At 68.6% G+C, this 115,343-nt stretch carries 95 protein-coding genes, 1 tRNA gene and 1 pseudogene (2 of these 97 running past the window's edge); 41 read left to right on the top strand and 56 right to left on the bottom strand.

Annotation, left to right across the window (positions count from 1 at the left end):
- Positions 1–696, top strand: the 3' portion of a protein-coding gene (locus tag NYZ95_RS15825; protein WP_262852288.1) for a hypothetical protein. It extends 240 nt beyond the left edge of the window; the window shows 696 of its 936 coding nt (coding positions 241–936); the start codon falls outside the window, past its left edge; its stop codon occupies positions 694–696.
- Between the two features lie 560 nt (positions 697–1,256).
- Here NYZ95_RS15825 and NYZ95_RS15820 read toward each other — a convergent pair.
- The 6 genes from NYZ95_RS15820 to NYZ95_RS15795 all read right to left on the bottom strand — a co-directional run bounded on the left by NYZ95_RS15820 (position 1,257) and on the right by NYZ95_RS15795 (position 13,508).
- Positions 1,257–1,958: a hypothetical protein gene (locus tag NYZ95_RS15820; protein ID WP_262852287.1), complete on the bottom strand. Its 702-nt coding sequence runs from the start codon at positions 1,956–1,958 to the stop codon at positions 1,257–1,259.
- The gene (locus NYZ95_RS15815; protein ID WP_262852286.1) at positions 1,958–3,769 is read right to left on the bottom strand and encodes a PglZ domain-containing protein; all 1,812 of its coding nucleotides are present in this window, start codon (positions 3,767–3,769) and stop codon (positions 1,958–1,960) included. Before NYZ95_RS15815 ends, NYZ95_RS15820 begins: the two co-directional genes overlap by 1 nt.
- A complete protein-coding gene (locus NYZ95_RS15810) occupies positions 3,766–6,039 on the bottom strand; it encodes a DEAD/DEAH box helicase (RefSeq protein ID WP_262852285.1) in 2,274 nt (757 codons plus the stop codon). Before NYZ95_RS15810 ends, NYZ95_RS15815 begins: the two co-directional genes overlap by 4 nt.
- A 122-nt stretch (positions 6,040–6,161) precedes the next feature.
- Positions 6,162–8,771 carry a DNA methyltransferase gene (locus tag NYZ95_RS15805; protein ID WP_262852284.1) on the bottom strand — a complete coding sequence of 870 codons (2,610 nt, stop codon included), beginning with the start codon at positions 8,769–8,771 and terminating at the stop codon, positions 6,162–6,164.
- Positions 8,768–12,454, bottom strand: coding sequence for a DUF6079 family protein (locus NYZ95_RS15800; protein WP_262852283.1), 3,687 nt, complete (start codon positions 12,452–12,454; stop codon positions 8,768–8,770). The genes NYZ95_RS15805 and NYZ95_RS15800 overlap by 4 nt, the downstream gene beginning before the upstream one ends.
- Positions 12,455–13,190: 736 nt before the next feature.
- Positions 13,191–13,508: a hypothetical protein gene (locus NYZ95_RS15795; protein WP_262852282.1), complete on the bottom strand. Its 318-nt coding sequence runs from the start codon at positions 13,506–13,508 to the stop codon at positions 13,191–13,193.
- A gap of 114 nt (positions 13,509–13,622) precedes the next feature.
- On the opposite strand from NYZ95_RS15795, the gene NYZ95_RS15790 reads away from it, so the two are divergent.
- Positions 13,623–14,924 carry a DUF6884 domain-containing protein gene (locus NYZ95_RS15790; protein ID WP_262852281.1) on the top strand — a complete coding sequence of 434 codons (1,302 nt, stop codon included), beginning with the start codon at positions 13,623–13,625 and terminating at the stop codon, positions 14,922–14,924.
- Here the strand turns inward: NYZ95_RS15790 and NYZ95_RS15785 are convergent.
- The 3 genes and pseudogenes from NYZ95_RS15785 to NYZ95_RS15775 form a co-directional block, all read right to left on the bottom strand.
- The gene (locus tag NYZ95_RS15785) at positions 14,836–15,186 is read right to left on the bottom strand and encodes a hypothetical protein (protein WP_262852280.1); all 351 of its coding nucleotides are present in this window, start codon (positions 15,184–15,186) and stop codon (positions 14,836–14,838) included. The two genes, NYZ95_RS15790 and NYZ95_RS15785, sit on opposite strands and share 89 nt — an antisense overlap.
- Before the next feature lie 114 nt (positions 15,187–15,300).
- Complete coding sequence (mobF, locus tag NYZ95_RS15780; protein WP_262852279.1) at positions 15,301–18,816, bottom strand: MobF family relaxase; 3,516 nt, start codon at positions 18,814–18,816, stop codon at positions 15,301–15,303.
- A 136-nt stretch (positions 18,817–18,952) separates the two neighbouring features.
- Positions 18,953–20,248, bottom strand: a pseudogene (locus NYZ95_RS15775) (IS3 family transposase).
- 60 nt (positions 20,249–20,308) lie between these two features.
- On the opposite strand from NYZ95_RS15775, the gene NYZ95_RS15770 reads away from it, so the two are divergent.
- The 6 genes from NYZ95_RS15770 (at position 20,309) to NYZ95_RS15745 (ending at position 24,657) form a co-directional block, all read left to right on the top strand.
- The gene (locus tag NYZ95_RS15770; protein WP_262852278.1) at positions 20,309–21,226 is read left to right on the top strand and encodes a bifunctional DNA primase/polymerase; all 918 of its coding nucleotides are present in this window, start codon (positions 20,309–20,311) and stop codon (positions 21,224–21,226) included.
- The gene (locus NYZ95_RS15765) at positions 21,223–21,600 is read left to right on the top strand and encodes a hypothetical protein (protein ID WP_262852277.1); all 378 of its coding nucleotides are present in this window, start codon (positions 21,223–21,225) and stop codon (positions 21,598–21,600) included. The genes NYZ95_RS15770 and NYZ95_RS15765 overlap by 4 nt, the downstream gene beginning before the upstream one ends.
- Positions 21,597–22,445: a hypothetical protein gene (locus NYZ95_RS15760; RefSeq protein WP_262852276.1), complete on the top strand. Its 849-nt coding sequence runs from the start codon at positions 21,597–21,599 to the stop codon at positions 22,443–22,445. The genes NYZ95_RS15765 and NYZ95_RS15760 overlap by 4 nt, the downstream gene beginning before the upstream one ends.
- Positions 22,438–23,280 (top strand): ParB N-terminal domain-containing protein, encoded by an 843-nt coding sequence (locus NYZ95_RS15755; protein WP_262852275.1) that lies wholly within the window; start codon positions 22,438–22,440, stop codon positions 23,278–23,280. Before NYZ95_RS15760 ends, NYZ95_RS15755 begins: the two co-directional genes overlap by 8 nt.
- Positions 23,281–23,496: 216 nt before the next feature.
- Positions 23,497–24,357, top strand: a complete 861-nt coding sequence (locus NYZ95_RS15750) for a M23 family metallopeptidase (protein ID WP_262852274.1) — start codon at positions 23,497–23,499, stop codon at positions 24,355–24,357.
- A 6-nt stretch (positions 24,358–24,363) separates the two neighbouring features.
- Positions 24,364–24,657: a DUF6112 family protein gene (locus tag NYZ95_RS15745; protein ID WP_262852273.1), complete on the top strand. Its 294-nt coding sequence runs from the start codon at positions 24,364–24,366 to the stop codon at positions 24,655–24,657.
- A 168-nt stretch (positions 24,658–24,825) separates the two neighbouring features.
- Here NYZ95_RS15745 and NYZ95_RS15740 read toward each other — a convergent pair whose 3' ends face one another.
- Positions 24,826–26,106: a hypothetical protein gene (locus NYZ95_RS15740; protein WP_262852272.1), complete on the bottom strand. Its 1,281-nt coding sequence runs from the start codon at positions 26,104–26,106 to the stop codon at positions 24,826–24,828.
- A 128-nt stretch (positions 26,107–26,234) separates the two neighbouring features.
- Between NYZ95_RS15740 and NYZ95_RS15735 the strand changes: the two genes are divergently transcribed.
- From NYZ95_RS15735 to NYZ95_RS15725, 3 genes are read left to right on the top strand one after another with little or no spacing between them, the layout of a single operon-like run.
- On the top strand, positions 26,235–26,552 hold the full coding sequence (locus NYZ95_RS15735) for a DUF6112 family protein (protein ID WP_262852271.1): 318 nt from the start codon (positions 26,235–26,237) through the stop codon (positions 26,550–26,552).
- Between the two features lie 26 nt (positions 26,553–26,578).
- Complete coding sequence (locus NYZ95_RS15730) at positions 26,579–27,877, top strand: TrbL/VirB6 family protein (protein WP_262852270.1); 1,299 nt, start codon at positions 26,579–26,581, stop codon at positions 27,875–27,877.
- 3 nt (positions 27,878–27,880) lie between these two features.
- Complete coding sequence (locus NYZ95_RS15725) at positions 27,881–29,344, top strand: PrgI family protein (RefSeq protein WP_262852269.1); 1,464 nt, start codon at positions 27,881–27,883, stop codon at positions 29,342–29,344.
- Positions 29,345–29,384: 40 nt separating this feature from the next.
- Here NYZ95_RS15725 and NYZ95_RS15720 read toward each other — a convergent pair whose 3' ends face one another.
- The 4 genes from NYZ95_RS15720 to NYZ95_RS15705 are packed head-to-tail and all read right to left on the bottom strand — an operon-like array spanning position 29,385 to position 33,630.
- Positions 29,385–30,137: a PP2C family serine/threonine-protein phosphatase gene (locus NYZ95_RS15720; RefSeq protein ID WP_262852268.1), complete on the bottom strand. Its 753-nt coding sequence runs from the start codon at positions 30,135–30,137 to the stop codon at positions 29,385–29,387.
- Position 30,138: 1 nt separating this feature from the next.
- Entirely contained in the window at positions 30,139–30,819 is a 681-nt protein-coding gene (locus NYZ95_RS15715; protein ID WP_262852267.1) for a vWA domain-containing protein, read from the bottom strand.
- A gap of 34 nt (positions 30,820–30,853) precedes the next feature.
- On the bottom strand, positions 30,854–33,226 hold the full coding sequence (locus tag NYZ95_RS15710; RefSeq protein ID WP_262852266.1) for a hypothetical protein: 2,373 nt from the start codon (positions 33,224–33,226) through the stop codon (positions 30,854–30,856).
- The gene (locus NYZ95_RS15705) at positions 33,226–33,630 is read right to left on the bottom strand and encodes a helix-turn-helix domain-containing protein (RefSeq protein ID WP_262852265.1); all 405 of its coding nucleotides are present in this window, start codon (positions 33,628–33,630) and stop codon (positions 33,226–33,228) included. The genes NYZ95_RS15710 and NYZ95_RS15705 overlap by 1 nt, the downstream gene beginning before the upstream one ends.
- Positions 33,631–33,813: 183 nt before the next feature.
- On the opposite strand from NYZ95_RS15705, the gene NYZ95_RS15700 reads away from it, so the two are divergent.
- The 5 genes from NYZ95_RS15700 (at position 33,814) to NYZ95_RS15680 (ending at position 39,012) form a co-directional block, all read left to right on the top strand.
- Positions 33,814–34,221: a hypothetical protein gene (locus tag NYZ95_RS15700; RefSeq protein WP_262852264.1), complete on the top strand. Its 408-nt coding sequence runs from the start codon at positions 33,814–33,816 to the stop codon at positions 34,219–34,221.
- Positions 34,218–35,747 carry a putative type IV secretion/conjugal transfer ATPase gene (locus tag NYZ95_RS15695; protein ID WP_262852263.1) on the top strand — a complete coding sequence of 510 codons (1,530 nt, stop codon included), beginning with the start codon at positions 34,218–34,220 and terminating at the stop codon, positions 35,745–35,747. Before NYZ95_RS15700 ends, NYZ95_RS15695 begins: the two co-directional genes overlap by 4 nt.
- A complete protein-coding gene (locus NYZ95_RS15690) occupies positions 35,744–36,799 on the top strand; it encodes an ArdC family protein (protein ID WP_262852262.1) in 1,056 nt (351 codons plus the stop codon). Before NYZ95_RS15695 ends, NYZ95_RS15690 begins: the two co-directional genes overlap by 4 nt.
- Positions 36,796–37,314: a hypothetical protein gene (locus NYZ95_RS15685; protein ID WP_262852261.1), complete on the top strand. Its 519-nt coding sequence runs from the start codon at positions 36,796–36,798 to the stop codon at positions 37,312–37,314. Before NYZ95_RS15690 ends, NYZ95_RS15685 begins: the two co-directional genes overlap by 4 nt.
- A 927-nt stretch (positions 37,315–38,241) precedes the next feature.
- Entirely contained in the window at positions 38,242–39,012 is a 771-nt protein-coding gene (locus tag NYZ95_RS15680) for a type IV secretory system conjugative DNA transfer family protein (protein ID WP_262852260.1), read from the top strand.
- Here NYZ95_RS15680 and NYZ95_RS15675 read toward each other — a convergent pair.
- Together NYZ95_RS15675 and NYZ95_RS15670 are read right to left on the bottom strand one after the other, a co-directional pair.
- Positions 39,006–40,961, bottom strand: coding sequence for a DUF262 domain-containing protein (locus NYZ95_RS15675; protein WP_262852259.1), 1,956 nt, complete (start codon positions 40,959–40,961; stop codon positions 39,006–39,008). The two genes, NYZ95_RS15680 and NYZ95_RS15675, sit on opposite strands and share 7 nt — an antisense overlap.
- A complete protein-coding gene (locus NYZ95_RS15670) occupies positions 40,961–42,340 on the bottom strand; it encodes a DUF262 domain-containing protein (protein ID WP_262852258.1) in 1,380 nt (459 codons plus the stop codon). Before NYZ95_RS15670 ends, NYZ95_RS15675 begins: the two co-directional genes overlap by 1 nt.
- 180 nt (positions 42,341–42,520) lie before the next feature.
- Between NYZ95_RS15670 and NYZ95_RS15665 the strand changes: the two genes are divergently transcribed.
- The 4 genes from NYZ95_RS15665 (at position 42,521) to NYZ95_RS15650 (ending at position 45,298) form a co-directional block, all read left to right on the top strand.
- Positions 42,521–42,952 carry a single-stranded DNA-binding protein gene (locus NYZ95_RS15665; protein WP_262852257.1) on the top strand — a complete coding sequence of 144 codons (432 nt, stop codon included), beginning with the start codon at positions 42,521–42,523 and terminating at the stop codon, positions 42,950–42,952.
- 11 nt (positions 42,953–42,963) lie between these two features.
- Positions 42,964–43,536, top strand: coding sequence for a hypothetical protein (locus tag NYZ95_RS15660; RefSeq protein WP_262852256.1), 573 nt, complete (start codon positions 42,964–42,966; stop codon positions 43,534–43,536).
- A gap of 119 nt (positions 43,537–43,655) precedes the next feature.
- Positions 43,656–43,955 carry a hypothetical protein gene (locus NYZ95_RS15655; RefSeq protein WP_262852255.1) on the top strand — a complete coding sequence of 100 codons (300 nt, stop codon included), beginning with the start codon at positions 43,656–43,658 and terminating at the stop codon, positions 43,953–43,955.
- Positions 43,955–45,298, top strand: a complete 1,344-nt coding sequence (locus NYZ95_RS15650) for a hypothetical protein (protein ID WP_262852254.1) — start codon at positions 43,955–43,957, stop codon at positions 45,296–45,298. Before NYZ95_RS15655 ends, NYZ95_RS15650 begins: the two co-directional genes overlap by 1 nt.
- A gap of 48 nt (positions 45,299–45,346) precedes the next feature.
- Here the strand turns inward: NYZ95_RS15650 and NYZ95_RS15645 are convergent, their stop codons facing one another.
- The 4 genes from NYZ95_RS15645 to NYZ95_RS15630 form a co-directional block, all read right to left on the bottom strand.
- Complete coding sequence (locus tag NYZ95_RS15645) at positions 45,347–46,486, bottom strand: tyrosine-type recombinase/integrase (RefSeq protein WP_262852253.1); 1,140 nt, start codon at positions 46,484–46,486, stop codon at positions 45,347–45,349.
- Between the two features lie 60 nt (positions 46,487–46,546).
- The gene (locus NYZ95_RS15640) at positions 46,547–46,777 is read right to left on the bottom strand and encodes a helix-turn-helix domain-containing protein (protein ID WP_262852252.1); all 231 of its coding nucleotides are present in this window, start codon (positions 46,775–46,777) and stop codon (positions 46,547–46,549) included.
- Between the two features lie 182 nt (positions 46,778–46,959).
- Positions 46,960–47,033, bottom strand: a tRNA-Met gene (locus tag NYZ95_RS15635).
- Positions 47,034–47,048: 15 nt separating this feature from the next.
- Positions 47,049–48,347 carry a chloride channel protein gene (locus tag NYZ95_RS15630; RefSeq protein WP_262852251.1) on the bottom strand — a complete coding sequence of 433 codons (1,299 nt, stop codon included), beginning with the start codon at positions 48,345–48,347 and terminating at the stop codon, positions 47,049–47,051.
- Positions 48,348–48,515: 168 nt separating this feature from the next.
- On the opposite strand from NYZ95_RS15630, the gene NYZ95_RS15625 reads away from it, so the two are divergent.
- Positions 48,516–51,293 carry an FAD/NAD(P)-binding protein gene (locus NYZ95_RS15625; protein ID WP_262852250.1) on the top strand — a complete coding sequence of 926 codons (2,778 nt, stop codon included), beginning with the start codon at positions 48,516–48,518 and terminating at the stop codon, positions 51,291–51,293.
- Here the strand turns inward: NYZ95_RS15625 and NYZ95_RS15620 are convergent.
- The 10 genes from NYZ95_RS15620 to NYZ95_RS20600 are packed head-to-tail and all read right to left on the bottom strand — an operon-like array spanning position 51,280 to position 61,844.
- On the bottom strand, positions 51,280–51,804 hold the full coding sequence (locus tag NYZ95_RS15620) for a hypothetical protein (protein ID WP_262852249.1): 525 nt from the start codon (positions 51,802–51,804) through the stop codon (positions 51,280–51,282). The two genes, NYZ95_RS15625 and NYZ95_RS15620, sit on opposite strands and share 14 nt — an antisense overlap.
- Positions 51,801–52,379, bottom strand: coding sequence for an Rv1363c family protein (locus NYZ95_RS15615; protein WP_262852248.1), 579 nt, complete (start codon positions 52,377–52,379; stop codon positions 51,801–51,803). Before NYZ95_RS15615 ends, NYZ95_RS15620 begins: the two co-directional genes overlap by 4 nt.
- Complete coding sequence (locus NYZ95_RS15610) at positions 52,376–53,542, bottom strand: MlaD family protein (protein ID WP_262852247.1); 1,167 nt, start codon at positions 53,540–53,542, stop codon at positions 52,376–52,378. The genes NYZ95_RS15615 and NYZ95_RS15610 overlap by 4 nt, the downstream gene beginning before the upstream one ends.
- On the bottom strand, positions 53,542–54,834 hold the full coding sequence (locus tag NYZ95_RS15605; protein WP_262852246.1) for an MCE family protein: 1,293 nt from the start codon (positions 54,832–54,834) through the stop codon (positions 53,542–53,544). The genes NYZ95_RS15610 and NYZ95_RS15605 overlap by 1 nt, the downstream gene beginning before the upstream one ends.
- Complete coding sequence (locus NYZ95_RS15600) at positions 54,831–55,865, bottom strand: MCE family protein (protein WP_262852245.1); 1,035 nt, start codon at positions 55,863–55,865, stop codon at positions 54,831–54,833. The genes NYZ95_RS15605 and NYZ95_RS15600 overlap by 4 nt, the downstream gene beginning before the upstream one ends.
- Positions 55,862–56,893, bottom strand: a complete 1,032-nt coding sequence (locus NYZ95_RS15595) for an MCE family protein (RefSeq protein ID WP_262852244.1) — start codon at positions 56,891–56,893, stop codon at positions 55,862–55,864. Before NYZ95_RS15595 ends, NYZ95_RS15600 begins: the two co-directional genes overlap by 4 nt.
- Positions 56,893–57,900: an MCE family protein gene (locus tag NYZ95_RS15590; RefSeq protein WP_262852243.1), complete on the bottom strand. Its 1,008-nt coding sequence runs from the start codon at positions 57,898–57,900 to the stop codon at positions 56,893–56,895. The genes NYZ95_RS15595 and NYZ95_RS15590 overlap by 1 nt, the downstream gene beginning before the upstream one ends.
- The gene (locus NYZ95_RS15585) at positions 57,897–59,189 is read right to left on the bottom strand and encodes an MCE family protein (RefSeq protein ID WP_262852242.1); all 1,293 of its coding nucleotides are present in this window, start codon (positions 59,187–59,189) and stop codon (positions 57,897–57,899) included. The genes NYZ95_RS15590 and NYZ95_RS15585 overlap by 4 nt, the downstream gene beginning before the upstream one ends.
- Positions 59,186–60,040 (bottom strand): MlaE family ABC transporter permease, encoded by an 855-nt coding sequence (locus NYZ95_RS15580; RefSeq protein ID WP_262852241.1) that lies wholly within the window; start codon positions 60,038–60,040, stop codon positions 59,186–59,188. Before NYZ95_RS15580 ends, NYZ95_RS15585 begins: the two co-directional genes overlap by 4 nt.
- A gap of 7 nt (positions 60,041–60,047) precedes the next feature.
- Positions 60,048–61,844, bottom strand: a complete 1,797-nt coding sequence (locus NYZ95_RS20600) for an ABC transporter permease (protein ID WP_443677483.1) — start codon at positions 61,842–61,844, stop codon at positions 60,048–60,050.
- Between the two features lie 544 nt (positions 61,845–62,388).
- Here NYZ95_RS20600 and NYZ95_RS15565 point away from each other — a divergent pair.
- The 3 genes from NYZ95_RS15565 (at position 62,389) to NYZ95_RS15555 (ending at position 67,208) form a co-directional block, all read left to right on the top strand.
- Complete coding sequence (locus tag NYZ95_RS15565; protein WP_262852240.1) at positions 62,389–63,453, top strand: PucR family transcriptional regulator; 1,065 nt, start codon at positions 62,389–62,391, stop codon at positions 63,451–63,453.
- Between the two features lie 74 nt (positions 63,454–63,527).
- On the top strand, positions 63,528–65,321 hold the full coding sequence (locus NYZ95_RS15560) for an Ig-like domain repeat protein (protein ID WP_262852239.1): 1,794 nt from the start codon (positions 63,528–63,530) through the stop codon (positions 65,319–65,321).
- A 75-nt stretch (positions 65,322–65,396) separates the two neighbouring features.
- Positions 65,397–67,208: an RCC1 domain-containing protein gene (locus NYZ95_RS15555; RefSeq protein ID WP_262852238.1), complete on the top strand. Its 1,812-nt coding sequence runs from the start codon at positions 65,397–65,399 to the stop codon at positions 67,206–67,208.
- Between the two features lie 104 nt (positions 67,209–67,312).
- Here NYZ95_RS15555 and NYZ95_RS15550 read toward each other — a convergent pair whose 3' ends face one another.
- Complete coding sequence (locus tag NYZ95_RS15550) at positions 67,313–68,344, bottom strand: hypothetical protein (protein WP_262852237.1); 1,032 nt, start codon at positions 68,342–68,344, stop codon at positions 67,313–67,315.
- Between the two features lie 392 nt (positions 68,345–68,736).
- Here NYZ95_RS15550 and NYZ95_RS15545 point away from each other — a divergent pair, with 392 nt between their 5' ends.
- The 6 genes from NYZ95_RS15545 to NYZ95_RS15520 all read left to right on the top strand — a co-directional run bounded on the left by NYZ95_RS15545 (position 68,737) and on the right by NYZ95_RS15520 (position 76,377).
- Entirely contained in the window at positions 68,737–69,351 is a 615-nt protein-coding gene (locus NYZ95_RS15545) for a hypothetical protein (RefSeq protein ID WP_262852236.1), read from the top strand.
- Between the two features lie 123 nt (positions 69,352–69,474).
- Positions 69,475–70,068 (top strand): hypothetical protein, encoded by a 594-nt coding sequence (locus tag NYZ95_RS15540; protein WP_262852235.1) that lies wholly within the window; start codon positions 69,475–69,477, stop codon positions 70,066–70,068.
- 377 nt (positions 70,069–70,445) lie between these two features.
- On the top strand, positions 70,446–71,690 hold the full coding sequence (locus NYZ95_RS15535) for a PucR family transcriptional regulator (RefSeq protein WP_262852234.1): 1,245 nt from the start codon (positions 70,446–70,448) through the stop codon (positions 71,688–71,690).
- Positions 71,687–73,198: an HAD family hydrolase gene (locus NYZ95_RS15530; RefSeq protein ID WP_262852233.1), complete on the top strand. Its 1,512-nt coding sequence runs from the start codon at positions 71,687–71,689 to the stop codon at positions 73,196–73,198. Before NYZ95_RS15535 ends, NYZ95_RS15530 begins: the two co-directional genes overlap by 4 nt.
- 396 nt (positions 73,199–73,594) lie before the next feature.
- On the top strand, positions 73,595–74,848 hold the full coding sequence (locus tag NYZ95_RS15525) for a PucR family transcriptional regulator (RefSeq protein ID WP_262852232.1): 1,254 nt from the start codon (positions 73,595–73,597) through the stop codon (positions 74,846–74,848).
- The gene (locus tag NYZ95_RS15520; RefSeq protein WP_262852231.1) at positions 74,845–76,377 is read left to right on the top strand and encodes an HAD family hydrolase; all 1,533 of its coding nucleotides are present in this window, start codon (positions 74,845–74,847) and stop codon (positions 76,375–76,377) included. The genes NYZ95_RS15525 and NYZ95_RS15520 overlap by 4 nt, the downstream gene beginning before the upstream one ends.
- Before the next feature lie 56 nt (positions 76,378–76,433).
- On the opposite strand, the gene NYZ95_RS15515 is transcribed toward NYZ95_RS15520, so the two are convergent.
- The 7 genes from NYZ95_RS15515 to NYZ95_RS15485 all read right to left on the bottom strand — a co-directional run bounded on the left by NYZ95_RS15515 (position 76,434) and on the right by NYZ95_RS15485 (position 82,767).
- Positions 76,434–76,727, bottom strand: a complete 294-nt coding sequence (locus tag NYZ95_RS15515; RefSeq protein WP_262852230.1) for a helix-turn-helix domain-containing protein — start codon at positions 76,725–76,727, stop codon at positions 76,434–76,436.
- 92 nt (positions 76,728–76,819) lie between these two features.
- On the bottom strand, positions 76,820–77,110 hold the full coding sequence (locus NYZ95_RS15510; protein ID WP_262852229.1) for a helix-turn-helix domain-containing protein: 291 nt from the start codon (positions 77,108–77,110) through the stop codon (positions 76,820–76,822).
- Positions 77,111–77,227: 117 nt separating this feature from the next.
- The gene (locus NYZ95_RS15505) at positions 77,228–80,143 is read right to left on the bottom strand and encodes a UPF0182 family membrane protein (RefSeq protein ID WP_262852228.1); all 2,916 of its coding nucleotides are present in this window, start codon (positions 80,141–80,143) and stop codon (positions 77,228–77,230) included.
- Between the two features lie 77 nt (positions 80,144–80,220).
- A complete protein-coding gene (locus NYZ95_RS15500; protein ID WP_262852227.1) occupies positions 80,221–80,742 on the bottom strand; it encodes a PPA1309 family protein in 522 nt (173 codons plus the stop codon).
- On the bottom strand, positions 80,733–81,782 hold the full coding sequence (locus NYZ95_RS15495) for a YlbL family protein (RefSeq protein ID WP_262852226.1): 1,050 nt from the start codon (positions 81,780–81,782) through the stop codon (positions 80,733–80,735). Before NYZ95_RS15495 ends, NYZ95_RS15500 begins: the two co-directional genes overlap by 10 nt.
- Positions 81,779–82,018: a hypothetical protein gene (locus NYZ95_RS15490; protein WP_262852225.1), complete on the bottom strand. Its 240-nt coding sequence runs from the start codon at positions 82,016–82,018 to the stop codon at positions 81,779–81,781. The genes NYZ95_RS15495 and NYZ95_RS15490 overlap by 4 nt, the downstream gene beginning before the upstream one ends.
- Before the next feature lie 323 nt (positions 82,019–82,341).
- Complete coding sequence (locus tag NYZ95_RS15485; protein WP_262852224.1) at positions 82,342–82,767, bottom strand: molybdenum cofactor biosynthesis protein MoaE; 426 nt, start codon at positions 82,765–82,767, stop codon at positions 82,342–82,344.
- Between the two features lie 48 nt (positions 82,768–82,815).
- Here NYZ95_RS15485 and NYZ95_RS15480 point away from each other — a divergent pair, with 48 nt between their 5' ends.
- Together NYZ95_RS15480 and NYZ95_RS15475 are read left to right on the top strand one after the other, a co-directional pair.
- Positions 82,816–84,288 carry a zinc-dependent metalloprotease gene (locus NYZ95_RS15480; protein WP_262852223.1) on the top strand — a complete coding sequence of 491 codons (1,473 nt, stop codon included), beginning with the start codon at positions 82,816–82,818 and terminating at the stop codon, positions 84,286–84,288.
- Positions 84,285–84,833: an NUDIX hydrolase gene (locus tag NYZ95_RS15475; RefSeq protein WP_262852222.1), complete on the top strand. Its 549-nt coding sequence runs from the start codon at positions 84,285–84,287 to the stop codon at positions 84,831–84,833. The genes NYZ95_RS15480 and NYZ95_RS15475 overlap by 4 nt, the downstream gene beginning before the upstream one ends.
- A gap of 106 nt (positions 84,834–84,939) precedes the next feature.
- Here NYZ95_RS15475 and NYZ95_RS15470 read toward each other — a convergent pair whose 3' ends face one another.
- Both NYZ95_RS15470 and NYZ95_RS15465 read right to left on the bottom strand, forming a co-directional pair.
- Entirely contained in the window at positions 84,940–86,841 is a 1,902-nt protein-coding gene (locus tag NYZ95_RS15470) for a bifunctional metallophosphatase/5'-nucleotidase (protein WP_262852221.1), read from the bottom strand.
- 91 nt (positions 86,842–86,932) lie between these two features.
- Positions 86,933–87,499 (bottom strand): M48 metallopeptidase family protein, encoded by a 567-nt coding sequence (locus NYZ95_RS15465; protein ID WP_262852220.1) that lies wholly within the window; start codon positions 87,497–87,499, stop codon positions 86,933–86,935.
- A 420-nt stretch (positions 87,500–87,919) separates the two neighbouring features.
- Here NYZ95_RS15465 and NYZ95_RS15460 point away from each other — a divergent pair, with 420 nt between their 5' ends.
- Positions 87,920–88,876 carry a hypothetical protein gene (locus NYZ95_RS15460; RefSeq protein WP_262852219.1) on the top strand — a complete coding sequence of 319 codons (957 nt, stop codon included), beginning with the start codon at positions 87,920–87,922 and terminating at the stop codon, positions 88,874–88,876.
- Positions 88,873–90,222: an ABC1 kinase family protein gene (locus NYZ95_RS15455; RefSeq protein ID WP_262852218.1), complete on the top strand. Its 1,350-nt coding sequence runs from the start codon at positions 88,873–88,875 to the stop codon at positions 90,220–90,222. The genes NYZ95_RS15460 and NYZ95_RS15455 overlap by 4 nt, the downstream gene beginning before the upstream one ends.
- Positions 90,223–90,408: 186 nt before the next feature.
- Here NYZ95_RS15455 and NYZ95_RS15450 read toward each other — a convergent pair whose 3' ends face one another.
- Together NYZ95_RS15450 and NYZ95_RS15445 are read right to left on the bottom strand one after the other, a co-directional pair.
- Positions 90,409–90,678 carry a WhiB family transcriptional regulator gene (locus tag NYZ95_RS15450; protein ID WP_262852217.1) on the bottom strand — a complete coding sequence of 90 codons (270 nt, stop codon included), beginning with the start codon at positions 90,676–90,678 and terminating at the stop codon, positions 90,409–90,411.
- A 362-nt stretch (positions 90,679–91,040) separates the two neighbouring features.
- Positions 91,041–93,146, bottom strand: a complete 2,106-nt coding sequence (locus NYZ95_RS15445; RefSeq protein ID WP_262852216.1) for an ATP-dependent DNA helicase UvrD2 — start codon at positions 93,144–93,146, stop codon at positions 91,041–91,043.
- Positions 93,147–93,349: 203 nt separating this feature from the next.
- Between NYZ95_RS15445 and NYZ95_RS15440 the strand changes: the two genes are divergently transcribed.
- Positions 93,350–93,604 carry a mycoredoxin gene (locus NYZ95_RS15440; protein ID WP_262852215.1) on the top strand — a complete coding sequence of 85 codons (255 nt, stop codon included), beginning with the start codon at positions 93,350–93,352 and terminating at the stop codon, positions 93,602–93,604.
- Positions 93,605–93,610: 6 nt separating this feature from the next.
- Here the strand turns inward: NYZ95_RS15440 and nudC are convergent, their stop codons facing one another.
- The 6 genes from nudC to moeZ form a co-directional block, all read right to left on the bottom strand.
- Positions 93,611–94,483 carry an NAD(+) diphosphatase gene (nudC, locus tag NYZ95_RS15435; protein WP_262852214.1) on the bottom strand — a complete coding sequence of 291 codons (873 nt, stop codon included), beginning with the start codon at positions 94,481–94,483 and terminating at the stop codon, positions 93,611–93,613.
- Positions 94,484–94,507: 24 nt separating this feature from the next.
- Complete coding sequence (locus NYZ95_RS15430; RefSeq protein WP_262852213.1) at positions 94,508–97,756, bottom strand: ATP-dependent helicase; 3,249 nt, start codon at positions 97,754–97,756, stop codon at positions 94,508–94,510.
- Complete coding sequence (locus tag NYZ95_RS15425; protein WP_262852212.1) at positions 97,753–101,130, bottom strand: ATP-dependent helicase; 3,378 nt, start codon at positions 101,128–101,130, stop codon at positions 97,753–97,755. Before NYZ95_RS15425 ends, NYZ95_RS15430 begins: the two co-directional genes overlap by 4 nt.
- A gap of 12 nt (positions 101,131–101,142) precedes the next feature.
- A complete protein-coding gene (locus NYZ95_RS15420) occupies positions 101,143–101,496 on the bottom strand; it encodes an MGMT family protein (RefSeq protein ID WP_262852211.1) in 354 nt (117 codons plus the stop codon).
- 126 nt (positions 101,497–101,622) lie between these two features.
- Positions 101,623–102,594 carry a type IV toxin-antitoxin system AbiEi family antitoxin domain-containing protein gene (locus NYZ95_RS15415; RefSeq protein WP_262852210.1) on the bottom strand — a complete coding sequence of 324 codons (972 nt, stop codon included), beginning with the start codon at positions 102,592–102,594 and terminating at the stop codon, positions 101,623–101,625.
- A 155-nt stretch (positions 102,595–102,749) separates the two neighbouring features.
- Positions 102,750–103,925, bottom strand: a complete 1,176-nt coding sequence (gene moeZ / locus NYZ95_RS15410; RefSeq protein WP_262852209.1) for an adenylyltransferase/sulfurtransferase MoeZ — start codon at positions 103,923–103,925, stop codon at positions 102,750–102,752.
- 250 nt (positions 103,926–104,175) lie between these two features.
- Between moeZ and NYZ95_RS15405 the strand changes: the two genes are divergently transcribed.
- A complete protein-coding gene (locus NYZ95_RS15405; RefSeq protein ID WP_372500495.1) occupies positions 104,176–104,811 on the top strand; it encodes a TetR/AcrR family transcriptional regulator in 636 nt (211 codons plus the stop codon).
- Between the two features lie 113 nt (positions 104,812–104,924).
- On the top strand, positions 104,925–105,149 hold the full coding sequence (locus NYZ95_RS15400) for a DUF3107 domain-containing protein (protein WP_262852207.1): 225 nt from the start codon (positions 104,925–104,927) through the stop codon (positions 105,147–105,149).
- Between the two features lie 31 nt (positions 105,150–105,180).
- On the opposite strand, the gene NYZ95_RS15395 is transcribed toward NYZ95_RS15400, so the two are convergent.
- The gene (locus tag NYZ95_RS15395) at positions 105,181–105,909 is read right to left on the bottom strand and encodes a ferritin-like fold-containing protein (protein ID WP_262852206.1); all 729 of its coding nucleotides are present in this window, start codon (positions 105,907–105,909) and stop codon (positions 105,181–105,183) included.
- A gap of 328 nt (positions 105,910–106,237) precedes the next feature.
- Here NYZ95_RS15395 and NYZ95_RS15390 point away from each other — a divergent pair, with 328 nt between their 5' ends.
- On the top strand, positions 106,238–107,620 hold the full coding sequence (locus tag NYZ95_RS15390) for a DEAD/DEAH box helicase (RefSeq protein ID WP_372500494.1): 1,383 nt from the start codon (positions 106,238–106,240) through the stop codon (positions 107,618–107,620).
- Between the two features lie 71 nt (positions 107,621–107,691).
- Here NYZ95_RS15390 and NYZ95_RS15385 read toward each other — a convergent pair whose 3' ends face one another.
- Both NYZ95_RS15385 and NYZ95_RS15380 read right to left on the bottom strand, forming a co-directional pair.
- Positions 107,692–108,474, bottom strand: coding sequence for a L,D-transpeptidase (locus NYZ95_RS15385; RefSeq protein ID WP_262852205.1), 783 nt, complete (start codon positions 108,472–108,474; stop codon positions 107,692–107,694).
- Between the two features lie 70 nt (positions 108,475–108,544).
- On the bottom strand, positions 108,545–109,330 hold the full coding sequence (locus NYZ95_RS15380) for a ParA family protein (RefSeq protein WP_262852204.1): 786 nt from the start codon (positions 109,328–109,330) through the stop codon (positions 108,545–108,547).
- Between the two features lie 35 nt (positions 109,331–109,365).
- On the opposite strand from NYZ95_RS15380, the gene NYZ95_RS15375 reads away from it, so the two are divergent.
- Positions 109,366–110,124 carry an SDR family NAD(P)-dependent oxidoreductase gene (locus NYZ95_RS15375; protein ID WP_262852203.1) on the top strand — a complete coding sequence of 253 codons (759 nt, stop codon included), beginning with the start codon at positions 109,366–109,368 and terminating at the stop codon, positions 110,122–110,124.
- Positions 110,121–110,960 (top strand): alpha/beta fold hydrolase, encoded by an 840-nt coding sequence (locus tag NYZ95_RS15370; protein WP_262852202.1) that lies wholly within the window; start codon positions 110,121–110,123, stop codon positions 110,958–110,960. Before NYZ95_RS15375 ends, NYZ95_RS15370 begins: the two co-directional genes overlap by 4 nt.
- Positions 110,961–111,018: 58 nt before the next feature.
- On the opposite strand, the gene bar is transcribed toward NYZ95_RS15370, so the two are convergent.
- Both bar and NYZ95_RS15360 read right to left on the bottom strand, forming a co-directional pair.
- Positions 111,019–112,122: a barbiturase gene (gene bar, locus NYZ95_RS15365; protein ID WP_262852201.1), complete on the bottom strand. Its 1,104-nt coding sequence runs from the start codon at positions 112,120–112,122 to the stop codon at positions 111,019–111,021.
- A gap of 33 nt (positions 112,123–112,155) precedes the next feature.
- Entirely contained in the window at positions 112,156–113,130 is a 975-nt protein-coding gene (locus NYZ95_RS15360) for a carbamate kinase (RefSeq protein ID WP_262852200.1), read from the bottom strand.
- 180 nt (positions 113,131–113,310) lie between these two features.
- Between NYZ95_RS15360 and NYZ95_RS15355 the strand changes: the two genes are divergently transcribed.
- A complete protein-coding gene (locus NYZ95_RS15355) occupies positions 113,311–113,610 on the top strand; it encodes a DUF4333 domain-containing protein (protein WP_262852199.1) in 300 nt (99 codons plus the stop codon).
- A gap of 8 nt (positions 113,611–113,618) precedes the next feature.
- Here NYZ95_RS15355 and NYZ95_RS15350 read toward each other — a convergent pair whose 3' ends face one another.
- From NYZ95_RS15350 to NYZ95_RS15340, 3 genes are all read right to left on the bottom strand, one after another.
- Positions 113,619–114,257 carry a LysE family translocator gene (locus tag NYZ95_RS15350; RefSeq protein ID WP_262852198.1) on the bottom strand — a complete coding sequence of 213 codons (639 nt, stop codon included), beginning with the start codon at positions 114,255–114,257 and terminating at the stop codon, positions 113,619–113,621.
- Positions 114,254–114,985, bottom strand: coding sequence for a Rossmann-fold NAD(P)-binding domain-containing protein (locus NYZ95_RS15345; RefSeq protein ID WP_262852197.1), 732 nt, complete (start codon positions 114,983–114,985; stop codon positions 114,254–114,256). Before NYZ95_RS15345 ends, NYZ95_RS15350 begins: the two co-directional genes overlap by 4 nt.
- Positions 114,986–115,111: 126 nt before the next feature.
- Positions 115,112–115,343 carry the end of a hydantoinase B/oxoprolinase family protein gene (locus tag NYZ95_RS15340; RefSeq protein ID WP_262852196.1) on the bottom strand. It continues 1,712 nt past the right edge of the window, so only the last 232 of its 1,944 coding nucleotides appear in the window; its start codon lies off the right edge, out of view — the gene reads right to left on this strand; the stop codon is at positions 115,112–115,114.

The following is a 115,343-nucleotide window of genomic DNA, read 5'->3' as shown; positions in this document are numbered from 1 at the left end:
TTCGACGGACACCAGAGTCGGCGACTGTGTGCCGAGTTCACCTCACACCTCGACGCAGAAGACGCAGAGACGGTTCGAAGTGTGGCGGCCAGGGTCTTCAACGAGACTGTAGGCAAGAAGCTCGACAACCGAGCGCAGCAACTCGTTGCCGACCTCGCTGTCGATCCTGCGTTCGATCCCCTGGCTTGGGGCGATGACCTCCACGACTTCCTCAGCGCGCGAGTAGCTGAGGAGGACCCGCGGGTGTTGACGCGTCTCCAGCGGGAACTCCCCGGCTACGCCCGAGAAAGTGGTCTCGCGCGCAAGGCCGAGCGCGAGATCGCGCAATCCGCTCGACAGATGCTCGAGCGGATTCCCCCCTTGGTTCGCGATCAGTTGGGTTTCGCGTCCAAGAACGCGACCCGACTGCAGATCGTCAGCCCATACCTCGACGACGAACTGCCTGACCACCGGAAGCACCATGTCCTGCGGGAACTCGTGAGCATTGAGGCTGATCTGTACTCGGCAACCCGGGAGGCGCGGTACGCCACAGCCGTGCGAAAACTGCTCGACCTCGGGATCAGGAAGGCAGAGATCTCCCGGCGCCTGGGAATCTCGACCTCGGTCATGGATCGGCTCGCCAGTACTCATCGATCAGACGTGGACCTCGACGCCGGCGATCCGATCGTGGCGACTCTGGCCCCTGAGATCGGCTGAGCTCCGACTACTCGGCCCCGGATCCTGCATCTAACGATCAGAGCGAGTGCCGCCAAGGAGGCACCGGCGAAGTTCGTCGAGCTCGCGGTAAGCGAGGACCTGTCGTAACCTCTCGATTCCGTCGCCACCCTCCGTGCGCCCATGTCGGTCCGCAGTGAATTGATGCCACCGCGAGGGGTGCCTGACGTCGTCGCCGACGGACCAGGCGCCTAAGTGTCCGGAGTCCTCGGCGACGTCCAGCAGCCACTGAACCTGTGACTCGGCGTGTCGGCGCGCGGGACCGAGGTGGCGCAAGACGCCCCACGCAAGAAGTAGCTTCCTCGATTGTCTCGTCCCGCGGCTAAGCTCCGCCCGCGCGCTGAGCCATGGCTTCTCGTCCGCGCCGACGACTGCAGCATCTCGCGCATGTTGCGTCGCTGTGCTCATCAGATTCGCGATCTGAAAGTCCTCGTGGCCCAGGATCTTAGCTCCGCGGCGGACTGCACCGATGGTTCGAGTTCCCGAGGTGAGCGGGGGGGTCAACAGCACCACACAGAGATCTGCGGACTGCGTCGATCTGGTCATATGTCCAGCGCCATCACTGTTCGTCCGACGCCTTCCGTGTGCTTGCTCACGCCCGCGGCCCGCCTCGGGAGAACGGCGGGAAGCTTCACTGCAAAGAACTCAGGAGCGTGTCCCAGGTCATCGAGCGCGATTGACTCCGCAGCTCGCCCAAGGAGAAGACACCGGATAAGCCAGGCTGCCAGGGCACCTTCGGCAACTGAGAGGCAGCCGCGTGTACTTACCGAAGCGGACGGCTCACCCTCGAGTAGCCCCAAGCCGCGCAAGGTCTTGACTCCGCGTTGAGTGGAGATGTCGATGCTCCGTCGCGGGCCGTAGAGCCTTCGCATTCGATCGCGCAGCACCACGGTGTCCACTTCGCCACGTGCAATCACCTCGCGTCCACAAGCGTCCAGCAGGCTACGAATGAACGGCTCGCTGACCAAGAGGGCTCCCAAGTGCAGGGGGCGCCAATCGGCGGTTCGATCTGCATAGGCCAACGCCCACTGGACGTGGCTCAGCTGCGTCGTGCCCGGAGCCAGCCAGATCCGGGTGAGAGCAGTTACCGTCTTGGTGAGCGCCGCAGCTCCCAAGGGCTCGTGCACGAGCTCATCGCGAAGTTGGGTCCGAGCTTCGGCCACCGAAAGCCGTTTCCGAGCGACGCGGAGCGCAGCGTCTAGCCACTCAACCTTGAGATCGCGGTCAAGGATTGCGTCACCCATCACATGATCCTTGAGAGCGGGACGATAACTTCATCGAGACTCAGGCCTCCGTGGGTAATTGCTCCTCCGGTGCGCTGATAGAAGGTGCGGCCGGGGGCAAAGAGAGGAGCCCCCGCTACCTCTGGGAATCCCGGCGGGGTCCACTCGGAACCGGGCACAGCGGCGACGGTCCGTTGGGCCTCAGTCCGGTAGATCCGGGCCCGCTTGCCTCTCCCCGTCACCCTCACCCCTTCGTCTGGCACTGGCAGGTCTAACCCTAGGCAGGGCAGGTTGCCGTGGTCCGAAGTTATCCACAGCTGGGCACTTCGGCGTGCAGCCCAGTCCAGGGCGCGTTCGAGGAACCCCGCGTCTAGCCAGGTCCGCAGTCCGGCATGGAACTGGTGGTCTCCGTTGACCGCGACGCCGTGCATCAGGTTGTCGACAGCATTAACCGCTACGCCGATCGCGACAGCATCGTCCGGTGGGTCGGACCATCCCACGTTCGAGGCCCCGTCTGTTCTGTAGTAGTGAATCTGTTCAGGTGCCAGCCCCTGGGCCACCCAGAAGCTGCGCCAATGGGTCTTCTCGACATCTGTTCGCTCAATGGTCTCGGCGAAGGTGCTTGGGAGTGCGCCGGCAAAGATCGCCTGTCGGCTCACCGTAGTCATCGTCGGCAGGCAGGCCAGCACGCGACGGTCGTCAAGAGCCTTGAGAGACAGGCTCGAGACGAGATGCTGCCACTGCGCCACCCCTAGACCATCGAGAACCAGCAGCAGAACCTTCGACCCACGCGCAACAACCTGAGAGGCGAGGAATGGCGCCACCTGATGCACGCTGGCGGGGTGGAGCACATTCCTGGTAAGCAGAAGGCCGTAATTGCTCCTCAACCAGGCGTTCCAAGGACCGTCGAGGGCATCCCACCTAGCCCAGACGCGCTGTGCGAGAGCAGAAGTCTCCGGGGTCGGCGGAAGCGCGGCAAGAGACCATCGGACTCGCGCCCAGGCCTCGCTCACGGAGATCCAGGACTCCAGCGAGGTGCCGTCCGTTGGCAACGCATCTAAGAGGCGAACGACCTCAGGCGCAGCATCTGCCTCCCTGACCGCGTCCCTCAGAACCTTCGGCAGGCTCTCAGGCAGGGGCACGGCGAAGACGGTGGTCTGCTGCTCTTCAACTAGGTGGCTGAGATCTTCGGCCGCAGCCCTCAGAGCCGTGTCGTCGGGGTGGTTCATGCCGAGCTGGCTCCACTCGGTCAGGAGCTGCCCGACAGCAACCATTGGGTCATCGGCCTCCAGGATCCTGAGGGCTGCTCCCGGCGGGCAGGTCGGGCCAAGGAGCTGCCGAAGGCCAGGCCCCAGTGAGCGAGCCAGGCGAACGGCCGCTGTTACTGACATATCGGAGGCGGGGGGCCAAGCCAGCCCAGTGAGCTCGCGAGCCAGCGCAGTGAGTCGTTCCTGTACCGATCGATTGAGGGTCAGGATCTCAACAGCGTGCGGCGGCAGTTGGCGGACATCCATCAGGGCTTGCGGAGGGAGCCGGACATCGAGGACGCGGTGCGGGAACGAGCGAGCGTCGAAAGGAAGGTCGTGCGCAGAAGCAAGGTCAGGAATGCGCAGATGTATGAGCAGCGGGGGCTCCGACGGCCCGAATCGTCGCAGGCGCCGTTCAAGGAGGCGGCGGAACTGCCAACGATCGTCGACGGTCACGATCTCCCCGTTCTCGCTCTCAACGTCATCGAGACCATGAGGGTCGAGATACAGCAGGAACTCCCCCGGATCCAATTGGAGTTCCCCCACGAGGGTGTGCCATGTGGTGCTCAGCAACCTGGTAGTCATGTGCATCTGACCGCGAGGGCAATGCGCAGGCTGGGCAGCCGAGGCAGGCTTCCTCCGCCGAGTTCGCGCAGATGCTGGTAACTGAAGTCGCTGAGAGCTCGCGTAAGTGCCGCGTGCACGTCTGCTGGAATCGGAATCAGGTCGAGACTGGTGATTCTCTTGTTGGCCAGCGAGTCCAAGAGGATACGACCCTGGCGTGGGTCGGGTCGCCCGCCGTCATCTGGGACGAACACGGCGAACGCCGCACTTGCACCATCCCTGTCGCCCTGTGCGACTCTCGCGACCGCCAACCACCCGCGCGCGCCATCCAGTCTCACCTGAGGTACCGGTTCACCAGGGACTATGACACTGGTGCGGCGCAGTGCAGCGTTTGCCGCTCCGTCGGTCTCGTCGTTGAGTCGCTCGATCAGGCCCGGGACCGGGGAGGGCGCCGGCTTTGGCGCGGTGATCGCGATCTCGCCCAGAATCGCCCGCTCTCCGCTGGTCGCCTGCAGCTCGGTGCGGGTCGCGGCCGCGAAGGCCTCGCCTGCTTCGTCGAGGCCTTCAGGATTCAGAATCGCTGTCACGTACAGGGAGTCGGTCAGGCCATCGACCGTCGCTAGAACATCTCCGCGCTTGTCGACCCCGAGTTCTCGAAGGATCACTGCAAGTTTGGATTCCAGCACTTCTAGGACCCGTTGATCCACGCTGTCCTCCAGGGCGAAGCTGAAGGCCCTGACAGGCACCCGCTGGCCGATGCGGTCAACGCGACCGATTCGCTGCTCTACGAGAGTCGGGGTCCAGGGGAGATCCCAATTCACAACCACGTGGGCGAACTGTAGGTTGACCCCTTCACCGCCGGCGTCAGTCGACACAAGGATCTGGGCCTTGTCACGGAAGGCGGCCTGGGCTTCGGCGCGCTCGGCCAGGCCCATGGTCCCGTCCACGGTGGCAGTCCGAACGCCCTGGGCCTCGAGCACGTTCACGACGGCCCTCTGTGTCGCCCGGAACTGGGTGAAGACCAGGATCTTGACTTCGGGGTCCTGCTCGTCTCGCTGCAGGGCCCGCAGCAGCCTCAGGAAGTGCGCTGTCTTCGGGTCAGGCTCGGCGCTGAGCGTGCGCCTAGCCAGGTCGACGAGACGGGCGAGGTCGGTCTGGTCCGTAAACGAGGCACCTGATCGCTCAAGCAGGAGGATGCTCTCCTCGTCATCAAGCTCGTCCCAGGCCAACTGGTCCGACTCACTTTCTGGCGCTCTGCGCAACGTCTCAAGTCGCCGCTCGAGAGCTGCAACGATGGCCGCGGTGGAGCTTGCGACAAGCCGCTGGAAGAGCAGCATCAGGAAGCTGCGGGCCGTGTCCCCAGCAGCACGGGCGCTGAGGTAGCCCTCTCGGACGTAGTCCGTCACGGCGTCATACAGCTCGCGATGCAGGGGGTGATCGTGCCACGGGACGATCTCGAGCTGGGTGGTGCGCGGGTGAAAGAGTGGCTGGCCCGCGTGGTCGACGGCGGTGCGTTTGTCACTTCGCGCCACGACGGCAGCCACCGTGCTGGCGTTGATGTCGCGGCCGTCCTGGAAGCCTGGGTCAAGCAAGCCGAGGAAGCGCCGGAAGGACTCGGACTTACCGGAGTGTGGGGTCGCCGTCAGTAAGAGCAGGTGGTCGGTGGTGGCGGCCAAGTCGAGGGCCAGCTGGTGCCGGGCAACATCGACACGTGAGCCGGCGACGTGGTGCGCCTCATCAATGATGACAAGGTCCCAGTCGGCTGCGGACACTCCGCGAGCTCGAGCAGCGTTGTGAGCTTCGAGCTGCTGCTGGTTCCATCCCACGCGACGACGGAGAGGCTTGATCGCGTCGACGCTGGTCACCGCGAGGTCGAACGCGCGCCAGACGGCCCCACTGGCGTCGATGGGAACGCCCTCGGGTCCGATCCGGACAAAGTCGAGGCCGAACTTCTCCTTCATCTCGGCGACCCACTGCAACTGCACGCCTTTAGGAGCAACGACAAGGACTCGGCGAATTCGACCACGGGCAAGCAACTCAGTCGCAACCGCGCCAGCGGTCATTGTCTTCCCAAGCCCGACTTCGCAACAGACTGCGAGTCGAACCGGCTCGAGTCGCAAAGCACGCTGCAGGATCGCGGCTTGGTGGGGAAGGAGATCGACGCGGGCGCCTGCAGCTATCGGATGCCCAGTGCTCGCCTCAGCAAGAACCCGCAGAGCCAGGGCCCTCTCAGCCAGCTCGTGGGGCCCCCATCGGCGCCGTTCGAGGTCAACCACGTCCTCCGCGGACACGGTATGGACGCGTCCCTCAGCAGGGGAGTAGATGTCGAGAATGGTCTGGCCAAAGAGGTGCTGCTCGCTGAGGATCTGGACGACTTCCCGTCCTCCAGGCCACCATCGCCAAGTTGCTTCCATCACCTGCTCAGCCGGGATCGAGCGTTACGAACGTACGCCAGCACCGCGGGCAACTCGACGAGGTAGTCCTGGGGAAGCCGGGCCCCGACCTTCACAATCGTGTTGTAGTCACTATCGGCCCAGGCCTTCTTAAAGCCGGCGAGAACGGCTTCCCCGCGGAAGCGGCGCAGTGGTCCACTACCGGCGGCGTAGCTGTCAAAGGTACGCAGAAGGTCGCGGTTGCGGAGTTGCTCTAGGTGCTCAACCTTGCGTGGGTCGGGAACTGCCCAGGCTCCGTTGGATTCTTGTATGAAGTTCTGCTCGAGGAGTTCGCGCAGGTCGGGGAGCTGGTCGGGACGTTCCCCGGTGGTAGCGACCTCCTTGAGGTACTCAGGCTGGATTCCAGCCATGGATTGGGGCTTGCGCTTGAGTTGCTGGCGCAGCCACGCGACGGCGGACTTCTCGTCAGTCACGAACAGTTCCACGTCAGCCAGGGCCTTGAACGTGAGCTTCTTCCGCTCATAGGTCTCGACCTGGTCTGGCCGGAAGTACATCCCGTCTCGTTCGTTGTAGTGCGATTCGAGACCGGCATAGAACTCTCCGGCCGTCATGGGTACGGGCAAGCCTGCGCTGACGTAGTACGAGACGACGCGGTGGTAGATGCGGTCGGGATGCCGTTCGCGAACGGCCCGGACGTGACTCCCTGTGTCCTCCACGATCGGCAGATGCTTGAGGTGCTCACCTACGAACGCCCAAACGGAGGCGCCACCGCTGCCTGCAACCGCTTCGCTTGTTGAGGCGTCCGGCTTGTAGCAGGAAATCATCAGGTCCTGCTTGACAGCGTTCACCGCCGTCGCCTGTCGATAACTGTCTTGGGTCTTGTCGAGAACCCGGGTGTCGGCGACGACAAACCCTGCGGCGCCGAGTGCCTCCTGCAGAGCAGCCCAGACTTCGTTGGAGCTGTTCGAGAACTCAACGGTCATCCATCGACCGGGCTTGAGCACGCGGGCGAACTCGTTGAAGCATGCCGTCATCAAGTCTGCGTACTCGCGATTCCCCTTACCCCGTGGCCTGTCAACGATCGCTTCACGCTCGACCTGCGTCAGAACCCCGTGCCAACCCTCAATCACTTGCGCAAGGTCGGAGTAGGGGATGTTCTCGCCGAACGGGGGATCGACGAAGATGTAGTCGACTGTCGCGTCGTCGAGAGGGAGGTTGGCGGCGTCACCGGTGGAGATTCGGATATCGGCCGTCTTAGGGATCGACTGCCAGAGCTTGACGAGGGTCTTCTTCTTCCCTCTCGATGGCTGGCTACCCTCAAGGTTGTACCTGGGAGAGCACTCGGAAATAAGTGAAGATACGTAGTACACGCCATTCTGATTGCGATTCACTTGTGAATGATCGGTGGCCTTGTATCGGTTCATCCACGACAATCCCCAGAAGCACTGTTCCACCCAGAACTTCAGCGCTCTCCGAAGGGAAGGCTCTTCCTCTTCCTTTGCCCAGGACCAGAGTCTCGAGAGCGCCGCGAGCGACCGATCCGAGTAGAGATGTTGGACGGCAGTAAACCCCTTCGGCGCGAGACGTGAGCCATGCACCATGTTCTCGATCGGCAGAGACGCCGTCGGCGCTCCCGGTGCGGTCAGAGACGCGATTCGACCGAGAACCTCAAGGTCCTCCTTATCAGGCGCCTTGCTTCCCGTAACGATCGCCTTACCGCTACGCCAGCGGTAGTGGATTCGCACCGGCCGCAATTCCACACGCTCTATGAGTTCTCCCGTTAGAACTCTCACGGTCGTCTTACGTCGTACAAGTTGCGGGGAGCTCCGCTTGCCGACGGTCGCTCCACAACCTGGACATGGGAAGACTTCGTTCACCTTGAGCGTCGCCTTGTCGAATGCCCCCTCGTAGTAGACGACCGCCGCAGCACAATGCGGGCAGGTGAAGACCTCCGACCACACGGTGTAGTCAATGTCCGCCTCGAGGCCTTCGGGCGTCTTGGTCTTATACATCCAGCCAAGCTCGTCATCGAGGCGCGCCAGCAGCCTGTCACTCGCCCTGTCGAACTCGGCTGGATCGACAGGCAGGGTGACGCCCGACGCGAGGAAGGTGGCGTTAGGAGCAAGATCGTTAAGTACCGCGCGGCGAGCTCCCCATAGCGGCGACTTGCCGTGCCTCTTGAACTCGGTCTCGATCTCTCTGTTCGGCGTTGCGCACATCTGGGCCGCAACGCCGGTCATGCCCGAGCCGGCAAAGCCATCGAGCACGACGTCACCGGGCTTTGTGTAATGCAAGAGCAACCGAACAATGACCTCTGGGGGCACCTTCGTGGGATAGGCGTGCGCTTTGTACTGGAGGGTGTTCTTCGAACCTTGGACATCGTCGAGGTAGGGACCCGGGTCCTCACGCGCATCGTTGTTTGGCATCGAAGCCGCGACCCACTCGCGCACGAAGGGATTCGTGGTGGCGCTGTGCCACGGCGCGCTCGACATCTCGAGGATCGACGCCACACTCTGTCCAGATGCGAGGGGCAGGTTGCCTGACTCCAGCTCCTTGCGCAGCTGCTCAGTCGCAGACGCCGTCAGGTCGGCGCGGCCCTCCTTGTCGCCGTCGAAGAGGTGGTCGCTCACTGATCATCTCCATCGGCCACGAGACGGATGCTTGCCGGGTCTCCCCCGGCCTTCTGGGCCAGCCCATTGAGCCAGGTCTCGAAAGCCTGCGCAGCGTCAGCCACTGTTGTTGCCCGACCGGCCGGGAACACCGCGTCGACGAGTTCACGGGGGGCGACGTGAACGATCGAGAACTTGTTGAGGAGCTGCTTGACGGTCGACACAAGCTGCTGACTGATCTCCCCCACCGCGAGCTTGTCGTCCAGCAACTCCTCGACTCGCGCTCGCTCCTCCGTCTGCAGTACCTCGAGCTGCTGGTGGATCTCCGGAGCCCGTACGGAGTCCCGAAGGGCTGCAACCCACTCGGTCCACAGTTCGTTCACACGGTCCGCAACGGACTTGAGCCGCTGCTGAGCCGACTCACCCGAGGCAGGCGACGGCCGGTAACTGCAGTGCGGACAGGTGTAGGTGTTGTCGTAGTCGCTCGGGCTGAACTGCTTGCACGCGACCAGACCCAGGAGCCGCGCATCCAGGTCCCCGAATTGTCCGCTCGGCAGGAGCTCAATGGTCGACAGCGTGGTCAGATCGCGCCAGGCTGGGCCGTTGACGAGCTCTTGCTTCTCGGTGTCCCCTGAGGCCGGCAGCCTTTCTGCGGTGTGTCGCTCGACCGCGAAGGTGCGGTACTGGACGCGCATGTCCTCAGCTGCGCGTCGGGCGGCAGCTGCCGCGTTCTTGTCCAGTGCGGGCGCCCTCAGAACGTCACGGAGCTGGGCCCGAGCGTGGGTCGCATCTTCCGCGTATGGGTCGTTCGCGCCCAGAACGTTCCCCGCATCCTCCAAGTAGCGCACGATCGGGCTGAATTGGTCGTTGACCCTGCGAAGCTCATCGACTCGGGCCAGCTCCTTCTTCCCCTCGGCAGCAGCGTCCAGCTTCGCTTGATCAAGATTCAGTCGCTTGAGCTTTCCGACGTTGTTCCGGGTCCGCACGTCGGCGACGACATCGACGAAGGCTGCGATCCGAGCAAGCCGCCCAGCGGGATCATCGAACAACTCCTCGCCCCAAAGCCGAGGCGCCGACTGCACGTACGCCTTCAACTCACTCGCCGTAGCGTGCGTCGCGTCCGCCTCGGCCACGAATCTGGCGGCGACCTCGTTCGTAACCTCTCCCTGTCCAAGCGCGGGCGGAAGCCCGAGCAGGGTCGCGACTCGCGTGAGCCCGGCGGCGTCCACCCCGGCGGGGGTGGTGATGAACGACAGTCGCTCGAGATCGACCTGGGACATCCTGCTCAGGTCGTCGAGGTTGGAGGCAGTGATCTTCTGGCCACCTGCGAAGCCCAGCTCAGCCCTTCCGAGATAACTGAGCGCAGCGGCGACAACCACGAGCCACAGAGGTTCCAGGTGCCACGTACCCCACGTTCGAACCCCCGGGTCGCGCTCCACCAAGAGGTCGGAATCATTCACGGCTGCACCGCCGGCGGCATTGAGGGTGCCGACGAGGGCAGCGGCGTACGTACCGGACTCGACGATGTTCTCGTCCAAGTCGCGCAACTGCAGCGCCCCGAGGGTCGCGCGGCCTAGGGCCGTGTCCTTGCCGGAAAGCTGCGCCAGTGCGGCCTGTGCCGCGTTGAACAGGTTGCTTGAGGTCAGTTGGTCGCTAAACAAGGGGTAGCCCGGATACCTGGTGGCGAAATGTGTGGCGAGAGCGTTGGAGGCAATAGTGTCAAGCTGCTCCTTGAGGCTCTTGCGGCCACCCTGGACCCCCGCAAGCCACTGCGCGATCGTCTTCTGCTCGCCTTGATAGGTCACCTTCATGTTGTTCACGAGATTCGCGCGCAACCAGGCGACCATCTCGTTGAGATGCTTCGCCGCGCGGGACTCGAAGGCTGAACGATGCTGGCTCGTTGTCTCCTGCGCCTTCAGCAGCGAGGCGGCATAGCGGCGCAGAGACGTAGTGAAACCCTCGTCGGGATCCTCCAGCCGGAGAAAGACTTCGTCTGGGTTCATGGGGTCGTCAAACTTCGGCGGGGCATACGGCTGAAGGAAGTAGAGATAGAAGTCACGAGGCGGTTGCGCAGTCGAACGTTCGTTCGGAGCTCCCATGAACAGGTACCCCAGGCGGGTTACCTTCTTCGCGGCCCACGGCAGCTCGTAGGTCCAGATTCGATACCCCGCTACGTAAGGGCTAGCGGAAACCTCGAGCAACTGTTCAAGCGCCCGGTAGTACGCATTGTCGAGCTGATCCTCGTCGAGGGTGACGGCCCGCTCGTTGACTTGCTGTTCGTAGTCGACGTCCTTCTTCAGGTCGAGGTACACCTGACCGTTGGCTTCGTTCGTGGAGAGGAACTGCCCCGAGACCGCCTTGCTGATCTCCCGTACCAGCGTCTCGATCGAGCCGGCAATGAACGCCGCGTCGAGTTCAGGGGTGTCGGGCGGCAGCAAGCACAGGTCGTCCCGCAGGTCGTCGACGGTAAGGCCGATGGGCGCATCCAGGTCGTCGGTCGTCAGGCGGTGGACCGCCAAAGCATCGACGATCCTGAGCGCCGGCTGCACGTCGCCAGGAACGTCGATGTTGCGCTCGACCTGGTCCCGCAGAACACGGGTTCGTTCAAGAACCGTGCGAACTTCCGGAATCACCCGATTCGCCGGGTCGGCGTCGAGTTCGCTGCGGTAGCTGTCGAAGCAGATGACTCCGGGCGCGTCATCTGGGACCTCGTCATCCAGTCGTTGCCTGATCTGCGCGGTGAGGCTCGAGAGGATGCGACGCTTCTCGACAATGGTCAGGGCCTCGAACGTCTTGAGGTACGCGGGGTGCACGGGGAAGAGGTCCACGAACGACTCCAGGTCGCGCCCAAGCGACTCGAAGGCTGGAGCGAACTTTGCCAAGTGCTCCCGGATGAGGTTCTTCTGCTCAGCGTCCTTGCCAAGAATTCGACCCTGCACGACGTACGCCACATCTTCTCGCGCGATGCGGAACGACTGATACCGCTCCCGGACGCGACGAACCTCGTCCTGCGCAGCGGCGAACCGAGGATTGTCGAAGATCGTCTCTTGGACACCGGCCATGAGTCGGAACCGACCGTCGCGGCAGAACTCGCCCATCTCGCGCAGGAACCCGAGGTCGAGGATGATCTCGCTGTCCCTGCGGGTTCGGAGGAAGTCGAGCAACTCGTCGACGACAAGGAGCAGCCCGTGGTCGGGGTACGCCGCCTCGAAGAGAGCCATCATCTCCTGGAGGGGACGCTTGTTGTTCGTCACCTTGTCGAGGGGAGGAAACTCGTAGGTGACTCCCAGCTTGGCCAGACCGTCCTGGAGTTCCGAGGCGAGAAGGTCGCGCAAGCCCATTTGTACCGCGCCGATCTCGACTCGAATGACCTTGAAGCGCCCGGCGACTGGTGCCGCCGCCTCGGCCGTGGCTTCGTCAGTCAGGTCCGAAACCAAGTCGGCGTTCTCCGCAACAGCCGACAGACAGCTCATCAGGTGGGTCTTGCCTGTGCCGTAAGTCGCGATGAGCAGCAGACCCTTGTGATCGAAATCGGGATTGTCAAACCTCAAGTTCGGCAGCACTACTTGCGTCAACTGCTCCCGCATCGTCTCGGAGATGATGAAGGTGCGAACGTCCTCGCGCGCCTGATCGGCGCTGTCGGCGGCGCGGAGTTGCTTGACGCTCTCGACAGGCTCGAAATGAACCAGGTCGCGGTAACGCATCAGCTGAACCTCTCTGAGATGAATGGAGCCTCGTCCGCGAAGATGGTGGCCTTCGTCCGGAGAAGCAGGCTTCCCTGTAAGTCTTGATCAGTATGTCTTGACCCACCGACACCGGGCGGAAAGGTGAGGGGCTGCACCTCCGTGTCCACCGGCCAGACAGCAATGACGGGCTGGACTCTCGCCAGGGTCGCCAGGAGTCGGATCGGGTCGAGGCTAAGGACCGGGTCGAAGAGGATCTCCGCCCCCACCAGCACGGAGCTTCCTGCCAGCCGTCCACGGATGGCGGCCTCACTGGGTCGGCTCTCAGCTTGAGTCAGAAGGCGGCCGACGTGCACCGGGACCGTTCCGCGCAACTCAGCCAACAAATCGGCTGTCTCGTCGGCCCCGGCACCTGAGATGAGGGCAAAGCGCCCAGGTGACCGCTCCAGTTCACTCCACACAGCGAGGCCCGCATCTGGCCAGACAGACACACGCCCCTCCGAGGTTCTCCGTTCGCCGCTCCCTGACGACGGTACCCACGCGCGTGCGTGGATGACCGACTGCCCCTCAATCCTCACAGAAGGTACGAATCGGCGCAGGACTATTGCGGGAGGCAGGCTGCAGTTCGGCGCTGCGGCTGGACAGCTCTCTATTCTCTGCACCGAAATCTCCTGCCATCGTTAGCGGCAATCGACTGTGGTCTCCGGTCAGAGTCCCCCAGGAAAAGAACGAAGGCTGACCGCCTGGGGCGACTCGCTCAGAGCCGATCAATCCAGGTGTCTTCGTCCCTGTCGTCCCAGCTGGAGCCCGATGGTCGCGCGGCAGGCGGCGTACGTCCCAGGGCCGCTAGAACGGTCATCGCCTCGTCCGCGGTGAGCTCCCGAAGACTTGCGACGGGCCGGCCCGAGAGGTCCTCGATTTGCTGTCGTCGGTCTGACATGTCGGTGAGGTTCCGGGCATCGAGGGCCCTTCGGAGCAACTCGACCTGCCAGTCGGCGATCGGCGTCACGGGGCGAACGAGCGGCGCCGGCTCGCTCGGCTCGTCGTCTCCGAACAGGGGCAGGTCGTCTGACACGTGCTCAAGGCTACGGAGCAACCCGCGAAGGCTGACAAATAGCCTCGCCCAGTGCGCGGTCCGTGAGCGTCCCGAGTTGGGTCGAATGTCGGCGTCATGCGCGAGACTCGCCTCATGGCCGACTGGAGTCCTCTGCGCAGATTGCTCGCCAACGTTGATGAGTCGGTGACCCTCGCCTGGGACGAGCTCGACGCCTTGGTCGGTGGACTGCCGAAGTCGGCGTACAAGCACGGCGCGTTCTGGAAGGGCTATCGATCCGGGTGGCCCGGCTTCACCACATCGTCGGTGAAGGTCGGCGAGTCTGTGACGTTCGTTCGGCGTGCCACCACCAACGCGACAATGCCGGGGGACGGAGGTCCGCCGGCGGTCAGAGCACCCGACTCTGCCCCAGACCTGGTCCTCGTGGGCTGCGTCAAGAAGAAGCTCGATGTCCCAGCGCCCGCCAAGGACCTCTATACATCGACCCTCTTCCGCAAGGAGCGTGCCTACGCCGAGCAGGCCGGTGCACGGTGGTTCGTCCTGTCGGCGGAGCACGGACTGGTCGATCCCGAGCAGGTCCTGGAGCCCTATGACCTGCGACTGTCGAAGACCTCGCGTGACTACCGTCGAGCCTGGGGCGCACGGGTGGTCAAGCAACTCGGTGAAGCTGTCGGAACCGTCGACGGGCGGACGATTGAGGTTCATGCAGGGTCGGCCTATGCCGATGCAATCCGGGGGTTGCTCTCGGGCGAAGGTGCCACTGTGATCGAGCCGCTCGCCGGGCTGACGATGGGTGCTCGGCTCTCCTGGTACGGAACGGCGGGCGATCCAGTGTCCACAGTGACTCCTCCGCAGATGCCCGACGCAGGCGTCGCCGAACTGCTGGACAGGCTCACTCATGCCGACGAAGCGATCACTCCCGCCGCGTTCCTGGCTGGTGCCGGGGATGGTCTGCGCTCGCCTGGCCTCTACAGCTGGTGGGTCGATGACGAAGGCGCCGCCGATTTGAGTCGAGGACTCAACCATCCCATCAGACCCGGATTGATCTACGCCGGGTTAGCTGGTGCCACCCGCTCCCGGAGCGGCAGGAAGTCGAAGAACACACTCTGGGGCCGAATCAAATCGATGCACCTCGGCGGACGCCACGAGTTCTCGACGTTCCGGTTGAGCCTCGGATCGGTCTTGTCGGAGGCCCGCGGAGAGGTCGACATTGACGAGGAGGCCCTGACCGCCTGGATGCACGAGCACCTGCGCCTAGTTGCGGTCCCGTTCGCCAACGCTGACACGCTCGGGGACGTCGAGACCGAGATCCTCGCGGAGTTGGATCCACCGCTGAACTTGGACAAGGTCAGGCGGACTCCGCTCCGAGCTCACCTCTCAGCGCTGAGGAAGTCACACGGCCGCCGAGGACGCTCCCAAGGAACAGCAGCGGACTGAGGACAGCCATCCAAGCGAACTTCGCGGCGTCCCAGAAGAAGACGAAGACCAACAAGTTGAGGAAGCCGAGACCGGGACGGATGGCGAACTCGATCGCGAGGGCGGTAAGTCCGAGGTAGGCGGGCGTGGCGACCAGTCCCACGGGGATCGCCCACTTGAGGCCGCGTGGGGTGCGGAGCCACTCGATGGCTCGGTTGGTGGGCATGTACAAGCGGAGGTGGCCGCGGATCGCGGCGCTGAGGTCCCAGAGTGCGGTGAGCATGACGGTTCTCCTTAGGTCGAGGGCTCACCTCCTCGCTACGCCCGCGGGCCGACATGACGCGCACACCATCGCCCGTCATGGGGATAACTCGGTCGGAACAGCCTCTGTGTACCGCTACCCGATCGCCCGTCCCCTCGCCTCGAGCGCCCGGCGGCGCCCGTCCTGGGCGTTGGCGGCGTCCTCGGCAATGGCCCGGGCACGACGAATCGCCTGCTCGGCGCGGGCTGCGTCAAGCTTCTGCGCCTCGTTCGCGGGCGCACCGAGAGCCCTGCGCCCCTCCACCTTGTACCGGTCGCGGTAGGCGGCGACTGTCCTGACCTCGCGGAGCCAACGACGCCGGGTTGTCGCGGTCGTCGGCGGCGTGCCCAGCCGCTTCAGCCAGGACGCCTTGTTCTCGACCGCCCTCTCGGCCAGCGTCATCGCCCGGCCTTCCATCAGGTCGGCGAGCTCGCCGAGCACCTTGGCCATTTCGGGACTCATCGGGCCATCAGCGACCGGGATCAAGCCGACGACCAGCTTCGGGGACGGGCGACGCTTGCTCTTCGTCGGTTGGGCTGCCTTCTGGAGTCGGCTGATGAGAACGGCACCGATGTCCTCGGCGTCGTCGAGAGACCTTCGGGCGACGAGGGCTGGCAGGCGTCCGGCGACGTCGTAGCGGTCGGACTCGGCCCGGCGCAACTCAGCGGTGAGGGGTCCGAGCGACTGCGAGATCATCACCTGCTCGACCTGGGCATCGGTCAGGCCGCTGCTCCTGATCGCCGCTACCCATCGGTCGCGCTGGGCGACCGCTCCGATGGTTTCGTACTCCGCGGCGAGTTGGGCTATGGACGACCACCGTTCCTGCTCCGCGACGATCATCTCGTGCGCCGAAAGTTCTCCGCCGATGTGCTGGAGAACGCCGTAGAGAACGGTGTGCGCGTTCACCTCGTCAGGCTCGGGAGGCGCGTGGCCCTCGTCGGGCTTGTCGAGCGCGACGTAAGCGATGTTAGAGTCCCGGCCTCGGGTCATGGCGACGTAGAAGTTCTCCCGCGTGGTCGAGCCAGTCACCACGACAGGTGAGGTGTCGACGGTCAGGCCTTGGGCTCGGTGGGCGGTGACCGCATAGCCGAGGTCGACGTGCTCGGCGACGTACGCCGCAGGCAGGGTGACCGTGCCGCCAAAGTCGACGCCGAGGCGCTGGACCTGCATCGAGCCGTCCTTGTGGACGCGGGTGACGGTCCAGCGGTCACCGTTGCGGACCCAGCCGCCGCGCAGGGGGTGGAGGCGGCGGTCGTTGTTCCTGGTGATGACGAGGTCTCCCTCGGACGCCTGGGTGCCGTCGGCAAGGTTGACCTCGAGGTCACCGACAGGGTTGGCGACGATGCGGTCGGCGCGTGCTCGCCGGTTGAAACGGGTCACCATCTCCATCGCCTCGGCGACGAGGATCGACGTACGCCCGCGCTTCACGTCAGCCGCCCAGGCGAGGTAGGCGGCGTCCATCATCTCGTCGGTCGTGCCCTCCTGGACCCGGTCCTTGGCCATGTAGGTGCTGATGACCTCCGCCCGTCCGTGCCGCAGGCCGAGGGAGGCGGCCTTCTCCCACTCGTGGGTGAAGCGGTGGACCTCGGTGAGCTCGGGAGTGTCAGGACGAGCGGAGGCCAGCAGGCTGAACGCCCCGCCCGCGTCGACCGACTGGAGCTGCGCCCAGTCGCCGACCAGCAGCACCTTCGCGCCCGCCTCGGCCCCCAGCGCGGTGAGCCGGTCGAGGGTCAGAGTGCCGGCGAGGGTGGCCTCGTCGATGATGACGAGCTGACCCTTGCGGAACTGCGCCCGTCCACGGTCGAACTCGTGAAGCCACTTCGCGGTGTTCTCGCAACCGATGCCCAGGTCCTCGGCCAGCACCTGCGCCGCGACTGCGCTCGGGGCGAGGCCGACCACACTGCCTTTTCCGTGGGCCCTCGTCCAAGCTGTCTTCAGCGCGTGCATCGCGGTGGTCTTGCCTGCACCAGCTGGGCCGACGAGAAGGTCGACCTGCCGCCCGGACACGGCGATGCCGGCCAGCGTCTTGGACTGCTCGGCAGACAACAGGTGTTCCTTGCGGGTCACGCGCTCGATCACGGCGAGGTCGACCTCCGGGGCCGACAGGTCCTCCGCGCGAGCCAGCAGCCGGTCCTCAGCCGCGAGCAGCGCCTCGGAGGTGAACACGACCGAGTGCCGTGGCCGGAAGCGCGTCGTACCGTCGGGTCGGCGGAAGACCTCGGGCGTGGTCACCAACTCCGGCGGGGTCAGAGTCAGAGACTCCTGCTTCGCGGCGTCGACGATCATCCCGACCACGACCTCGCGGTCCTCGGCCCTGGCGAAGCGCCAGCCCATCGTCTGCCGGGATGCCTCGGCCCAGAGGTTCCAGTGTTTCCAGGTCGAGCGCTTCTCCTCGACCGCGCCGACAACGGAAACGGCCACGTCGCCGACCACGTCGAGAGGCACATCGTCGGCCCGGAGGGTAGGACTGGCGATGGGAAGGGAGGTGACCTCCTTCGCCCAATCGACTGCGTCCCTCCCCAGGATCTTCCGCGCCCGTCGTCGCCATTCGGTGGTGAGGTCGAACAGCGAGTGGATCTCCTTGTCGGGTCGTGTGGCACGAGTCGCCTGTGCCCGCATCACGATGATCTCCTTCCTGGACGGGCGATGCCCGTGCGCGGCCTCGTACTCCGCGATCAGTCGATCGGCCTCCTGCTCGATGTGGGAGGCTCGGCTGGAGAACTCGTGGATCAGCTCCTCGGGGACGGGCGCAAGCTCCCAAGCGAGGTTATGGTTCTTGCCCCGGTCCCGCTGCTCCCACGCAACCCCGAGCAGTCGGGTCATGCCGTCGGCCAGCACCGCGTTGTAGTGCTCGGAGATCGGGACATTCGCCTCGAACATCGGTCGCCCGTCCAGGCTGCGCCATCGTCCGTCCTCCGTCGTCTTGACCTTGCTGGAGATGACGACGTGGGTGTGAAGCTGCGGATCGCCCAGCCGGGAGTCCCAGTGGTCGTACGCCGTGGCGGCAACTCCGACGATGTCCGCCTGCATCACGGCACCGTCGCCGGCTGCTACGCCCCTCCTCGTGGCGACCACTTCCCGTTCCATGAAGTCAAGCACCTCGGCAACGGCCTGGTGGTGGGCCTCGACGATGAGCGCCTGGGTGCCAGCGTCGGCCACACCCCACAGTGCGGAGACTGACTTGGGCACGCTGAACGTGTAGTCGAAGCCCGCCACCCCGCCTGACTGCTTCTTCGACTCCTCGGCCTTGATCTGCGCAAGAGCAGCCTTACGCTGCTCGTCGGTGAGGTCGGACGGGAGTTCTGCCGCGCGGTCGGCCATGCGCTTGTTGAGGGTCGGGAACGTGGGGAACGCCCTGCCCAGCTTCTCGCCGGTGACCGGGTCCAATCCCGCGCCGATCAGGAGCTGGAGCTGCTGCGGCGTCACCATGTCCCCGCGCTTGATCTCGCCGCTGCCGAAGGCATGGAGGGCCGAACCCATCCAACGGCCCGGCGGGGTGCCCGCCTCTGTGTAGTACCGCGTGACCGGGTTCGGATCGGCCATGTTGGCGTCCCCTCGGACCACGCTCTTGAGCAGGTAGTCGTAGCCGCGGCCCGCCGCGATCTTTCTCATCGAAACGGTCACCCCTGCACACCTCCTTGGCGTGAAGGTGTGCGCGACGTTCCACAGCCCCCAGTTCGGGCCGAGTTGTCCACAGGCTCCGGGCGACGGCGCCCTCTGAATCGCCCCGGGTTTCGTGGAGGCTCGGTTACTTGGAACCAGCCCCGGTCGGGACGGGTGTCTCAGGGTAGTGCTCGGGCGTGATCTGGGCCCAGTGGTTGGCCTCGAACTCGGCCGGCGGGATCAGTCCGATCTCGCCGTGCAGACGCCGGTGGTTGAACCAGTCGACGTATTCGGCGACAGCGATCTCGACGTCGCCCACGGTCTTCCAGCCGCCCTTGGGCCGCATGACCGGGTTGCGGATGCACTCGGCCTTGAACAACGAGTTGAGCGCCTCGGCCATCGCGTTGTCGTAGCTGTCTCCCCGCGATCCGACGGACGCGACGGCCTCGGCTTCGGCCAGACGTTCGGTGTAGCGAATCGCTCGATATTGCACTCCGCGATCGCTGTGATGCACGAGGCCGGTGACGTCCTGGCCAGCCCGCTGCCGGTTCCACAGACCCATGTCGAGGGCATCCAACGCCAGGTCTGTGCGCAGGCTGGTCGACACCTGCCAGCCCACGATCATCCGGCTGAAGACATCCAGGACGAACGCGACGTAGGTCCAGCCAGCGTGCGTCCGCACGTATGTCAGATCCGCGACCCAGAGCTGATTTGGCGCGATCGCGACGAACTTCCGGTCGACGAGGTCCTCGGGTCGTTCGGTCTCAGCGCCGTCACCGATGGTGGTCTTGCGGGTCTTCTCCCGCGGAATCCCACGCAGACCCTCTTGCCTCATCAGCCGCTCGACGGTGCAGCGGGCGACTCGGACGCCTTCGCGGTTGAGCTCGGCGTGGACCTTCCTCGCGCCGTAGACACCCGAGGTTTGCCTTGTGGGCGACCTTGATATCGGTGACCAGTTCGGCATCACGGATCGCGCGTGCCGACGGCGGCCTGACCTTGGCGGCGTAGTAGCTGCTCGGGGCGATCTGCACGCCGGCGTTCTTCAGCACAGCGCAGATCGGCTCGACCCCGACCTCGCGCCCATCGACCACGTCGTGGCGATGGGCGTCGATGTAGGCCACTACCTGCTGGTGGGGCGGTCGAGCTCCGCCGCGAAGAAAGCCGCCGACGTCTTCAGAATGTGGTTGGCCCGACGCAACTCGCGGTTCTCCTGCTCGAGCCTCGCGATCCGCTCCGACTCGGCCGTTGTCGTGCCCGGGCGCACACCGCCATCGATCTCAGCCTGCCGGACCCAGTTCCGCAGGGTCTCGGGGTGCATGCCGAGCTGCTCGGCCACCCGTGCGATCGCGCCCTGCTTCGTCGCCGGATCCTGCCGCAGCTCGACGGCCATCCTCGTGGCACGCTCACGCAGCTCGTCTGGGTACTTCCTGGGTGCTGCCATGACTCTCATCCTCCATGGGTTGAGAGCCTCCATCAGACCCGGGGCGATTCAGTCGCGTGCATGAACGAGTTGCACCAACATGGAGCCGCGACAATCCGGTGGAGTCCGCAGCTCATCAACGACATCGTCAACGCACCCAATCTCGCGCGGGCGGCGGAGCATTTGGGAGCCAGAGGCATCCCGGTCTTTCCATGCGTCCCCGGCGGCAAGCGCCCGCTCACCGCCCACGGCTTCCGAGACGCCAGCGCCGACCCCGACGGCATCAACTTCTGGTGGCGTCGCCAGCCTGCCGCCAACATCGGCGTCCCGACCGGCGCGGCCGGCGGCATCGACGTGGTCGACGTCGACATCCACAAGGCCGGCTCCGGATACGCCGCCTTCGAGCACGCCCGGCGAGCCGGGTTCGTCGAAGGCTGGGCCTGGCTCGTCCGCACGCCGTCGGGCGGCCTGCACGCCTACTTCCTCCGCACCACCGAGCGCGAACAGCGGTCGTGGCAGGTTCCGAGCAAGCACATCGACTTCCGGGGCGACGGCGGCTACATCATCGTCCCGCCCTCCCGGGTTACCGGTGAGGACGGCGTGACCCGCAGCTACCAGCCGATCGCGGTCGCCGAGCACCACAACCCGTGGTCGGTCGACGCCAACGGCCTGCGCGGGTTCCTAGACCCGCCCCGGCCAATGCGTCCCCCAACCGACGTCCCTGCCATCGGCGCCCACCCCCACAAGCTCGCCGCCTGGGTGGCGTCCCGGCCCGAGGGTGGCCGCAACGGCGGCCTGTTCTGGGCCGCCTGCCGGATGGCCGAGGAAGGCCACGACCTCAGCACCACGACCTCCCTGCTCGGCGAGGCTGCTTACGCCGTTGGTCTGCCCGAGCGGGAGGCGATCGCGACGATCAGGTCGGCATACCGGATCGCGTCTCGGCTGGGGCCCGCGAACCAGCCGCGCCCTACGCAGGCGGTTGAGGCGGTGGGACTGTGAACACGCCAGAGCCCTACGAGCGCCGCCTCGACCGCACCCTCCCCGAACCTGCCCCGACCCCCGAGGCCGAGAAGGCCGTCGATGCCCTCGCCGTACATCGCGACCCTTCCGTGCCGACCGCCGGGGCCACGCAGGGGGCCGCCGAACGCTCCCAGCCCGGCGTGGCGTGGGTGCGTCCTAGTGAGATGCCAAGCCTGCTCGGCTCCAAGTTCGTACGTCGCGGCATCGACCTCCAGGCCGAGCTGACTCGCCGCGCACGTCGCACCCCTGGCGCTGCTGTCTCGAAGGCGTCACGCCGCATCACCCGCACCTCGATCGCTCGACCGGACTCCGCAAGCCCGAGCATCACCAATCAGGAAGGACTCGGGCTATGAAGCAACCAAGCTTTGCAACCGCCGAGGGGCTGCGGCTCCTCCTGCTCGATCTCGCCTACGCCGGACGGAGTGCGTGGCAGACCAGCCCGGAAGCCGCCGAGCTGATGACCTACACGATGGAGAAGTACGCCGGGCTGGCGCACAAGTACGGCATGGAGCCGACCGACGCCGCGGCTGCCGCCTTCGAGGTCATGCGCATGCGCTCCACTCGCGTCGCCGAGGACCCGTGGGCGGTCGTCACCCACGCCGTCGAGCTGACCCTCATCTACGAGTCGCGGGCCGAGGGGCTGCTCTGCTCGACCGGGCAGGCGCGCAAGACGGCCGGCCTCGACTACCACGATGCCGAGAGATTCGCCGACCGCGACTCCGAGATCGCCGACTACCACCCGGCGTTTCACTGCCACGCGATGATGGCCGACCCATACGCGACAAAGCCGGAGACCCCGGAGAAGGAACCGACCAACGCTTTCTTCGCACTTGCTGACGCAGTGACGTTCTTCAAGGAACTGGGCTGGCGGGATCGCGAGGCCCGGCTCGGGCTTGAGTACATCGCTGCGCGGTTGAGTCGCTGTGGCGATCCCCGCATCGCGCTGCAATCTCTGCGCCGCGAGGGCAACGGTCCCGGCCAACTCGACATTGAACAAGACGCTTGGTTGGCAGTGCTCCGCGCGGTCCTAGGCGACCCGCATCCCGACTACGAAGGGACGGCGGCGGGCCGTGGGATGCTGCTACGGCTCTGCTCGGGTGACGACCTGGGCGACCTCTTCCACGATCACGCTCTCGCCGACGCAGTCGAGCGTGCGGCCCCGGTCCCGATAACAGAGCCGGGTGACATTCATGTCTGACCGCGGACACGTCGAACTCGATCGGACTATCACCGCGATCGTCGTTGGCGAGCGTCACCGCCGCGACGCAGGCGATCTCACGCAACTTATGGACTCCATGAAGCGCGTCGGACTGCTCCAGCCCGTCACCATCACGCCCGACGGCTACCTCATCTGTGGCTACCGCCGCCTCGAAGCGGCCAAACAACTCGGTTGGAGCACCTTGCGGGTGTGGGTGAGGTCCGGAATCAGCGACGAGCTGACCCGGCTCCTGGCGGAGCGCGACGAGAACACGACCCACAAGCCCCTTGCCGCTGAGGAGGCGGCAAAGCTCTACGCGGAGCTGCGGGTCTTGATAGACGAGGACGCTGCACGGCGAATGAGGTCGACCCAGTTCGGGCACGAGAACGAAGAACCCGCAGGTCAGCCCGGCCATGCTGAATCAGCATGGCCGCAGGGCGGCCTCGGATCAGCCCGCCGACGTGCTGCCGAGATGGTCACCGGCAAGGCGTCGTACGCCCGGCTGGAGCAGATCCTGGAAATGGAGCGCATCGCCGCCAACCGCGGTCTCCCGAAGGACCTCCGGAAGATCGCCGAGGGCGAACTAGCAGCGATCCGCAACGGCGGGGCTGTTGATCCGGGCTACCAGAAGGTGAAGGCGGCACATCGAATGGCCGAGCTGATGAAGTCCGGCGACGGCGATGGCGTCGACGAGGACCTCGACGAGGCGCTGGAGCTGGGCGAGCCGGTCGCGTCCGAGCACACCGTCGCGTTCACGGTCTTCATCGTGTGTGGGCCGTCGTACCCCGAATGCCATCTGCTCCGATTGTCGCTACTCGACAAGCCCTTGGACTGACCGATGGGCAAGCTGGCGGTTCTCGGACTGGTCACGCTTCTCTTCGCGCCAGCGAGCCTGCTGCTCGGGCTCGGTGCTCTGCTCAGCCCGGCGGCGCAAGCACAGTGCCTCCGGGCGACGTCATCGGTCTCGACCGTCGAAGGGACGCTACCCGAGACCGCTCGCGTCGCATTCCCTCTCCCGGCCGGGACTTGGGTGAGGGCAAGCGGCTTCGGAATGCGCGTCCACCCGGTCACCGGCGAGTACAAGCTCCACACGGGCGTCGACTTCGCTGCCTCGACCGGCACCCACACCCTCGCGGCGGCGGACGGTCGCGTCGCCTTCGCCGGCCCAGCCACGGGCTACGGCCACCTCATCGTGATCGAGCACACGGTGGGTGGGCAGCGCGTCGCCACCGGCTACGCGCACATGTACGCCGACGGCATCCACGTCAGGGCGGGCGACACGGTGAAGGCTGGCCAGTACATCGCCGACGTCGGCAGCGACGGCTACTCCACTGGCTCGCACCTGCACTTCGAGGTCCGACCCGGTGGCGCTGACGCCGCGCCCGTCGACCCGGAGCCGTGGCTCGCCTCCAACCGCGCGGCCGACGTCGAGGGAAGCGCAGAAGCCAGTGACGCGGGCTGCAACTGGGCCGGCCCCGCGACGTCGTACGACGGCAACAAACCCGACGGCCTTGTCGATGACCCGACCTCGGAAGGCCAGATCACCGAGCGCACCGCACACATCCTCGCCCAGGTCCAGAAGAACTTCCCCGAGTCCCGCTGGGCCTGCTGGTCCGAGCGTCCAGGAACTAAGTCCGAGCACCCGCTCGGTCGCGCCTGTGACGGCACCTTCGGCAACTCCATCGGGACCGCCGCGACCGGCCACGCGCTCGACTACGGCTGGAAAGTCACCAACTGGTTGAAGGACAACGCCGAGACCCTCGGCGTCGAGTACCTCATCTGGCAAGGCCGCATCTGGTCGGATGCACGGTCCTCCGAAGGATGGCGACCGTACGGCGGCGGAGGGATGCACGACCCGTCCAGCGTGACGGGCGGCCACTACGACCACCTCCACTTCACGGCGGCCGGGTGACACCTGATGACCATGAAGCTCTACACAGCCCTCCCGATGGTCGGCCCTGACTTCGGTGCCGTCGGTGGTTCCAGCCAGCTCCGCGCCATCGTCGGTGCGCTGCTGACCTACGGCCTCATCATCTCCGTCCTGATGGTGGTCATCTGCGCGGCAACGTGGGCGATCGGCTCGGCGCAAGGGAGCTGGCAGACCGCAGGCAAAGGAAAAACCGGATTGTTCGTCGCACTCGGCGGCGCCGCCCTCACGGGCGGGGCACTCGCCTGGGCCAATTGGCTGCTCGACGTGGGAGCGACATTGTGAGCGAGGGGGGCAGCTCCCTTCGAACGGGGTCGTCGACGGCGTCAAGCCCCGTCGCAAGCCCGACTTCCCGGTGGAGCCGATCCGACTCCTGGGTCGCCAGGGATCGGTCTCGGCGACCGACATCTTGATGCGGGCGAGGTTGGTCTCGAGGAGCGCCACGGGTTCGGCTTAGGTCTTGTGATTGTCCTTGGCCGACTGAGCAGCCAGGACACTCACGGCCGCCACAGCGACTCCGCCGACACCCACGGCGGCCTTCGTGCCGGCCTCCTTCGCGGCTGCCTTCAACTGATCAGGCTTTGTCAGGGCTGCCCGCCATCCGATCGAAGACACCGCGGAATGCGCCGACTCAATGCCAATCGGTTGGTGAAAGGCATCGACTGAGGCACCCACCCGATTGCTCGACTCAACCACTGCTCGAACGCTGCGCGAGTGAAGCAGGATCTCCAGGTCGGCGTCGCTGGCCGCTTGGTCAAGCCTCCGCACGAGACCGACAGTCGTTTGAGTGATCCGTTCGCGCAGTCCCTCCCGCGACTCCTTCAGTGCGAGGCGGTGGCCATCGAGATCCTCGGGCGCCACCTCTCGAACATGATCGAGTTCGAGAACTGCGGCCTCCTCGTGCAGCTGGAAACAGCGGGCTAAGACAGATAGCCAGACGTCGACCTCGCCGGCGATCTCCGGTGCAAGTTTTGCAAGTGCCCGAACCTTCGCGGCCGATCCTGCCTTCGACGCGAGCGCATCAAGGGCACGGAGGGCATTCGATTCAATCTCCGCAATGTCCCCTGTGAGGTGCTGAACCTTCGACCACGATGGCGCGGAGACGTGGCCGGTCTTCTCGCGGATGCTCATAGCTTCGTTGATCGCGAAGGAGACCCCGTCCAGCTTTGCCAGGACAGCGTCCCGCTGGGTCCGTCGCACATCATCGAGCTTTCCGTCGATGACGGCTAGGAACTCCGTGATCTCGCGAACCTCCTGCTTCCGCTCAAGCTGGGCCATAGCCCCTGCGGCGTTAGAGAGGAGGGAGGCAAGGCCGGACAGAGCTTGCGGGTTAGTAGCGGCGGATGCGATTGGCCCAGTCTCGGTCGCTAGCCACTTGCTGATGTCGCCGGGCTTCCCGGCCATCAACCAACGCACACCTGGAGTCTTTGTATCCATCAGTCCGTGCTCTTTGGCGTTCTCCGCTGACTCTTTGGTCAACTTCACCCATCGGCCGGAGCTCGCCGCAGCGTCGGCGACCGAATGGGCTGCCTCGGCACCGAACGTGAGTAGCGGACGCAACCAGCGGAGGTCGAGGCTCGTCGACACCTCCCAGAGACCTTCGCGCCGGAGGTACTGCTCAACTGCGCCAGGATCGCCGATGACGGCAAGACCGTCTCCGTCACTGATGACGATGTGCTCGCCGCCTTCTGCGGGAACCAGGCCGCCGCCCTCCGGTTCCTCCTGCTCGTCCATAGCCACATTCTTACGCACTGGCCTGCTTCACCCCGGCGCGGTGGCGCACGCGGCCGCGGACCAGAGGACCGAACGGCCCTGAGGCGAACACCTGAGCGAGTGAACCGTCCACACACTCAGGAGGAATCATGATCAGCCCTGGCCTACCCGCGGTAGTCGTGTCGCTGCTGCCGCAGGACATCAACATCGGTCCGAACTCCAACGGCCTACCCGGCATCGATCAGCTCAAGTCCATCGTCGGCGCATCCATGACCGTTGGGCTGATCCTGGCCGTCCTCGCTCTCATCATCTCCGCGATCGTGTGGGCGCTCGGCGCGAACTCGTCGAACCCGCACCTGGCCGGGCGAGGCAAGTTCGGCGTCCTCGTCGGCCTAGGCGCAGCGATCGTCACCGGCGCGTCCGTCGCGCTCGTCAACTTCTTCTGGAACGTCGGCCAGTCCGTCTGACCAGGCTGAGGACGAAAGGAACTTCGATGGTCGACGTCTGCGATGTGCCCGTCATCTCGCCTGTGTGCGACGTCGCGGGTGACGCGGCGGGGGCGCTGGTCTCGGCGCCCTTCGACTGGCTCGCTCAGGGCATGGGGCACGCGGCGGGCTGGATGTTCGAGGCGGTGTGGGAAGTCTTCGACTCGACCACGATGGTCGACGTCACCAGCAGCCAGTACACGAAGGTCTACAACATCCTCTTCGGCATCGCCGTCTTCGTCATGCTCGGCTTCTTCATGCTCCAGGTCATCGGCGGCATGGTTCGACGAGAACCCTCCGCGCTGTCGAGAGCCGCCCTCGGGTTGGCGAAGTCCATCCTCGGCTCCTTCGTCGCTCTCGCGCTCCTTGCGACCGCCCTGGAGATCACCGATCAACTCTGCGTCGGCATCGTCAACGCGGCCGGGACCAACATGGAGGAGATGGGCGATCGCATCGCCCTGTTGACCACCGGGCTCGTCGGGCTCAACGTCGCGGCGCCCGGCGCAGGCGCGATCCTGACCATCTTCATCGCCGGCCTCGCCATCGGCGCCGCAGGCATCGTGTGGATCAGCCTGCTGGTCCGCAAGGCACTCCTGCTCATCGCGATCGTGTTCGCTCCGATTGCCCTCGCCGGGTCGAACTGGGACCACACGCGCGGCTGGGTGAGCAAGTGGGCATCGTTCGTGATCGCCCTCATCCTCTCGAAGGTCGTCCTGGTAGTGATCTTCCTGCTCGCCACTGCACAGGTCTCCGCCCCCATCGACAGCGACATCCAGTCGGTGTCAGAGCCGATCGCCGGTGTCGTACTGATGCTGATGGCCGGGTTCGCGCCGTACATGACTTACAAGGCGATCAACTTCATGGGCTTCGACATGTACCACGCGATGTCGGCCGAGCAGGAGGGCAAGGCTGCGCTGAACCGGCCAATGCCGATCCCGATGAACCGCGCGCCAAGTTCGCAGCCGAGCAAGGTGCTCGATGGCGGGTCCAGCGGCGGCGGCTCGGGTGGTTCCCCGACGCCACCTGTTCCCACTACCGGGTCGGGACCATCGACCGGCACGGCTGGCGCGACTTCTGGAAAAGGCGGCGCTGCCGCTGGTGGCGCGGCTGCGGGAGGCGTCGCCGCCGGGGTCGTAGTGGCGAAGGAAGCCGCCACCGCAGGGGTGCGCACAGGCAAGGTGGTCGGTGGCGCTGCATCCGAACAGACCGACGCCGCCCAGAAGATGCCCGCCACACCCTCAGGCACACCGCTGCCGCCTCACGTTGCGGACTCGATCCCCGCCCAGTCGAACGGCAAGAAGGGCTGAGTGATGAGAAGCCAAGCAACCGCGCACCACTACGAACTCGCGCCGGTCAAGTTCTCCCGCCTCACCCGACGTGGCGTTCTCCTCGGACTCTCCGGGTCGCAGCTCGTCGTGGTCGGCATCGGCGCGATCGTCCTGGTCTTCGCCCTCTACTTCGGCGTCGGCGAGTCACTGATGTACGTCGTCCCGATCCTCCTGCTCTGCGCTGCCCTCTCGTTCGTCGCCATCGGTGGCCGCAAGATCGTCGAGTGGCTCCCAGTAGTCACCAAGTGGATGTGGCGCTCGACCGGCGGGCAACTCCTGTTCCGCCGCCGCATCGTCAAACCACGACCGGCCGGAACGCTGTCGTTGCCCGGCGATGCAGCTCGACTTCGCCAATGGTTCGACCCCGAGTGCGGGGCGGTGATGGTCCACGACCCACACGCCGCCACGCTGACCGCCATCGTCGGCGTCACACACCCGGCGTTCATCCTGCTCGACCCCCTCGAACAGCAGCGCCGGGTCACGAGCTGGGGGCGCGTCCTCGCCACCGCTTGCCGCTCCGGGCGCATCGCCTCGTTGCAGGTGATGGAGAAGACCCTGCCTGACTCCGGCAAGGGACTCGCTGAGTGGTGGTCCCAGCACGGTCGCCAGAACGACTCGTGGACGTCGACGACTTACGGCGAACTCATCAACCGCGCTGGCCCTGCGGGCGAACGGCACGCGAGCACCGTCTCGATCTCACTCGACATAAAGGCTGCTGGCCGCGCGATCCGCGCTGCTGGTGGCGGCAACCGAGGAGCCGCGGCCGTGCTGCGGCAGGAGATGTCGACCATGACCGCCGCGCTCCGAGCTGCTGACCTCGCTCCGTCCGGTTGGCTGGAGCCTGGTGACCTGGCGGTCATCCTGCGTTCGGCCTACGACCCGGTCGTCGCCGGCGCGTTGGAACGCCACGGCGATCTCGGCCGCGACCTCGCTTCCGCCGGGCCGGTCGCCGTCACCGAGAACTGGTCGAGCGTGCGCTCGGACTCCGCGCACCACTGCGTGCTCTGGATCAGCGAGTGGCCGCGCTCCCTGGTCTACCCGGGCTTCCTCGCGCCCGTGCTCCTGTCGTCGGGAATCCGCCGCACCTTCACTCTGATCTACACGCCCATGCGCACCGACCAGGCCGCGAGAGACATCCGCAAGAAGAAGACCGAGTACATCTCTGATGCCGCCCAGCGCCAGCGGATCGGCCAGATCGAGGACGCCCAGCAGTCGGCCGAGTACAGCGACGTCCTCCAGCAGGAGGCCGACCTCACCGCCGGCCACGGCATCCTCCGCACCACGGGACTCATCGCTGTCAGCGCCCAAGACCCTGACGAGCTCGAACGCGCCGTGGCCGACATCGAGCAAGCGGCCATCCAAGCCTCCTGCGAGACCAGGCGGCTCTGGGGGCAGCAAGCCCAGGCATTTACAGCCGCCGCCTTACCCCTGTGCCGGAACGTCTGATTCCGCGTGCGCAACGTACTGCACCTCTCACCAGGGGCGGCTACCCCGACTTCCTCGCAAGGACGCCGATCGAGCAATCGTCCTTAGTAGCAAATCGGACCTTCGTGTCGATTAGCCGGCGCAACTGCTTTCTGTACTCGGGATTCTTGGTTCGGGTTGTCGGAGCGGATGACAGGCGTGCCACGATCTTCAAGCAGGCTGGGGCAAGTTCCTCGGTTCGGGAGTCGTAGAGACTGTTCGCCGTGCCGTCGCTCATCATGATGAAACCATCGACGCCGTTAAGGTCGCCGCGCAGAATCCTCATAGCGCCGGCTGCCGTCTTCGAGGTCACGAAGCTGGTCTGATTTGCGAACTCTGAGTTGTCTGGGCCAGAAGCAACCTGTGCACTTCCGTCCTTCACGTATCCGATGACTCCGTCGCCGACGTGGAGGATCAGGAACTTGTCGCCCGCCGCAGCAACAGCGAGGAAGGTGGCTGCCAGGTCCCGAATCTGAACGCCCTGACGTTCGGCCACGTCCCCGAGACGCTCGAGCAGGTATTCCACAATCTCAAGCTTCAGCGATGCGCCGTCCTGGCTGGCGACGAAATCGCTGAAACGTTCCACGAGCAGCCTGCATCCAGCGTCGACGAGAGCCTGGGCACCGAACTCTGCGTGCGTGGCGGAGCCTGCCCCGTCCGACAGGCACATCACCTGCACCCTGTTGCGCGCTAGGTAGGCCGTACGGTCTTGGCCACGAACGCCGTCGAGGACGTGACCACGGCCTCTGACCTGATAGTGGAACGCCCGGAACAACTCAGAGATCCTCGATGCCTCGAATAGATCCAAAGTCGATGGGGGGCTCGCCGCCTGGCATCGACTGAGAGACCTTGGAAACGGACTTCGATAGCCACTCGAAGAACTCTTTGAAGTTCAGGCCCTGCAAGCGAAGCGGCGGTCGCCCCGGTGAGAATCTCCCAAGGACATCGAGGTCTGCATCACTTCCGATCCCGATCGGGAAGACCGTGAGTTTCTTGCTGTCGACCATGCTTGTCACCCGCTCGATCGCCCGCTCCAACGCGGCCCTATCGCCGTTCGGCTGGCCGTCGGTCATGAGGACGAGCCACGGCTGGTAGTACAGGACGCCGGTGTCGGAGTACTGCGACTTCCGCTTCTCAAGTGTGTCGAGAGCGAGATTCACGCCTTCGCCCATATGGGTAAGACCGCTGGGCGAAATCGAGACGTCTCGTCGGAGCCCTTCGATGCTCGCGAAATCCTGAACGAGGTCAGCTCCCGAGTTGAAAGCAACGACGCAGACCTCGGCTGAGTCGTGGGCATCGTCGTCCTCATCGATGGCGGCGTAGAATAGTCCGATCCCCTCGATGAGCTCGCGGATCTTGTCGCCGGCCATGGAGCCGCTCGTGTCGATGCAGAGTGAAACCGGGACTCTTGGAGTTGGGTTCTCGACTAGGTCGTCGGCTCGGATATCGAATGCCATGGTCAGCATTCCTTTCTGGGTGGGTTTGAGATCTTCAACTGTTCCACCACTTCTGCAGGCGCCCCCACAAGCTGGGCTGCTGCTGGAGAGTGGGCTTCGATGCAGTCGGCTTGGATGGCGAGGGAGACGTGCGCGGGGCACGGTGAGTGCGGGACGACGTCGTCGCGCGGGCCCTTGCCGTCGTCGGCGGGCACGTCTTCTTGATGGCGGCGTGGGATTTCGCCACCTCAAGCCCTTTCGACTTGAACCACTCGATGTGGTCAAAGTCGATGAACGGTTGCCGACAGTCGGTGCACAGCCTGGACGGGTCGAGCGCCTTGGCTCGCTTCTCGCAAGCCGAGCAGCGGCCGTAGGAGAGATCGGACTTAAGAACCGACTTGTTGCAGCTCTTGCAGGTGCCCGTCTGGCACTTGGAACACCGGCCATCAACGAGGTAGCGACGCGGCGTCTCCTTGCCGCAACGTTCGCAGGTGCCGAAGTCGCGTTTGCGATTGCACTCTCGGCAGCGTCCGTTCTTCAGGGCCCCTGGCGGTCGCGGGGTCCCGCAGTCGGAGCACTTCGGTCGGTTCTGCTGGCGGCAGTCGAAGCACATGTCGGGGATGCTGTGCTCCTGGGTGGCTTCACTCCACTCACCCACGAGCGCGTGTGCACGACGGCACTGGGGACAGTCGAGGATGGGCGTATCAGGCTTGAACGCCTTGAATCGGAATGGGTACACATCGTTCGACATTGGGTCGAAGTTTTTGTCGCTGCCGAGCCACCAGCGATACCTCCGAAACGCTCGGAGCCACTCGTCTGCGGTCGGGGGCGACGTGTACCGATTGCCGTCACGGTGGAATGTGTGCCAGAACATCTCCTTGAGGTCGCGCGGCATGTGGCTCCACATGTACTTCCAGTTGCCTTCAGGCTGGTCACGGTTTGAGCGTTCACCCACCTGGAAGGCGAAGTTGCCGTCCTTGACCAGACGGGCAATGTCCCCGTCCGATCCCGATCGGGCGTATGGGAACTGACCCGTGATCAGGACCATGAAGAGCATCGTGGCGACAGCGAAGAGCTCCTCTTCCATTGTGCGAAGCGACTCGGCGTACGGTCGGCCAAGTGCCGACGCGGCTGTGAACATGGGAGTCCCAACTGGGCACGGGTACCCCTCGACCTGCCAGGAGTCGGCGTCGATCATCCAGACATTCTTCGCCTCGTCCACGACGACGTTCTTTGGGTTGATGTCACCAACGATCACGTTGAGCGAGTGCAGGTAGGAGACCTTCTCCAGGAAGGAGATGCAGACATCAACGAGGTCTGCCTTCGTCCAGCCGGGGAAGGCCTTGAGGAATCGTCGCGGATTCATGATCACGCGGAACTCGTTGCCCCTGGCTCGAGGCATCATGTAGCCGACGAACTCGCCCGCTTCATTTGTGACGACTGCCTCGGGGAAGCAGATTCCTTCCGAGTGCAGGCTCCTAGAGGTGAAGTGCTCGACCTTCGCCTGGCGGTGGCGCGTGACATGGTCACGGTCGAAGATCTTGATGACGCGGTCGCCATCGACTGCGTATGCCGCACCCTCGCCGCCCTCGCCGAGGAGCTCATCGAGAACGACCCATCCACGGCCAGCCGGAGATTCGAGGTGGACCTTATCTCCGGGGCCCGGAATGCTGGCCACCTCAATGGGCGTGTCCGCGCCCCTGAACGGAGCGTTTCCGTCGAATGGCTCGACGCGGCGCCGAACGGTCGCTACCCCAATCGACGCCCTGGCGGCAGTCGCACCCGGGCGACGGTCCACCGGCTCTGCGGTCCCGAACTGTCCCTTGAAGTCGGCGAGGAGCGGGCTCAACGCGGCAACCTCGCGGGCATCTCCCTCGTCCTGCTTGCGACGAAGTTTCCGCACTCCTCGCTCGTACAGGGTCTGATCACTCTCTACTTCGACGAGTCCGTCGCTCGTGAGTGATCCCGCGACGAGTTGCTTGCTGCTCGATGCCGACAACAAGCGGACATGGAGCAGCGGCGTGATGTCGTTGATGATGAGGCACATGTCGTACTGGTTCGCGTAACGCGTGAATATGGCCTCGAAGACAGAGTCCGCGTAGTGCGTCGCATCGTGACCGATGTCGGTGCGCATCAACTTGAGGGCCGCGGCGTCCTCGATGAACCCAAGTGCCACGCCTGCACGGCGGATCGCCTCTTCTCGGTCCGGGTCAACCTTCCGGCTCTGCCTCGTCAGCTCCTCGATCACGTCGGTCGGGATCACGATCGGGTTGTCATTGAGCCGAATCTGCTGGCCGCATCGTTCGAGCAGTGCCTTTAGGCCACCTCGCCGTTCGGGTCGGTCGTCCATGAAGACGCTCGTGTCGATGAGCAGTCGCCCGCCGGGGCTAACGAAGTCGAGCGGGTTCACTCGCTTGGGGGCCCTCATTAATCATTCCCGCCAAACGAGACGTTCTGCTGGAAGCCGGCCTTGACGTCGTCGGCAAACCCCTCGATGGCCTCCGCTGCACGGCTTCGGCTCACGGCGCGGGCGTGCTCGTAACGAGCAATCGCTGGCGCGGGAATGCGGTGGTGACTCGCGACCTTGACGCTGTCGATCTCGCCGGAATCAATCAGCTTCATCAAGGTGGGACGCGAGATGCCAAGCATCTTGGCTGCCTCGGTTGTGGTGAATTGCTCCTTGACTGGGACGACCACGGCACCGGCGATGCCCTCGGCCTCCAGTAGTTCGAGGAGCTTCTGGGCAGTGTCGCGCGGGATCGAGAGCGTGACTGCGACCGGATCGTTGGTCTCCGCCAAGGCCGCGCGGACCGACTGGATCGCACGTTCCACGTGTCCGACCACGACTCCTCCTAACTGTCACACGTGTCTGTATCTGACGCATCTGAAATCTAAGTGTCGTAAGTGCAACCTGTCAAGAACCGCCGCGGTAGCGACTCCTGCAGTCAAACGGCAGGCCCCCGTCGGGGCAGGCACGCACACCTTCATCTCGACCAGACCGAAGAGGAGGCTCCGATGCCCACGTTCGAGAACCCGTCGGCCGACGCCGACGAAGTACAAACTGCCCTGCGTGCCCTGGCCCACGCGACCCGCTCTATCGATGACCCGCGCCAGATCTACTCGGTGCTCGGGTCTCTCACGTCGGCCGTCGCGGCGCTGAGCCAATCACTGCACCAGCTCGCGGCCTTCCACGACGCCGCTGCCCAGAAGGGCGTGTGGGTGGCCGGCGACTCCCGCGCCGGGCGCGCGGCGACCTATCAGGTGTCCTGGGAGCTGCACCGGGCGGGCGAGATCCTCCACCAGGTCTCCGAGTCCATCGCCAGCGCTCACAACGCCGAGTCCCGCCTCACCTACATCCATCCTGACTTCCCGGCCTTCGCAGACGCGCCACACCGCTCGGCCAACCACGGGCTATCGCTGTGAAGGGCTGGAACGAAGGCCGCCTGCACAGCGCGGTTCTCGTCGCCCCTCGACGCGAACGTCGTCGTGACCGGCGTGCTCGCAAAGCGGCGGCGAAGTCCCTACTCGCCGAGGACCGGGACTCCCGCAAGGCCGTCGCGAAGGCCAGAGCCGACGAAATCGCGGCCGAAAGTCGCACAACCGTCGTGTTGCCGAGGGCCGGCGAGCCCGGACCCGCCGCTCTCCGCACGCCCGGTCGCCTGCGGTTGCCGCGTCATCAGGACACCTCGGCCACGCTCGCGGGTGCTTACCCGTTCCTCGCCGAAGGTGGCCTCGGGAGCGACGGGGTCTTCGTCGGCCAAGACCTCTACTCCGGGTCGTCGTTCGTCTACGACCCGTGGGTTCTCTACGCCCGTGGTCTGATCACCGCTCCGAACCTCGTGCTCGCGGGCATCGTTGGCTCGGGTAAGTCGGCGTTGGCGAAGAGCCTCTACACGCGCTCGATTCCGTTCGGTCGCCGCGTCTATGTCCCCGGTGATCCGAAGGGCGAGCACACCGCGGTCGCCGAAGCGGTCGGCGGCAAGGCCATCCTGCTTGGGCACGGCATGGCCAACCGGCTCAATCCGCTCGACGAAGGACACCGGCCCGCAGGGCTCGACGACATCCAGTGGGCAACTCAGGTGACCGCCCGACGACGCGAGCTGGTCGGTGCGCTGGCAGAGACCGTGCTCGACCGCAGACTGACTCCGCTAGAGCACACGGCGATCGACGTGGCCCTAGCCGACGCAGTCCGCATAGCCGAAGTGCCCATGCTGCCGATGGTGGTCGACCGGCTTCTCGCACCTGACGAGACCACGGACACCGATGGTCGACTCGCAGAGGACGGCCGCCTCGTCGGACACGCACTTCGTCGTCTCGTCGCAGGCGACCTGGCCGGGCTGTTCGACGGCCCGAGCACCGTGCGCTTCGACCCGAACCTGCCGATGATCTCCCTCGACCTCTCGCGGGTTACGGAGAACGCGACGCTGATCTCGGTGTTGATGACGTGTGCGTCGGCGTGGATGGAGTCCGCGCTACTCGACCCGGCCGGTGGGCAGCGGTGGGTGGTCTACGACGAGGCGTGGCGGCTCATGTCGCACCCCGCCCTACTGCGTCGCATGGACGCACACTGGCGGCTCGCGCGGCACTACGGCATCGCGAACATGCTGATCTTCCATAAGCTCTCAGACCTCGACAACGTCGGCGACCAAGGCTCCGTCCTGCGTGCACTGGCCTCGTCACTGCTGGCAAATGCCGAAACGCGCGTGGTGTACCGGCAGGAGTCCGACCAGCTCGGCACAACGGCTGCCGCACTCGGCCTGACCGGCACCGAGCAGTCACTACTGCCGACTCTGGGCACCGGCCAGGGTCTGTGGCGGATCAAGCACAGGTCGTTCGTCGTACAGCACCAGCTCCATCCGGCCGAGCTGGAACTCTTCGACACCACGGGCCGAATGAACGGCGTGGCACCGGCTTCACACCTGCCTTCCGGGACAGGAGGAATCCGATGAGAGTCCAGACCCGAGACCTCGCGGCCCGCGAGGAGAAGCTTGAAGCACTACAGAAGAAGCTCACCGATTCCGTCGGCGCGCTCGTGACTGGCGACGACTGGAAGCGGGCGTTGGAGTTCGCGGCGAAGTTCCGCTCGCGGTCCTTCAACAACACGATGCTGATCTACGGCCAGCATTACGCCGCGTTCCAGCAAGGCCGGGTCCCAGAGCCGATGCCGACGTACGTCGCCGGCTTCAAGCAGTGGCTCAGCCTCAACCGCTCGGTGATGAAGGGCCAGTCGGGGTACGCGATCCTCGCTCCGGTCACGGCAAGGTTCGCCTCCTCGAGCCCGGCCGACCCGGACTCTTGGCGGCGTCTCGCCCGTGGCGAGAAGCCCGGCTTCGGGGAGGCTGTCCGATCCAAGCTGATCGGGCTGAAACCCGCGCATGTCTGGGACATCTCCCAAACTGACGGTGAGCCGATCCCCGAGCCACCGCGGCCGACGCTGTTGCAGGGCCAGGCGCCCGAGGGTCTGTGGGATGGGCTGGCCGACCAGATCACCGCGTACGGCTTCGAGTTGCGTCTGGTCTCCAACGCGTGGTCGATCGGTGGGGCCAACGGGCTGACCGACTACATGACCCGCGAGGTGTCGGTGCGCATGGACATGGACGACGCCGCCCAGGTCAAGACTCTCGCCCACGAGCTCGGGCACGTCATGCTCCACGGCCCGGACAACGCCGACGCGGCCATGCACCAAGGCATCGCCGAGGTCGAGGCCGAGTCCGTCGCCCTCATGGTCGGCGCCGCACACGGGCTGGCGACCGACGACTACACGATCCCGTACGTCGCCTCGTGGGCGAGCAGTGTGCCGGGCAAGACCCCCGTCGAGATCGTGCAGTCGACCGCCGAGCGAGTGCGCGGCGCTGCGGTCACGATCCTCGACAAGCTCGACACTTCACAGGTCGGGGACGGCAACCCGCCCGGACTCGACCGCGAAGCCCTTGCTGCCGGTCGGCGTGCGGCGCCGGTGGAGGCGGTCGCGCAGCGACAGGTGGAGACGGTCGGACTATGAGCATGATTAACGCCGCCGCGCGGTACCGGCGTGAGGACCGCCAGACCATGCGCGTCCCGGTCGTGATGCCGCTGGTCGAAGTCGACGTCGGCAACGACGGCTTCCTGACCGTCACGCTCGACCGAGAGCCGTATTCGGCCGACGGGTCGCTGATGCGCGATGACCTGAAGCGCGTGCTTGACGACATCGCTGGCGACCTCGGTACGGCGGTGCGGGTCGAGGTCCGCGAGGAAGACAAGTCCACCTTCACCGACATCGTCACGCCCGAGCGTCCAAAACTGCGGATGATCGAGCCCGAACGTGAGGCGACGACCCGGATCGGCGAGGTGGCCGGCGGTGGTTTTCTGCCCCACGAGGAAGTCGCCGTTGCGGTCGTGGTCGCCCGTCAGGTCGCGAACATTGACGGCACAGCCCGGCTTCGTCTGCCCCCCGCGTTACTCGAAGCACACCCCGGGCTGGTCGTGTTCATGGGCAAGAGGTCCGGCACCATCCTGGTCAGTGGCGGCGCGGCATGAACCCTCGTGGGCAGGGAGTCGATGACGACCTGGTCAACCTCGGACTCATCCTCATCGCTGCCGTCGGCGTGATCGCGGCGATTCTGCGGCTCGCCGGCTCGATAGCGGCCTGGCTATCGGGAGCCAGGCAGCCGAGCGGTGCCTGGGAAGCCGGGTTCCGCGTTCTCAGCCAACCGAGCGACCCGGCTGCTGCGCTTGGCGCTGACGGCCTCGCCGCATGGGTCTACTGGCTCGTGCTCGTCCTGATGGTCGCAGCGGTCGTGGCGAGTGCGCTGGTGTTGTGGCGGCGCATCGGCTCGATCAAACACAAGACCACGCACGACCCGCGGCGCCTGGCCGGCGTTGCGACTGTTCGCGACGTACGGTCTGTGGCCTCACAGAAGGCACTGCTGTCGCGCGGCCGGACCTTGCGGCCGTCGCTCGACGAACCCGAGCCGTCCGACATCGGCTACCTGCTCGGCCGCTCCCGTGGCCAGGGGGTGTGGGCGTCCGTCGAGGACTCGATCCTGCTGCTGGGCCCGCCCCGCTCGGGTAAGGGTCTGCACGTCGTCATCAACGCGATCCTCGACGCGCCCGGCGCTGTTGTCACGACGGCGACCCGCCCGGACAACATCGCAGCCACCCTCACCGCCCAGGGGAAGCGTGGCCCTGTCGCGGTCTTCGACCCACAATGCCTGGCCGAAGGTCTGCCTGCCGGGCTCCGCTGGTCGCCCGTGCGCGGGTGCGAGGACCCTCTCACAGCGATGATTCGAGCCACCGGCCTCGCCTCCGCGACCGGACTGTCGACCGGAGGCGTCGAGTCCGGCGGCTTCTGGGAAGGCAAGACCCGCACCGCCCTCCCTCTCGCCCTCGGCTGCTGCGGACGCGGTGGCGGTCCTGTCGGGCAACCGGAAGGCCGCACCCGGTTGGGCCGACTCACTGGAGTCGATGATCCACTCCGACCCCCGCACCCGCGACTCCATCTGGATGAGTGTCTCCCTCGCCCTGTCGTGCCTGGCCGACCCGCGCGTCCTCGACGCCGTCTCACCCAAGCCCGGCGAGCACTTCGACCCCGTCCACTTCCTCACCAACAACGGCACCCTCTACCTGCTCGCCACAGGAGCCGGAGCAGGTGCCTCGTGGTCACTGGTCGCGGCCTTCATCGAGGACTTGGTCGAGACGGCCCGGCACCTGGCCGCCGCCTCACCCGGCGCTCGTCTCGATCCTCCACTGCTGTTGGCCCTCGACGAGATCGGCAACCTTTCGCCACTGCCGTCGCTGCCAGTGCTAATGGCGGAAGGCGGCGGCACTGGGATAACGACTATGCCGGTCCTTCAATCGCTGTCACAGGCCCGCGACAAGTGGGGCGACCACGCGGCTGGCGCGATCTGGGACGCCTCCATCATCAAGGTCATTCTCGGCGGTACCTCCTCGGCACGAGACCTCCAAGACCTGTCCGCGCTGATCGGTGAGCGCGACGAGAAGACCGACACCGTCTCGGTCGGCGACTACGGCTCCCACTCATTGCAGCGCTCGGTACGGCGCGTGGCGGTCATGCCGCCCGAGGTCATACGCACCCTGCCGTTCGGCACTGCGCTGGTACTGCTCCGCAGTGCACCGCCCCTGGTCACCGACTTGCGGCCTTGGACGGGCCGCCGTGATGTGAAGCAACTCCGTGCGGATCGCTCAGCGGTCGAGTCAGCATTGCGGCGTCAGTAGCGCGAATGTTGTACGTCGTGTCCAGCCTCCCGGAGCTCCTTCAAGAGCACATCGACCATCGCCTGGTCGTGCTGCTTGATTGCTGCGCGGTCCCAGGTGGTTCCACTCTTGACCAACTTCGCCATCAGTTGGAGTTTGGTGCTTTGCCTGACAATCTCTGTCTTGTTCGCCTTGTACGGCGGCAGGTTGTTACTGAACTTGGAGTTCGTGCTGACGCTCACGAGCGCGAGGTTTCCGAACATGTGGAGTTCCTCGTCATCAGGCGTGACGAGGTCCCAACCCTCGTCGTCCCGGTTGGCGTACTGGGGAAAGAAGTGTTCCACCGAGTTCCGGTATACGAAAGTGAAGTTTGGGTCGGCCGCCAGGTCGGGTGATGCGCCCTTCGCCAGGAGGTAGTCGAGGTAGGTGAACACGATCCGTTCGATGTTGAAGCCAACTGGGCGGTCCTTTGCGAAGTAGGCCTGCTGCACCTTGCGGCGGGCGTAGTCCTGAAGGATCTGGCGCATCGAAGCCGCCGCGTGCTCTCGCGGCGTATCAAGGATCGGCTCGCGCAAGACCCTCGTGATCCAGTGCATCGTTCGCGGCGACGTGTAGGTGACGCGGAACATCGACTGGAGCAACAACACCTCGCGCGTCGCGTCGTCGACCGGAGTGTCTTCCCACTCCTCCTTGGTGGGCGAGAAGGCATTTGGGAATCGCGCGTTGACCCGGGTCCGTCCTTCTCGTCGAGACACTGATTCTCCACGAGTGAGACGCTTGAGCGACCAGGCGCCGTCCTCGCCATTCGTGGCCGTGAACTCACGCTTGAGGACGTAGTTGTCGAGAATGAACTTGCAGCGCAGAAGAACCTCGACGAACTCCTTAGTACGGTCCGACCGTTGAACCTCAGTGAGCGGCTTGAACTCGGCCTCGAAGAGCTTGATCAGTTTGCTGTCGTCTAGATGACCGTCGACGTCCTCTCCGTCACCGGCACCCCGAAGAACTTTCAACGCGTGAAGCAGCAGGTTCGGGAACTTGACCGGTGACTCGAACCGACGGTTCTCCGAATCTTCCTCGATCGGTTGCTCAGGGGCCTGGGCGTAGAGCCGGAGCGCATCCCTGACTCCGACCCCCGTGCTCCGGCTTGTGCCCCTTCGATCTCCGGCCTGGGGCCGCTTCGCGAGCAACTCATGGAACTTCGAAAGTTGAAGTCGATCCCAGGTCGGGCTGAAGATCGTGTCTCGCAACTCCGTGTCGCCTGGGGTTAGGGCCATCTGAACGTATGACTCCATCTCCGCGCAGGCATCCCACACCCACGCGAGGCAGGCTCTTTCGGCCTCGACTTCTCCTGCCTCATCGCGCAAGTAGCTCATGAGTCGGGCCTTGACGATGTCCACTTGCTCCAGCTGCTGGCCGCGGGTGTTCATGATCTCGAAGTACTTGTTGAGGTCGGTTCGTTCCGGAAGGATCGCTCGCACGAGCTGCACGCGTTCGCCCAGGAACTCCTGGAAGGCCTTCCGTTCGTCAGAGGTCGCGAACTTTCCCATGCGCGACTCGATCACTCTGAAGCCCAGGTGGATGCCGGCCCCCTCGTCGTCGTCCGAGGTCGCGAGGCGGGTCAGCGCGTCGGTCGCGTTCCTTCTGGATTGGTAGGTCAACCGCGTCTTCGAATCGACACCGAGGTAGGTCAGCAGCATGAAAAGCGTTGTTAGCCGTTGCTGTCCATCAACGACCTCAAAGGTCACGTGCTTCATGTCAGGCTTTGGAGGCTTCCGGGCGACGATCAGGTTGCCCAAGAAGTAGTCGTCTGCGTCCGCCTGTGCCGCGGCCCACACGTCGTCGATCAGTTGTTCGATCTGCTCGACGCCCCAGGCGAAGTTGCGTTGGTAGATGGGGATCTCGTAGTGCGTTTCGTCTTCGCCGAAGACGTCGCTAACGGCGAACAGAGTGGCTTCAAGGCTCGTGACCATCAGCCCACCAGCTGGTTCAAGAGGCGGAGTAGATCTTTCTCGTGCTCCGGATCTTCATCTCGCCCTTCGACCTCGATGCGAAGTCTGCGGAGCTCAGTGGCAGTCTCAAGGCTGCGAAGAAGTACGAAGGCGGATCGGCCGTCGTTCAATGAACTGGCGTAGTTGTTGACGGTAGCGAGCTGGAGCCGCTGGTACGCCGTCCGAAGGCTATAAGCCCATTTGAACAGCCGGTGCCTTGTCTCTTGAATCTCCGTGTCACCGAACTTGTTCGTGTAATACAGCAACGCGGCTAGGTAGAGCTCCGAGACGTATCGATATCTCGCCCGAGATGACAGCTCGCGGAACTCGTCGTCGGTGGAGGCGAAGGTGCCCCATGACTTTGCCTTGCCCTGGTCTGCGTAGTTCTCGTCGAAGCCCTCGTGACGAAGTCTCCGCAACTCCGCCAGCATGAACGTGACCATCTCGAAGAAGGACTTGCCCGCGACTGCTGGGGCATCAATCTGAAAGCGAGTCCGGTCGGCCGTTCGGTCCGATTCGTTGGATTGCTCAACCCAGGCCGCGAGCATAGGGACGGCTGCCTGGGCGGCGAGGTGATAGCGAGCCCCAGGAGTGGTTGCCGACTTGGCGGTCAGCCCCTTGAACGCGTCCACGTGGCGCGTCGTGAAGGTTGGCGCGGAGAGCCCACGTGTCCACCGTTTGATGCGCCACAGGTAGGTCGAGAAGAGCCGATCTAGCTCGGCATCGGGGACGCTCTGCCAGACCTCGACGAGGGCTTCCCGCATGGCGTCAGATTCGCCGCGCATCTCGCGAAGGTGGTACGCCTTTAGCAGGTCATGTGGCAGCAGGGGCTTGCCCCGATAGTTCTGCGAGTCGAATACGCGGAAAGCTTCGTCCGGGTCGTCCGTTGCCACGCGGATGACCTCGCAGTTGCCACGTATGAACTCGGCGACGACCTTCGCCGGCTCCTCCATGTGTTTGACGCGGCCAGCCAACGCCGTGCGTACCCGAACGACGGGAGCCTCGGGATCTTCGCCCTTCATCACCCCGGAGCTGGCATCCAACTGCCCCGCCCCATCGAGTAGGTCCAACAACATTGTGAGCGTCAGGAGGCGTTGCTGACCGTCGACGACGTGCGTCTGATCAGACTCGTCGTCCAGGTGGAGGATGACTGCACCGAGCACGTACGACGGCCCGTGAGCCTGATCCTTGTCTGCAGAAGCGCTCGCTGGCTTCAGTGCTTCACGGATGTCGTCGAACAGTTGGAGGGCGGTGGCGGGCTCCCAGCTGTAGGGCCGTTGATAGGACGGGATCGTCAGGTCTTCGTTCAGGAGGTCGCGGACGGTGACGACTCTGACGCCCTTCTCGCGGTCAATGGCCACCCGGCACCTCCTTCGCAGGTCCAACGACCAACCAGCCGTCCACTGGTAGGAATCTAGTGGGCCGACGTGCCGACCGCCCCACGTCGGCTTCGCATGTCGGTCTTGGACTGGCGAGGCGCGAACACCTGACTCCTGAGAGTGGTCGCCATCGGGGCACCGCCCGAGGTCAGGAGTCAAGTCATGACGATTCCCACCCAGATGAGTCTCCAGGGATTCATCGCCACCGCGCCAGAGCTGACCTTCACCGGCAAGGGCCACGCCCGGTTCTACTGCCGGGTCGGCATCGAGCAGCACCGCAAGGAAGTCGACGGGTCGTTCACCAAGCTCGACCCGGTCTACTGCGACCTGGTGCTGTTCGACCGTGCGGCCGAGCGGGCGTACCCGAGGTTCAAGCCCGGTGACCAGATCGTCGCCTCGGGCTACGTCCACGAGTACGAGCAGGAGCGCCCCGGCGGTCCTAGTGAGATCCGTGAGCAGTTCGTTGCCCGGCGCATCGGGCACGAGTGCGCCCGCACCCGCTACGTCGTGGACCGCACCCCGGCCAAGCAGCCCGACCCGCCGACCAACGACATGACGGTGGTCAACGAGCCTGCCCAGGCCGTCGGCATCTGAGGGTGCCGACGATGAGTACCGACCTTCACGGCCAGCAGACCCTGCTGGACCTCGAGGACGGCGACTCGGAGTTCGGCGGTCCCGACGCGGTGTTCGGGACCGCCGACTTCAACGACCAAGAGTCGCTTCGCCCGATCAACTGGAACCTGCTCTCGGCTGACGAGGCGATGGCTGAGTGGACCGACCTGGACGCCTGGGTCGACTGGCTGCGCCTGACCTACGGGCTGCCGCCGACGGTGGTGCCGCCGTACTGGCATCGCCACGACGAGCTCGTCTGGGAACTCTCGGCCTTGCACACCCACTGGCTCAACGCCTACAACTCCGAGGGCACACCCTCGGGGCCGATCGGGTGGCATCGCGACTTCGCCGAGTGCCGCCACCGGCTACGCGAGTGGGTCTCCACGGCCGGCTGCCGACTCGACCGTGACCGACCCACGAGACAGACCACCTGGCCCGGCGAAGCCCTCCGAGAGACCGGCGGCGAGGTCGAGATCGTCGACCGCTACGCCGACTTCCTCCTGTTCGTGCGCGAAGACGTCGCCGCGCGGCGGCGCATCGAAGAGCAGATCCGCTCGACGCCGTAGCGCGTTCACAGGCCGTCCACCCCACCCAGTTGTCCACAGCTTGAACAACTCGCCGCGAACGATCCCGCTGCCGGCCGCACGGTGGTTGGTCGTGCTCCCTCCGCCGAAAGTAGAAGCCCATGCTGCTTGCCCACGCGGTCACCCTTGCCGAGGCCCGCTCCCATATCGCAGCTCTCGCTGATCACGCCCGTACCGTTGAGGCCTCCTCCGCCTTCGAGCGTGCCCTCATCGAACTGGACTGGGCCCACGGCGACGACGTACCCGCTCTCGACACCTTCGGTATCACCGACGACCGCGACATCCTCATGGCGGTCGCTGTCTCGGCCGTTCAACAGCTGTTCGACTACGGCCTCGATGCCCTCCAGATGGAGCTGCTCCTTGCCGCGCTCGCGGATGCTCGGGCACTGGACGAGCCCTGATGTACGGCGAGAACAGCGCACTGCTGCGCGCAGAGCTGTCATCGCTGCTGAAGCAGCACCGAGTCCAGCTCCGGATCGGAGGCGGTGGCACCCATACGGTCCCGATCACGACGACCGAGGCTGAGCGCCGCCAGATCGGAGAGCAGATCCGCCGCTACCGGCAGTCCGCCCTCGTGTGGTGCCAGGAGGCCGTTGGCGCCGTGGCACCACGGGCCGCCAGCAACCTGAACCCGACCGTCGCGAACCCATTCCGCTTACCCGCCATCCAGCACGGCGGATTGGCAGCATTACGGCACGCGCTCAACCAGACTGTCGAAGCATCGACCGCACGTCTGCCTGGCCTCGAGGAGCTGATCACTCCTCACGACCTGCCGATGGTCGAACACTGGCGACAGATCGCCCGTGCCGCGGCGCTCGGCGAGCATGACTTCGAAGCCGGACTCGACTACGGCAGCCTTGACACCCGGCAGACCCAGACGCTCATCGGCGACATCGCGGCCACCGTCCGTGCCCTGATCGTGCTCGACCAGCGCTACTCGACGGTCCCCGGTTGGGAGAAGCTCCACCGTTCCGACCGGCTCGGCTGGGCAGCCTTGGCATGCGCCCTCGACGCCAGCCTGGAGCCGCCCGACTACGCGATCGACATGCGCGGCTGGCGCCCCAAGACCAAGGTCATCCCCGGACCCGCCAAACCAGGTCTGCTCGGAGTGCTCCAGGCCGAGCACAACCTCGTGATTCGGATGCAGTCCTTCCCCAGCGCGACGAACCTGCGCCTCGTGGTCGACTCCCAGCGACTCCTATCCGAAGGACTCGCGAAGCTGGCCGCAAAGATCGACCCAGACCTCCAACAAGCGTGGCCCAGTCGGGCACAGACCTACCTCGATCTCCAACACGAGTTGCGCGAGGTCGGTGGCCAGGTCGGAACCGGTGGGCTCGCGGTGGCCGAGGGCGCCAACGCTGTCAGCAGGCTCAAAGCGATCCGCCCCGACGCCGACTTCGACCGGCGCGTCCTGCATGCGTTCACCACGCTCTTCACCAAACTCGACACCCGGATCGCCGACGTTATCGACGCTGGCATCAAGCGAAATATCTACTTCACCCGGATGAAGATGCCGCGCATCGTCGAGAACAGCGGCCAGATGGTCGCGCCACCCAGGGAGCGCTACATCCCGCTCGGCGAGACCGACCACACCCCCATCGTCGAACTCGTCCGCGACCGACTCCGCCCGACCCCCGAGCCGCCATCCGCGCCGCGAGGTGCCGCCAGGAGCCGAGCCGAACTGCATTCCGCGATCGTGCATCGTCCCGCCAGCGGGGCAACCGGGCCATCCCTCTCGATGTGACCGGCAGGTCAACCTCGGAAAGGGTGTGTGGTGTCTACGGTCGGCGCGTCACTGGTTCACATCCCCAGCATGGGGAGCGAGCGATTCAAGGATCTCGGCGGTGACCGGGTTCACCTTCTCCTCGGGCTCGATGTAGTGCTCCTTGGTGATCTTCGACGAGGTGTGCCCGAGCATCTCGGCGGCGAGATCGGGGCCACTGGCCCGGTCGAGGATCGTGGCGACCGTGCGGCGGAAGGAGTGAGGCGTGACCCCTTCAATGCCCGCCTCCGCCATGACGCTGCGAAGGCGCCGCCGGACGTTGTTGGTCGTGAGGGGCGTGCCGTTGCGAGTGACGAAAAGCAGGTGCTCGGGGTCCTCGGATGCGGCCACGACGAGCCGCTGCCGCAACACCTCGGCGGTGAAGCTCGGGACCGACACGGTCCTAGTCGACCTCGCTGTCTTGGGGTGCGGCTGCCGATGCGTTGGCTTACCCGCCGGCGACACGATTGTCCCGCAGATGCGAACCGTCGCCGGCGTGCTGGTGACGTCGACGTCGCACTTGCGGATGGCGAGCACCTCACCGATGCGGGCGGATGTCCCGAGCATGACCTCGATGATCTGCTCGAGCTGGCCGTCCGGAGGTGGTCCGGGCACGCCAGGACCACGCCGCCAGCCCCGGACGGCGGCCCGGATGGCATGGACCTGCTTGGCCGTCAGCGCCATGGCCTGCGACGGCGGCTTCCTGAGCCTGGTCGTGTCGCGCACTGGGTTCTTGGCCACCGCGTCATACCGCACCGCCAATCCGAACGCGAGGCTGAGAACGGTCCGCGCCTGCTTGGCCATGCTGTAGCTCTTCGTGGTCGCCAAGGTCTTGATGAAAAGGTCGACCTTGCGAACGGTAATCTCCCGCAGCACGTAGTGCTCGAAGGCCGGCATCACGAGCTGGCGCATGTTCCGCTCGTAGAGCGCCCGCGTGCTGGGCGCGAGCTTGTTCTCCAGATCGAGGTCCTCCAACCAGACCTCAACGAGCTTGCCGAAGGAGGTGTCGCCGGTGAGTTCTCCCGAGGCGACGTGGCTCGGCCGCTGCGAGAGCACCTTCTTCAGGTTGCGCTCGGCCTCCTTGTTGGTGGCACCGGTGGCCGAGACACGGCGGACCTGGCCGTCGTCGTCGCGGTAGCGGGTGCGTGCGCGGACCCGAGCGCCCGACACCTTGACGTAGGTGATGTCCCCGAAGGTGCCGATCGGCGTGCGTGGCCTACCCACGACGCTTCACCGCCCCTTGGGCGGGCGCCCCGGCTCGGCCTCGCGGTTCTGCCGCAGCCACTCGTGAACGTCGGTGACGAAGTAGCGGATCTGTCGTCCGATGTGAACCGCGCACGGTCCTTTGCCGGCCAAGCGCCAGTCGTACAGCGTCCTGACAGGCACGTTGAGGTACTCGGAGAGGTCCTCGATGCTCATCAGCGGCTCCAAGCCGCTCAAGGTCGGTGTGGTGCTGTCCATGCCGAGTAGGTGTGCGGAGGCCTCCGCACCACTCCGTGCTGGACGGGGCGACTCCGCATCTGAAGCCGGCTACCGGCCAACAGAGGGTTCCTGGACCGGGTTTCTGGACACTAAGTGGACACTCGATCAAGTCTCTAAATGCTTTCAGGCTCGGAATCCGTAGATTCCGAGCCTGAAATTCGTAGCGGGGGCAGGATTTGAACCTGCGACCTCTGGGTTATGAGCCCAGCGAGCTACCGAGCTGCTCCACCCCGCGTCGGTAGATAGAACACTACCGGACGCCTCTGCGGGACCCAAACTCGGGGTCCCCCTTCCTGCGTTTCGCCAGCGCAACGAGCACTCCCGAGCCCGTGACGGCGATGTACGCGGTGAGGACGGCGACGGCGATCGGGACGGTTTCGAGCGCGCCGAGACTCATCATGAGCGCGGCCAGGAGGACGAGCGAGAACGGGGCGGCGACCACCGCGCCGGGGAGCGCGGCGAAGACGCAGCTGAACGCGAGCGCCAACGGCACGTCGGGCACGAGCAGGTGGATCGCATACCCGTACGTCCCGCCGATGAAGAGCATCGGGAAGAACGGTCCCCCGATGAAGCCGGTCTCCGAGCACACCGCGAACGCGACCATCTTCGCGAGCACGACGGCCAGCAGGAACCCCGCACCCAGGCGCGAGCCGGACGCGACCACCGTCTCGAGCTGCTCGCTGCCGGTGAACAGCGTCAGAGGCAGCGCGACGGCGAGGAGGCCGAACACCGCTCCCCCGACCACCGGGCGTACGACCGTCCTGGTGGTCAGCGGCGCGGCGAGGCGGCGGACCACCCCGGTGATGACGGCCAGCACCAGCGCACCGAGCGCCGCCGCCAGGCCCAGCCCGACGCCGGCGAGGATGTGCCAGTCCTCGAACGTGTACGAGGGCACGTCGTACAGACCGAGGAAGGTGGTCCCCGCGATCGGGTAGAAGATCGCGAACGCCACGGTCGCGGCGACGAGCGAGCCGAACACCACGTGGGTCAGGCGACGGCGGTCCGGCTTGGCGAGCTCGAGCACCAGCAGCGTGGCCACGATCGGCGACACGAGGAGTCCGCCGTACGCGCCGGCCGTCCCCGTGAGCATCGTCGCCTTCTGCATGTCCGGGTCCGTACGACGCTGGCCGACGTGGGTGCCGAGACCTCCGCCCATCGCACCCAGGGCCGCCTCCGGGCCCAGGCTGGCGCCGCCGACGAGCGAGACGGCCGACACGGCGACGGCACCGGGGACGCTGCGTGGCTCGACGTACTCCGTCGCGAGCTCGTCGACGAGACCGGGGGTACGTGCAGGCATGGTGAGAACACGTCGGATCAGTCCAACGACCAGACCCGCCCCGGCGGTGACCGCGACCCACCACCACCGACCGCCCCACCATCCATCGCTGGTCGGGTCGCTCCAGAAGTCACCGTTTTCGACGACGAAGAGGAAGGCGAGCCCACCGAAGGCCAGCGTCACGCCGAACACGACGGCGTCGCGGAGCAGTCTCCAGAAGTCCTTCGAGTGCGCGAGCGGCGCCATCGGGGGCGCCTCCGTCTCCTCCGCCACAGGCCCCCGCCTTCCGTTCGGCGCCGCGTCGGAGCGTCATCGCAGACGCGACGGGCGCAACGTATCGCCCGACACACCGCGCGGCCAGTGGAAGAGGCAACGCCGGTCAAACTCGACTTGGTCTCTATAGTTACCTGTATCAGTGTTCCGACTGGACCGAGGTGCCCCGTGACCGCTCCCCGCCGCAACCGTCCGACCGTCGTCATCGTCGGCGCCGGCGCGTCCGGCGCTCTGGTCGCCCTCCACCTCGCACGTACGGCCGGCCGCCGCTCGACCGGCATCGACGTGATCCTCGTCGACCCCGCCGACCGCTGGGGACGTGGTCCGTCGTTCGGCACGCTCGACGACCAGCACCTGCTCAACGTGCCCGCCGCAGGGATGAGCGCCCTGCCCGAGGACCCGGCGCACTTCGTCGCGTGGCGCACCCGCGAGGATCCCGTGCACGGGAGCGATCCCGGCACCTTCGCGCGCCGCCGCGAGTTCGCCCGCTACCTCGACGAGACGCTCACCGAGACCTACCAGGGCCCGCCCGGGGAGTTCGCGTCGCTGCGCCACTTCCGCACCCGCGCGGTGTCGCTGCGCCGTACGCCGTCCGGCGCCGTGGTCGCCACCGCGGACGGGCGCGAGCTCGAGGCCGACGCCGTCGTCGTGGCGACGGGCCTGCCTGCCGCCGGTCACGCGTGGGCACCCGCCGAGCTGAGCGACTCCGCCTTCTTCGTCCCGGACCCGTGGGCGCCCGGCGCGCTCGACGTGGTCCGTCGTGACCGTACGGCTCCGGGTGACGTGCTGCTCGTGGGTACGGGCCTGACCGCCGTCGACGTCACCCTCTCCCTCACCGACGCCGGTGCCCGCACCGACCGGGTCGTCCGCGCGATCTCCCGCAACGGCCGTCTCCCCCGCCGTCACGCCGACGAGCTCAAGCTGGCCGCGATCCCCGACGTCTCCGACTGGGGCGACGACCTGCGGTCGATCCTCGACGCCGCGCAGCGCCATCTCGCCGCCGTCCGCCGCGACTCCGGCGACTGGCGTCCGGGCGCGGACGGTCTGCGGTTCCAGATCTCCACGCTGTGGGGGCGGCTCAGCAAGGACGACAAGCTCGCCTTCGTGGCCGAGCACGCCGGGGCGTGGAACGTCCTGCGCCACCGGATGCCGCCCTCGAGCGCCGCGTTGGTCGCCGGGCTGCGCGACGCGGGCCGCCTCGTCCTCGGCGCCGGCTCCGTCCTCGGGGCAGAGCCGCTCCCGCAGGGCGGACTGCGCGTCCGGGTCGCCGCCCCCGACGGGGAGACCTCGTACGACGTGGGCTGGGTCGTGAACTGTACGGGGCCGCGCGCCGACATCCGTACGCTCGGCGACCCCTTCCTCGACGACCTGCTCCGCCCGCGTGGCGGGGCCGCGCTTGCCGTGGTCGCCACGGCTGGCATGGGCCTGCGTACCGACCAGGGCCGGCTGGTCGACTCCGAGGGCCGTACGGACGCCCCGGTCTGGACGCTCGGCGCCCTGCGGCGCGGCGAGCTGTGGGAGTCGACGGCGGTGCCCGAGATCCGCAGCCAGGCGCTCGCCCTCGCCACCTCGATCCTCGACGCCGTCGCACCGCAGCCGCGCCGCCTCGCCGACGGCCGGCTCGTCAGCGGCCACCACCCGGCAGCGCGGCCGCGCGACCCGCTCGGCCTCCCCCTCTCGACAACGGCCGAGGCGGCCGCGGCCTACAACGTCGGTCTCGAACGCCTCATGCGCATGCAGGACGACGTCGAGGTGCCGCTGCGCGAGGCGGTCGCGCACGACCCCGACTTCGCGCTCGGCCACGCCACGCTCGCCCTGCTCGGGCACGAGGCGGGCGCCGATGCTGACGTCGCCGCCTCGCTCGAGGAAGCGCGGCGCGCGATCAGCAAGCGCGGTGACGAGCGCGAGCGCAGCCTGGTCGACGTCGTCGGCCAGCGTGTGCGCGACGTCCGCAACAAGGGCGCCCGCGCACTGATGAACCACCTCGCGACACACCCGCGCGACATCCTCGCGGTCTCCGCGGCCGTCCCGACGATCGCGTTCTCCGGCGTGACCGACGTGCAGCAGGAGGCGTGGGACCTGGTCGAAGGGCTGGCTCCCGCCTATGGCGACCACTGGTGGTACATCTCGCTGCTGGCCTTCACCCGCCAGGACCAGGGCCGCTTCGAAGAGGCCGGCCTGCTCGCCGAGAGCGCGCTGTCGTGCGAGCCGTCGTCGGGCCACGCGGTGCACGCCCTGACCCACGTCATGTACGAGACGGGGCAGCACGAGAGCGGCCGGGTCTGGCTCGACCACTGGGTCGCGGAGAGCGGACGCTCGGCGAGCCATCGCGCGCACTTCTCCTGGCACGCGGCGCTGCACGAGCTCGCGCTCGGTGATACCGAGGCCGTCCGGCAGCGCTACTACTCACAGCTCGCCCCGCCGACCGTGACCGGTGTCCGGGCGCTCATCGACTCCGGGTCGCTGCTGTGGCGCTGGCGCATGACGACCGACGAGATCGCGCCGCCGGTGCATCCCGTGGTCGACGCCGTCGACGACGCGCTCCTCGACCAGCCCCAGACCCCGTTCGTCGCCCTGCACGCCGCGCTCACGCTCGCCGGCGCGGAGGACCACTCGCGCCTGGCCGCGCTGGCACGGCACTGCCGCGACTCGTCCGATCCCGCCGTCCGTACGGTCGTCGCGGCCGTCTGCGACGCGCTTCTCGCCGCCGGTGAGGAGCGGTGGGCCGACGCGATCGCGCTGCTCGACGACATCCTTCCCGTGCTCGTCCAGGTCGGAGGGTCGGCGGCGCAGCGTGAGGTGGTCGAGGAGACCCTGCTCTCCTGCCTGGTCCGCGCCGGGTCCGCCGAACGCGCCGCCGTGATCCTCGACGCCCGCCTCGACCGGAGGGCGTCCCCGCTCGACGCCCGCCGTCGGGAGGCCGTCGCCCGCGTCACAGCGGGGTGAGGCCGGTGACCTTCCAGGCGCCGTCGACCCGCTCGGCCTCGACCGCCAGCTGGGCGGCAGACACGCTCGCCTCGTCGTCGTCCGCTCGCTGAGAGGACTGGTCGAGGAAGACGAGCAGCCGGGCCGTGTCCGCGGTCAGCTCCTTCACCGCCGCTGTCTGCACCTGCGCGGTGAGCACGAGCTGCTGACCGGGAGCGCGCTCCTGGAGCGACGCGAACAGCGTGTCGTACTCCTCGCGCGCCTGGCCCGACAGGACCTCGTCGGCAGCCTGCTCGGTCGGTTCAGGGTCGTCGTAGCTGTAGCTCAGCACCCGGGTGAGCGCCTGCGACACCTCCGACTGGACCTCGGCGGTCGCGGTGGTGTCGACGACCGCGAGGTTCTGCGCCGCCGGGGTCGAGCGGAGCTCGTACCCCCTCCAGGCACCGACGAGACCGACGACCGTCAGCGCGACGAGCAGCGCCGACACCAGGTACGGGCGGAGGGCGGAGAGCCGTGTGCGGACGCTCGTCACGAGAGACTCACCGCCACCTGCTGAAGGTTCTCGAGGAGCCACTCGTCACCGACCTTGACCACGTCGGCGCTGAAGCGGTTGCGCTTGAGCGTCGGCTCGGCATCCGGATCGGCGTCGTCGCGGACCGTCACCTCGACGGACGCCACGACGGTCGCGGTGTCGCCGTCCAGCGAGAAGACGGCACTGTCGACGACCTTGCCGGTCGAGATCTTCTTCTGGTCGGCCAGCAGCTGCCGCTCGTCCTCGTCGACCTGGGCCAGCTGGTCGTGGAGCGTCCCGGTCGTCACGTCCTTCCACGCGTCGAGGCCTTCGTCCACCTCGCGGTAGTCGAGCGTGTTCATCGTCTCGATGTGCCCCGTGGCCGCGATCAGCACCTCGTCGCGAAGCTCGGCCTGGCTTAGCTGCTCGTCCGTGGCCGCGCTCCACCACCAGAAGATGCCGGCGGCAAAGACCGCGGCGGCCGCGGCGGGCAGGACGAAGCGCCGCCAGCGCGGTGGCGACGACGGCTCGGACGGGGTCGTCTCCTCCGGCGCCTCGGTGGTGCTGGTCGGCTCCTCGGTCTGGTCCACGGTCATTCGCTCCCTCCCATGAGGTCGCCCAGCGTCGAGGGGACGGTCACGCGGGCCGCCCCGGTGCTCGTCTTCTTCTTCGGCAGGACGTGGGGGCCGCGGACGTTCGTGCCGGAGCGCGGGCTGGCCGTGCAACGCGCACGCTTGTTGAACGGCCTGCCTGCGGTCGTGTCGGTCCCTTGCCGCAGCTGGGTGCCACCGTATCCCGCCACGCAGGGCAGCGGGTCGAAGAACGTCGGGGCGAGCCCGAGGTTCAGGCCCTTCGAGCCGTTGACGGCCCAGCCGACGCTGATCGCCTCCGGGATGCGGATGAGGGCGTCCTCCACCCCCTGGGAGTTCGTGCCGAACACCTGCGCCGTCGAGACGAGGTTGCTCATCAGCACTCCCAGCGGGACGCCGACGTCCTTGAAGAGCCTGTGGATCTCCTGCGCGGCCACGGGCGAGGCCGCGATCAGCGCACGCAGGTCGCCGTCTGAGTCGGCGAGCGTCGTCGCGAGCAGGTCGAGGCTCTTGCTGTAGCTCTTGATGCTGTCGGCTGCCGCGAGCTGCGTGTCCAGGACGGTCTCGGAGTTACGGATGAGGGCGGCGCTCACGAGGAAGTTCTTGTCGGCGATCTCGTGGAACTCCGTCGACGTCTCGAGAAGCTGCGAGAGGTCGCCGCTGGCGCCCTGCGAGAGGTCGTAGCTCTCGTCGATGACGGTGACGAGGTCATCCCGCGGAACGGACTTCGCAAAGTCGCGCGAGGTGCGAAGCAGCACGTCGATCCGTTGCGGGATCGCCTCCGTGCCGGCGCTCAGGTGTGCGCCCGCCGCGAGCGTCTCCCCACCCGAGCTGCCACGCAGGTCGAGGTACTGCTCGCCGATCGTGGAGCGGTTCGCCACCTTCACACTGACGTCGGCCGGGATGTCGGGGGCGTCGGCGTCGATCGCGAGGACGGCCTCGACCCCGCTCTCGGTGGCCTTCAGGCTCTCGATCCTCCCGATCGGCACCCCGCGGTAGGTGACCTCGCCGTTCTTGAACAGGCCTCCCGCCTCGGGCAATGACACCGTCACCGTGTAGCCGGAGCCGAAGAGGTTGATCCCCACGTACTTCGCGCCGAGGTAGGTGGTGCCGATCAGGGCGACCACGACGAACGCCACGAGCTGGGTCTTCGTACGAGCGGTCAGCATCAGTCGTCACCCTCCTTCGGTGCGGTTGCCGGGTCGTCCGGCGTCGCGGTCGGCGACTCCGGGGCGGTCGGGGACGGCGACGCCGGCGACTCCGGTGCCTCAGGATCCGGCGAGAGGGGCGACTCAGGCCCGTCGGTCGGCACGGGGATCGTCGGTCCGGGTGCCCCGGGTGTCGGCGAGTCCGTGGGAGGCAGCAGCGTCGGCGGGTCCTCGGGCGTGTCCTTCTTGCCTTCCTTCGTAGGCGCCGGCCCGGGCTCGGTCGGGAACTGGGCCGCAACCTGCGGCCAGCGGCAGCCCTGCTCCTCGCAGCCCGTCGGCAGCGTCCGGAAGTTGGTCGTGATGAAGACGTTCATGTAGTCGCCCTTGATCGCACCCAGCACCGAGTCAGGGAACGGGTACGTCAGCAGGATCTCCAGCGACTTCGGAAGGTCCTCACCGGCTCGGGCGAGCTGCTTGAGGATCGGCTCCAGCAGCTCGAAGTCGGCCACGATGTCGTCCTGTGCCTTGTCGAGGGTGTCGACTGTGACTTTCGAGAGACGGTCGAGCGACTTCAGCATCGCCACGAGCTGGGCGCGCTGCTCGACCAGCACCTCCATGCCAGGGCTGAGACCTTCGAGCGCCGACGCGATCTTGTCCGAGTCCTGCTCGAGCGTCGCCGAGAGCGAGGCCAACCCGTCGATCGCGTCGGTGATCGCACCCTTGCGCTCGTCGAGGGCCGTGACAAAACCCTCCATCTCGCGCAAGAAGCCCTTGATCTCGCGCGGCCGGTCCTTGCTCACTGCCTGGAGCTCGCGGGAGATCTCCTGGAACTGCCCGATCCCTCCACCGTTGAGGACCATCGACAGCGCCCCCAGCACCTGCTCGACCTGCGCCGCCTCCGAGGTGGCCGCCAACGGGATCTCGTCACCGTCCGCGACGGGGTCACCCGCCTTCTGGCCGGCCGGACGCACCAGCGCGACGTACTTCTCGCCGAGCAGCGAGGTCTGCTGGAGCCGTGCCGTCGTGCCCGCCGGCAGAGCGACACCCTTGTTGACGACCAGGGTCACCTTGGCGCTGCGACCGTCGGGGTTCAACGCGATCTTCGAGACCCGGCCGACGTCCACGTTGTCAACCTTCACGCTCGACTGGGGCACCAGGTCGAGGACGTCGTCGAAGTCGGCGGTGATCGTGACGGGGTCCGAGCCCACGTCCGCGCCACCGGGCAGCGGCGCCTCGTACACGTTGCCGACCCCGCACCCGGTGAGCGTCAGAGCCGCGGCAGCAGCGAACGTCGCCAGTCGGAGCCCTCTCATCGGTCCTCCCCCAGCCCCGGCAGGAGCACCGGTGGCGCGTCTTCCGACGTCTTGGCGTCCAAACCGTTCGTCGTCCAGAGCGACAGCTCGTTGAGGTTGCCGCGACCGTCGACGGTATTCGTCTTGATGTTGTACGCGTTGAGGAAGTTCTGAAGCGCCAGCGGGATGGTGCGCACGGCCTCCTCCAGCGACTCCTGCTGGTTCACCAGGACCCTCGTCGGCCCGGTCAGCTTGTCGACGCTGGTCTTGAGATTGCCGCGGTTGTCGCGGATGAAGTCGTCGAGGACGGCGAGCGAGTCACCGAGGCTCGCGATCGCACCGGCCATGCTCTCGCGGTCCTCCGCGAGGTAGTCGGCCACCTCTTCGAACTGTCGGTTCACCTCGGCCACCGAGGTGTCGTTCTCGACGAGCATGTCGTTGAACTCCTTGAGGTTCGCGATGGTTGCGAACAGGTCGTCGTCGGAGCTCGACAGCGTGCTGGTGGCCTTGCTGAACTCGCCGAACATCTTGTTGATATCGGCGCCCTGCCCCTTGAGGTTCTCGGCGGCGACCGTCAGCAGCTCCGAGAGTGCACCGTTGCGGTTGGCGCCCTCGGGGCCGAGCTTGTGGCCGACGTCGTTGAGGCTCGCGTAGAGCTCGTCGATCTCGACCGGGACCGCCGTCTTGGTGATCACGTCGCCGGACTCGAGCCTGGCACCGCCGACGTACGGCTCGGTGAGCTGGACGAACCGGTCGCTCACCAGCGTCGGGGCGACGAGTACGGCTCCGGTGTCGGCGGCGACCGCCTGGCCACGGTCGAGCTTCATCGACACGCGCACCTTGTCGCCCTTGGGTTCAACGGCGGTCACGGTGCCGACCGGGACACCGAGCACCTGCACCTCCGAGCCGGGATAGAGACCGACCGTTGCCTCGAACAGCGCGGACACCTCCGTACCACCGGCTGCGATCACCCGATCGGAGGCGAAACCCGACAGGCCCAGTACCGCGAGCACGAGGGCGCCGATCGTCCACTGCTTGACGTTGATCCTCATCGCGCACCTCCCGACTTGGGCGAGCAGTTGCGGAGGACGTCGTTGTCGAGCACCGGGTGACCGTTCGCGTCGAAGAGACCACAGATGTAGGAGTCGACCCACCGGCCGTTGCCCATCGAGGACGCCAGCATCCGGTAGTAGGGGCCGAGCTTGCTGAGCGCGGCGTTGAGGTTGTCCTGGTTGCGCTGCAGGATCTCGGTGACCTCGTCGAGCTTGGCGAGGGCGGGGCGCAGCTGCTTCTCGTTGTCGGCAACGAGCCCCTTCATCTCCCGGCTCAGCGACGCCGTCCCCTCCCACATCGCCTTGACGGCGTCGCGGCGCGCCTGGAGCTCGTCGAGGAGGTCGCTGCCGTCGGTGATGATCTTCTCGACCTCCTCGTTGCGGTTGCGCAGTGTGCTCGTGACCTGCGTGGTCGAGGCGAACAGCTCGGCGAGCTCATCGTCACGGCTGGAGATCGTCCGGGAGAGGTCGGTGAGACCGGCGACCATCGTACGGACGGATTCCGGGGTGTCACGGAATGCGCCCGCAAGGGCCCGGAAGCTCTCCTCCATCTGCGCGGTGTCGATCTCGTCGATGGTCGTCGAGAGGTCCGACAACGCGGCGTTGACGTCATACGGCGTCATCGTGTGCTCGACCGGGATCGCACTCTCGAGCGGCTCGGTCCCGCGGGGCTCCAGGGCGAGGTACTTCTGGCCCAGCATCGTCTTCACCTTGACCGCAGCCCGCGTCTCGCTGCCCAGCTCGACGTCCTTGACCCGGAACTTCACGACCACCTGTGCGCCGTCGAGGGAGATCTCGGTGACCTTGCCGACCTTGACGCCGGCGACGCGGACCTCGTTGCCCTCCTTCAGCCCTCCGGACTCGGCGAAGCGCGCCTCACGGATGTCACCGCCGCCGATCACCGGCATCGCCTCGGCGTTGAAGGTCACCAGGAAGACCAGCGCCATCGAGACCATGCCGACGATCGCGAGGACGACCTTGTTGCGCTCGGCGAACGACGTCGGATACCTGCGCCTGACCCGGCTCATCAGCGGCACCTCCCCGCGACCGGCTTGACGCCGAGGTCACCCATGTAGCCCTCCGGTCTCGGGATGCGGCCCTCGATCGAGCACACGTAGAAGTTGAGCCACGAACCGTAGCTGGCGAGACGGCCGATCCTGTCGAGCTTGGTGGGCAGCCGCTCGAGGAAAGTGCCGACCAGGTCTTCGTTGTCGGCCAGCACGGTCGACAAGTCCTCCAGGGCGCTGATCGAGCCCTTGAGCGGCGGCCGCGACTGCTCGAGCAACCCGCTGACGCTCGTCGCGAGCGCGTCGATGCCCTCGATGGACGCGCCGATCGCCGCGCGGTCCGCAGCCAACCCGCTGACCAGCTTCTGGAGAGTCACGAGCGTCGTGTCGAGCTGGTCCGTGCGTTCGTTGACGACGGCCAGCACCTCGTTGAGGTTCGTCACGAGCTGGCCGATGACCTCGTCGCGCTCCGCGAGCGTCGACGTGAGGCTGGCGGTGCTCGACAGCAGGCCCTCGACGGTTGCGCCCTCCCCTTGGAAGACGGCGATGATCTGGGCGCTGAGCTTGTTGACGTCGTCCGGGTCGAGCATCTTGAACAACGGCTGGAACCCGTTGAACAGCATCGTGAGGTCGAGCGCAGGCCTCGTCTCGTCGACCGTGAACGTGTGACCGGCGGGCAATGGCGCCCCGTCGGTCTTGGCCGGCACCAGCGAGATGTAGCGCTGGCCGACGAGGTTGCGGAACCGCAGCTGAGCGGTCGCTCCGGTCGTGAGCCTCACCGTGTCGGTGATCGTGAACGACACCTTGGCCACGTTCTCGTCGGAGACCTCGATGCTCTCGACGGTGCCGACCTTCACGCCGGCCATCCGGACGTCGTCTCCGCGGTTGAGGCTCGTCGCGTCGGAGAAGAGCGCGGTGTAGGCCATCGCGTCACCGCTCGTGCTGTTGCGAATCGTCCCGGCGAGGGCGACGGTCGCGAGCACGGTCACCACCGTGAACACGATGCTCTTGATCAGGGTCGCGGTCATCGGAGCGTCACCTTCGTGCTGCGGAGGGTGGGGCCCACCAGGAGGCTCGCCCAAGACGGGTACTCGGCGGGAGCCAGGCCCTGGGTCGGCGCGACGAGCTCGGCGATGAGCTGGTTCTCGCTCGGCGAGTTGGCGTCCCCGAGACCGCCACCGGCGGCGAACTGACGCTCGAGGCGGCTCGAGGGCGGCGCGGGGATCGCCGGCGGGTCTCCGGCAGCCCGGCGTACGGGAGCCGTCCCGGTCTGCCCGTTCATGTACGGGCAGCGCGGCTTGCCGTTGCTGCGGTAGCGCGGGCGGTCCTTGCCGGGAAGGTACTTCCCACGGGCCTCCACGACGTTGAGCACGACGTGCATGCCCGGCTCGTCCGTGCCTGCGCCGAGCACGTCGTCCATCTCCGGCACGAACGCGCTCGTCGCTCGGAGCAGGCACGGGAACTGCGAGGCGTACGGGGCTGTCGCCGCCAGCGCGGCGCGGCTCTCCTTCGACAGGACGACGATCGTCTTCTTGTTGTCCTGGACCCAGCCGGTCGTCTCGTCGCCTGCGGCGATGACGTTGGCGTACACCTCGCCGAGCTCCGTGCGCTGCTCGGTCAGGGTCTTCGCCGTCGTCGTCATCGTGTCGAGCGCGCTGATCAGGTCGGGCAGTGCCTCCTCGTACTCGGTGGCCAGCGCGCCGAGCTTGCCCAGGTCCTCGGCCATCTGCGGGACGAGCGGGTTGAGCTTGTCCATGTAGTCGGCCCAGCTCGCCATCGAGTCACCGATCTCGGTGCCCCGGCCGCGCAGGAACGCCGCCAGCTCGCCGAGCGTGGCCGACAGCTTCTCCGGCTGGATCGACTGGAGGACGGGGAGGAGCTCGTCGAAGACCTCCTCGAGCTCCACCGCCTCGTCCGACGTGTCCTGGCGGATCGTGTCGCCCGACGCGAGCGCCCCGCCGAGCGAGCCCTCGGGTGCCTGCAGTGCGACGTAGCGCTCACCGAACAGCGTCTTGGGGAGCAGGCGTGCGGTCGTGTCCTTCGGCAGCGTCTCGGCCACCTCCGGCTGGAGGGCGAGCGTGAGCGTCGCGCCCTCGGGTGCGGCCTCGATCGCGGTCACGGTGCCGACCGGCACGCCGTTGAGCTTCACGTCCGAGCCCTTCTGGAGGGCGTTCCCGATCGTGCCCGTCGTCAGGCGGACGTCGGTGCTCGCAACGAACGCCTTGTTGTAGACGAGCAGCGCGGCGGCCACGAACGCAGCGATGAGCAGGAAGTAGCCGACCCCGAGCAGGGAGTCGAGGACACGCGTCGACCTCATCCGGCGATCCTCACCGTCGTGGTCGTGCCCCACATCGCCATGGAGAGGATGAGGTCGAGGACGGCGACGGTGACGATGCTGCGACGCACGGAGTGCCCGACCGCCGTGCCCACGCCTGCCGGCCCGCCGCTCGCCTTGTAGCCCAGGCGGCAGTGGATCAGGATGATCAGCACCGCGAACACCAGGACCTTCGCGAACGACAGCAGGATGTCGATCGGCGGCAGGAACAGGTTGAAGTAGTGGTCGTACGTGCCCGCCGACTGCCCTCGGAAGAACACCGTGACGATGCGCGACCCCGCGTACGACGTGAGCAGGCCGATCACGTACAGCGGGATGATCGCGATGAATCCGGCGACGACGCGCGTGCTGACGAGGAACGGGACCGCGCCCACCCCCATCACCTGCAGGGCGTCGATCTCCTCGCTGATCCGCATCGCGCCCAGCTGCGCCGTGAACCCGGCGCCGACGGTCGCGGACAGGGCGAGCGCCGCGACCAGCGGGGCGATCTCGCGAGTGTTGAAGTACGCCGAGATGAACCCGTTGAGGGTCGAGGTGCCGATCTGGTCGAGCGCGGCGTAGCCCTGCATGCCGACCACCGTGCCGACGAACAGGCTCATCCCGACCATCACGCCGACCGTGCCGCCGATGACGGCGAGCGCGCCCGACCCGAAGCTGACCTCGGAGAGCAGCTTGAGGATCTCCTTGGGATAGCGGCGGATCGCCGTCGGGATCGCGGCGATGACCTGGCCGTGGAACCGGATGTCCGCGCCGATGTTGGACAGCCCGTTCAGCGGCTTGTCCCACGGCCGCCGTCGGCGGACGACGGGTGCCGTGTCGGGGGTGGGGGTCATGAGCGGGTCACGCTCCCTTGCCGGGCACCAGCTGCAGGTACAGCGTGGTGAGGACGAAGTTGACGAAGAACAGCAGGAGGAAGGTGATGACGACCGACTGGTTCACCGAGTCGCCGACACCCTTGGGGCCGGGACGGGTGTTGAGCCCGCGGTACGCGGCGACGACGCCGGCGATGAAGCCGAAGATGACGGCCTTCAGCTCACCGACCCAGAGGTCGGAGATCTGCGCGAGCGCGGTGAAGCTGGCGAGGTACGCACCCGGGGTGCCGCCCTGCACGACGACGTTGAAGAAGTAGCCGCCGAGGACGCCGACGACCGAGACCAGCCCGTTGAGCAGGACGGCCGCGCCCATGCACGCGAGCACCCGCGGCACGACCAGCCGTTGGATCGGCGAGACACCCGTCACCTTCATCGCGTCGATCTCGTCGCGGATGGTCCGTGCTCCGAGGTCGGCACAGATGGCCGCACCTCCTGCCCCCGCGATGACGAGCGTCGTCACGATCGGTGCTGCCTGCTGGACGACCGCGAGCACGCTGGCCGCACCGGTGTAGGACTGGGCGCCGACCTGGACGGTCAGGGTGCCGAGCTGCAGCGCGATGACCGCGCCGAACGGGATGGCGACGAGCATCGCCGGGACCCACGAGACCGACACCACGAACCAGAACTGCTCGAGCGCCTCGCGCGCGGCGAACGGCCGGCGGAACGTGGCGCGGATCGTGTCGAGGCCGAGGGCGAAAAGGTTGCCGATCTCGTCCAGACCACGGACGACGGCAGGCTGCGTACGAGGTGGCGCGACTGGGTCGGTCTCCTCGTCGTCGGCGACGTAGAGCGGCGCCTTGCCTGACGACACCCGCGCGCCGTGACGGACCGCGCCGGCGCGCACGGCACCCGACGTGGGGACGAGCTGACGCGGGAGCACCTCGATGGCCCGGGCCCCGGAACGGACCATCGTCGCCATGCCGCCGCCATCGGGATACCCGTCGGGGTAGCCGTCGCCGTACCCGTACGTCGACTCGTCGGGCTCGTGGGTCGTGCTGTGGTCGACCTCCTCGCTCATGCCGATCGGTCCGTCGGGGTCCCCGCTCATGAACTGGGAGACGACGGGGTGGTCGGTGAGCAGGAACTCCTCGCGCGGCCCGAACATCACGAGCTCGCGGCGGTACAGCATCCCGAGGTTGTCCGGCAGCGTGCGGGCGAGCTCGATGTTGTGGGTGACGACGAGCATCGTCGCGTCGGTCTGTGCGTTGACGTCCAGCAGGAGCTGCGCCAGGTTCGCCGTACGCACCGGGTCGAGACCCGAGTCGGGCTCGTCGCAGAGGATGATCGACGGCTCGGTGACCAGCGAGCGGGCGAGGCCGGCGCGCTTGCGCATGCCTCCGGACATCTCGCCGGGGAGCTTGTGCTCCTGGCCGAGGAGCCCGACCAGATCCAGCTTCTCGGAGACGATCTGCTTGATCTCCTTCTCGGTCTTGCGGGTGTGGGCGCGCAACGGGAAAGCGACGTTGTCGTAGACCGGCATCGAGCCGAAGAGCGCACCGTCCTGGAAGAGGACGCCGAAGCTCTTGCGCAGCTCGAGGCGCTGGGACTCCTTCGCGCGGCACATGTCGACGCCGTCGATGTGGGCGACGCCGGCCTCCGGCTGGATGAGGCCCATCAGCGACTTGAGGAACACCGACTTGCCGGTGCCCGACGGGCCGAGCAGCGCCGTGATCTCCCCGGGCGGGAGCGTCAAGGTCACGTCACGCCAGATGTTCTGGCGCCCGAAGCTCTTCGTGAGGCCCTCGACCTCGACCGTCCCGCCCATTCGTCCTCCCTCGGCATTCGACCGCGCCGCGACGCGCCGTGATGTAGGCGGCACCGCATCGCCCCCTCAGCCGATTCGGTGCCTGGCGTCGAACGTAGGTGTGCTCCGCGTCACGCGGCAGAGGGTCAGACAAAGATCGACGGTTCGTGACCTCTTCGTGACCATGACTTGTCACGTGGGTGACAAACCAGGCGCACCCCGTCACGGCCGAGCGCTGCTCCGCGACGAGTACGCCCCCACCGGGTAGGCCGGTATTGCGTGCAGATTGATCAGGGCGGACGACCCCGAGCGTCGTTACCTTCTCGTTACCAACTCTTGTCATGCGCATGACAAGAACCGGGCCCGTTGCCGACCAATATCTCCGAACGGGTTGCCGATGCGCCACTCGCTGTGGCTTGATCGGCTCGTCGCCCCCTACCGACAGATGCACCGCCCTGGACATCGACTGGTGGAGGGAGCTGGCATGACACTCGTCGCACCTGGACGCGGCACACGACCCTCTCGGGAACCCGCGCTCCGTAATATCACGCGCGACCGTCTCGCGATGCTCACACGACAGATCGTGCGGGCGGTGATGCCAGGTCTGCCCGACGACTCCGAACTGTCGGGCCTCGTGTCGGAGGCCATCATGGCGTTCGTCGACGCCGAGGGGTCCTGCGCTCTCGCCTCTCAACGAGTAGAGGCGAGCATGCGCGACCTCGGTGGTCGCCTTGCCGAGGCGAACACTCCGCCCGACCGTGTGAACGAGGCGTTCGACAGCATCCACGCTGCCGTCCAGCGTGGCCTCCAGATGACCCTGGGCAGCTCAGTCTCCGGTCACGTGGTCCTCCGGCTCCGCGAGGGCATCGCGGCGTATCTGGCCCAGCTGCAGGTCCACTTGAACCACGGCTGGACCGAGCGCCAGCGGGCGGGGGCACTCCGGGCAGAACAGCTGAAGCACCTTCACGCGACGATCTTTCGCGGCGGTTCGCGCCTCGACCACGCGCTCGAGCTGTCCGGTCTCGACCCGACGGACGAATTCACAGCGCTCGTGTCGGTACGCGATCCGCTACCCCCTCGGATCCGGCACGACCCCGACGTCCTCGCCGGCAACGACCTCCGCGAAGCACTCGTCCCCGCTGCCGCTGGGTGGTCCGCCCACCTCCGGGAGCACGTGACCCGCCAGGTCGTCGTCGGCCCTCCAGCGGGCCTGCAACGGATCGCGGAGTCGCTCGAGCTCACTCGCCGGGCGGCTCTGCTGCTGCGGGAGTCGACGGCGCACGACGACCGCACGATCGTCCCGTGCACGGACCTGCTCGGCCCTCTCCTCCTCGGCGGCAACCGCTACCTGGCCGAGCTCCTGGTCACGAAGCATCTCGGCAGCCTGAGCGCGCTCGGACCGGAGCGCCGTGTGCACCTGGGCGAGATGCTGCTGGTCTGGCTCGAGACCGGGCAACCCGTCGCCGCCGTCGCCCGCGCGCTGGGGCTCGCACCCCAGACCGCGCACAGCCGCGCGCAAGCACTTCGCAAGATCTTCGGCGACGACCTTGACGATCCGTCGTCCCGACTCGAGCTCATCCTCGCGCTCCGAGCAGTCCTCCCCGAATGGTCCAGCCTCCCCCGTCCCTGATCCCCAACCCCATCCCCCGGTTTCCGGCAGACCGACACACCTTCGTCGTGCCGCCAAGAGAAAGAGAGACAACCATGAAGACCCTCGTACGACGGGGCGCCACCGGCGTCATCGCCGGCGCGGTCGTGACGCTCGGGATGACCGTCCCTGCGCACGCCGAGCTGGGCACGCCCGTCACGCCGGGCAGTGAAGGCAAGGTGGCCGCGTGGGGCAACCCAGACGTCGAGTCCCAGGTGCCGACCGGACTCGACGGGAAGAAGGTCGCGGCGATCGAGGCGGGCTCGTACTTCAGCCTCGCGCTCGTCAGCGACGGCACCGTTGCCGCCTGGGGCCGCGACTCCGCCGATCCGGTGTTCCTCCTCCCCGAGGGCCTCGACGACGTCAAGGCCCTCTCGGCGGGCGCGCAGAACGCGCTCGCGCTGAAGGACGACGGCACCGTCGTCGCCTGGGGCAACAGCAACACGGGCGTGAACACCGTTCCCGCCACGCTCGGGCCCGTCAAGGCGATCGAGATGACGCCGCTGATGGCGATGGCCGTCAAGGCAGACGGAACAGTCGCGACGTGGGGTGCCAGCGCCGCCACGCTTCCCGTGCCCGACGGCCTGTCGGACGTCGCGTCCCTGGCATCCGCGCCGACCCACGTGCTCGGCCTGAAGTCCGACGGCACGGTCACGGCGTGGGGTCTGATGAACATCGCCGGGGAGCTGGACGTCCCCGACGAGATCCAGGGTCACGTCACGCAGATCGCGGCCGGGATGAGCACGAGCGCGGCGCTCACCGATGACGGCGTGCTGCACCTGTGGGGGTCGATGGCGGCCGATCCGCGGCCGGACGCGCTCGGTGACGAGGAGATCGCTGAGGTGGACATCAGCACGACGATCGTCGTGCGGACCGAGTCTGGCCGGGTCTTCTCCTGGGGTGGGGGCGCCAATCCCGACGCGGCCAGCATGAACGAGGTTCCGGCCTCGCTCGAGGGCCAGCCGATCGCTGCGATCTCCGCGGGCACGTCCCACAACCTCGCGCTCGTCACGGGGCTCAACGCACTCACTGCACCCAAGGTGTCGGGCACGGCGAAGGTCGGGCAGAAGCTCACCCTGACGCCCGCGACCTTCAACGAGACGCCGGACACTGTGGTTTCTCAGTGGAAGGCGAACGGCACACCGATCAGCGGGGCAACCGGCAGCGAGCTCACGCTGACGGCCGCACACGTCGGGAAGCGCATCACTGTCACCCAGACGGCCACGAAGGGCGACAAGACGGAGACCACCACGTCGGCAGCGACGGCACCCGTCGCGCCGCTCGCGGTGACCTCGCGGCTGACCGCAAACGCGCCGACAGTCCGTTACGGCGTCGCGCCCCAGGTCCGGGTCAGCCTCGCGCCGCCGACCGCCTCCGGCACCGTCGAGGTTGCTGCGGGAAGTCGCCGGCTCGCCGTCGGTCGGCTCTCGGCAGGCCGAGCAGTCGTCACGCTCCCTCGCACCGCGCTCGCCCCGGGTCGCCACAACCTCACGGTCCGCTACGCCGGAGATGCCACGACGAAGCCGTCGGCGGTCGGCGTCCGGCTGAACATCTCCAAGGCGAAGGCAACCGTCGCCGCGAAGGTCAGGACGAAGAAGGTCGTCGCCAAGAGGACAAAGGCCAAGGTGAAGGTCTCGGTCCGCTCGAACGTCCGTGCGAGCGGCAAGGTCGCCGTCTTCGTCGGGAAGAAGAAGGTGGGGACGGCACGCGTGAAGGCGAACGGCACAGCCGTGGTGACGCTGAAGAAGCTGCCGAAGGCCGGCAAGACCAAGCTCAAGATCCGCTACCTGGGCTCGAGCACCGTGGACGTGGCTACCACCACCCTCAGGCTCAAGGTCCGCAAGCGGTAGCGCTCGACGCGCAACGGGGGTGCCTCGTCCGATCGACGAGGCACCCCTCCCCTCATCGACAAGGAGAAGAGCATCATGCATTCACTGCTTCGCCGCGGCGCTGTCGCCGTGGCTTCGAGCGCACTCGCCCTGGGTGCCTTACCGGGCCCCGCAACCGCCGACTCCGGCCGGGTTCCGCTTGCGGATGCCGGAGCCGTCACCGGGTGGGGCAGCAGTCCGGTTCTCAGCACCATCCCTGCCTCGCTCAGCGGAAAGGCCGTCACCGCCGTCGCTGCTGGCGGCGGATTCAACTTTGCCCTCACGGCCGACGGGAAGGTCACCGCTTGGGGGGACGGCATCGGTGATGCCGCCCGCAACAACGTGAAGGTTCCCGCTGGTCTGTCGGATGTCATCGCCGTGGAGGCGGGGTTGAACGGTGTCGCACTCCGTTCCAACGGCACCGTCGTCGCGTGGGGCGATCCCGGCTGGGGCATCACCAACGTTCCCGCGGGTCTGCGAGACGTGACGAAGGTCTCTGCCCCGTCATGGACGGCGCTCGCGCTCAAGAAGGACGGCACGGTCGTCACGTGGGGCCGCAAGTCGACCGGCGCGTTCGCCGTTCCCGCCGGTCTGTCCAACGTCGTCGACGTCGCCGCCAGCGAAGGGCTCCAGCTGGCTCTCAAGTCTGACGGCACCGTGGTGGGTTGGGGGGAAGAGTCCTCTTGCGGTTGTGCGCGTCTCCCTGTGCCGGCCGAGATCCAGGGGAGGACGATCGCCATCGCCAACGGAGCAGGCGTCTCCGGCGCCATCACCGACGACCACCGGGTTCACCTCTGGAGAGGGACGCCTTCGAGCGACGCCCTCGTGAATGCCGCCGTCGAGACGGTCCTGGGCGGCGAGAAGGCCGTGTCGATCTCGATCCCCAACGCCAATCGGTTCTCGGTCCTCACCGAGTCGGGCAAGGTGTTCGTCTTCGATGCCAGCGGAGGGCTGCTGAAGCTTCTCGAGGACCATCGATACACCCAGGCGTCGACGAGCGAATCCACGACGTTGGGGTTGTACGCCGCGTTGCGGACAGCGACTCCGCCGCGCGTCAGCGGAACGGCCACGACCGGACACAGTCTCTCGCTCTCCTCGGGGACGTTCTCTGGCGCGCCTGAGACCGTGACCTCGCAGTGGAAGGCCGATGGCACGCCCATCACCGGCGCGACGGGGACGACTCTCGCTCTGACGAGCGCCCATCTTGGGAAGCGGATCACGGTGACTCAGACCGCGACGAAGGGCGGCGAGACCGTCAGCGCGACGTCCGCCGCAACGGCGCCGGTCGCCCTTCCACAGGTCGCCTCGACCGTACGGGCCAGCGCCGCAGCAGTGCGGTACGGCGCGAGCGCGCCGCGGGTCAACGTCCTCATCTCTCCCGCCGGTGCCAGCGGCAGGGTGGACGTCTCCAAGGGAACCCGGCGGCTCGCCACGGGGACTGCTCAGTCGGGTCGAGCGTCGTTGACGCTTCCGAAGACGGCACTCACTCCTGGAGTGCACACCCTCACGATCCGGTACGCAGGCAGTGCCACGGTGAAGGCATCCGCCACCAGCGTGCGGATTAGCGTTGCCAAGGCCAACGCCAAGGTCAGCGCCAAGGCAGCCACGAAGAAGATCGTCGCTAAGAAGACCAGGGCGAAGGTCAAGGTCTCGGTCCGAGCGACAGGAGTCCGCGCCAACGGCACGGTCGCCGTCTTCCTCGGCGCGAAGAAGGTCGGAACTGCCCGTCTGAAGGCCAACGGAACCGCAGTCGTCCGACTCAAGAAGCTGCCCAAGGCCGGGAAGGTCAAGCTGTCGGTCCGCTACCTGGGGTCGGCCACGGTGAACAAGTCGGCGAAGACGATCAAGGTCAAGGTCCGAAAGGCCTGAGACCGCAGCACCTGACGATGTCGTGATGAGGCGCCCCACCCGCTCGGGTGGGGCGCCTTCGTTGTGGGGCCGCAAGGGCTTGGCCGCGTGATGAGGGCTCGGCGTCAACCGTTGTTGGTGGGGTACGGCATCTCACCCACGTACGGGCACTGGCCGAGATCGATCAGACTCGGCACCGTGTTCCAGCAGAGTCCGTGCGCCTTCGCCTGCGTCACCACGACGGGGAAGTCCCGGCCCGAGGCGACCGAGCTCACCAGCGGGCTCAGGTTCTCACCGCCGGTCCCGCACCCGACGAAGCGAGGAACGTCGATCGTTGCCCGGATGACGCCGCCCAGCGCGGCGTTGTACTTGCCCACGGGCACTCCGAGGCGGGAGTCGAAATCCAACGGCTCGCCGGTCGACAGGTCACGCCATGCGGTGTTGTCCTGGTTGGAGAAGTAGCCTTCGCCACGTCCACGGAGAACCGCACCCTTCGCCTCACACCGCGGGCCGACGTTCATCGTCACTCCATCGACGACGAGCTCCGACAGCCGGACATCCAAGGTCCCACGGACGTCGGAGTCACTGATCCGGTGATAGTTGTCGGTCGGGAAGCAGTCACCGCAAGGCCCGAGAAGTCGCTGATAGTAGTCATCGTCGGTCGTTGCCACCAGCGGCTCGGGAAGTCCGTCAGCTCCGGACCGCAGTCGCAGCTCGACTGTCGCGGTGGCGGGGATGGTTCCGAAGGCGACCGTTCGGATCTTCACCGGCGGGAACGTGCGGAAGGTCGACGACTCGATCGGCTTCTTCGGGGTGACCGGGAACACCCTGGCAGTGAACGGAAAGCCTTGGTACGAGTTCGGTGCGAGCTCGCAGCGTTCTGGTGGCTCGATCACGCCGTGACAGCTCGGATTGCCGGCCAGAGCGACGATGGTGTCGGCGACGACCAGGGCGTCCGCCAGCTGCATCCACTGCTTTGACGGCCTCACGTACGCGAGCGTGGTCGTCCCGCTCCCGACCATGCCGAAACCGAGCTGCTTGGGAAGATTGGGATACGTGGAATCTGGCTCTGCGGCCGCACCGCCGGCGATGGCCAAAGTCGCGGCGACAGACGTCGCCACGGCCGCCTTGCGGAGGCGGGTCCCCAGAACTCGCATGGGGCCGATCGTGACACGGGCCGCTGGACGAGATCCAGAGAATCGGTTCGTTTCACCACGAACTCGGATGCCTATCCGACCTGAGCCCTGCCCGCTCCAGACCGCTGCACGAACGGCCGATCTCGACCGTCACCTCGTGAGACGCGGTGCGCCGAAGCGGAGATATCTATCCCAAGCCGTCATGAGGCGGAAGCCGAAACTTGGATGTCCGTCCCATATCTCAAGGATGTGCGTCCTGGGCGATGTGAACCAGGTCACGCGACTGCTGGAATGCGAGTGCCACGGACAACCGTCCGGGCGAAACCGAGAACGACGAGAACGAGGGGAGTCTCATCATGAGACGCTTCATCCGAGGAGTCGGCGCAGCAGTGGGGGCAGCAGCGTTCGTTGGGGTGGCAGCCACCACCGCCTACGCCGGACCGCCCGCGAACGTGACCGTTGGCGGAGCCACGACCGGAAGCCACGCGATCAGCGGCCACACCACGGGCGCGATCAGCTTCAACGCCGGCGGCGTCGCCATGTCGTGCACCAGCGGCACGGCGACCGGGTCGGTCACGGCAGGGTCCTACACGCCCTACCCGACACCCAACGTGGCGACCATCACGGGTACCACGTGGAGCGGCTGCGTCGGTCCGCTGGGTATCCCGATGAACGTGGCGCACTCCGGCACGTGGGGGCTGCAGATCACCGGGAACGAGAGCGGCACGGTCACCCCCGGCCGGCTCGTCAACATCTCTGCGACGGTGACCTCGGCGACGCCAGGTCTGTGCTCGTTCAAGGTCGCGGGAACGGTGAACGGCAGCTTCAACGACGCCACGAGCACGGGCGCCCACACGCACAACGGGCAGCTCCTCTCGGTCGTCACGGCGGGCTCGACGCTGACCGTGTCGAACGTGGTCGGCTGCTTCAACCTCATCCCGAACGGCGCTTCGGCGAACTTCGCCGGCACCTACCACGTCACGAAGACCGACAACAACACCGAGTGGCCGATCAAGATCACAACTTGATCCACTCATGAAGGCGGGGGACTTCGGGTCCCCCGCCTTCAGCCCGCAATCCCCCTCACCCTTCCGACAATCCGCACCCTCGACTCGAACGGAAAAAGCGTGAAGATTCTTCGTACCCTCGCCGTGGCCGGCGCTGCTGCTGCACTGGCATTCATGCCCACTGCCGCCAACGCGGTCACACTCAACGTCGAATACGACGCGACCGGCTGGTCGCACATCAACACCACCGACTCCGACCTGTGGATCAAGCCCACCACGCTGTCCCTCGCGATGGAGAGCGATGATGGAACGTTCACTGGCCACATGCCTCTGCAGCCTGCCGACACCAAGTTCCACCTGCTGGGCTTCCTGCCGGTGAAGGCTCAGGTGAACTTCATCGAGGCCGCCCCGGTCACCGGCAGCATCGCCTACGTCGATGGCGCCAACAAGGTCACCTCGACCGCGTCGTACTACATCCGCCTCTCCGACGTCCTCATCGGCGGCCTTCCTGCCTTCGTGGGCAACAACTGCCGCACCAAGGTCCCCGTCACCATCCCCGCCAACACCCCGGCCGGGGAGTCCTTCGACGTCACCAACGGCGGCCGCCTCGTCGGCGAGTACACCATCGGAGCCTTCCAGAACTGCGGACTGCAGACCTTCATCCTCAACCAGATCGTGCCCGGACACGGAAGCACGATCGATCTCAACGTCAGCAACGGACGAATCAGCGTCGGCTGAGCCGCCATCCCTGACATCGAGTTCGATGAGGGGCGGTCCGGGCCATCACCGGACCGCCCCTCACCCATGTCCCGACCCGCAGGCGACACCTACCTCGCGGGGTCGGCTGCCTTCGGATCGCTATCCCAACAAGGGGGGCGAACTCGCAGGTGCGTGGGACGTCCGTCCGAGCGGACCGCACCCACCTTCCGCGCGTCGGTGCGCCCTGCTTGGCTAGTTTCACGCCCCGCAGGGCGGCCGGAAACCCTCCCTCCTTTCGGCGCCCTGCGGGACCGTAACGACGTTCCTTTGTGATAGGACATGTGATGCACGGCACACCGCGGGAGGGGCGGGGGCACAGCCATGGATCTCAGTCAGACCGTCACGAGGACTCCGGCATGATCGAGGCTGGGGCCGGCCAGGCCCTCTCGCCAGGAGAGGTACCGCCGGGCGTCGTCAATCTCGTCAAGCCGACTCTTGACGACCTTGTCGAGCGGATCACCGCCAAGATCCAGCGAGAGGTGCCGTCTTTCGCCGGCTCGACGACGGGGCGGCGAAGCAAGCTCATCAGCACTGCAGCGACCGGCGCGATCAGCCATTTCCTTGACATGGTTCTGGGAAAGCCCTCGTCAACCGGGGCGCGTGTCGACGACCTCTTCCGACGCATGGGATACGCCGAGGCCAGCGACGGCCACTCCCTCACCGCGCTCCGCGAGTCACTCCAGCTCGCTGGCCGTGAGGCTTGGGCCGAGCTTCGAGCCATTGCCTCGAAGCACAATCTGTCCGCAGACGTGCTGGGCAAGCTCGGCGACGACCTGTTCGGTTATCTCGACCATCTGGCCGACCAGGCGACGACAGGCTACGACGCCGCCCGGCGTGCACGGGACAGCGACATCGTCGCCGCTCGGCGTCGCCTTCTCGACGGGCTGCTCGATGGCGTGAGCGACGCAGCGGAGATCGACAGGCTTGCTGCGAACGCCGCATGGGTCCTCGCGCCTCGCGTCGTCGTCCTGAGCGCCGACGCGCCGGACGGCACTGAGCTGCCAGACCTTGCCGAGTCCGACGCACCGGTCCTCGCGCGCACGTCTCCGTCCCCCGCCGTCTATGTCTGCTCCGTCGACGACAGCGTCACTGTCCTCGCCCTGCTCCGCGACGCGATACCGACGATCCGCATCGCCGCCAGCTGGAAGGTGTCCGTCGGTGACGTGGCCGACGCCCGACGCTGGACCGTCCGAGCACTCGACCTCTCGGACAAGGGCATCATCTCCGAGGAGGTGATCGAGTGCGCCAAGTACCGCACCATGCTCTGGCTGCACTCGGAACCAGCACTGCGTCGTCAGATGGCGCAGGAACTGCTCGTCCCGCTCTTCGCCGAGACCCCGAACTCCCGCGAGATCCTCTCCGAGACTCTGCTCGACTGGCTGCAGACCCGCGACAGCGCCCCGGCGATCGCAGGACGTCTCGGGGTGCACGCCCAGACGGTGCGCTACCGCTGGAAGCGCATCAACGAGCTGTTCGGGGAGGCCCTGCACGACCCCGAGTTCATCGTGCAGCTGACGATGGTGCTCAAGGCGAGCGTGCCGCTGTGGATCGCCGGCGACCAGAGCGACTTCGAGCGTTTCAGGAGCGAGGATCCGACGTGACGACGGCGCCCACTGATACCCGTGCGCCGCGCGACCGGCGTACGGGCCCGGCTGCACTCCGACCGACCGCCTCCCCCGCGCGGCGGATAGCGCTCGGCGCGGTGACCATGCTGGCCGTCGGCGTCGTGCTCCTCTGCTCGACACCGGTCGTCCGCTTCCCCTCGTGGCGAGAGGTCGTGGTCGCCGCCGGGAGCGCCGTCTCTCTGGCGTGCGTGTGGAGCTTGCGCGCGGAGATCGTCGCCGAGTTGCGTCGCCGACGGCTCGCACTCACGACACTCTCGCTCGTCGCCGTCGCCGCCTCTTGCGCCTGGTCCGTCGGCGCGCTGGTCACGCACGGGCGCACGGTCGACCTCGGCGTCGCCGCCGTGGTGGGTGTCGTCGTCCTCGCCTGCCACGGGGTGCATCGGGAGGCGACAACTGGCCCCACACCGGTCCCCGCCTGGGTCGTCCCGGTCGCATTGGCGGTCGCCGCCGCTACGGTCGGTGTCTGGCTCGCGATCGACGCTCGCCCAGCGCGCGCGTTCGCTGCCGGAGTGGCGGTCGTGATCGCGGCCTGCCCCGGCGCGATCGGGCTCGCGCTGCCCGCGGCGTACCGCAGCGGAGTGCGACGCGGCGATGCCCTCGGCGTGGTGATCCACGACGCGGCCACGCTGGCCGCGAGCAGACGCGTCGACGTCGTCGTGCTCGACGGGCTCGGCACGGTCGCGTCCGGCAAGCGCGTCGCGTCGGTCGATGCGTTCGTCGCCGACCACGAACGCAACCTCCGCTGGTTCGCCGGGGCGCTCGAGCACGCCTCGGCCCACCCCGTCGGCAAGGCGATCGCCAAGCTGTCGGCGCGCGGGCGGCTGTCCGGCGTCGAGACCCACCCAGGCCTCGGCATCAGCGGGTCGGTCGACCGGCATCCGGTCCGCGTCGGCCGTCCGGAGTGGGTGGGCATCGACGTGACCGAGCGCGTGGGCACCACCGTCGGCGTCGAGGTCGACGCGCGACCGCTCGGCACGATCACGGTCGTCGACGCCGTGCGCCCGACGGCGAAGCAGGCGGCCGCCAACCTGCGCCGCCTCAACGTCGACCCGGTCCTCGTGACGACGGCGAACCCGCTGACGGCGAAGGACGTCGCCGAGCAGGTGGGCATCGACCGGTTCGTCGCGGAGGCCGGGGCGACGAGCACGACGACGCTTGTGTCGGAGCTGCGCGACGAGGGCCGCACCGTTGCTGTGCTCGCGGACGAGTCGCTGGTTCTGGACCCGAGCGCGGGCGAGGACGAGCGGTCGACGGTGACGCTCGCCGAAGGCGATGTCGCCGAGGCCGTGACCGCACTGACCCTCGCGCGGACGATCGACGCCCAGGTGCGCACGACGCTGCGGGCCGCCGCCGCCTACACCGCGGCTGCGGTCGCCGTCGCCGCGGTCGGGGTGCTCCCGCCGATGGGGGCGGCGCTCGCGCTCGCAGCGAGCTCGCTGGTGGTGCTGGCGAGCGCGATGAAGCTGCGCCGATTCGCCGCGTGAGCCACGCCGCGTCCGTCCGCTCGGGTACCCGAGCGGCCCCGCACTGACCCCTGTGAGGGCGCTGGGGTCAGTGCGCGTTCGGTGGGGTACCCCACCGAACGCGGATCGGCCACCAGCCCGACGCCCTCGACGAGTCCGCTGCGCGACGGGAGCTGATCCTCGCGCTCCACACCGTCCTCCCCCGCTGGAGGGCCCAGGTTCAGAAGTCTCTATGAAGTGGCGCACCGATCCACCGGTTCGGCTTTCGGGGAGGGAGCGACGGCTGGTTGTCTGGGGTCAGGGCCCACGCCGCCATTGAAGGGTCGTCGATTTGATGGGACTGTGATGCACGGCACACCGCAGGAGGGGCGGGATGGACGTGGTGATTCCGAAGGCGCGCGACACGGGAAGCGCGCGATGATCGAGCTGCACAGCGAACGCGACTTCTTCCCCGCGCCCGCCGGCCTCGTCACTCTGTTCAAGCCCGGCATCCCCGATCTCGTCGCGCGGCTGACCGACAAGATCCAGCAGGGCGTACCGTCCTTCGCAGGCCCCGTCACCGGCCGCCGCCGACGCCTCATCGCCCTCGCCGCGACCGGCGCCATCCACCACTTCCTCGACCTGATCCAGGCGAAGAAGACCACGAACGTGCGCGTCGACGACCTGTTCCGCCGCATGGGATACGGGGAGGCCAACGACGGCAACGACCTCAGCGCGATCAAGGCGGCGATGCACCTCGCGACCCGCGACTCCTGGGAGGAGATGCGCGCGTTCGCGGCGGCGCAGGGGCTGAGCGCGGCCGACCTCGGCCGCTACGGCGACGTCCTCTTCGGCTACATCGACCACCTGACCGAGCAGGTCGTCATCGGGTACGAGACGGCCCTGCGCACGCTCGACAAGGACACCGGCGTCGCGCGGGGCAAGCTCGCAGCCCGTCTCGTGGAAGGCGAGCCCTGGTCCGATCTCCAGGACCTCGCGCTCACCGCGGGCTGGACCCTCCCGGCGCAGATCGTCGTGCTCAGCGCGTCGATCGCGGACGAGGACGGCAACGTGCCCCCTGCGACCGACTTCGACGAAAGTCTCCTCGTGAGCACCGAGCTCGACCCCGCCGTGGTCGTCTGCGACGCGAGCGAGGTGGTCGCGGCCAAGGAGCATATCGAGTCGGTGGCGCCCGGCACCGTCGTCGCCCGGTCCTGGAGCGTCGACATGGACGAGATCGCCGACGCCCGCCGGTGGACCGTACGCGCGCTCGCGCTCGTCGAGCAGGGGGTGATCCCCAGGGTCCCGCTCGTCGACTGCGAGAAGTACCGCGCGCAGATCTGGCTCCACGCCGAGCCCGCGATCCGCCGTCGGCTCGCCCAAGAGCTCCTGCGCCCGCTGCTCGCCGAGACCCAGAACTCGCGCGAGATCCTCTCCGAGACCCTCCTCGCGTGGCTGGAGACCCGTGACAGCGCGCCCGCGATCGCCGCCCGTCTCGGCGTGCACCCGCAGACGGTGCGCTACCGCTGGAAGCGGATCAACGAGCTGTTCGGCGAAGCCCTGCACGACTCGGAGTTCGTCGTCCAGCTCACCATGCTGCTCAAGGCGAGCGTGCCGCTGTGGATCGCAGGCGACCAGAGCGACTTCGAACGCTTCCGCATCGAGGATGCGCGGATCGAGGACGCCCCATGACGACCGTGTCCTCCGAGAACCCGCGCACCCAGCCCGGCCAGGAAGGACGGCACGACAGACTCGTGCCCGTACGCGACGGGTCGCTGCTGGAGCTGGCGGTCGCGACGGTCGCGACCCTCACCGTCGCCGTGCTGTCGATGACGCCGAGCCTGCGCTTCCCCTCGTGGTCGTGGGTGTGCCTCGCGCTCGTCACGGTCGTCGGCGCGCTGACCTGGCCCACCCATCGCGACGCGATCCGCGCGCTCCGCCGGCGCGACCTCTCGTTCGACGTGCTCGCCTCCGCAGGCGTCCTCGCCGCCTACCTCTGGGCGCTCTACGCCGTCGCCGTCGGGCACCCGTCTTCGAGACTCGTCGCGCCCGTCGTCGTCGCCTGCGTCCTGCTCGTACGCCAGCGGCTGGTGTCGATGGCGGGGACCCTCGCGGCGCTCCGTCGCACGCCACGTTGGCTCGTCCCTGCCCTGCTCCTCGCGGCAGCGGGGACCCTGGCCGCCTGGCTCCTCGTCGCCGACGCACCCTGGCCCGCCGTCTCCGCGGCCGTGGCTGTGCTCGTCGCCGCCTGCCCCGGCGCGCTCGGAGTCGCGGTGCCGGCGGCGGTGGTGGCCGGGGCGCGGCGGGGCGACCGGGACGGCGTCACCTACGACGACCCGGCCGCTCTCGACGTCGCGCTCGAGGTCGACACGCTCGTCCTGCACGGGCACGAGACCGTGGCCGACGGCATGCACGTCACCTCTGTCGACCCGCTGTCGCCGGACCACGACCGCAACATCCGCTGGTTCGCCGGCGCTCTCGAGCACACGCGCAAGGACGCGGTCGGGCGCGCGATCTCCCGGCTCTCGGTACGCGGCCGGGTGACCGGCGTCCAGCACCATCCTGAGCTCGGCGTGAGCGGTTCGGTCGACCGTCATCCGGTACGTGTCGGGCGTCCGGCCTGGATCGGCGTCGACGCACCCGAGGGGCCCGGTGTGACGGTCGCGGTCGAGGTGGACGCCCGGCCGCTCGGCACGATCACCGTCGCCGACACTCCGCGGCCTGCGTCGAAGAAGGCGGTGGACGCGCTCCGGGCGCTCGGGCTGGAGCCGGTCCTCGTGACGACCCGCGACCGCGCCTCTGCCGAACAGCTCGCCGCGGAGGTCGGCATCAGCCACGTCGTCGCGGAGACCGGCGCGATCGGCGGACGCGCACTCGTCGACCGACTGCACGGCGACGGTCACCGCGTCGCAGTGCTCTCGTCTTCGCCCGACGACGTCGCGACCATCTGCGCCGACCTCGCTCTCGCAGCACCGGGCAGCGGTGCTGCGGTCAGCGTCGCGGGCGGAGACGTCGCCGGAGCGGTGGCCGCGATCAGGCTGGCGCACGCGATCGACACGACCGCGATGGCCGGCACCTCGCTCGCCCTCGCGTACACGGTGGTCGCCGTCCCGCTCGCCGCGGCCGGCGTGCTCGCGGTGGTGCCGGCAGCGCTGGCCACGGCAGCGGCGACGCTCGTCGTCGTCGTCGGGTCGCTTCGCCTCCGAGGTCGTCCCCACTGACGACGAAGCCCCGTACGACGTGTCGTACGGGGCTTCGCTCAGCAGGTGACGGAGAGCTAGTTCGCGTCCTTGTCCCGGCGGACGAGGTCCTCGGCCTGCACGCCGAGCGCCTCGGCGAGCGCCCAGATCGTGTCGAACCTCGGATTGCCGACACCGGGCGACAGCTTGCCCGACTCGTCACGTGCGTTGTTGCGTGACAGCTCGATGTTCTGGACCTGGTTGCGGCTGAGCCCGGTGATCTCGGCGAGCTGCTCCTGCGTCAGGCCCGCCGACTTGCGCAGGGCCCGCACCCGCTTGCCGAACTCTCGTGCGCGCTCCTCGCGCAGCCGGGGATCCACTCGATTCGGCACGGTCTGTGAGCCTCTCTCTCCATGTCGTCAGGCCCCGAACGACGGGCCGCATCTCTTGGTGGGCAGGGATCGATGCCGCCGACAGCGCCACGTCAGGTGGCTCGTCGACGGATCAACGACTCCTCAGCGACGACCGCCTCGACCAGCTGCGACAACGGCGTACCGAAGACGTCGCTGAGATCGATCAGGGTCGACAGCCGGGGGTTGGCCGGCGACCCTTTCGCGCGGTCGGACAGGCCGGACTCGAGGAGCTGGTAGTGGTTGCGGGTGATGCCAGCGGCATGCGCAACCTCCTCCTGCGACAACCCCGTCTCGGCACGCAACGCACGCAGCGTGGCAGCGAGCGCGCGAGCGATGACGGGGTCGAGCGCCTCCTCGGTCACCCTCCCACTCTGGCCATGAGCACATGGCGTGTCAGCCATGTGCACATGGCATCCCGAATTGCGTGACAAGAAGATGCGTCACGGGTCCTCGCGAGGCGTACGGGCAGCGGCTGGCGGTCAGCCGGCGTCCGGCGCCGGAGTCTGACCGACCTGCGACCGGACCTGCCCCAGCAGCTTCGCCATCTGCTCGACCTGACGCTGGTACTCGCCCAGGTTGCCCGCTTCGAGTGCCTTCTGGGCAGCGTCGTATGCGGCGTCAGCCTGCTCGAGGAGCTGCTCGACCGTCTGCGGGCTCGGGGTGGCGGGTGTGTCGCCGCCGTCGCCCTCCTCGGTCGTGCCCTCCTCGGGAGTCGGGGTGGGCGCGCCTTCGATGCCGAGGGCGACGCGCAAGGCCTCGTCGAGGTTCTGACCGAATCCGATGCCCTCGCCGAACGAGGCGATCACGAACTGGAGGACGGGGTACGACCCCTCCGTCGCGGTACGTCGGATGTAGACCGGCTGCACGTACAGCAGGCCTTCGCCGACCGGCAAGGTCAGCAGGTTGCCGAACTGGACCTTGGTGCTCGCATTCTTGAACGGGAGCAGCGCCGACGAGACACGACTGTCCGCCTCGAAGCTGTTGGCGATCTGGTTGGGCCCGTCGACCTGTGTCGCCGACCCGAGCTGGAGTATCTGGATCTTGCCGTAGCCCTCGACGTCAGCGGCCTCGGAGTTCACCGAGACGAACGAGGCGAGGTTCTGGCGGCTGTTCGGGAGGTACACGCTCGTCAGCGAGAAACGGGTCTGGTCCTCGCCCGGCCGCTGGATCGAGAGGTAGTACGGGGGCTGCAGCGAACCCTTGGAGGTCGGGTCCTCGGGGATCTTCCACCGCTCTCCGCCCTCGTAGAAGGTCTGCGGGTCGGTGACGTGATAGGCGCCGAGGATGTTGCGCTGGACCTTGAACATGTCCACCGGGTAGCGGAGGTGCTCCAGCAGGTCGGCCGAGATCTCCGACTTCGGCTTGACCGTCCCCGGGAAGACCTTCATCCAGGTCTTGAGCATCGGGTCCTGGGTGTCCCACTCGTACAGGTCAACGGTGCCGTCGTACGCATCGACGACTGCCTTGACCGCGTTGCGCATGTAGTTGATGCGGTCGCTCGGCAGCACCGCCTGAGCGCCGGAGCCGGTGAGCGTGTCGGACGTCGCCTCGTCGAGCGACACCTTCTCCGAGTACGGATAGTTCGCGCTCGTCGTGTAGCCGTCGATGATCCACACGACCTTGCCGTCGACGACCGCCGGATACGGGTCGCCGTCGATCGTCAACCAGGGCGCGACCTTCGCGACGCGGTCACGCGGGTTGCGGTCGTACAGGATCTTCGAGTTCTCGTTGACGCGGTTCGAGAGGATGATGTTCGGCTCGCTGAACTTCACCGCGTACAGCAGCTTGTTGAAGGCGTTGCCGATGTCGACACCACCCTTGCCGTCGTACGTGTTCTGGGTGGCGTTCTCGGCGGTGTCGCCGTCGCCGGAGCCGTTGCCGCGCGGGATGTCGACCTCGATGGGATCGGCACCGTCGGGACGCCCGACGATCGAGTACGCCGGCGAGTTCTCGCCGAAGTAGATCCGAGGCTGCTTGTCGAGATCCAGCTCGCCGACCGGCGGGATGTCGCGCTCGACCCACACCGGCTGGCCCTGCGCGCCGCGCTCGTTGCCGCGCGCCGCGATCACGCCGTAGCCGTGCGTGTAGATGGTGTGGTCGTTGGCCCAGTTGCGCTGGTTGGCGGGCAGGCCGTCAAGGTTGAGCTCGCGGGCCGCGATGACGATGTCCTGCGGGTTCTCGTTGTCCCCGAGGCGGTAGCGGTCGACGTCCAGCGTGTCGGGCACCGTGTAGTAGCCGCGCACCTGCTGCAGCTGCTCGAAGGCCGGCGACACCAGGGTCGGGTCCAGCAGACGCGTGCTGACGCGCGACTCCGCCGACTCGGTCAGCTGCTGCGGGGTCAGCGTCGTCTTAGCGTTGTAGTTCTGCTTCTCGACGCCGGCGATCCCGTACGCGTCGCGTGTCGCTTCGATGTTCCTGGCGATGTACGGCGCCTCCTTGTCAGGCTCGGACGGCTTCACCTGGAAGGACTGCATGATCGCCGGCCAGATGCCGCCGATCAGGACCGAGGTGAGGACGAGCAGCGCGAGGCTGATGCCCGGGAGGAGCCAGTTCTGCCAGATGGCGTTGGCGAAGAACAGCAGCGCGCACAGCAGCGACACCACCAGCAGGATGTTCTTGCTGGGGATGCGCGCGTTCGCGTCGGTGTAGGTGATGCCGGTAAGGAGGTTGTTGGCGTCGACCGAGAACCCGAAGCGGTCCAGCCAGTACGCGAACGCCTTCAGGAGCATGATCAGGCCGATGATGATCGACAGGTGCGTCTGCGTGGCACGTGAGATCTTGCGGTTCTTGCCGGAGATCGCGATGCCGCCGTAGACGTAGTAGACGAACGCGACGGCCAGGCCGGAGACGATGAGCACCGCGAACCCGTACGCGGTGAGGAACCGCAGCCACGGGTAGTCGAAGACGAAGAACGAGATGTCGAGCCCGAACGTCGGGTCGTCCTTGCCGAAGTCGGTCGCGTTGCGCCACATGAGGAACGTCCGCCACTGACCGGCGGCCGACGAGCCCGCGAAGATCAGCAACAGCACGCCGAGGGCGACCATGCCGACCTTGCGCAGCGGGTGGATCGCCTCGCGATAGCGCAGGACCGGGTCGTTCGGGCGGAGCGGGCCCGTGGCCGTCGGCCGGCTGCGGTAGGCAATCCACACGTTGAGGAGCACGATGCCCGCGAACAGCAGGCCGAAGCCGAGGAACATCAGCACCCGTGTGCTCAGCATCGTCGAGAAGACGCTGCTGTAGTCGACGGAACGGAACCACAGACGGTCGGTCCACACGCCGGTGAAGATGGCGCCCAGGAAGAGCAGCGCCACCAGGGTGATGATGGTGGGAATCAGGACACGTCGTCCTTGCCGGCCCACGTCGGGTCGAGGGCGGGCGGCGGATCCTTCGCTCACGGGTTTCCTTCGGTCGCAGTGCTCACAGGGGCGGGGTGCTCACAGAGGTGAGATGCTCGGACTTCCAGTGTGACAGGTCACTCCACGAGGGTCTGTCGCAGCATCGCGACCAGTCCGGGGACCAAATCCGGGCCTTCGGCGAGCTCGTCGCTCCCCCTCACGTCCACGATGCAGTGCGCCTGCCCGTCACGTGTCACGGCGACCGTGAGGCGCACCTCCTGGCGGTCGGGGTGGTCGGCGACGAAGTCGACCACCTCCGCCTCGTCGTCGGGCAGGGCCTCCTCGGCGTCGGGCGGGAGCATGAGCCGCTCGAGGACGACCGCCGTCCCGTCGACCTGCGGCGGCCAGACGATCTCGGTGACGAAGTCCTCGAACCTGCGGTCGGCGGGCAGATCGTCCTGCTCGACGGCGGTGTAGGAGTCGTCGACGTCGTCCTCGCCGACCCCCAGCTCACGCGCCAGCGCCGGCTCGTCGGAGATCAGCGAGCTCGTCCGGACCAGCGCGTACAGGCGGGGCGGCAGGTCCCAGCCAGCGCTGCCCGCGACCTCTGCGATCTCGAGCGCCGTCTCACGGAGCGGGTTGGTGGGCGTCAGCTGCATGTGGGTACCTGGGCCTTCGGGTCGTCGGAGAGCTTCTCGAGCGCGTCCACGGCGTCGTCGAACGTCGCCACCTTGACCAGACGCATGCCGAAGTCGTCGGCTGCGGCGGCCTCGGCGCAGTTGCCGGACGGGACGAGGAAGACCGTAGCTCCCGCCTCCGACGCGCCTGCAAGCTTCTGCTGCACTCCCCCGATCGGCCCGACCTCGCCGGAGGCGCTGATCGAGCCCGTGCCCGCCACGGTGGCGCCGTCAAGCAGCTCACCGGGCGTCAGCTTGTCGTACAGGGCGACCGCGAACACCAGGCCGGCGCTCGGCCCACCGATGGAGTCGCCCAGGTTGTTCTTGATGGTGAACGGCAGCTCGAGGTCGGTGCCGAGGCTGACCCCGATACGCGCCTTCGAGCTGTCGTCGGGCGAGGTCTGCGACGTGACCTCGACGGTCCGTTCCTTGCCGTCACGGCGGATCCCCAGCTCGACCACCGAGCCCGGCTTCGAACCCGACACCAGCTCCACCGCCTGGTCGGTGCCCGTGACAGGCGTGCCGTTGACGGAGAGCAGGTGGTCCCCCGCCTCAAGGCGCCCCTCGGAGGGACCGTCCTCGGCCACGGCGGTGACGGTCACGACCTCGGTGACGTCGTACCCGGCGGCAGTGAGCGCGGCCGCCTCCGACGTCAGCTGCGAGGACGCCATCTGCGCGGCGTTCTCCTCGCGCACCTGCTCGGCGGTCTGCCCCTCGGGGTAGACGAGGTCGCGCGGCACCACGGCCTCGGCCGGGTCGAGGTACGCGATGACCGCCTGCGGCAGGCTCACCCGCGAGTCGGCGCGCGTCACCGAGACGGTCGTGAGTCGGATCTCGCCGTCCGTCGGGTACGTCTTCGCGCCCTCGACCTGCAGCACCGGCTTGTCGTCGTACGTGCCGAGTGCGTCGACCGTCGGACCCGGGCGCATCGTCACGTACGGGACGGGAAGGAGGAAGGCGACCGCGATCAGGGCGGCGACGAGGATCCCGGCAGTCGCCAGGGTGGAGGTGCGCCGGCTCATCGCGCCCCGTGGGACGAACGGGAGCGGCGGACGACGACGCCGTTGTTGCGCTGGGGCGTCTGCCGTGCGTGGACCACGTCGGCCGGCAGCGGACGCTGCACCGCCTCGCTGAACCGCGCGTACGCCGGGTCGTCGGGGCGGCGGGTGCGGTCGCGCGAGCGCCCGTACCAGGCGGCCCACAGCATCGCCAGCGCCGTCACGGCCAGCGGCACGGCCAGCCACCACAGGATCTTCACGCCCACAGTCTAGGCAGGCAGGCGGTACGAGGGCCGCCAGCGCGCCCGGGAGCACTTTTGCTGGTCGAGTAGTCCGAGCCCCCCTCTTGCTGGTCGAGTAGTCCGAGCCCCTAGGCGAGGACGTATCGAGACCCCAGGTCTCGATACGGGCTCCGCTGGCGCTCCGCCCTACTCGACCAGCCACAACCGAGCCCCTAGGCGAGGACGTATCGAGACCCCAGGTCTCGATACGGGCTCCGCTAGCGCTCCGCCCTACTCGACCAGCCACAACCGAGACCACGGGTCTCGATACGGGCTCCGCCCTACTCGACCAGCCACCGGGGCTATGGCGTCCCGACCCACTCGTCGGTGCCGTCCTCGAACACCTGGTGCTTCCAGATCGGCACCTCGGCCTTGAGCCGCTCGATGAGCGTGCGGCAGACCTCGAACGCCTCCGGCCGGTGCGAGGCGGACACGGCCGCGACGACGGCGAGCTCGCCGACGTCGAGGTCGCCGAGCCTGTGCACGACCGCGACCCCGCGGGCAGGCGTGCCCTCAACCACCTGGGAGGCGACGTCCTTGAGGACGGGGAGCACACGCGCGTGCGCGGAGTAGCCGATCCCGTCCACCTCCCGCCCGCCGTCGTGGTCGCGCACCGCGCCGACGAACAGCACGACCGCACCGGCCGCGTCGTCGGCCACAGCCTCGTACACCTCGGAGATGTCCAGGGGCTCGTCGCGCACGTCGACCAGCCGGACCACATCGCTCATGGCGAACAAGCCTAGGGCGGATCGGAGGGCGCGGGTACGTTTGGAGACATGCCTGACGACCCGGACCGCCTGCCCGACGATCTCCCCGACGACCCCGAGGGCGAGGGAAGAGACGACCCGAGCACGCCCGACTTCGGCATCGGCTTCGGCAAGGTGCCCGGTCCCACCCAGGGCGGCGGCGCGTCCGGGGGCGGCAACCCGTTCGCCGGGACGCCGATGGAAGGCATGTTCGGCGCGTTCGGCGACATGTTCGGCAGCGGCGGGCAGATGCCCGACATGAACCTCCTGATGCAGCAGATGCAGCGGATGTTCGCGCCGCACGAGGGCGCCGTCAACTGGGAGCTCGCGACCGACGTCGCGCGCCGTACGGTCGTCACCACGCCGGACCCGTCCCCCCTCGCGACCGAGTCGGCGGCCGTCGACGACGCCATGCGCCTCGCTGAGGTGTGGCTCGACACCGCGACCGACATCCCCGCCGCAGCAACACGTACGGCGGCCTGGAGCCGCTCGCAGTGGGTCGAGTCGACCATGCCGACCTGGCGCGCGATGGTCGAGCCGATCGCCGAGCACGTCGTAGCCGCGATGGCGGGCGCGCTCCCGGAGGAGGCCAAGGCGATGGCCGGCCCGCTGGTCGGCATCCTCAACCAGGCCGGCGGCGCGATGTTCGGCTCCCAGGTCGGGCAGGCCATCGGCACGCTGGCGACCGAGGTCCTCTCCAGCACCGACGTCGGCATCCCGCTCGCCCCGGCCGGCGTCTCGGCGCTCCTGCCCGCCAACATCCGGGCGTTCGGTGAGGGTCTCGACCAGAGCGACACCGACCTCTTCCTGTACGCGGCGCTGCGCGAGTGCGCGCACCAGCGCCTCTTCGCCCACGCGCCGTGGCTGCGCGGGCGTCTGCTGTCGACGATCGAGGAGTACGGGCGCGGCACGACCATCGACGTCAGCGCCATCGAGCAGAAGATGGCCGGGCTCGACCCGACCAACCTCGCCGCCGCGCAGGAGGCGCTCGAGGGCGGCCTGTTCGAGCCGGAGCGCACCCCTCAGCAGGAGGCGGTCCTCAAGCGGCTCGAGGCCCTGCTCGCCTTCGTCGAGGGCTGGGTCGACGAGGTCGTCACACAGGCCACCGAGGGCCGGATGCCGAGTGCGCCCGCGCTGCGCGAGGCGATGCGTCGTCGTCGGGCGGCCGGCGGTCCCGCCGAGCAGACGTTCGCGTCCCTGGTCGGACTGGAGCTGCGGCCGCGGCGGTTGCGCGACGCCTCCGCCCTGTGGGCCGCGCTGCGCGACAAGAAGGGCGCCGCGGCACGCGACGCCGTCTGGTCGCACCCCGACCTGATGCCGACGGCCGCCGATCTCGACGACCCGCTCGGCTTCGCGTACGACGAGCGTGACACCGAGGACGCGGGGACGGACGCGGCGTTCGACGCGGCCCTCGCGGACCTGCTGGAGGGTGGCACCGACGGCGAGAGCCGCGAGGACTCGGACGGCGAGGGCGACGAGCGTCGTCCCGACTCCGACAGGTGAGCCTGCACGCTGACGCGTACGCGCTGCTCAGCGGCTGGCCTGCTCCCGACGGGGAGCAGGCGGCGCTGCGCGACGCGTACGTGGCGCACCTCGCTGCCGCGCCGGACGCAATGCGGCGTACGTGCCTGCCGCACCACCTGACGGCGAGCGCGCTCGTGGTCTCGGCCGACGGGTCGCAGGTCCTGCTGACGCTGCACCGCCGGTTGCGGCGCTGGCTGCAGACCGGAGGTCACTGCGAGGACACCGACGCGACCGTACGGGCGGCTGCGCTGCGCGAGGCGACCGAGGAGTCCGGCATCACCGGGCTCCTCGTGGACCCGGTGCCGCTGCGGCTCGACCGGCATCCGGTGCCGTGCGGCGGCCGCGACGACGCCGAGCACCTCGACGTGCAGATGCTCGCGGTCGCACCGCCTGACGCGGTCCACGCGATCAGCGAGGAGTCCCTCGATCTCGCGTGGTTCCCCGTGGACGCACTCCCCGAGACCGACGACTCCGTCCGGGCGCTCGTCGCCGCCGCCCGTACGCGCCTCGCCGGCCCCGCCTGACCGCTGGCGCGGCACCTCCCGTTTGCCACGGGCCCGTGGCAAACGGCATCACCCTCCGCAAAGATGCCGAGGGCCTGTCGGTTTGCCACGGGCCCGTGGCAAACGGTCAGGGCGTGACGGTGATCGGGGTGCCGGCGTAGACGAGCCGCCAGTCCACCGAGGCGAACAGCGCGGGGTCGATCGTGCCGACCTCGCTCACCCAGTCGATGAGCAGCTGCCGGATCTCGACCTGGGCGTTGTAGACGACCGGTGCCGTCTTCACGGCCGGGAAGTTGCCGCCGCCGGACTGCCGGTAGTTGTTGATCGCGATGACGAACCGCTGGTCCGCCGCCACCGGCGCCCCGTCGTACGCGAGCCCGACGACCCGGGAGCCGAGCGGCTGCGACAGGTCGATGTCGTACGTCAGCGGCGCGTCGAGCCCACCCATGACGTCGTAGTTGTAGTCCGGCGTGCCGTTCGGTGCCGTGTCCGTGACCGCGTTCGTGACCGCGCTCGACGGGAAAGGTCCGGTGCCGCTGACCGGCTTGAAGTAGCGAGCCGAGAACTCCAGGTACGCCTTGACCTCGGCACCGGTGAACACGACGCCGAGCAGCGTGTTGTCGTAGATGTAGAGCCCGGCGACGTCGCGTACGGAGACCTCCCCCGCCGGGATCGCCGCCGCACGGTTGAACGGCGCCGCGATGCTCAGCACCGGGAGGTCGGCCTCGGGCGTGCCGGCGATCGCCTTCTTGACCGCGTCGGCCTGCACGTAGTTGATGAAGTCGAGCGCCGCCACGTCCTCCCACGGCGCGGTCGCGGCCGACATCGCCACCAGCGACGTGCCGATGACGGAGTTGACGTACGTGACGACCTTGTCGTGGTCGGCCTGGAGCAGCTTCACGATCCGGGGGTCCTCGTCGACCGTGTTGGCGTTGAGGACCTGCGACGTGACGCCCACGACCTCGTACCCGGGCCCGCGTCGCCTGCGTCGGACCGTCACGTCGATCGCGGACAGGCGCATCCCCCACCGCAACGGTTCGGTGAGGACGACCGGCCGGCGGGTCTGCTTGTTGGTGATGACCCGCTGACCGATCTCGACGTGCGCGTGGCCCACGAGGATCGCGTCGATGCCGGGGACCTCCTCGGCGACGAGGGTCGAGGCGTTCTCCGGGTACGGCAGCGCGTCGCCGTACGAGGACGAGGTGTCGGCCCCGGAGTGTGCGGAGACGATGACGACATCCGCTCCGGCCTTGCGCATCTTCGGGACCCAGTGCTTCGCGACCTCGACGAGGCCCGGGAAGACCATCCTGCCCTCGACGTTCGCCTTGTCCCAGATGGCGATGCCGGGGTTGGTCAGCCCGAGGATGCCGACGCGGACGATGTGCCGGCCGACGCGTACGCGCTTGATCACGAACGGCGGGAACACCGGCAGGCCGGTCGCCGCGTCGTGGGCGTTGGCGCCGAGCAGCGGGAAGTCGCACTGCCGCTCGAAGGTGCGCAGCAGCGGGATGCCGTAGTTGAACTCGTGGTTGCCCAGAGCGGCGGCGTCGTAGCCGATCGCGTTCATCGCGCGCGCCATCGGGTGGACGACGCGGCGGCCGATCGGCTCGACCTTGGCGTAGTAGTACGCCAGAGACGTGCCCTGGAGGGTGTCGCCAGCGTCGATGAGCAGCGGGCACGGGTACGCGTGGCCCTCGCGCATGGCGTCGACCAGCGTCGAGATCTTGGCGAGGCCGATGTCGTTCTGGGCGGAGTCGGTGTATTCCGCGTCCTTGAAGTAGTCCCAGTTGAAGACGTTGCCGTGCAGGTCGGTCGTCCCGAGGATCGTGAAGGTCGCAGTGTCGCCCGACCCGTGCCCGTGCCCGTGCCCGTGCCCGTGGCCCTTGCTGTGCGCGGCGGCAGGAGGCGCGGCGTACCCGGCAGCAGCGAGCGCGGCAGCCGCCGCGGAGCCGGTGAGCACGGTCCGACGGCGGACCGGGTGCGACGGCGTGGACGGGATGGAGTCTTCAGGCGTGTGCTGCGCGTTCATCGGCGCTCCTCCGGGGAATGGTGCCTCGTGACCTCACCATCGTTACTCCTCGGCACGCGCGAGCGCCTCGGCAGAACGTGACGGCATCTGGTCAGACTTCGGGCAGGTCCTTCCAGCCGGCTCCGACGACGACACCCTCGAGGAACCCGCGAGCCCGCTCCGTACGGGGGTAGCGCTCGACGTGCGCCCAGAACTCCGGGCCGTGGTGCGGCACGAGAAGGTGGGCGAGCTCGTGGACGAGCACGTAGTCGACGACCCAGTCAGGAAGGTCCTGGAGGCGGCTCGAGAGCCGGATCGTGCCGTCCTCGGGCGTGCACGAGCCCCACCGGCGGCGCTGGTTGTCGACCCAGCGGACGCTCGTGGGCTCGGCGGCGCCGTCGAGGAAGCGCCTGCTCAGCTCGACGGCGCGCGCGTGGAGACCCTCGTCGTCTGGTCGCACGCGCCGCTCTCGGCCCTCGACCTTGGCGACCATCGTGTCGACCCAGACCTGCTCCTCAGCGCGGGTGAGCCCGGCCGGCATCAGGACGACGATCCGGGCGCCGTCACGGTACGCCTGGACCGACTTGCGCCGCCGCCGGCTCCGCCGGATCTCCACCTCGGGCGCGCTGCGTCCGGTGGGGCGGACGACCGCGCGAGAGGGATCGAGGGGCGCACTCATGGGGTCCACCGTAAGCGACGCGCCGGACGTACTTTTCGTCATCCACAGCCCTCGATCGCATCGGCGCTGGTCAACAGGGCCCTCCGGCGCGCGTCTGCCGCGGCCGTGCCCGCTCGTCCACCGGTCCTCCCCAAGATCTCCACAGGGTTCCCCGGCGGTTCCCACATCCTTTCCCCAACGTTTTCCACAGGGGTGGACAACACCTGCCGGCCCAGGATTGCCGACTGCTCGAGGAGCCGCTTAGCGTGAGGAGGCAGAGGAGGTCCTGGCCGGGCGCGGCGTCCGCAAGGGGAAGGCAGGCGGCGAGTCCGGCCGGGACCGATCTGAGCGGTGGAGTCTGTGGACGACGTCCTCTCCGCCACGCGTTCCTCGGGCAGGGTGGACCGACCCCCTCGCCCACCACGCCCGAGGAGCCCCCCGATGAAGCCCTTGCTCCGTCCCGGCACGACCGTCGTCCGCCGCAGCGCCCGCACCCTGCAGGTGGGCACGCTGCCCGGGTGCACCGTCCAGGTCCCCGATCTACCGGGCACCGCGGCCGTCCTCCGGCTGGCCGACGGCACCCGCGACCTCCTCACGCTGGCCACCGTCGCCCGCCTGCCGCTCCCCGAGATCACCGAGGCGGCGGCCCGCCTGCACGCGTGCGGCGCCCTCCTCGACGCCAGCCAGTGGGACGACGTCGGCGGCGAGGCGCTGACCACCGAGGCACGGGCCCTCGCCGCCGAGAACGCACCACCGGCCGTGCTCGCCGAACGGCTGCGCGCGCGTGCGTCATCGTCGGTGGAGATCGTCACCGACGTCGCGAGCCGACCGCTCGCCGCACGGCTGCACCGCGTCCTCAGCGAGTCCGGGCTGAACGCCACGATCGGCCCCGTGGCCGCTCCCACGCTCGTCGTCGTGCTGTCGAGCGGGCCGTGCCCACGCGAGGCCTTCGACGTCCTCTCCGGAGCCGGAGTCGCGCACCTCCCCGTCGTCACGGAGTGCGAAGGGGCCCGGATCGGACCGCTCGTCCGTCCCGGCACCTCGCCATGCGTACGCTGCGACGACCTCGACCGTACGGGCGGTGAGCCCTCCTGGCCGTTCGTCCTGGAGCAGCTCAGCCGGCCCCTCGCCCGCAGCTCGCCGCTGCACCCCCACGGCTGGGACGCGATCGGCGGGTACGCCCTGGCCCTGCACGTCGCGACCCAGGTGCTCGCGTACGCCGACCGCCTCCCCGCCGCCGCCGAGGGAGCCGTCGCCGTCGTCACCACGAGCGGAGGCGCACCCACGTACCACCCGGTGGCGCTCCACCCCGACTGCCCGTGCCAGATCCTCGCCACCGAGACGGGCGACGTCGACGGGAGCGGCGGCGTGGTGCGGGGTGTCAGAATGACGGCATGAGTGACGGCGGCGCCGACAAGTCCGACCACCGAGACACTGCGGTCCCGCGCGGGGCCTTCACCCGAGCCGCGAAGCTGGCGTCGCTCCCGATCGGTTTCGCCGGGCGGACGACCATGGGCGTGGGCCGTCGCCTGGTCGGTGCCCCAGCCAACGCCGTCCTGACCGAGGTGCAGATCCGGACCGCAGAGCAGATCTTCGCCGTCCTCGGTGAGCTCAAGGGCGGCGCCATGAAGTTCGGGCAGGCCATGAGCGTGTACGAGGCCGCAATGCCGCCCGAGCTCATCGAGCCCTACCGCGACGCCTTCGTACGGCTCCAGGACGACGCCCCGCCGATGCCGACGGCGACCGTCCACCGCATCTTCGCCGGCGAGCTCGGCCCGAAGTGGCGCGAGCAGCTCGTCGAGCTCGACGACACGCCCGCCGCGGCGGCCTCGATCGGCCAGGTTCACCGCGGGCGGTGGTTCGACGGCCGCGAGGTGGCCGTGAAGGTGCAGTATCCGGGCGCCGCAGCCGCCATGCGGTCCGATCTCCGCCAGATCGGACGCCTCAGCCGGATGTTCGCCGTGGCGTTCCCCTCGATCGACGTCAAGCCGCTGGCCGACGAGCTCGCCGAGCGGGTCCGCGAGGAGCTCGACTACGCCCTCGAGGCCCAGGCGCAGCGGGCGTTCGCGGAGGCGTTCGCCGACGACGACCAGATCGTGGTGCCCGAGGTCGTGACCCACACCGAGACGATCCTCATCACGACGTGGATGGAGTCCAAGGCCTCGCTCGCCCAGATCATCGCCGACGGGACACCGAGCGAACGCGACCACTACGGCGAGCTGTTCGCCCGGTTCCTCTTCGCAGGCCCGTCCCGGGTCGGGATGCTCCACGCCGATCCGCACCCCGGCAACTACCGCGTGCTCGACGACGGACGCCTCGGCGTCGTGGACTACGGCGCGGTGGCCCGAGTGCCGGGCGGACTGCCTCCCGTGATCGGCCGCCTGCTGCGTGCCGCGGTGGACGACGACTACGCGACCGTCGTCGAGGGGTTGCGTGAGGAGGGCTTCCTGAAGCCCGGCGTCCGCATCGACGAGGAGATCATCCGCTCGTACCTCGAGCCGTTCGTCGAGCCCGCACGCCACGAGGTGTTCACGTTCGACCGGGAGTGGATGCGCGAGCAGGTCCAGCGCATCTCCCGCCCCGCCCGCGAAGGCCTCGGCACGGCGATGAAGATCAACCTGCCCCCGTCGTACCTCCTCATCCACCGGGTCTGGAGCGGGGGACTCGCGATCCTCAGCCAGCTCGGCGCCACCGCGCCGTTCCGGGGCATCCTCGAGGAGAGCCTGCCCGGCTTCGCCGACTGACGCGCGTACGCACGGGAGCGCGCGCAAAAGCCGAACGGGCGGCGCCCCGCGGATGCGGAGAGCCGCCCGTTCTCAGGTGCGGAAGGTGCGGGTGCTACAGCATCCGGGCGATCCGGATGCGCGCGCCGTACGCCACGCGTACGAGGCGGTCGATCATCGGGGTACTCCTTCATGGTCGTGCTGCCGTCATGCGACGGCGTCTTTGCGGGGGCGTCCCCGCGGCCGCTTGCGCGGGATGACGGCGCCCTTCAGGAAGAGCTCCCCTCCCCACACGCCCCAGGGCTCGCCCCGGTCGAGTGCACCTGCCAGGCACTCGCGACGGATCGGGCACTCAAGGCACAGTGCTTTTGCGTCCTCGACACCTGCCGGTGTCTCGGCGAACCAGAGCTCGGGATCGTGGGTATGACACGGGATCGACGTGTGCTGAACCTCGCGCTCGAGCACGGCGGTCGTCATGTTTTCTCCTGGGTTGAGAGAGATGGTTGCTGGTGGTGGGGCAACGCGGTCTCTGCCGGCAACGACAGATAGGCCGCGGATCCCGGTCGGGTTCCGCGGCCTGAGTGGCGTCTGATCGACGGCTAGGTCGGATCAGGACTGAGGCGGGATCCCGGGGTGTGGCGCTTCTCGGCGTACGTCGACGCATCGGTCGCGGACGGCATGAACCACCCGAGGAGACGCGCGCGAACGGCGACGCCACATGCGTCGACGCCGTTGGCCGTAATGATGAGGTTGCCCATCACGTTCACGCTCCTCTCCCAAGTCGATCCGGGCTGACGAGTCAAGACCCTACGCCCGTCCTGAGACAGGGCGCAAACCAATTAATGCCGAGTTTCGAAAAAGTTCCTGCCGCCGTCATCCGTACCGGATGTCTCACCGCACAGCGCGAGGACCTCGGCGCCGTACTTCTCCAGCTTGGTCCGTCCGACGCCCGGCACCTTGAGCAGGTCGGTCGCCTCGCGCGGTCGGACCTCCGCGATCGCGGTGAGCGTGGCGTCGGTGAACACGACGTACGCGGGGACCTTCTGGGCGGACGCCTGCTCGCTGCGCCACCCGCGCAGGCGCTCGAAGAGCTCCTCGTCGTAGCTCGACGGGCAGTCGAGGCACCGGCCGAGCTTGCGCTCCGCGCCGGTCGAGAGGACGGCGTCGCACGTACGGCAGCGGGCGATGCTGCGCTCCTTGCGCGTACGGCGCGAGCGCGCGCCGCCACCGGCCGGCTCGGCGTCAGCGGGCCGCAGGCCGTCGAGGAACCGGCTCGGCCTCCTGCTCCCCCGTCCCCCGGGGTTGCGGGCGAGCGACCACGAGATCTCGAGGCGCTCGCGTGCGCGGGTGACCCCCACATAGAAGAGGCGCCGCTCCTCGGCGACCCCGCGCTCGTCGGTCGCGTACGCGATCGGGACAGTGCCCTCTTGCATGCCGACGAGGAACACCGCATCCCACTCCAGGCCCTTCGCGGCGTGGAGCGTCGTCAGGGTGACGCCCTCCGCGATCGGCGCGTGGGCGTGCTTCGCGCGGCGGTCGAGGTCGTCGACGAGCGCCGCCAGGTCGGCGCCGGGTTGCGCCGCCTCGAGGTCGGCCGCCATCGACACCAGCGCATGCAACGACTCCCACCGGTCGCGCTGGGCGCCTGCCGACGTCGGCGCGGTCTCGGTGTAGCCCATCGTCGCGAGCACAGCACGGACGTCGGGGACGAGGCCTTCGTCACCGGAGTCGCCGCCGCGTGCCTGTCCCCGCAGCAGCGTCACCGCCTGGCGCACCTCGGGACGGTCGAAGAACCGCTCGACGCCGCGCACCACGTACGGGAGGTTGCGCGCGGCGAGCGCCTCCTCGTACGCCTCGGACTGGGCGTTGGTGCGGAAGAGGATCGCCATCTCGCGCAGCGGCGTGCCCCCCTCGCGGAGCTGGAGGATCTGCGCGGCGACCGACTCGGCCTCGGCGACCTCGTCGGAGTAGGGCGTGTAGGTGACGTCCGGACCGGGCCCGCGCTGCGCCTGGAGCACGACGCCCTCACGACGTCCCCGGCCGAACACGGCGTTGGCCGCCGCCACCACCTGGGGCGTCGAGCGGTAGTTACGGACGAGCTCGATCCTGCGCGCGCCCGGGTGGGTCTTGGCGAACTCGTTGAGGTGCTTGGGCGAGGCGCCGGCGAACGAGTAGATGGTCTGCAGTGGGTCGCCGACCACGCAGATGTCGTCGCGGCCACCGAGCCACTGCTCGAGGAGCGCCGCCTGGAGCGGGTTGACGTCCTGGTACTCGTCGACGACGAGCCAGCGGTACTGGCGGCGGATCTCGGCCGCGACCCGCTCGTGCTCGGCGAGCATCGAGACCGTGCAGAGGAGGATGTCCTCCATGTCCATGCGGCCGCGGTCGCGCTTGACCTCCTCGTACGCCGCCATGACGTGCGACACCGTCGCGTCGTCGACGGCATCGAGGCCACGGTGGAGACCGGGCGCGATGCGCGGGTAGTCGTCGGGGCGAACGTTGGACACCTTGGCCCACTCGATCTCGGCAGCGAGGTCACGCAGCAGCGCGGAGTCGGTCTGGACGCGGCACCGCTTCGCCGCCTCAGCGACCAGCGGGATCTTGGACGCCACCAGGTCGGGCAGCCCGTTGCCGTACAGACGCGGCCAGAAGTAGCCCAGCTGGCGCAGGGCGGCGGCGTGGAACGTCCGCGCCTGCACCCCCTCGGCACCGAGCTGGCGCAGCCGGCCGCGCATCTCGCCGGCGGCGCGCGCGGTGAACGTGACCGCGAGGACCTCCGTCGGCTTGTAGACGCCGGTCGCCGCCCCGTACGCGATGCGGTGGGTGATCGCCCGCGTCTTGCCCGTCCCGGCACCCGCGATCACGCAGACCGGACCGCGCAGAGCGAGAGCGACCTCGCGCTGCTCGGGGTCGAGGGCGTCGAGCAGGCTGTCGGCGGACGGCACGTGTCTCCTCGAGATCGGGGTCAAAGCGGGCTGAGGTTCAGCGTAGTTGGGGAGGACGACACGTTCGCCGGCCGCTCACAGGCTCGCCCGTGCGCGGCGGGAATTGTCGGCGCTCCCGTACTGTTGCTGGCAGCGGGCGCGTCTGCCGTCCACGACGTCCACGTCCGAGCCCGCCGTTCCGTACGACAGAGGAGAACCCCGCGATGCCCACCGGCAGCTTCACGATGTACTCGACGCCCTGGTGCGGATACTGCAAGCGGCTCAAGAGCCAGCTCGAGCGCGAAGGCATCGTGTTCGACGAGGTCGACATCGAGCAGAACGAGGACGCCGCCTTCCTCGTGGAGCAGGCCAACGGGGGCAACCAGACGGTGCCGACGCTGGTGTTCGCCGACGGGTCCGCCCTCACCAACCCCTCGGTCGCGCAGGTCAAGGCCCAGCTGGCGGCGCTGAACGTCTGAGGCGCGTCACCGCCACTCCCCGTGGACGAGGCCGCCGTGCCAGCGCTCGATCAACCAGCGCGAGATCGACAGCGACCCCGGGAGCTCCAGCTCGCCTGACGCGGTCATCCGGGTGACCTCGTCTCGGCCGAACCAGCGTGCGTCGGCGGTCTCCGTGCCGTCGACGGTGATCCGAGTGGTCCGCGCGCGCCCGAAGAAGCCGAGCATCAGGCTCGACGGGAACGGCCACGGCTGGCTCGCCGCGTACCTCACCTCTGCGACCTCGACGGCGGTCTCCTCCATCGTCTCCCGACGGACGGCGTCCTCGAGGGACTCCCCCGGCTCGACGAACCCCGCGAGCGTCGAGTAGCGGTTCGGCGGCCAGTCGGGCCGTCGGCCCAGCAGGGCGCGGTCGGCGTCGTCGGTGATGAGCATGATGACGGCCGGGTCGGTACGCGGGAAGTGCTGCGCGCCGCACTCGGGGCACCGTCGCACGTGTCCCCCGTCGACGACGTCGGTCGGCGCTCCGCAGCGGGCGCACCGCGGGTGGGTCCGGTGCCACTGGGCCACCCCCACGGCGTGGACCGCCAGGCGCGCCTGCGCGAGGGGAAGCGAGGTCGCCACCGCCCGCAGCGGACGGCTCGGCTCCGGCACGCGGCGTACCATCACGGCCGCGTGCTCGACGCCTTCCACCGTGCCGAGGTAGAGACGATCCCCGTCGGGCACCTCGCCGGGGCTGCGCCACACGAGCCCGTCGTCGTCCGCGGCCAGGTGCTCGCCGCCCACGACCAGCACCGGGGTCGTCGGGTCGGACCAGAGCGCATCCATGAACGCGTCGTCCACGCGCCGCTCGGAGTGCCGGTTGTACGCGCCGTCGGCGAACGTGAATCCCTCAGCCACGGCGCCGAGCCTACGCCGCCGCGCTCACGACGCGCCGCGGCGTACGAGGGCCTCGAGCGTGGCGCGGTCGGGCAGGTCGTCGTGGCGGACCGTCGTGCCGAGCCGGACGTAGTGGAACGACGCGGTCACGCGCTCGAGAGCGATGCCGTGCTTCTCGGCCCACGCCACCCGGTAGACCGCGAGCTGGAGCGGGTCGGCGGTGGCGGTGCGACTCGTCTTCCAGTCGACGACCTCGAAGCCGTCCGGGGTCCGGTAGACCGCATCGATCCTGCCGTTCACGAGCTGGCCGCCGAGCCGCAGCGTGAACGGTTCCTCGATCGCGTACGGCACGCGGTCACCCATCGGCCCGGACTCGAAGGCCCGGATGACCTCCGCGAGCTCGAGCTCGTCGTCGATGTCGGTCTCGTCACGGCCCGGAAGCTCGTCGTCACCGAGGAGGCTCTGCTGGGAGAAGTGCGCCTCGACCCACGCGTGGAAGCGCGTGCCGAAACGCGCAGATGGCGCAGGCGGCCGCGGGAGCGGGCGCGCGAGGCTGCGGGCGAACGCGGCAGGGTCCTTGTCGAGCGCGATCAGCGAGGTCGCCGACAGGTGGGGCGGCAGCGGGACCTCGATCGTCTCGGCGCGCTCGCGGCGCGCCTCGGCAAGGAGACGCTCGATCTCCTCGTCGAGGACGGCCAGACGCGCGGCGACGTCGGGGGCGAGGACGTCAGCCTCCGTGCCGGCGACCTCGAGCTCGGGCTCGGGCTCGGCCGCGAGGCGGCGGACGAGTGCCGCGGCTTCCCGGCGCCGCGCGAGCTCGTCCGCGTCCGGCTCGACTGGCCAGGCGACGGACTCGGTCCGACCGCGCAGCGGGTTGGTGGCGTCGTCGTCGGGCGCCGGCGTCCAGAGCTCGGGCTCGTCGCCTCGGCCGCGCAGCCAGGTCACGACGGTCTCGAGGAACGGGCTGGGCTCCGACGGCTTCTGGCGCGTACGGCTCCACCGGCTGGCACTCGTCACCAGGAGCCGGCGGGCCCGGGTGAAGGCGACGTACCCGAGGCGTACCTCCTCCATCTGGGCGTCGGCTCGCATCGCCGCCCGGAAGTCCTTGTCGCCGGCGCGGCTCATCTCCTCCATCACCGGGAGCTCGGCGCCGTCGCCGCGCAGGTCGTGCGGCAGGGCGTGGGCGACGCTCGTCCAAGCCGGGCGCGAGCGCGGGGACGGGAAGACGTCGGCGGTGAGGAACGGGACGAAGACCGCGTCCCACTCCAGCCCCTTGGCGGTGTGGACCGTGAGGAGCTTGACCGAGTCGGCGTCGGACGGAGAGGCCACCTCCAGGCCGTCGTTGAACCGCTCCTCCGCATCGAGGTAGGCCAGCACGGCAGACAGCGACGCCGACGGGTCGTTGGCGACGAAGTCGGAGACCACGTCGTGCAGCCGCGCGAGGTTGTCCTGCGCGACCTGCGCGGCCCATCCGGGCGTCGACGCGAGCTCGACGTCGATCCCGAGCGCAGCCACGACCTGCCGCAGGAGGTCGGCGGGCGATCCTCCGGCGCGCCGGCGCAGCCCTCGGAGCAGGCGGGAGAGCTCGGCGAAGCGGGCGCGGGCCTCGGCGGAGTACGGGAGGCGGAGGCGGTCGTCGTCAGGGCTGTCGACGGCGTCGGCGAGCGAGACGACCTCGGAGGGGTCGGTACCGCGGACGGACCGCTCCAGCTCCTCGGCCAGCGTCTCGCCCTCGACGTCGTGGACCGCGCCCACCAGCATGCGGGCGCGCCTGCCCAGCAGCGCGAGGTCGCGCGGCCCGATGCGCCACCGCGGGCCCGTCAGCAGGCGCAGCAGGGATGCGTTGGCGGTCTGGTCGGCGAGCACGCGCAGGGCGGAGACGACGTCGGAGACCTCTGGCTGGCTCAGCAGACCCGCCAGGCCGACGACCTCGACGGGGACGCCGCGCCCGCGCAGGGCCGCGACGAGCGACGGGATCTCCGACCGGGTCCGGACCAGCACCGCGATCTCGGACCACGACGTCGGCTCACCGTCACGCCCCTCGTGCGCGGCGACCACCTCGTCGACGAGCCACGCGATCTCGTCCACGACCGTCTCGTGCAGCGCGGCACGCACGGTGCCACCCTCCGTGCCGTCGGCCGGCACGAGCGGGCGTACGACCTCGGTGACCTGGTAGTACGGCGCGGCCACCCGGTTGGCGACGTCGAGGATCTCGGCACGGCTGCGGCGGTTGACGCGCAGGTGGAACAGGCTTCCCTCTGCGGCGCGGTCCGGGTCGGCCGGGAAGTCGTCGAGGAACGCCGTGAGGTTGCTCGCCGCCGCGCCCCGCCACCCGTAGATGCCCTGGCACGGGTCGCCGACCGCGGTGACGCAGTGGCCGAGACCCTCCCCCGCCTCACCCGAGAACAGGCCCTGCAGCATGTCGCGCTGCGCGACGGAGGTGTCCTGGTACTCGTCGAGGAGCACGACCGAGAACCGCTCCCGCTGCGAGCGGGACACCTCGGGGCACTCCACCGCGAGCCTGGCACCGCGCTCCATCTGGTCGGAGAAGTCCACGACGCCCGCCTCGGCCTTGGCGTCGCGATAACGCTCGACCAGCGACACCAGCTCGTCGCGCCGACGCGTCGTGGCGGTCAGCTCGTCGTGAAGCTTGAGCCGCTTCGTCTCGACGATCGCGCGCTCCACGTCGACGCGCAGCTCGGCGTCGCACCGACGCACCTCGTCGGGCGTCACGAGGTGCTCGGCCATCTGGCCGTCGAGACCGAGCACCTGCCCCACAAGGTCGGGCAGCGAGGTCGTCGCGTGCGCGAGCGGCCCCGGGTACGAGGCGATCGCACGGAACGCCCGCTGGAAGCGCGAGGCATCGGTCGTGATCCGCAGGTCCGGCTCGAACCCGAGCAGCAGGCCGTACTCGCTGATGAGCGTGCCGGCGTACGCGTGGTAGGTCGACACGGTCGGCGTGCCGTGGCGCTCGAGCAGGTCAGGGACGCCCGCGTCGCGCGCGAGCGTGTCGAGCGCCTGCCGGACGCGGTGCGCCAGCTCGGCGGCGGCCTTGTTGGTGAACGTGAGTCCGAGGACCGAGCCCGGGAGGACGCCCTCGTGCCCGACGAGCCACACGACACGGGCCGCCATCACGGTCGTCTTGCCCGACCCGGCGCCCGCGATGATCGCGCTCGGCCGGTCGGTCGGTGCCTGGATCGCGGCCATCTGCTCCGCCGAGAAGGGGATGCCGAGGACCTCGCGCAGATGGTCGGCGTCACGGATCAGCAGCGGCAGCGTCGCAGCGTCGCTCACGAGGCCTCTTCCTCGGGGGTGCACCCGGCCGCCGCGGCGCCGGGCGCGACCGTGTCGAGGACCGACGCGCCCTCCGTCTTCGCCGGGCACACCCGGGCGAACGTGCAGAACTGGCACGCCTTCGGGCTGGGGGTCGCGACCCACTGCTCCGTACGGATCGTACGGACGGCGTCGGACAGCGCGCGGTAGGCGAAGAACGGCTCGTCGCCCGGACCGTCCTGCGGCTGGACCTTGGGGCTCTCCGGGCGCTTGGCCGACTCGGCGACCCGAAGCTGGACCAGCTCGGCACCGCCGCTGCGGGCGCTGCGCCCGACGAGCTCGTCGACGGCACCCTCCTCGACCGCGACCTGGTAGACGCCGAGCTGCGCGTGCTCGGCAATCTCGCTCCCGGAAGGGGCGTGCTTGCCCGTCTTGAAGTCGACCACGTGCACCAGCCCGGCGGCGTCGACCTCGACGCGGTCCATCGAGCCGCGCAACGTCACCTTGTCGCCGTCGACGCCGAACGTCACGGAGAACGCGTGCTCCGCGGCGAGCGGGCGGCGCTGCCCGGCGGCCTCCTGCTCGGCGTGCCACGTCGCGAAGCGTCCGATCGCCGCCCGCGCCTCCTCCCGCTCGCGCTGGGCGACCCACGGCGCGGCGTAGCCGAGGCGGTCCCAGACCGCGTCGAGTGTCGCGTCGAGCCCCGCGGGATCGGCGGCCGCGCCGCTGCGGACGACGTCGGCGGCGAGCGCGTGGACGAGCAGACCGAAGCCCTGCGCGGACGAGCTGACCGTCTCCCCCTTGGCCTCGTGGGAGAGGAACCACGACAACGGGCACGAGACGACGCCGTCGAGCGAGCTGCCGGAGAGCATGACCGGCTCGTCGACCGGGCGTACGGGCTCGGGTGACCGCGTCACCTCACGCAGCCCCCACCACTGCTCGGGATCGGCGGCGGCCGCGGCCTCCACGCCGCTCGTGCTCAGCCTCGCGAGGCGTCGAGCCGCGGCCTCCCGGACCGCCGGCTCGGGGCCGTACGTGGCGAGCTCGCGCAGCTCGGCGATCACCCCGCGCAGCGACATGCCGCGGCGCGGACGGCGCTCGGGCCGCGACGAGACGTGGGTCGCGTGACGTGCCACGTCGGCGAGGAACGGCGACGGCTGGTCACCGTCAGGATCGGTGCTCTCGACCGCCGTCACGACCAGCCGACGACGCGCCCGCGTCAGCGCCACGTAGAAGAGGCGCCGCTCGTCGGCGACCAGCTCGGCGGTCGTCGGAGCAGCACGGACGTCGCCGCGGGTCGCGCTGCCGCCGGGGAGTCCGTACGGGGTGGTGGCGTACGGGGTGGTGGTCTCGGCCGCGGCGAGCCGCTCGGCCGCGAGCAGCGTCCCGCGGTGACGGGCATCGGGCCACGTGCCGTCCTGGACGCCGGCGACGACGACGAGGTCCCACTCGAGTCCCTTGGAGCGGTGGGCGGTGAGCAGGCGGACGGCTGCGCCTCGCTGGCCGCGCTCCGCCAGGGTGTCGGCAGGGATCTCGTGCCGCGCGACCTCCTCGACGAACGCCGCGACACGCTGGCGTCGCTGGCTCTCCTCGGCACGGCTCGCGAGCGAGAAGAGCGCGACGACGGCGTCGAGGTCGCGGTGGGCGGCGAGCGCGTCGTCCCCTCCGGCGTCCACGGCCGCGAGGAGCCGACGCTCCCACCCCGTGCCCTTCCAGAGGGTCCAGAGCACGTGCTCGGGCGACGCCTGCTCGGCGACGAGCCGCGCGGCCTCCGCGATCAAGGACACTGCGCGGTGCGCGCGGCGCGCGATGTCGGCGGCACGCCCGCCGCGCCCGGACGGGTCGACGAGGGGCGCGACGAGCATCGGCTCCTGCGCGAGCGCGACGAGGAGCTCCGCCGAGCCGCGGGGCGCGCGACGCGTCCCGTCCTCGTCGACGGCGTCCAGACGACGCAGGCGCTGGCAGAGGATCCGCAGCTCAGCACCGTCGAGGTCGCCGAGCGGACCCGTGAGGAAGCGCTCGACGGTCTCCGGGTCGGGCACGTCGCCCTCGGCGAGGGTCAGCGCGAGCCGGGTCGCGCCCAGGAGCGCTCCCACCGACGGCTCCGTCCGCAGCGGCACCTCGGCGCCGGCCACCTCCACCGGGACACCCGCCGCGGTCAGCGCACGCTGCAGGCGCGGCATCGCCGACCCCGAACGCACCAGCACCGCCATCGCGTCCCAGTCGATGCCCTCCTCGAGATGGGCACGCCGCAGCATCAGCGCGATGTGGTCGGCCTCCGCCGCGGGATCGGCGAACGTCCTCACCCAGACCTCGTCGTCCTCGTTGCCCGGCGCGGGCTGCGGGGAGCGGAACCCGCGCGCCCGCACGGCCAGCGGCCCCAGCGGGATGCGCTCGGCGACCGCACGCGAGGCGCCCAGGATCTGCGGGCCGAAGCGCCGGGTGCTGCGCAGCGAGAGCACAGGCGCGGGTGCGCCGCCGCGCGTCGGGAACTGCTCGGGGAACCCGAGGATGCCGGAGACGTCGGCGCCCCGGAACGCGTAGATCGCCTGGTCCGGGTCACCGACCACGACCAGGTCGCCTCCGTCGCCGGCCAGCCCTCGCAGCAGCGCGACCTGAGCGGGGTCGGTGTCCTGGTACTCGTCGACGATGACGAAGCGGAACCGCTCACGCAGCCCGGGCTGGTGCTCCGGGTCCGCGACCACGAGACCGGCTCGGTGGACCAGCTCGGCGTAGTCGATGTAGTTCTGGGCGTCGAGGACGTCGAGGTACTCCTCGAAGAAGTACGCCGCGGCCTGCCAGTCCGTACGGCCGGCCGCCGCACCCGCCGCCGCGAGGTCGACGGGGTCGAGCCCCAGCGCCCGCGTCCGGGCCATCAGGCGCTCGAGCTCGACGGCGAAGCCCCGGGTCCGCAGGGCCGGAGCGAGCCGCGCCGGCCACGCCACCGTACGGTCGTCCAGCCCGCCAACGACCAGCTCCCGGATGCGCGTGTCGGACTCCGAAGCCGACAGCAGCTGGAGCGGCTCGGAGTAGCTCTTGGGGTCCTGGAACTCGCGCACCAGCCCGTAGCAGAACGAGTGGAACGTGGTGGCGAGCGGCGCGGCGACCGTACGGTCGAGGCGGGCGGCGACTCGGTGCCGCAGCTCCTCGGCGGCCTTGCGGCTGAAGGTGAGGACGAGCACCTCCTCGGGAGCCAGCCCGTGGCGCTCGATGCGGTCGACCACGGTCTCGACGAGCGTCGTCGTCTTGCCCGTGCCGGGGCCCGCGAGGACGAGAAGCGGACCGCCCGGATGGTCGACGACCGCCTGCTGGTGCGGGTCGAGCGCAGGCGCGGGAGCGCGCTCTGCGGGCGGCGGCACCGGCACGTACGCCGGCGGCCGGGGGCGGACCGTCATAGGGCTATTCGATCAGAGCGGACCGACAGTTCTCGGGATCTCGTACGCCGCGGCGCGCATGTCGACGCGGACCTGTTCGTCGAGCCTGCTGCGCATCGGCGTGCCCTCTTCGAGGTAGTGCTCGCGGGCACGTCCGCGCAGGGGTTCGGCGAGCGTCCCGTCGGCGCGGATCACCCGCCACCACGGCACCGCCGCGCCGTACGTCGCCATCACCTTGCCCACCTGGCGGGGCCCTCCGCGCTCCAGCGCCGCCGCCACCTGGCCGTACGAGACGACGCGTCCTGGCGGGATCTGCTCGGCGATCCGCAGGACGGCCTCCGCGTACGCCTCGGCGTCCTCCGCCTCCTCGGGCCCGCTCGCACTCACGCCCCCACCCTCGCACGCGCCCGCCCCTCGGGTACCCCAACGGGCCCGCACTGACCCGACCGTGCACACTCGGGTCAGTGCTGCTTCGCTCGGGTACCCGAGCGGGAGCCGCACGCGGCGCGGCGATCAACGCCCGAGGTAACGACGACGCGACCAGATCATCTCGTCGTGCAGATGCCGCGCGGTCGCCTCGGCCGGCGGGTGCACCTGCGACCAGACCAGCCGCGTCATGCCCCAGCGCTGCCGGCAGATCGCCGTCTCGCGGGCGCGCTCGTCCATGACGATCTGCTCCGGCGTCTTCTTCGGGTCGAAGCCGCGTCCGTACTTGATCTTGCCGTCGAACTCGACCACGTGGCGGAACTCCTCCCACGCGAAGTCGACCCGACCGATCAGCCGCCCGCTCGCGTCGACGATCTCGACCTGCGAGTCGGGCATCGGCAGCCTGAACACGTGGCACAGCCAGCGCGTCAGCGACTCGCCAGGCGACTCGGCCTTGGGATCGGCGAGCGCGAGCGCCGTCCTCACCGCCGGTGAGCCCTTGACGTGGGCGAAGTGCTCACCGACGCGCCTCAGCTCCTCCACGTCCGTGTTGCCGCTGTGCAGCGCGGCGTCGACGAGGACGAGCGCACTCGCGGGTCCGGCGCAGGTCCCCGCCTCCCAGACGGCCCACGGCAGCGCACTGACGGCTCGTCCGCCGATCTCCACCAGCTCGCGCGCGGTGACGGTCTCGTGATGGCGGGCGGTCGACGTCTTCCGACCGGACTGCCGGTCGAGGCGGGCCAGGTCGACGAGCCGGAGATCGTGGTCGACGAGCGGCAGACCGTGCTCGAGTGCGGCTGCGCGATGGGAGAGCGCCACGCGACCCGGGTTGAGGTCGGCCTCCAGCCGCGCCCGTACGAGGAAGCGCTGCTCCGGGCTCAGCCGAAGATACGTGTCGGCGAAGGCGTACCCTCCGCGCCGGAGGCGGACCAGCTCCCGCCGCTGCACCGCGGCACTGAGAAGACGGCTCCCCACCCCGACGCTCGTGGCATCGGCGGTGGTGAAGCCTCCACCGCGGGCTTCGGCCAGGATCCGCAGGTCGTCCATGCCGGAGAACACTGGCCGACCGTACGGGTGCCGGGGAAGGGCCGACCGCAGCGCCTGTGGACAACGTCCGCGCACCCATGGGTGGGGTACCCGAGCGGAACGACACTGACCCGACTGCGGACAGTCGGGTCAGTGCGCTTCGGCTGGGGTACCCCAGTGGGACGGACTCAGTACGAGGGCTGGGAGGGGTCGATCTGGTTCACCCAGGCGACGACGCCACCACCGACGTGGACGGCGTCCTCGAGACCCGCACCCTTGACGATCGCGAGCACCTCGGCCGAGCGGGCGCCGGACTTGCACTGGAGGACCACCTGCTTGTCCTGCGGCAGCTTCTCGAGCGCGGTGCCGGCGAGGAACTCGCCCTTCGGGATGAGGACCGAGCCCGGGATCTTGTTGATCTCGTACTCGTTCGGCTCGCGCACGTCGACGAGGACGAAGTCGCGCGAGCCCTCCTCGCGCTCCTTGAGCCAGCCCGCGAGCGTGGTCACGGAGATCGTCGAGTCCGCGGCGGCGTCGGCGGCCTCGTCCGACAGCACCCCGCAGAACGCCTCGTAGTCCTCGAGCAGCGCCGTCGGCGGCTCGGCGTTCGGGTCGCGACGGATCTTGAGCTCGGTCCAGCGCATCTCGAGCGCGTCGAAGACCAGCAGGCGACCGACGAGCGGGTCACCGATGCCGGTGATCAGCTTGATGGCCTCGTTGACCATGACCGAGCCGATCGACGCGCAGAGCACGCCCAGCACGCCGCCCTCGGCGCACGACGGCACCATGCCCGGCGGCGGCGGCTCGGGGTAGAGGTCGCGGTACTGCGGTCCCTCCTGCGCCCAGAAGACCGACACCTGGCCCTCGAAGCGGTAGATCGAGCCCCACACGTACGGCTTGCCGAGGATCACGGCCGCGTCGTTGACGAGGTAGCGCGTGGCGAAGTTGTCGGTGCCGTCGAGGATCAGGTCGTAGCCGGAGAAGATGTCCAGCACGTTGTCGACGTCGAGACGCTCCTCGTGGAGGATCACGTTCACGTACGGGTTGATCTCGGCGACCGACTCCTTGGCCGACAGGGCCTTGGACTTGCCGACGTCGCTCTGGCCGTGAATCACCTGGCGCTGGAGGTTGGACTCGTCGACGGTGTCGAAGTCGATGATGCCGAGGGTGCCGACGCCGGCAGCCGCGAGGTACAGCAGCGCAGGGCTGCCGAGCCCGCCGGCGCCGATCACGAGGACCTTGGCGTTCTTGAGGCGCTTCTGGCCGGCCATCCCGACGTCGGGGATGATCAGGTGCCGGCTGTAGCGGCGAACCTCGTCGACGGTCAGCTCGTCAGCGGGCTCGACCAGGGGTGCTAGTGCCACGACGTCTCCTCGGTCGGTGCGGTGCAGTCGGTACGGGGCGAGTGCCCCGTAGAAGTCGTCAACACCGTGCGGTGGCGCGGTGTTCCCGTGGGGCTCTGCGTCGTCCATGATGCCTCGCGCGTCCCGACCGTCGGACACCCGTCTTGCTCTGCGGACCCGACCCGGACCCGCCCCGCCCGCGCGGCCGGTTCCGGACGTCCCCACGCGCGCCACCCGTACCGGCAAGTAGGCCCGATATACCATCATGGGCGTGACCGACACCACGACATCTCGCCCACGAGGCGGCCGTCTCCCCCGCAGCGCCCGACGAGCACAACTCCTCGAGGCTGCCCGCGAGATCTTCGTCGACAACGGCTACCACGCGGCCGCGATGGACGACATCGCCGAGCGGGCCGGGGTCAGCAAGCCGGTCCTCTACCAGCACTTCCCGGGCAAGCTCGAGCTCTACCTCGCCCTTCTCGACTCCGCCTGCGACACGGTCGTCGACGCGGTGCGCGACGCCCTCGCGTCCACCGACGACAACAAGGCGCGCGTGCAGGCGACGATCGACGTGTTCTACAGCTACGTCGCCAGCGACCAGGCCGCGTTCCGGCTGGTGTTCGAGTCCGACATCACCAACGAGCCCGAGGTGCGCCGCCGCGTCGACCGGGTCAACACCGAGACCGCCTCGGCGGTGGCCGCGGTGATCCACGACGACACGGGCCTCCCCGAGGTCGCCGCCGAGCTGCTCGCGGTCAGCCTCGTCGGGATGGCCCACGTCGGTGCCCGCTACTGGCTCGACCAGGGCTCTGCGCTCTCGAAGGACGACGCCGTCGCGATGGTGAGCGCGCTGTCGTGGCGCGGCATCGGCGGATTCCCCCGTACGGACGAGCCCGAGCTCGGCTGAGCCCTCCGTACGCGCGCAGCGAACGCGCGTGATCGTCCGTGACGACCCGAGATAGCGTGAACCTGCGCCCCGGCTCCGGTGCGCGCATCCGTGACGAAGAAGAGAGGCACGACGTGGAGGTACGCATCGGCGTCCAGCACAGCCCGCGCGAGCTGTCGCTGGAGACCAAGGAGAGCCAGGACGCGGTCCTGCAGGCCTTCAAGGACGCAGGCGCCGGAGATGGTCTCCTGGCGTTGTCCGACGACCGCGGACGCAGCGTCGTGGTGCCGGTGGAGAAGGTGCTCTACCTCGAGTTCTCCGGCGACGGCGTCCGCCGGGTCGGCTTCGGCGAGTCCTAGACCGCCACGGTCCGACGGCGGAGGGCCGGGCTCAGGAGTCGAGTCCGAGCTCGGCCATCCGCGCCGCGTGGTTCTCGGTCATCCGCGCGAACATCCGCCCGATGGCGGCAAGGTCCATCCCGGTCCCCCGGTCGACACCCCCGACCAGCACCGCGGTGAGACCGTCATGCTCGGCCGCCACCAGCTGCGCCTGGCTGAGCGCCTCCCCCATCAGCCGCCGCCCCCACAGGGCGAGCCGGCCCCCGACCCTCGGATCGGCGGCGATCGCTTCGCGCACGCGCGTCACGACGAACGCCGAGTCGCCGGTGCCCGCCAGGCTCTCGAGCACCAGCGCACGCGTGTCGACGTCGAGGTACGCGGCGATCTCGCGGTAGAAGTCGGCGGCCAGCCCGTCCCCGACGTACGCCTTCACGAGGCCCTCCAGCCAGTCCGACGGCGCGGTCTGGGCGTGGAAGCGCGAGAACGACTCCTCGAACGGCGCCATCGCCTCGTACGGGTCGATCCCGAGGGCCGCGAGACGGTCGCGCAGACCGAGGAAGTGCGACAGCTCGACGTTCGCCATCTGCGCCAGCTCGGCCTTGTCCCGCAGCGTCGGTGCGAGCGAGGCGTCCTCCGCGAGCCGCTCGAACGCCGACAGCTCGCCGTACGCGATGACGCCGAGCAGCTCCGTGACGCCCTCGCGGTAGAGCGGGTCGCCGTCCAGGAGCGGCGTCTCGGCAGCGGGAACGTCAGGGTCGGGAGAACTCGTCGAATCGGCCATACGCGAAGCGTAGCCACCCCCGTCCGGGGCGAGCCTGCCCGTCTGCTCAGGGCCGAGGGGATAGAGTGGTAGTGCCCAGGCGTGGACCACGCACCACCCGTGCGTGACCCACGAGCAGTCGCCGGGCCGCGCGGCCGTGCGCAGGTGTCGTCCCCCCGGGTCGTGCACCGCGGTCGGCCACAGGAGACCAAGCCGCCAAAGATGCGCGGCACGAACGACAAAGAAAACGAGTAGACCCCTGACCACGTTCAAAGACCTGGGCGTTCTCCCCGAGATCGCCGAAGCCCTGGAGGACCAGGGCATCACCGACGCTTTCCCGATCCAGGAGATGACTCTCCCCATCGCGTTGCTCGGCAACGACCTGATCGGACAGGCCCGTACCGGTACGGGCAAGACGCTGGCCTTCGCCATCCCCGTCGTGCAGCGCACCGTCGCCCCGCACGACCCCGAGTTCGAGATGCTCTCCGCGCCCGGCAAGCCGCAGGCGCTGCTCGTCGCCCCGACCCGTGAGCTCGCGCTCCAGGTCTCGGCCGACGTCTCCGCCGCCTCCGCCAAGCGGGGCACGCGGGTGCTGACCGTCTACGGCGGTGTCCCGTACGAGCCGCAGCTCGACGCGCTCGAGACCGGCGTCGAGATCGTCATCGGCACGCCGGGCCGCCTGCTGGACCTGGCCAAGCGCAAGGCGCTCGACCTCTCGCACGTCAAGGCGCTCGTGCTCGACGAGGCCGACGAGATGCTCGACCTCGGGTTCCTCCCCGACGTCGAGGCGCTCATCGCCCGTACGCCGGAGCTGCGCCAGACGATGCTCTTCTCGGCCACGATGCCTGGCGCGATCGTCGCCCTGGCCCGGACGCACATGCGTCACCCGGTCAACATCCGGGCGGAGTCCAGCACGGACTCGGCGATGGTGCCGGCGACCGCCCAGTTCGTCTACCAGGCCCACGACCTCGACAAGCCGGAGATCGTCGCGCGCATCATGCAGTCCGACGACTTCGGCCGCGCGGTCGTGTTCACGCGGACCAAGCGTGCCGCCCAGCGACTGGCCGACGATCTCGCCGAGCGCGGCTTCAACGCCGCGCCGCTGCACGGCGACATGGCACAGATCGCGCGCGAGAAGGCGATGGCGAAGTTCCGCGAGGGCAAGGTCGACGCCCTCGTGGCGACCGACGTCGCCGCCCGCGGCATCGACGTCGCGGACGTCACGCACGTCATCAACTACAGCTGCCCCGAGGACTCCAGCACGTACGTGCACCGCATCGGTCGTACCGGCCGCGCGGGCAAGAGCGGCAACGCGATCACGCTGGTCGACTGGGCCGACGTGGCGCGCTGGAAGACGATCAACCGGGACCTCGGCCTGCCGTTCGACGAGCCGGTCGAGACCTACTCGACGTCGGAGCACTTCTTCCACGACCTCGGCATCTCGGCCGACGTGACCGGCCGCCTCAAGCCGCCGGCACCGCCGGCGCCGAAGGCCGACCGCCCGGCCCGCGGCGAGCGTACGGAGCGCGACGGCGAGCGTCCCGCGCGTACGCGTCGCAACCGCACCCGCACGCGCGGCGGCAAGCCGGTCGGTGACGCCCCGGCCCAGGCCGACGCCGGTGCCGACGCCGGTGCCGAGTCGACGAACGCCCCCACCGCCGAGGGCGCGGCAGAGGGCGGCGCCCCACGTCGGCGTCGCCGCCGCCGTCGCCCGTCAGGCGACAACGCGTAAGCCTCGTCGCGTCGGTCGTTCAGTGGTCACCGGTCTCGCGCCGGTGACCACTGGCGTACCAACGGTGCGCGTCAGGCGACGACGACCACCGTCGTGCCGATCGGCGCGAACTCCCACAGCGCGATCGCGTCCTTGCGCCACTGGCGTACGCACCCCGACGACAGCGCGGTGCCGAGCTCCGCGCGCGTCTGGAGCGGCTTGCCGTCGTCGTCGACGGGGATCGTGTGGAAGCCGATCGGGGCGTTCTCGCCACGGGTGAACCGCACGAAGTACTCCATGGTGCTGCCGAAGTCGTACGACGTCGCGTGCCGGGAGCGTGAGAACACCTCGTACGTGCCGGGGTCGAGGTTGTCGTGCTTGCTGCCGGAGACGGCGTACGTCCGCGCGACGCGCTCGCTCCCCCGGACCAGCCAGACGCGCTGCTCGCTCATCGAGAAGACGACGCGGCGTCCCTTGCCGGACCGGGCCGGCACCGGCGGGGCAGTCGTACGCGCGCCGGCCGACGCGACGGTGCCGGCAGGTGCCGCCGTGCCGGCGGACGGAGTCGCGGGGCGCACCGCGCTGCGCGACGGGTCCGGAGCGACCTGCGCCGCAGCGACCGGAGGAGCCTCGGGCGGGTACGCCGACACCCCTGCGGCGTACGGCACGTCGCCCGCGAGCGGGGTCGCGTCGGCGGAGCGGGCGGGCGCGCCGATCGGCAGCAGCGGCAGCGCCTCGTCGGAGTAGGCGACCGCGCTCGCTCCGAGCCCGGCGACCACGAGAGCGGCACCCCACCGACGCCAGCGAGGGCGTCGGGAGCGCGTTGCGCTGTGTCGTCCCCCAGAGATCACAGGACGGTCACGGCGCGCGGTCACGCCGCCAGCGTACGTGGTCGCAGGGTCGCGCAGATAGAGGGGGACGACGACTTCTCGCGACCGGTTGCGCTCACGTCGCGAGGAGCGCGTCGGCGACCTCGCGGTACGCCTGCGCACCGCGGTGCTTCGCCGCCGTCCGCAGGATCGACTGCCCGTACGCGGGCGCCTCCGCGAAGCGCACCGTCCTCGGGATCGGCGGCTCGACGACAGCCAGCTCGTACGACGTGGTGATCGCGTCGAGCACGGCGCGCGCGTGCTTCGTACGACCGTCGTACGCCGTCGGGAGGACGCCGAGGATGCGCAGGTCCGGGTTGGTGAAGGTGCGTACGTCGTGGACGGTGTCGAGGAGCTGACCGACCCCGCGGTGAGCGAGCGTCTCGCACTGCAGGGGGATCAGCAGGTCCGTCGCCGCGGTGAGTGCAGCGGCGGTGAGGACACCGAGGGACGGCGGGCAGTCGAGGATGATCCAGTCGTAGTCGCCGGCGACCGTCTCCAGCGCGACGCGCAGCCGCTGCTCCCTGCCGGTGCGGGTCGCGAGCGTCTCCTCCGCCTGCGCGAGCTCGATGGTCGACGGCAGGAGGTGGACGGCCTCGTCGGTCACCACGATGACGTCGCTCGGATCCTTCTCGCCGAGCAGCACCCCGCGGACGGAGAGGTCGAGCTCCTCGGGGTCCACGCCGAGCGAGAACGTGAGGCTCGCCTGCGGGTCGAGGTCGACCAGGAGCACCTGCTTGCCGCGCTGGGCGAGCGCCGCACCGAGGGACGCGACCGTCGTGGTCTTGGCGACGCCTCCCTTCTGGTTGGCGACGGCCAGGACACGCGTGCCGCCCGGCGCGTCCGAGGTGTGAGGTGTCACGCCGGCCATTCTTCATGATCTGCGAGGATCTGCCCATGTCTCTCGCTCTCGTGACCGGCGCCACATCCGGCCTCGGCCTGACGTTCGCCCGTACGTTGGCCGCGCGGGGTGACGACCTCGTGCTCGTGGCGCGTGACGAGGCGCGGCTGGACGCCCTCGCCACCGAGCTGCGCGCACGCGGCCGTACGGTCCACGTCGTGCCCGCCGACCTGTCGACGCGCGACGGTGTGGCGCGTGTCGTCGACGCCGTGCACGAGCACCGCATCGACCTGCTCGTCAACAACGCCGGCTCGTCGATCGGGAAGTTCTTCGGCGACACCGACATCGCCGACGAGGACTCCCAGCTCGACCTGATGGTCAAGGCGCCGATGGACCTCATGGCGGCGGCGCTCGACGTCATGCGGCCGCGTCGGTCCGGGCGGATCCTGAACGTCGCGAGCGTGGCGGCGTTCACCCCGCGCGGCACGTACTCGGCCCACAAGGCGTGGATCGTCAACCTGAGCCGCTGGATGAACATCCAGTTCGCGCCGGAGGGCATCGTGACGACCGTGCTGTGCCCCGGCTTCGTCCGTACGGAGTTCCACCAGCGGATGGGGGTCGACCCGAGCGACGTGCCGGGGTGGATGTGGACGACCACCGACCAGCAGGTCCGCGGGGCGCTGCGCGACCTCGAGAAGGGCAAGGCAGTCTCGGTTCCGACCGTCCGCTACAAGGTGCTGACGACGGTCGCCCAGTACGCGCCGGCGGGGATCGTCGCCGCGGTCGCGAAGCGCGGTCGAAAGGTCGCCGAGTGACTCCGCGGATGCTGGCGACCGCCCGCGGGACGTTCGCGGTCCTCGACGCCCCGGTCCCCAGCGGCACCCCTCGACGCGGACACGTCCTGCTCGTCCCGGGGTTCACCGGCAGCAAGGAGGACTTCGCGCTGGTGCTCCCGCTGCTCGCACGGGCCGGCTGGCACGCCACCTCGTACGACCAGCGCGGCCAGTTCGAGACGGCCGGCAAGCCCGACGACGACTACTCGCTGCGGGGCCTGGCGGCCGACGCGCTCGCGGTCCAGGAGGCGCTCGCCCCGTACGCGGGCTCGCACCTGGTCGGTCACTCCTTCGGCGGCCTGGTCGCTCAGCACGCGGTGCTCGACGACGCCTCGGCCTGGCGGAGCCTCGCGCTGCTCTGCTCCGGCCCGGCTGGCTTCGACGATCCTGGTGTGCAGGCGCTGGCGGGCGAGCCGGCCCAGGTGCGCATGCTGCGGGCGTTCCTCACCGCGGTCCCGACGGTGGGGCTCGAGGTGGTCTTCGAGCAGCAGCACACCGCCTTCGACGTGCCCGACGAGATCCGCGGCTTCCTCCGGCGCCGGTTCCTCGCGAGCGCGCCCGAGTCGTTGACGGCGATCGCCGCCCACCTGCTCGAGGCTCCCGACCAGGTCGACGCGTTGGCGGCCACCGACGTGCCGGTGGCGGTCGGGCGCGGGAGCGACGACGACGCGTGGCCGTTCGTGGTGCAGGACCGGATGGCCGAGCGGCTCGGCACCGAGGTCGTGGTCATCGAGGCCGCGGGCCACTCCGTCGCGGTGGACCAGCCTGCCGCCACGGTCGACTTCCTGGTGCGGGCGTGGGCCCGCGCCGAGCGCTGAGGACGGGCGTCCGGATGGCGTGACCCACCCCCGCGGTCACGCCACCCGTACGGAGGGGTCAGGCCTCGACGATCGCGGCCACCGGGCCGCCGCCGTCCGGGCCTTGGTGAGCAGCCGAGACCGACACGAAGACCGCCGGGTCTCCGGTGACGGCTGCCGTCACGCCACCGACGGCCGCCTTGATCTGGCGGTGCCAGTGGACGTCGGAGTCGTCGAGCATCGCGTTGCGCCGCCCGCGGACCATGCCGTCCTGGCTCGCCTCGCACTTGAGGAACACGTTGACCAGACGGTCCGCGAGGTCGCTCGTGCGCGGGCGCTCCGGCAGCTCGAGCCCGGCGGAGCGGATCGCGTCCCAGATCCCGTCCGCGTCGAGCGCGTCCTCCATCACGGCGTGGCCGATGCGGTAGCGCCCGCCGATGCCCCGGACGTTGCCGACCACGACGACCTGCGCCCGGTCGAGCTCGACACCGGACGAGCAGGACGCGACCGAGGAGTAGAGCGAGCGGTCGTGCAGGACGTCGTCGTCCGTCGGCATCTCGATCTCGCCGAGGGCGACGGCGATGCCGAGCGCCGTGGTGCCGTTGGAGAGGTCCATCGAGGCGAGGGTGTCCTCGGTCCAGACGGTCTTGCCGCGCGACTTGGCGTCACGGATGGTGTCGATCGTGAGCAGCGGCGTCTTGGTCTGGACGTAGTGGACGTCCGCCGGGTCGGTGATGCCGGCGCGCTCCATCGCGACCTTGACGGCGTCGGCGACCTTCTCGATCATCGCCGTGCGCCCGATGTCCTCGGGCAGCAGCACGTCGCTCATCGCGAACCCGACGCTGAGGCGGGGCTCGTCGGTCACCTCGACGGCGTCGTCGGGCAGCGTCGCGAAGATCGTGGCGTGCGGGCTGATCACTCCGTCGGTGCCGCCGGACCACACGATCGGGACCTGCTTGACGTCCTCGGCCGACCGCGTCCCCTGCGCGACGAGGACCTCGCGGAACGCTCGGTCGGCGATGATCCTGGTGTAGTCGTTGACCCCGCCGTTGCCCTCGGTCTTGCCGATGATCGCGATGACGCGGTCGGCCTCCAGCACGCCGTCGGCGATGAGCTTCTCGAGCTCGCTGGCGTCGGCGACGGAGTGGATCGGGACCTTGCGTACTTCGATCGCTGCTGGCATGGGCATCCTCTCGGGTGGGGTGGACGTGGGCTGTCAGGCGGGGAGACGGTCGGTGGGTGCGGTGTCGGACGTCGCAGGGTCGGGCCCGACCCGGGTGCCCGTACGCCCGGCGACGGCAGCGCCGATGTGGGGCAGGGACGTGATGACGCCCGTACGCCCGGTGTGGGCGGCGAACCGGGCGACGGCTTCGACCTTCGGTCCCATCGAGCCGGCGCCGAAGGCTCCGGTCGACGCGAGCCTGCGGATCTCGGAGACCCCCACGGCGCCGACCGGCTCGGCCTGAGGCGTCCCGAACCCGACGACCGCCGCGTCCACGTCGGTCGCGATGACGAGGAGGTCGGCGCCGACCTGGGCCGCCAGCAGGGCTGCGGTGAGGTCCTTGTCGATGACGGCCTCCACCCCGACGTACGAGGTGCCGTCGCGTACGGTCGGGATGCCGCCGCCACCGGCGCACACCACGACGAGGCCTTCGTCGACGAGTGCGCGGACGGTGGCGACCTCAGGGATCTCGCGAGGCTCCGGGGAGGCGACGACCCGGCGCCAGCCGCGCCCGGGCACCTCGACCCAGTGCTGCCCGTGGGCGCGCATCGCTGCCGCCTCCTCGCCGGTGGCGTACCGGCCGATCGGCTTGGTGGGGACGAGGAATCCGGGGTCGTCGCGATCGACGACCGTCCGCGTGACGAGGACGGCCGTACGTGAGGCGTGGCCGCGCTGCGCGAGCTGGTCGTCGAGGGCGTCGAGGATCAGGCGGCCGATCGTCGCCTGCGTCTGGGCCACGCACCAGTCGAGCGGGACCGGCGGAACCACGTCCGCGGCGATCTCGTTCTTGAGCAGGAGGTTGCCGACCTGGGGCCCGTTGCCATGGGTGAGCACGACCTGGTGCCCGGCCTCGACGAGGTCGGCGACGCTGCGCATCGCGGACTGGATCGCCTCGCGCTGGTCCTCCGGACGGGCCGACCCGTCGGCGGAGGTCATGGCGTTGCCGCCGAGGGCGATGACGAGGCGCATGCGTCGAATCTAGGTGGCGGCCCATTCGCTCGGCATTGGCGAAGTTCGCCAAGGAACCGCGTCCTGCTCGTGAGGTGTTGCCGACCCACCCTCCGCCCAAGCGGTGAGCAGGGTCCCACCGCGACGACGCCGGTGGGACCGTGCTCACCGCCGCGTGCGTCGGCCCTCTACCCTGTCCGCATGCGTCTCCGTCCTGCCGCCGCGCTCGCGCCCGTCGCGCTCGTGATCCTTACCGCGTGCGGGCATGCTCCGATGCCCCAGAAGGCGGTCGAGGCGAAGGCGTCCGAGGCGATGGGCAAGCAGATCGGCCTCGCACCGATCGTGGACTGCCCAGGGGATCTCGAGTCCCGCGAGGGCGCCTCGATGAGCTGCCAGCTGTCCGACCCGAACGGCAGCGACAAGAAGTTCAGCATGACCGTCCGCGTGGTCAGCCTCAAGAACGGCGTCGCGAAGCTGGACTTCGCCCTCGACGAGGGCTGATCGACGCGTCAGTCGGGACGGCCACCGGCCGCCAGGCTGACGCCCAGGCCGACCATGATGCTCCCGCCGGCACCGCGCAGGCGCTGCATCCGCTGCGGGGACCGCGCGAACCAGTCGCGAGCGGCGCCCGCGCCCAGCGCCCACAGGCTGTCCATCACCAGGGCGAGCGCCACGAAAACGGCGCCGAGGACCAGCATCTGCAGCGGCACGGCACCGAGCTCGCGCGCCACGAACTGCGGGAGCATCGCCACGAGGAACACGATCGTCTTCGGGTTGGTGAGCCCGACGACGAACCCCTCCCGCAGGACGCGGGACGCCCGTGCGACCTGAGGCGTCGCCGCGTCGATCTCGTCGCCCGCACGGCGGTGCCGGATTGCCTGGACGCCCAGGTAGACGATGTACGCGGCGCCGACCCACTTGACCACGGTGTACGCGGCGACCGACTGGGCGACCAGGGCACCGAGACCGGCCGCGACCGCGATGATCTGGACGGCGGCGCCACCGGCGTTGCCCACGACGTTGAGCAGCGCGGCCTTACGGCCCAGCACCATGGCGCGGCTGATCGTGAAGAGTACGCTCGGCCCCGGGATCATGATGAGCAGGGCCGCCGCGACCGCGAAGGCGACGACGTCGTGCGCGTGGATCATGAGGGGATGGTACGCCCAGCGCCGAGCTCGCGGACCAGCGTCGTCCGCAGCTCGTACGGGGCCCGGCCGAGCAGGGCGCCCAGCGCGGCGCCGCCGGCCGGCAACCCGTACGCGTCGTAGGAAGCGAACATCGCCCGCAGCCAGTCACGCTCGCGCGGATCGTGCGGTGCTCCCGGCCCCGCGGCCCACTCCTCGGGATCGACACGCTCGGCAGCGACGGGCACACCGAGGACGTCTGACGCGACGCCTGCGACGTCGTGGAGGGAGACGAGCGCGGGTCCGCCGAGCTCGTACGTCGCGCCGACGTGGCCGTCCTCGGTGAGGGCGACAGCGGCGGCCTCCCCGACGTCGACGAGGTCGACGAGCCCGAAGGGCCGCTCCACCGCGTACGGGACGCGGATGGCCGGGTCGTCGCCGCGGAGCCCGGGGAGCAGGTTCTGGACGTACGCGCACGGCTGGAGGACGGTCCACGCGAGCCCGCTACGGCGTACGAGGTCCTCTGTCACGGCCTTCGCCAGGTGGTGCGGCATCGCCGGGGCGTAAGGCCACGCGACCGAGTGGTACGCGACGCGCGCGACTCCGGCCGCCCGCAGCGCCTCGATCCATCCCCCGACGAGGGCGGGCTCGTCGGGATGGAGGTTCGGGGCGATGAGGTAGGCGGCAGCGCAGCCGTCGAACGCGGCGACCGGATCGGCGAGGTCATGGCGCCCCAGCGGGCGGACCGGCACGCCGCGCGTCCTCAGGGACGAGACAACGTGCGTGCCGGTCTTGCCCGAGGCTCCGAGGACGGCGACGGGGCGGGTCTCGATGCGCCCTCGCCCAGGGGCTCGGGCTCCTCGACCAGCCACCTCACGTCACCGGACGTCGACGGCGGCGTGCGCGGCGCCGCCGGCCAGCCGGGCGTATCCCGGCCCGCGGTCGAAGAACACTTCGCCCTCGCCGCGTGCCGCGACCCGCTCGGCCCGCAGCGCCGTCGTGGCGTCCGCGTCGTACCCGAGGTCGTCGCCGCTGCCGGTCAAGACGACCGCGTAGTCGTCGCGCGCGCCCTGCGGAGAGACCTTCGCCCAGCGGACGTCGCGCACGACG

It is taken from the genome of Mumia quercus, assembly GCF_025506335.1.
Classification (GTDB): Bacteria; Actinomycetota; Actinomycetes; order Propionibacteriales; family Nocardioidaceae; genus Mumia; species Mumia quercus.
The sequence above is the reverse complement of the archived record's forward strand: the minus strand, read 5'-3'. Positions and strand labels throughout refer to the sequence as shown.

Excerpts from the sequence above, each read along its gene's own strand:
- NYZ95_RS15495 (WP_262852226.1), bottom strand. The coding sequence starts at position 81,782 with ATGAGCCGGCGCACCTCCACCCTGGCGACTGCCGGGATCCTCGTCGCC.
- bar (WP_262852201.1), bottom strand. The coding sequence starts at position 112,122 with ATGCCAGCAGCGATCGAAGTACGCAAGGTCCCGATCCACTCCGTCGCC.
- NYZ95_RS15485 (WP_262852224.1), bottom strand. The coding sequence starts at position 82,767 with ATGAGCGATGTGGTCCGGCTGGTCGACGTGCGCGACGAGCCCCTGGAC.
- NYZ95_RS15820 (WP_262852287.1), bottom strand. The coding sequence starts at position 1,958 with ATGGGTGACGCAATCCTTGACCGCGATCTCAAGGTTGAGTGGCTAGAC.
- NYZ95_RS15425 (WP_262852212.1), bottom strand. The coding sequence starts at position 101,130 with ATGACGGTCCGCCCCCGGCCGCCGGCGTACGTGCCGGTGCCGCCGCCC.
- NYZ95_RS15615 (WP_262852248.1), bottom strand. The coding sequence starts at position 52,379 with ATGACCGTGGACCAGACCGAGGAGCCGACCAGCACCACCGAGGCGCCG.
- NYZ95_RS15665 (WP_262852257.1), top strand. The coding sequence starts at position 42,521 with ATGACGATTCCCACCCAGATGAGTCTCCAGGGATTCATCGCCACCGCG.
- NYZ95_RS15700 (WP_262852264.1), top strand. The coding sequence starts at position 33,814 with ATGCCCACGTTCGAGAACCCGTCGGCCGACGCCGACGAAGTACAAACT.
- NYZ95_RS15535 (WP_262852234.1), top strand. The coding sequence starts at position 70,446 with ATGATCGAGGCTGGGGCCGGCCAGGCCCTCTCGCCAGGAGAGGTACCG.
- NYZ95_RS15450 (WP_262852217.1), bottom strand. The coding sequence starts at position 90,678 with ATGACGACCGCCGTGCTCGAGCGCGAGGTTCAGCACACGTCGATCCCG.
- NYZ95_RS15755 (WP_262852275.1), top strand. The coding sequence starts at position 22,438 with ATGTCTGACCGCGGACACGTCGAACTCGATCGGACTATCACCGCGATC.
- NYZ95_RS15600 (WP_262852245.1), bottom strand. The coding sequence starts at position 55,865 with ATGAGGATCAACGTCAAGCAGTGGACGATCGGCGCCCTCGTGCTCGCG.
- NYZ95_RS15750 (WP_262852274.1), top strand. The coding sequence starts at position 23,497 with ATGCGCGTCCACCCGGTCACCGGCGAGTACAAGCTCCACACGGGCGTC.
- NYZ95_RS15360 (WP_262852200.1), bottom strand. The coding sequence starts at position 113,130 with ATGCGCCTCGTCATCGCCCTCGGCGGCAACGCCATGACCTCCGCCGAC.
- NYZ95_RS15725 (WP_262852269.1), top strand. The coding sequence starts at position 27,881 with ATGAGAAGCCAAGCAACCGCGCACCACTACGAACTCGCGCCGGTCAAG.
- NYZ95_RS15350 (WP_262852198.1), bottom strand. The coding sequence starts at position 114,257 with ATGATCCACGCGCACGACGTCGTCGCCTTCGCGGTCGCGGCGGCCCTG.
- NYZ95_RS15500 (WP_262852227.1), bottom strand. The coding sequence starts at position 80,742 with ATGCAGCTGACGCCCACCAACCCGCTCCGTGAGACGGCGCTCGAGATC.
- NYZ95_RS15395 (WP_262852206.1), bottom strand. The coding sequence starts at position 105,909 with ATGGCCGATTCGACGAGTTCTCCCGACCCTGACGTTCCCGCTGCCGAG.
- NYZ95_RS15770 (WP_262852278.1), top strand. The coding sequence starts at position 20,309 with ATGAACGAGTTGCACCAACATGGAGCCGCGACAATCCGGTGGAGTCCG.
- mobF (WP_262852279.1), bottom strand. The coding sequence starts at position 18,816 with ATGAGAAAGATCGCGGCGGGCCGCGGCTACGACTACCTGCTCAAGAGC.
- NYZ95_RS15655 (WP_262852255.1), top strand. The coding sequence starts at position 43,656 with ATGCTGCTTGCCCACGCGGTCACCCTTGCCGAGGCCCGCTCCCATATC.
- NYZ95_RS15595 (WP_262852244.1), bottom strand. The coding sequence starts at position 56,893 with ATGAGCCGGGTCAGGCGCAGGTATCCGACGTCGTTCGCCGAGCGCAAC.
- NYZ95_RS15555 (WP_262852238.1), top strand. The coding sequence starts at position 65,397 with ATGCATTCACTGCTTCGCCGCGGCGCTGTCGCCGTGGCTTCGAGCGCA.
- NYZ95_RS20600 (WP_443677483.1), bottom strand. The coding sequence starts at position 61,844 with ATGGGCGGGACGGTCGAGGTCGAGGGCCTCACGAAGAGCTTCGGGCGC.
- NYZ95_RS15520 (WP_262852231.1), top strand. The coding sequence starts at position 74,845 with ATGACGACCGTGTCCTCCGAGAACCCGCGCACCCAGCCCGGCCAGGAA.
- NYZ95_RS15390 (WP_372500494.1), top strand. The coding sequence starts at position 106,238 with ATGACTCTCCCCATCGCGTTGCTCGGCAACGACCTGATCGGACAGGCC.
- NYZ95_RS15465 (WP_262852220.1), bottom strand. The coding sequence starts at position 87,499 with ATGAGTGCGCCCCTCGATCCCTCTCGCGCGGTCGTCCGCCCCACCGGA.
- NYZ95_RS15730 (WP_262852270.1), top strand. The coding sequence starts at position 26,579 with ATGGTCGACGTCTGCGATGTGCCCGTCATCTCGCCTGTGTGCGACGTC.
- NYZ95_RS15610 (WP_262852247.1), bottom strand. The coding sequence starts at position 53,542 with ATGCTGACCGCTCGTACGAAGACCCAGCTCGTGGCGTTCGTCGTGGTC.
- NYZ95_RS15460 (WP_262852219.1), top strand. The coding sequence starts at position 87,920 with ATGAAGCCCTTGCTCCGTCCCGGCACGACCGTCGTCCGCCGCAGCGCC.
- NYZ95_RS15660 (WP_262852256.1), top strand. The coding sequence starts at position 42,964 with ATGAGTACCGACCTTCACGGCCAGCAGACCCTGCTGGACCTCGAGGAC.
- NYZ95_RS15640 (WP_262852252.1), bottom strand. The coding sequence starts at position 46,777 with ATGGACAGCACCACACCGACCTTGAGCGGCTTGGAGCCGCTGATGAGC.
- NYZ95_RS15650 (WP_262852254.1), top strand. The coding sequence starts at position 43,955 with ATGTACGGCGAGAACAGCGCACTGCTGCGCGCAGAGCTGTCATCGCTG.
- NYZ95_RS15685 (WP_262852261.1), top strand. The coding sequence starts at position 36,796 with ATGAGCATGATTAACGCCGCCGCGCGGTACCGGCGTGAGGACCGCCAG.
- NYZ95_RS15525 (WP_262852232.1), top strand. The coding sequence starts at position 73,595 with ATGATCGAGCTGCACAGCGAACGCGACTTCTTCCCCGCGCCCGCCGGC.
- NYZ95_RS15785 (WP_262852280.1), bottom strand. The coding sequence starts at position 15,186 with ATGCTCACCGCACTCTGGGACCTCAGCGCCGCGATCCGCGGCCACCTC.
- NYZ95_RS15800 (WP_262852283.1), bottom strand. The coding sequence starts at position 12,454 with ATGCGTTACCGCGACCTGGTTCATTTCGAGCCTGTCGAGAGCGTCAAG.
- NYZ95_RS15550 (WP_262852237.1), bottom strand. The coding sequence starts at position 68,344 with ATGCGAGTTCTGGGGACCCGCCTCCGCAAGGCGGCCGTGGCGACGTCT.
- NYZ95_RS15455 (WP_262852218.1), top strand. The coding sequence starts at position 88,873 with ATGAGTGACGGCGGCGCCGACAAGTCCGACCACCGAGACACTGCGGTC.
- NYZ95_RS15740 (WP_262852272.1), bottom strand. The coding sequence starts at position 26,106 with ATGGACGAGCAGGAGGAACCGGAGGGCGGCGGCCTGGTTCCCGCAGAA.
- NYZ95_RS15580 (WP_262852241.1), bottom strand. The coding sequence starts at position 60,040 with ATGACCCCCACCCCCGACACGGCACCCGTCGTCCGCCGACGGCGGCCG.
- NYZ95_RS15565 (WP_262852240.1), top strand. The coding sequence starts at position 62,389 with ATGCTCACACGACAGATCGTGCGGGCGGTGATGCCAGGTCTGCCCGAC.
- NYZ95_RS15735 (WP_262852271.1), top strand. The coding sequence starts at position 26,235 with ATGATCAGCCCTGGCCTACCCGCGGTAGTCGTGTCGCTGCTGCCGCAG.
- NYZ95_RS15470 (WP_262852221.1), bottom strand. The coding sequence starts at position 86,841 with ATGAACGCGCAGCACACGCCTGAAGACTCCATCCCGTCCACGCCGTCG.
- NYZ95_RS15355 (WP_262852199.1), top strand. The coding sequence starts at position 113,311 with ATGCGTCTCCGTCCTGCCGCCGCGCTCGCGCCCGTCGCGCTCGTGATC.
- NYZ95_RS15560 (WP_262852239.1), top strand. The coding sequence starts at position 63,528 with ATGAAGACCCTCGTACGACGGGGCGCCACCGGCGTCATCGCCGGCGCG.
- NYZ95_RS15585 (WP_262852242.1), bottom strand. The coding sequence starts at position 59,189 with ATGAGGTCGACGCGTGTCCTCGACTCCCTGCTCGGGGTCGGCTACTTC.
- NYZ95_RS15790 (WP_262852281.1), top strand. The coding sequence starts at position 13,623 with ATGGCCGACTGGAGTCCTCTGCGCAGATTGCTCGCCAACGTTGATGAG.
- NYZ95_RS15710 (WP_262852266.1), bottom strand. The coding sequence starts at position 33,226 with ATGAGGGCCCCCAAGCGAGTGAACCCGCTCGACTTCGTTAGCCCCGGC.
- NYZ95_RS15440 (WP_262852215.1), top strand. The coding sequence starts at position 93,350 with ATGCCCACCGGCAGCTTCACGATGTACTCGACGCCCTGGTGCGGATAC.
- NYZ95_RS15815 (WP_262852286.1), bottom strand. The coding sequence starts at position 3,769 with ATGACTACCAGGTTGCTGAGCACCACATGGCACACCCTCGTGGGGGAA.
- NYZ95_RS15480 (WP_262852223.1), top strand. The coding sequence starts at position 82,816 with ATGCCTGACGACCCGGACCGCCTGCCCGACGATCTCCCCGACGACCCC.
- NYZ95_RS15745 (WP_262852273.1), top strand. The coding sequence starts at position 24,364 with ATGACCATGAAGCTCTACACAGCCCTCCCGATGGTCGGCCCTGACTTC.
- NYZ95_RS15715 (WP_262852267.1), bottom strand. The coding sequence starts at position 30,819 with ATGGCATTCGATATCCGAGCCGACGACCTAGTCGAGAACCCAACTCCA.
- NYZ95_RS15675 (WP_262852259.1), bottom strand. The coding sequence starts at position 40,961 with ATGGTCACGAGCCTTGAAGCCACTCTGTTCGCCGTTAGCGACGTCTTC.
- NYZ95_RS15680 (WP_262852260.1), top strand. The coding sequence starts at position 38,242 with ATGATCCACTCCGACCCCCGCACCCGCGACTCCATCTGGATGAGTGTC.
- NYZ95_RS15590 (WP_262852243.1), bottom strand. The coding sequence starts at position 57,900 with ATGACCGCGACCCTGATCAAGAGCATCGTGTTCACGGTGGTGACCGTG.
- NYZ95_RS15375 (WP_262852203.1), top strand. The coding sequence starts at position 109,366 with ATGTCTCTCGCTCTCGTGACCGGCGCCACATCCGGCCTCGGCCTGACG.
- NYZ95_RS15605 (WP_262852246.1), bottom strand. The coding sequence starts at position 54,834 with ATGAGAGGGCTCCGACTGGCGACGTTCGCTGCTGCCGCGGCTCTGACG.
- NYZ95_RS15760 (WP_262852276.1), top strand. The coding sequence starts at position 21,597 with ATGAAGCAACCAAGCTTTGCAACCGCCGAGGGGCTGCGGCTCCTCCTG.
- NYZ95_RS15690 (WP_262852262.1), top strand. The coding sequence starts at position 35,744 with ATGAGAGTCCAGACCCGAGACCTCGCGGCCCGCGAGGAGAAGCTTGAA.